General features: G+C 61.6%; 93 protein-coding genes, 1 pseudogene and 1 riboswitch (2 of these 95 only partly in view). Of the genes and pseudogenes, 56 read left to right on the plus strand and 38 right to left on the minus strand.

Going from position 1 to position 115,343, the window contains the following annotated elements:
* The 6 genes in view from C4J93_RS02225 to C4J93_RS02250 are tightly spaced (at most 9 nt apart) and all read right to left on the minus strand, a layout consistent with a single transcriptional unit that may run on beyond the window.
* On the minus strand, positions 1-553 hold the 5' portion of the coding sequence (locus C4J93_RS02225; RefSeq protein WP_124428480.1) for an acyl-CoA synthetase family protein. Its footprint begins 1,115 nt before the window's first position; 553 of the gene's 1,668 nt are visible here — the first part of the coding sequence; the start codon lies at positions 551-553; the stop codon falls past the left edge of the window.
* Positions 550-1,095, minus strand: coding sequence for a hypothetical protein (locus C4J93_RS02230; protein ID WP_124428481.1), 546 nt, complete (start codon positions 1,093-1,095; stop codon positions 550-552). The genes C4J93_RS02225 and C4J93_RS02230 overlap by 4 nt, the downstream gene beginning before the upstream one ends.
* Positions 1,092-1,346 (minus strand): acyl carrier protein, encoded by a 255-nt coding sequence (locus C4J93_RS02235; protein ID WP_124428482.1) that lies wholly within the window; start codon positions 1,344-1,346, stop codon positions 1,092-1,094. The genes C4J93_RS02230 and C4J93_RS02235 overlap by 4 nt, the downstream gene beginning before the upstream one ends.
* A 9-nt stretch (positions 1,347-1,355) precedes the next feature.
* The gene (locus C4J93_RS02240) at positions 1,356-1,631 is read right to left on the minus strand and encodes a phosphopantetheine-binding protein (RefSeq protein ID WP_124369330.1); all 276 of its coding nucleotides are present in this window, start codon (positions 1,629-1,631) and stop codon (positions 1,356-1,358) included.
* Positions 1,609-2,421 carry a 1-acyl-sn-glycerol-3-phosphate acyltransferase gene (locus tag C4J93_RS02245; RefSeq protein WP_124365558.1) on the minus strand — a complete coding sequence of 271 codons (813 nt, stop codon included), beginning with the start codon at positions 2,419-2,421 and terminating at the stop codon, positions 1,609-1,611. The genes C4J93_RS02240 and C4J93_RS02245 overlap by 23 nt, the downstream gene beginning before the upstream one ends.
* Positions 2,397-3,116, minus strand: a complete 720-nt coding sequence (locus C4J93_RS02250; RefSeq protein WP_124406101.1) for a beta-ketoacyl synthase chain length factor — start codon at positions 3,114-3,116, stop codon at positions 2,397-2,399. Before C4J93_RS02250 ends, C4J93_RS02245 begins: the two co-directional genes overlap by 25 nt.
* Positions 3,117-3,431: 315 nt before the next feature.
* Between C4J93_RS02250 and C4J93_RS02255 the strand changes: the two genes are divergently transcribed.
* Entirely contained in the window at positions 3,432-4,202 is a 771-nt protein-coding gene (locus C4J93_RS02255; RefSeq protein WP_124428483.1) for a ParA family protein, read from the plus strand.
* A gap of 469 nt (positions 4,203-4,671) precedes the next feature.
* On the plus strand, positions 4,672-4,893 hold the full coding sequence (locus C4J93_RS02260; protein WP_124369334.1) for a DUF6124 family protein: 222 nt from the start codon (positions 4,672-4,674) through the stop codon (positions 4,891-4,893).
* Positions 4,894-5,022: 129 nt separating this feature from the next.
* On the opposite strand, the gene trxC is transcribed toward C4J93_RS02260, so the two are convergent.
* A complete protein-coding gene (gene trxC, locus C4J93_RS02265) occupies positions 5,023-5,457 on the minus strand; it encodes a thioredoxin TrxC (protein WP_017138537.1) in 435 nt (144 codons plus the stop codon).
* Positions 5,458-5,680: 223 nt separating this feature from the next.
* Between trxC and C4J93_RS02270 the strand changes: the two genes are divergently transcribed.
* Together C4J93_RS02270 and C4J93_RS02275 are read left to right on the plus strand one after the other, a co-directional pair.
* Complete coding sequence (locus tag C4J93_RS02270) at positions 5,681-5,977, plus strand: type II toxin-antitoxin system HigB family toxin (RefSeq protein WP_124406105.1); 297 nt, start codon at positions 5,681-5,683, stop codon at positions 5,975-5,977.
* Positions 5,974-6,375, plus strand: a complete 402-nt coding sequence (locus C4J93_RS02275; RefSeq protein WP_124365564.1) for a type II toxin-antitoxin system HigA family antitoxin — start codon at positions 5,974-5,976, stop codon at positions 6,373-6,375. Before C4J93_RS02270 ends, C4J93_RS02275 begins: the two co-directional genes overlap by 4 nt.
* A 4-nt stretch (positions 6,376-6,379) precedes the next feature.
* Here C4J93_RS02275 and selO read toward each other — a convergent pair whose 3' ends face one another.
* From selO to C4J93_RS27610, 5 genes and pseudogenes are all read right to left on the minus strand, one after another.
* On the minus strand, positions 6,380-7,843 hold the full coding sequence (gene selO, locus C4J93_RS02280; RefSeq protein WP_124428484.1) for a protein adenylyltransferase SelO: 1,464 nt from the start codon (positions 7,841-7,843) through the stop codon (positions 6,380-6,382).
* Positions 7,844-7,891: 48 nt separating this feature from the next.
* Complete coding sequence (mscK, locus tag C4J93_RS02285) at positions 7,892-11,269, minus strand: mechanosensitive channel MscK (protein ID WP_124419127.1); 3,378 nt, start codon at positions 11,267-11,269, stop codon at positions 7,892-7,894.
* A 49-nt stretch (positions 11,270-11,318) separates the two neighbouring features.
* Positions 11,319-13,061 (minus strand): potassium/proton antiporter, encoded by a 1,743-nt coding sequence (locus C4J93_RS02290; protein WP_124365567.1) that lies wholly within the window; start codon positions 13,059-13,061, stop codon positions 11,319-11,321.
* A gap of 255 nt (positions 13,062-13,316) precedes the next feature.
* A complete protein-coding gene (locus C4J93_RS27605) occupies positions 13,317-14,189 on the minus strand; it encodes a methyl-accepting chemotaxis protein (RefSeq protein WP_371850830.1) in 873 nt (290 codons plus the stop codon).
* A gap of 30 nt (positions 14,190-14,219) precedes the next feature.
* Positions 14,220-14,996, minus strand: a pseudogene (locus C4J93_RS27610) (MCP four helix bundle domain-containing protein); the annotation flags it as partial.
* A gap of 223 nt (positions 14,997-15,219) precedes the next feature.
* Here C4J93_RS27610 and C4J93_RS02300 point away from each other — a divergent pair.
* Complete coding sequence (locus C4J93_RS02300; RefSeq protein WP_124360957.1) at positions 15,220-15,450, plus strand: hypothetical protein; 231 nt, start codon at positions 15,220-15,222, stop codon at positions 15,448-15,450.
* Positions 15,447-15,737, plus strand: coding sequence for a cell division protein ZapA (locus C4J93_RS02305; RefSeq protein WP_057724383.1), 291 nt, complete (start codon positions 15,447-15,449; stop codon positions 15,735-15,737). Before C4J93_RS02300 ends, C4J93_RS02305 begins: the two co-directional genes overlap by 4 nt.
* On the opposite strand, the gene C4J93_RS02310 is transcribed toward C4J93_RS02305, so the two are convergent.
* A complete protein-coding gene (locus C4J93_RS02310; RefSeq protein ID WP_124428485.1) occupies positions 15,734-17,536 on the minus strand; it encodes an acyl-CoA dehydrogenase in 1,803 nt (600 codons plus the stop codon). The genes C4J93_RS02305 and C4J93_RS02310 overlap by 4 nt on opposite strands.
* Positions 17,537-17,855: 319 nt before the next feature.
* Positions 17,856-21,809 (minus strand): trifunctional transcriptional regulator/proline dehydrogenase/L-glutamate gamma-semialdehyde dehydrogenase, encoded by a 3,954-nt coding sequence (putA, locus tag C4J93_RS02315; protein WP_124428486.1) that lies wholly within the window; start codon positions 21,807-21,809, stop codon positions 17,856-17,858.
* A gap of 460 nt (positions 21,810-22,269) precedes the next feature.
* On the opposite strand from putA, the gene putP reads away from it, so the two are divergent.
* The 4 genes from putP to C4J93_RS02340 all read left to right on the plus strand — a co-directional run bounded on the left by putP (position 22,270) and on the right by C4J93_RS02340 (position 27,615).
* Positions 22,270-23,754 carry a sodium/proline symporter PutP gene (putP, locus tag C4J93_RS02325; protein ID WP_124428488.1) on the plus strand — a complete coding sequence of 495 codons (1,485 nt, stop codon included), beginning with the start codon at positions 22,270-22,272 and terminating at the stop codon, positions 23,752-23,754.
* A gap of 202 nt (positions 23,755-23,956) precedes the next feature.
* Entirely contained in the window at positions 23,957-25,975 is a 2,019-nt protein-coding gene (tssI, locus tag C4J93_RS02330; RefSeq protein WP_124428489.1) for a type VI secretion system tip protein TssI/VgrG, read from the plus strand.
* Positions 25,975-26,700, plus strand: a complete 726-nt coding sequence (locus tag C4J93_RS02335; protein WP_124428490.1) for a DUF4123 domain-containing protein — start codon at positions 25,975-25,977, stop codon at positions 26,698-26,700. Before tssI ends, C4J93_RS02335 begins: the two co-directional genes overlap by 1 nt.
* Before the next feature lie 78 nt (positions 26,701-26,778).
* Positions 26,779-27,615, plus strand: a complete 837-nt coding sequence (locus tag C4J93_RS02340) for a 23S rRNA (adenine(2030)-N(6))-methyltransferase RlmJ (RefSeq protein ID WP_124369347.1) — start codon at positions 26,779-26,781, stop codon at positions 27,613-27,615.
* A gap of 136 nt (positions 27,616-27,751) precedes the next feature.
* On the opposite strand, the gene msrA is transcribed toward C4J93_RS02340, so the two are convergent.
* The 4 genes from msrA to aceE all read right to left on the minus strand — a co-directional run bounded on the left by msrA (position 27,752) and on the right by aceE (position 35,769).
* Entirely contained in the window at positions 27,752-28,399 is a 648-nt protein-coding gene (gene msrA / locus C4J93_RS02345; protein WP_124365575.1) for a peptide-methionine (S)-S-oxide reductase MsrA, read from the minus strand.
* A 72-nt stretch (positions 28,400-28,471) separates the two neighbouring features.
* Positions 28,472-31,165, minus strand: a complete 2,694-nt coding sequence (locus C4J93_RS02350) for a bifunctional diguanylate cyclase/phosphodiesterase (RefSeq protein ID WP_124365576.1) — start codon at positions 31,163-31,165, stop codon at positions 28,472-28,474.
* 303 nt (positions 31,166-31,468) lie between these two features.
* The gene (gene aceF, locus C4J93_RS02355) at positions 31,469-33,112 is read right to left on the minus strand and encodes a dihydrolipoyllysine-residue acetyltransferase (RefSeq protein WP_124428491.1); all 1,644 of its coding nucleotides are present in this window, start codon (positions 33,110-33,112) and stop codon (positions 31,469-31,471) included.
* A gap of 11 nt (positions 33,113-33,123) precedes the next feature.
* A complete protein-coding gene (aceE, locus tag C4J93_RS02360) occupies positions 33,124-35,769 on the minus strand; it encodes a pyruvate dehydrogenase (acetyl-transferring), homodimeric type (RefSeq protein WP_124428492.1) in 2,646 nt (881 codons plus the stop codon).
* 383 nt (positions 35,770-36,152) lie between these two features.
* On the opposite strand from aceE, the gene glnE reads away from it, so the two are divergent.
* From glnE to C4J93_RS02400, 8 genes are read left to right on the plus strand one after another with little or no spacing between them, the layout of a single operon-like run.
* The gene (gene glnE, locus C4J93_RS02365) at positions 36,153-39,092 is read left to right on the plus strand and encodes a bifunctional [glutamate--ammonia ligase]-adenylyl-L-tyrosine phosphorylase/[glutamate--ammonia-ligase] adenylyltransferase (protein WP_124428493.1); all 2,940 of its coding nucleotides are present in this window, start codon (positions 36,153-36,155) and stop codon (positions 39,090-39,092) included.
* Positions 39,093-39,146: 54 nt separating this feature from the next.
* The gene (gene waaF, locus C4J93_RS02370) at positions 39,147-40,181 is read left to right on the plus strand and encodes a lipopolysaccharide heptosyltransferase II (protein WP_124402858.1); all 1,035 of its coding nucleotides are present in this window, start codon (positions 39,147-39,149) and stop codon (positions 40,179-40,181) included.
* A 1-nt stretch (position 40,182) separates the two neighbouring features.
* A complete protein-coding gene (waaC, locus tag C4J93_RS02375; protein ID WP_124428494.1) occupies positions 40,183-41,244 on the plus strand; it encodes a lipopolysaccharide heptosyltransferase I in 1,062 nt (353 codons plus the stop codon).
* Positions 41,244-42,368 (plus strand): glycosyltransferase family 4 protein, encoded by a 1,125-nt coding sequence (locus C4J93_RS02380; protein ID WP_124428495.1) that lies wholly within the window; start codon positions 41,244-41,246, stop codon positions 42,366-42,368. The genes waaC and C4J93_RS02380 overlap by 1 nt, the downstream gene beginning before the upstream one ends.
* Entirely contained in the window at positions 42,365-43,171 is an 807-nt protein-coding gene (rfaP, locus tag C4J93_RS02385) for a lipopolysaccharide core heptose(I) kinase RfaP (RefSeq protein ID WP_124406121.1), read from the plus strand. The genes C4J93_RS02380 and rfaP overlap by 4 nt, the downstream gene beginning before the upstream one ends.
* Entirely contained in the window at positions 43,171-43,905 is a 735-nt protein-coding gene (locus tag C4J93_RS02390) for a lipopolysaccharide kinase InaA family protein (RefSeq protein WP_124360973.1), read from the plus strand. Before rfaP ends, C4J93_RS02390 begins: the two co-directional genes overlap by 1 nt.
* Entirely contained in the window at positions 43,902-44,654 is a 753-nt protein-coding gene (locus C4J93_RS02395) for a lipopolysaccharide kinase InaA family protein (protein WP_124369354.1), read from the plus strand. The genes C4J93_RS02390 and C4J93_RS02395 overlap by 4 nt, the downstream gene beginning before the upstream one ends.
* On the plus strand, positions 44,654-46,105 hold the full coding sequence (locus C4J93_RS02400; protein WP_124428496.1) for a lipopolysaccharide kinase InaA family protein: 1,452 nt from the start codon (positions 44,654-44,656) through the stop codon (positions 46,103-46,105). The genes C4J93_RS02395 and C4J93_RS02400 overlap by 1 nt, the downstream gene beginning before the upstream one ends.
* Before the next feature lie 127 nt (positions 46,106-46,232).
* On the opposite strand, the gene C4J93_RS02405 is transcribed toward C4J93_RS02400, so the two are convergent.
* Positions 46,233-48,311, minus strand: coding sequence for a TonB-dependent receptor (locus tag C4J93_RS02405; protein WP_124428497.1), 2,079 nt, complete (start codon positions 48,309-48,311; stop codon positions 46,233-46,235).
* A gap of 205 nt (positions 48,312-48,516) precedes the next feature.
* On the opposite strand from C4J93_RS02405, the gene C4J93_RS02410 reads away from it, so the two are divergent.
* From C4J93_RS02410 to C4J93_RS02435, 6 genes are all read left to right on the plus strand, one after another.
* Positions 48,517-48,852 carry a YceK/YidQ family lipoprotein gene (locus C4J93_RS02410; protein ID WP_124428498.1) on the plus strand — a complete coding sequence of 112 codons (336 nt, stop codon included), beginning with the start codon at positions 48,517-48,519 and terminating at the stop codon, positions 48,850-48,852.
* Positions 48,853-48,984: 132 nt separating this feature from the next.
* The gene (locus C4J93_RS02415) at positions 48,985-50,742 is read left to right on the plus strand and encodes a carbamoyltransferase (protein ID WP_124365589.1); all 1,758 of its coding nucleotides are present in this window, start codon (positions 48,985-48,987) and stop codon (positions 50,740-50,742) included.
* Positions 50,743-51,639 (plus strand): GNAT family N-acetyltransferase, encoded by an 897-nt coding sequence (locus C4J93_RS02420; protein WP_124428499.1) that lies wholly within the window; start codon positions 50,743-50,745, stop codon positions 51,637-51,639.
* Positions 51,636-53,042 (plus strand): PIG-L deacetylase family protein, encoded by a 1,407-nt coding sequence (locus C4J93_RS02425; RefSeq protein WP_124428500.1) that lies wholly within the window; start codon positions 51,636-51,638, stop codon positions 53,040-53,042. The genes C4J93_RS02420 and C4J93_RS02425 overlap by 4 nt, the downstream gene beginning before the upstream one ends.
* A gap of 86 nt (positions 53,043-53,128) precedes the next feature.
* Positions 53,129-54,277, plus strand: coding sequence for a glycosyltransferase family 4 protein (locus C4J93_RS02430; protein ID WP_124428501.1), 1,149 nt, complete (start codon positions 53,129-53,131; stop codon positions 54,275-54,277).
* Entirely contained in the window at positions 54,274-55,155 is an 882-nt protein-coding gene (locus tag C4J93_RS02435; protein WP_124365593.1) for a glycosyltransferase, read from the plus strand. Before C4J93_RS02430 ends, C4J93_RS02435 begins: the two co-directional genes overlap by 4 nt.
* A 105-nt stretch (positions 55,156-55,260) precedes the next feature.
* Here C4J93_RS02435 and C4J93_RS02440 read toward each other — a convergent pair whose 3' ends face one another.
* Entirely contained in the window at positions 55,261-57,126 is a 1,866-nt protein-coding gene (locus C4J93_RS02440; protein WP_124428502.1) for a bifunctional O-antigen ligase/aminoglycoside phosphotransferase family protein, read from the minus strand.
* A gap of 158 nt (positions 57,127-57,284) precedes the next feature.
* Here C4J93_RS02440 and msbA point away from each other — a divergent pair, with 158 nt between their 5' ends.
* The 3 genes from msbA (at position 57,285) to C4J93_RS02455 (ending at position 61,651) form a co-directional block, all read left to right on the plus strand.
* The gene (msbA, locus tag C4J93_RS02445; RefSeq protein ID WP_124365595.1) at positions 57,285-59,090 is read left to right on the plus strand and encodes a lipid A export permease/ATP-binding protein MsbA; all 1,806 of its coding nucleotides are present in this window, start codon (positions 57,285-57,287) and stop codon (positions 59,088-59,090) included.
* A gap of 208 nt (positions 59,091-59,298) precedes the next feature.
* Positions 59,299-60,723: a bifunctional D-glycero-beta-D-manno-heptose-7-phosphate kinase/D-glycero-beta-D-manno-heptose 1-phosphate adenylyltransferase HldE gene (hldE, locus tag C4J93_RS02450; protein ID WP_124428503.1), complete on the plus strand. Its 1,425-nt coding sequence runs from the start codon at positions 59,299-59,301 to the stop codon at positions 60,721-60,723.
* Positions 60,716-61,651, plus strand: coding sequence for an NAD-dependent epimerase/dehydratase family protein (locus tag C4J93_RS02455; protein ID WP_124360986.1), 936 nt, complete (start codon positions 60,716-60,718; stop codon positions 61,649-61,651). The genes hldE and C4J93_RS02455 overlap by 8 nt, the downstream gene beginning before the upstream one ends.
* A gap of 68 nt (positions 61,652-61,719) precedes the next feature.
* Here C4J93_RS02455 and C4J93_RS02460 read toward each other — a convergent pair whose 3' ends face one another.
* The 4 genes from C4J93_RS02460 to C4J93_RS02475 are packed head-to-tail and all read right to left on the minus strand — an operon-like array spanning position 61,720 to position 65,105.
* Positions 61,720-62,688: a metal ABC transporter ATPase gene (locus tag C4J93_RS02460; protein ID WP_124413669.1), complete on the minus strand. Its 969-nt coding sequence runs from the start codon at positions 62,686-62,688 to the stop codon at positions 61,720-61,722.
* Positions 62,689-62,729: 41 nt separating this feature from the next.
* Positions 62,730-63,542, minus strand: a complete 813-nt coding sequence (locus tag C4J93_RS02465; protein WP_124428504.1) for an aldo/keto reductase — start codon at positions 63,540-63,542, stop codon at positions 62,730-62,732.
* Complete coding sequence (locus tag C4J93_RS02470; RefSeq protein ID WP_124428505.1) at positions 63,539-64,714, minus strand: FAD-binding oxidoreductase; 1,176 nt, start codon at positions 64,712-64,714, stop codon at positions 63,539-63,541. Before C4J93_RS02470 ends, C4J93_RS02465 begins: the two co-directional genes overlap by 4 nt.
* 55 nt (positions 64,715-64,769) lie before the next feature.
* Complete coding sequence (locus tag C4J93_RS02475; RefSeq protein WP_124369364.1) at positions 64,770-65,105, minus strand: multidrug efflux SMR transporter; 336 nt, start codon at positions 65,103-65,105, stop codon at positions 64,770-64,772.
* 103 nt (positions 65,106-65,208) lie between these two features.
* Here C4J93_RS02475 and C4J93_RS02480 point away from each other — a divergent pair, with 103 nt between their 5' ends.
* Both C4J93_RS02480 and waaA read left to right on the plus strand, forming a co-directional pair.
* The gene (locus C4J93_RS02480; RefSeq protein ID WP_124428506.1) at positions 65,209-66,099 is read left to right on the plus strand and encodes a LysR family transcriptional regulator; all 891 of its coding nucleotides are present in this window, start codon (positions 65,209-65,211) and stop codon (positions 66,097-66,099) included.
* A 23-nt stretch (positions 66,100-66,122) separates the two neighbouring features.
* Complete coding sequence (waaA, locus tag C4J93_RS02485) at positions 66,123-67,400, plus strand: lipid IV(A) 3-deoxy-D-manno-octulosonic acid transferase (protein WP_124428507.1); 1,278 nt, start codon at positions 66,123-66,125, stop codon at positions 67,398-67,400.
* 123 nt (positions 67,401-67,523) lie between these two features.
* Here the strand turns inward: waaA and C4J93_RS02490 are convergent, their stop codons facing one another.
* On the minus strand, positions 67,524-68,963 hold the full coding sequence (locus C4J93_RS02490) for a TolC family outer membrane protein (protein WP_124360993.1): 1,440 nt from the start codon (positions 68,961-68,963) through the stop codon (positions 67,524-67,526).
* Positions 68,964-69,158: 195 nt separating this feature from the next.
* Positions 69,159-69,264: riboswitch (TPP riboswitch) on the plus strand.
* A 148-nt stretch (positions 69,265-69,412) separates the two neighbouring features.
* Between C4J93_RS02490 and thiC the strand changes: the two genes are divergently transcribed.
* Complete coding sequence (gene thiC, locus C4J93_RS02495) at positions 69,413-71,317, plus strand: phosphomethylpyrimidine synthase ThiC (protein ID WP_124369367.1); 1,905 nt, start codon at positions 69,413-69,415, stop codon at positions 71,315-71,317.
* Positions 71,318-71,451: 134 nt separating this feature from the next.
* On the plus strand, positions 71,452-72,741 hold the full coding sequence (gene cytX / locus C4J93_RS02505; protein ID WP_124428508.1) for a putative hydroxymethylpyrimidine transporter CytX: 1,290 nt from the start codon (positions 71,452-71,454) through the stop codon (positions 72,739-72,741).
* On the opposite strand, the gene C4J93_RS02510 is transcribed toward cytX, so the two are convergent.
* Entirely contained in the window at positions 72,710-73,456 is a 747-nt protein-coding gene (locus tag C4J93_RS02510; protein ID WP_124428509.1) for an RsiV family protein, read from the minus strand. The two genes, cytX and C4J93_RS02510, sit on opposite strands and share 32 nt — an antisense overlap.
* Before the next feature lie 194 nt (positions 73,457-73,650).
* On the opposite strand from C4J93_RS02510, the gene C4J93_RS02515 reads away from it, so the two are divergent.
* The 3 genes from C4J93_RS02515 (at position 73,651) to cpdA (ending at position 75,618) form a co-directional block, all read left to right on the plus strand.
* Positions 73,651-74,268 carry an NUDIX domain-containing protein gene (locus tag C4J93_RS02515; RefSeq protein ID WP_124360997.1) on the plus strand — a complete coding sequence of 206 codons (618 nt, stop codon included), beginning with the start codon at positions 73,651-73,653 and terminating at the stop codon, positions 74,266-74,268.
* Positions 74,259-74,708, plus strand: coding sequence for a DUF1249 domain-containing protein (locus tag C4J93_RS02520; protein WP_124369369.1), 450 nt, complete (start codon positions 74,259-74,261; stop codon positions 74,706-74,708). The genes C4J93_RS02515 and C4J93_RS02520 overlap by 10 nt, the downstream gene beginning before the upstream one ends.
* A gap of 97 nt (positions 74,709-74,805) precedes the next feature.
* A complete protein-coding gene (gene cpdA, locus C4J93_RS02525; protein WP_124428510.1) occupies positions 74,806-75,618 on the plus strand; it encodes a 3',5'-cyclic-AMP phosphodiesterase in 813 nt (270 codons plus the stop codon).
* A 15-nt stretch (positions 75,619-75,633) separates the two neighbouring features.
* Here cpdA and C4J93_RS02530 read toward each other — a convergent pair whose 3' ends face one another.
* The 3 genes from C4J93_RS02530 to C4J93_RS02540 all read right to left on the minus strand — a co-directional run bounded on the left by C4J93_RS02530 (position 75,634) and on the right by C4J93_RS02540 (position 79,163).
* Entirely contained in the window at positions 75,634-76,617 is a 984-nt protein-coding gene (locus tag C4J93_RS02530; RefSeq protein ID WP_124428511.1) for a M14 family metallopeptidase, read from the minus strand.
* An 85-nt stretch (positions 76,618-76,702) separates the two neighbouring features.
* Positions 76,703-78,019, minus strand: a complete 1,317-nt coding sequence (locus C4J93_RS02535) for an MFS transporter (protein WP_124428512.1) — start codon at positions 78,017-78,019, stop codon at positions 76,703-76,705.
* A gap of 223 nt (positions 78,020-78,242) precedes the next feature.
* On the minus strand, positions 78,243-79,163 hold the full coding sequence (locus C4J93_RS02540; RefSeq protein ID WP_124428513.1) for a LysR family transcriptional regulator: 921 nt from the start codon (positions 79,161-79,163) through the stop codon (positions 78,243-78,245).
* A gap of 222 nt (positions 79,164-79,385) precedes the next feature.
* Between C4J93_RS02540 and C4J93_RS02545 the strand changes: the two genes are divergently transcribed.
* The 5 genes from C4J93_RS02545 to C4J93_RS02565 all read left to right on the plus strand — a co-directional run bounded on the left by C4J93_RS02545 (position 79,386) and on the right by C4J93_RS02565 (position 86,155).
* Positions 79,386-79,991: a YqiA/YcfP family alpha/beta fold hydrolase gene (locus C4J93_RS02545; RefSeq protein ID WP_124402879.1), complete on the plus strand. Its 606-nt coding sequence runs from the start codon at positions 79,386-79,388 to the stop codon at positions 79,989-79,991.
* Between the two features lie 45 nt (positions 79,992-80,036).
* On the plus strand, positions 80,037-81,941 hold the full coding sequence (gene parE, locus C4J93_RS02550) for a DNA topoisomerase IV subunit B (RefSeq protein WP_124406137.1): 1,905 nt from the start codon (positions 80,037-80,039) through the stop codon (positions 81,939-81,941).
* Positions 81,941-82,936 (plus strand): esterase-like activity of phytase family protein, encoded by a 996-nt coding sequence (locus C4J93_RS02555; RefSeq protein WP_124428514.1) that lies wholly within the window; start codon positions 81,941-81,943, stop codon positions 82,934-82,936. Before parE ends, C4J93_RS02555 begins: the two co-directional genes overlap by 1 nt.
* 70 nt (positions 82,937-83,006) lie before the next feature.
* Positions 83,007-85,271, plus strand: a complete 2,265-nt coding sequence (gene parC, locus C4J93_RS02560) for a DNA topoisomerase IV subunit A (protein ID WP_124369376.1) — start codon at positions 83,007-83,009, stop codon at positions 85,269-85,271.
* Between the two features lie 173 nt (positions 85,272-85,444).
* A complete protein-coding gene (locus tag C4J93_RS02565; RefSeq protein WP_124428515.1) occupies positions 85,445-86,155 on the plus strand; it encodes a membrane integrity-associated transporter subunit PqiC in 711 nt (236 codons plus the stop codon).
* A 187-nt stretch (positions 86,156-86,342) separates the two neighbouring features.
* On the opposite strand, the gene C4J93_RS02570 is transcribed toward C4J93_RS02565, so the two are convergent.
* On the minus strand, positions 86,343-87,875 hold the full coding sequence (locus C4J93_RS02570) for an AhpA/YtjB family protein (RefSeq protein ID WP_124428516.1): 1,533 nt from the start codon (positions 87,873-87,875) through the stop codon (positions 86,343-86,345).
* Positions 87,876-88,008: 133 nt separating this feature from the next.
* On the opposite strand from C4J93_RS02570, the gene serB reads away from it, so the two are divergent.
* Complete coding sequence (gene serB / locus C4J93_RS02575; RefSeq protein WP_124361009.1) at positions 88,009-89,223, plus strand: phosphoserine phosphatase SerB; 1,215 nt, start codon at positions 88,009-88,011, stop codon at positions 89,221-89,223.
* Positions 89,224-89,339: 116 nt separating this feature from the next.
* Here serB and asd read toward each other — a convergent pair whose 3' ends face one another.
* From asd to C4J93_RS02590, 3 genes are read right to left on the minus strand one after another with little or no spacing between them, the layout of a single operon-like run.
* Complete coding sequence (gene asd / locus C4J93_RS02580; protein ID WP_124428517.1) at positions 89,340-90,200, minus strand: archaetidylserine decarboxylase; 861 nt, start codon at positions 90,198-90,200, stop codon at positions 89,340-89,342.
* A gap of 16 nt (positions 90,201-90,216) precedes the next feature.
* Positions 90,217-91,032: a thiosulfate sulfurtransferase gene (rhdA, locus tag C4J93_RS02585; protein WP_124369381.1), complete on the minus strand. Its 816-nt coding sequence runs from the start codon at positions 91,030-91,032 to the stop codon at positions 90,217-90,219.
* A 57-nt stretch (positions 91,033-91,089) separates the two neighbouring features.
* Positions 91,090-92,625, minus strand: coding sequence for an HDOD domain-containing protein (locus C4J93_RS02590; RefSeq protein ID WP_124428518.1), 1,536 nt, complete (start codon positions 92,623-92,625; stop codon positions 91,090-91,092).
* Positions 92,626-92,792: 167 nt separating this feature from the next.
* Here C4J93_RS02590 and motA point away from each other — a divergent pair, with 167 nt between their 5' ends.
* Together motA and motB are read left to right on the plus strand one after the other, a co-directional pair.
* Positions 92,793-93,644: a flagellar motor stator protein MotA gene (gene motA / locus C4J93_RS02595; protein WP_124369383.1), complete on the plus strand. Its 852-nt coding sequence runs from the start codon at positions 92,793-92,795 to the stop codon at positions 93,642-93,644.
* 3 nt (positions 93,645-93,647) lie between these two features.
* A complete protein-coding gene (motB, locus tag C4J93_RS02600) occupies positions 93,648-94,667 on the plus strand; it encodes a flagellar motor protein MotB (RefSeq protein WP_124369384.1) in 1,020 nt (339 codons plus the stop codon).
* A gap of 60 nt (positions 94,668-94,727) precedes the next feature.
* On the opposite strand, the gene C4J93_RS02605 is transcribed toward motB, so the two are convergent.
* Entirely contained in the window at positions 94,728-95,123 is a 396-nt protein-coding gene (locus C4J93_RS02605) for a type II toxin-antitoxin system PemK/MazF family toxin (protein ID WP_124365619.1), read from the minus strand.
* 286 nt (positions 95,124-95,409) lie between these two features.
* Positions 95,410-96,441, minus strand: coding sequence for a small ribosomal subunit biogenesis GTPase RsgA (gene rsgA, locus C4J93_RS02610; protein WP_005784215.1), 1,032 nt, complete (start codon positions 96,439-96,441; stop codon positions 95,410-95,412).
* 108 nt (positions 96,442-96,549) lie between these two features.
* On the opposite strand from rsgA, the gene orn reads away from it, so the two are divergent.
* Together orn and C4J93_RS02620 are read left to right on the plus strand one after the other, a co-directional pair.
* A complete protein-coding gene (gene orn, locus C4J93_RS02615; RefSeq protein ID WP_010213620.1) occupies positions 96,550-97,092 on the plus strand; it encodes an oligoribonuclease in 543 nt (180 codons plus the stop codon).
* Positions 97,093-97,270: 178 nt separating this feature from the next.
* Positions 97,271-97,888 carry a trimeric intracellular cation channel family protein gene (locus C4J93_RS02620; protein ID WP_177412764.1) on the plus strand — a complete coding sequence of 206 codons (618 nt, stop codon included), beginning with the start codon at positions 97,271-97,273 and terminating at the stop codon, positions 97,886-97,888.
* Here the strand turns inward: C4J93_RS02620 and queG are convergent.
* Positions 97,885-98,949 (minus strand): tRNA epoxyqueuosine(34) reductase QueG, encoded by a 1,065-nt coding sequence (queG, locus tag C4J93_RS02625; protein ID WP_124428519.1) that lies wholly within the window; start codon positions 98,947-98,949, stop codon positions 97,885-97,887. The genes C4J93_RS02620 and queG overlap by 4 nt on opposite strands.
* 63 nt (positions 98,950-99,012) lie before the next feature.
* On the opposite strand from queG, the gene C4J93_RS02630 reads away from it, so the two are divergent.
* The 12 genes from C4J93_RS02630 to C4J93_RS02685 all read left to right on the plus strand — a co-directional run bounded on the left by C4J93_RS02630 (position 99,013) and on the right by C4J93_RS02685 (position 113,357).
* Entirely contained in the window at positions 99,013-99,873 is an 861-nt protein-coding gene (locus C4J93_RS02630; RefSeq protein ID WP_124428520.1) for an NAD(P)H-hydrate dehydratase, read from the plus strand.
* Positions 99,861-100,331, plus strand: a complete 471-nt coding sequence (gene tsaE, locus C4J93_RS02635; protein WP_124369387.1) for a tRNA (adenosine(37)-N6)-threonylcarbamoyltransferase complex ATPase subunit type 1 TsaE — start codon at positions 99,861-99,863, stop codon at positions 100,329-100,331. The genes C4J93_RS02630 and tsaE overlap by 13 nt, the downstream gene beginning before the upstream one ends.
* A 15-nt stretch (positions 100,332-100,346) precedes the next feature.
* On the plus strand, positions 100,347-101,768 hold the full coding sequence (locus tag C4J93_RS02640) for an N-acetylmuramoyl-L-alanine amidase (protein ID WP_124361020.1): 1,422 nt from the start codon (positions 100,347-100,349) through the stop codon (positions 101,766-101,768).
* On the plus strand, positions 101,768-103,681 hold the full coding sequence (gene mutL / locus C4J93_RS02645) for a DNA mismatch repair endonuclease MutL (RefSeq protein WP_124402889.1): 1,914 nt from the start codon (positions 101,768-101,770) through the stop codon (positions 103,679-103,681). The genes C4J93_RS02640 and mutL overlap by 1 nt, the downstream gene beginning before the upstream one ends.
* Positions 103,681-104,652, plus strand: a complete 972-nt coding sequence (gene miaA, locus C4J93_RS02650) for a tRNA (adenosine(37)-N6)-dimethylallyltransferase MiaA (protein ID WP_124402890.1) — start codon at positions 103,681-103,683, stop codon at positions 104,650-104,652. The genes mutL and miaA overlap by 1 nt, the downstream gene beginning before the upstream one ends.
* Positions 104,653-104,745: 93 nt before the next feature.
* Entirely contained in the window at positions 104,746-105,006 is a 261-nt protein-coding gene (hfq, locus tag C4J93_RS02655) for an RNA chaperone Hfq (protein WP_016976904.1), read from the plus strand.
* 12 nt (positions 105,007-105,018) lie between these two features.
* The gene (hflX, locus tag C4J93_RS02660; protein ID WP_124361023.1) at positions 105,019-106,320 is read left to right on the plus strand and encodes a ribosome rescue GTPase HflX; all 1,302 of its coding nucleotides are present in this window, start codon (positions 105,019-105,021) and stop codon (positions 106,318-106,320) included.
* Between the two features lie 96 nt (positions 106,321-106,416).
* On the plus strand, positions 106,417-107,592 hold the full coding sequence (hflK, locus tag C4J93_RS02665) for an FtsH protease activity modulator HflK (RefSeq protein WP_124428521.1): 1,176 nt from the start codon (positions 106,417-106,419) through the stop codon (positions 107,590-107,592).
* The gene (gene hflC / locus C4J93_RS02670; protein WP_003188064.1) at positions 107,592-108,458 is read left to right on the plus strand and encodes a protease modulator HflC; all 867 of its coding nucleotides are present in this window, start codon (positions 107,592-107,594) and stop codon (positions 108,456-108,458) included. Before hflK ends, hflC begins: the two co-directional genes overlap by 1 nt.
* Before the next feature lie 292 nt (positions 108,459-108,750).
* Positions 108,751-109,938 carry an ATP phosphoribosyltransferase regulatory subunit gene (locus C4J93_RS02675; protein ID WP_124369391.1) on the plus strand — a complete coding sequence of 396 codons (1,188 nt, stop codon included), beginning with the start codon at positions 108,751-108,753 and terminating at the stop codon, positions 109,936-109,938.
* Between the two features lie 54 nt (positions 109,939-109,992).
* On the plus strand, positions 109,993-111,282 hold the full coding sequence (locus C4J93_RS02680; RefSeq protein WP_124365627.1) for an adenylosuccinate synthase: 1,290 nt from the start codon (positions 109,993-109,995) through the stop codon (positions 111,280-111,282).
* A gap of 140 nt (positions 111,283-111,422) precedes the next feature.
* A complete protein-coding gene (locus C4J93_RS02685) occupies positions 111,423-113,357 on the plus strand; it encodes a methyl-accepting chemotaxis protein (RefSeq protein ID WP_124428522.1) in 1,935 nt (644 codons plus the stop codon).
* 91 nt (positions 113,358-113,448) lie between these two features.
* On the opposite strand, the gene C4J93_RS02690 is transcribed toward C4J93_RS02685, so the two are convergent.
* Positions 113,449-115,002: an iron ABC transporter permease gene (locus tag C4J93_RS02690; protein WP_124428523.1), complete on the minus strand. Its 1,554-nt coding sequence runs from the start codon at positions 115,000-115,002 to the stop codon at positions 113,449-113,451.
* A protein-coding gene (locus C4J93_RS02695) for an iron ABC transporter substrate-binding protein (RefSeq protein WP_124369395.1) crosses the window boundary here: on the minus strand, positions 115,002-115,343 show its end. 684 nt of this gene lie beyond the right edge of the window; the window shows 342 of its 1,026 coding nt (coding positions 685-1,026); its start codon lies beyond the right edge, outside the window; its stop codon occupies positions 115,002-115,004. Before C4J93_RS02695 ends, C4J93_RS02690 begins: the two co-directional genes overlap by 1 nt.

Genomic DNA, 115,343 nt, shown 5'->3' on the forward strand with positions numbered 1-115,343 from the left:
CGGCGCACAGCGGCCACAGCACGCGGAACAGCAAGCCGTAGATATGTTGGGTGGCGACGCTGCCGATGATGCAGGCGTCTTTCAGGTCGGCGCCCCACAGCGCTTCCAGCGCCTGGACCTCATTGGCCAGCTGGCGCAGCGACTTGTCGATGCGTTTGGGTTCACCGCTGGAGCCGGAGGTGCACAGGCTCAGTTGGCAGCTATCCAGGTCGAGTGCGGCTGGGCTCAGTGGCGTGTGATACAGCGCTTGCAGGTCCGACGCCTGCGTCAGCCAGGCGTCGACGGCGGCGGCCCAGCGTTGGCGGGTCTGGGGTTGCAGGTCGGCCGGCAGCAGCACGCTGACCCCGGCACGCCAGGCGCCGAGCAGGGCAATCGCCAGCACGCCCGCGTCTTCCAGGTGCACCGCCAGGCGCTGTATGCCACGCGCCTGCATGCCTGCCGCCAAGCGCAGGGATTGCTCCACCAGTTGAGCATGATTCAGCGCAGGCTCAATAGTGACCTGGCGGTGTTCCTGCGGCTCGAGCAGCAGATGCTCAAGTTTCAAACCTTTCATACGCGGCCTCGAACCCTTTGTCGTACCAGCCATTCCACGGCAAACAACAGCCCCATCAGCCCGTAGGCGATCAAACCGTTGTACAACGTCCACCAGCTCAGCGGCGCCCACAGAGTGAGGGCGGCGGCGAGCAGGCCATTACCCAGGAAAAACACACTCCACACGACGGTGACCCGGCGCGTATACACAATTGCATGCGGCGACAACTGCGGGTCGCTCATGCGCGCCAGGCGCTCGACCATCGGCGGCCCGTATTTAAGGCTCAGGCCGAACAGTGCCAGCATGAACGCGCTGACCAGGCTGGGGTACCAGCGCAGCCACTGCGGGTTATCGAACCAGGCCAGCGCCAGGCAAAACACAATCACCACCATCGCCATCCAACGACTGCCGGGGCGTCGCGCAGCGGTGAGCGCGCGCAGCAGCCACAGGCTGCCCAGCAGCAGGCCGAATTGCCATGGCGCAAAATGCTCGGTGCCGTAATACACCGCAAAGGGGTACAGCAGCCCCGCCAGCAGCAGGCCAAGGCCGATCAGCCGGCTCATGCGGCGGGCTGGACCAGACGGTACACCGCCTCAACCACGTCATTCACGGTGCGCACCGCCTTGAATTCGTCGGCGGCGATCTTCTTGCCGGTCTGGCGCTTGATATGGTCGATCAGGTCCACCGCATCGATGCTGTCGATTTCCAGGTCCTGGTACAGGTTGGCATCGAGGGTGACGCGTTCAGGTTCCAGTTCAAACAGTTCCACCAAGGCGTCGCGCAGGGTGTTGAAAATATCGTCACGAGTTTGCATGGTCCGGTCTCAAGCTGCCTGTCTGGCCGTGACGAATGCCGCAAGGCTGGCCACGTTGGTGAAGTGATTGCGCGTGTCCTTGGCGTCGGCGTCGATCTTGATGCCGTACGTTTTCTGGATGGCCAGGCCCAGTTCCAGGGCGTCGACCGAATCCAGGCCCAGGCCTTCGCCGAACAGCGTCTGGTCGCTGCCGATGTCGTCGGCACTGATGTCCTCCAGGCCCAGGGCCTCGATGATCAGCGTCTTTATGTCGTGCTCAAGGCTAAGGCGGTGTTGGTCGCTCATCTTCGGCGAGCTCCTTAATGAAATAGTGATGCAGGTAATCGTTGAGCTTGCGTGACGCCTGAGGCGCGGGGCCCAGTGCGGCGAACGCCTGTGGTTCTATATCGGCACCCACGCGCAAACTGAAGTGGAATCGGCATCTGGGAATGCGATACCAGGGTTCGGCCTTGGTCAGGGTGGTGGGGCTGACCTTGATCACCACTGGGGTGATGATTGTCGCACCCCGCAGCGCAATGGCCGCGCCGCCGCGATGAAAGGCAGGCGGCGCGCCGGGTGTGGTGCGGGTGCCTTCGGGAAAGATGATCAGGGTCTGGCCTGCGCGCAGGGCGTCGGCCGCCGCGTCCAGCATGTCGGCGCTGCCGTCGTTGCTGATATAGCCGGCGTCGCGCACCGGGCCGCGGGTGAACGGGTTCTGAAACAGGCTCTGCTTGACCACGCAATTGGTCTGGCGCATCAGGCCGATCAGGAACACGACGTCAATCAGCGACGGGTGGTTGGCGACGATCATCTGGCCGGGGCGGCCGAGTTTGTCCGCACCCTCGACGCTGTAGGTGAGGATGCCCAGAAACTTCATCATCCGGATAAAAAACCAGAACAGGCAACTGATGGTGTGACGTGCGCGTCGTTGATGCTGCCTGGCGTCGCCCGGCAGGCAACTGAGCAGCGGGAATACCAGCAGGCGCAGGCACAGCCCGCCGACACCGAACATAAAGAAGCTGGTGGCCGTGGCGAACAGGCGCCAGTAATAGGCCTGCCGTGGTTTGTCGGTCAGGATTTGCGTCGCCAGTTCCATACTCGGTTCTTCCAGGCATGTTGGCAGGCGCCCTGTTCGGTCAGCAGGGTGCGCAGCAGGTTCAGGGCGTGGGGCCACTGGGTTTGAGTGAGTTGGACAGCGCTGCTGTTTAGTTCCAGTTGCCACTCGTCGCCGGGCGTGAGCAAAAGACCGAGGGCGTAGGGGAAGGGCACGTCGGCGATCCAGCTGGCATACGCCTCGGGCGGTTGTTCCTCGGTAATCACCAGCAATACCGCCGGGGCGCCTTCGTTGAGCAACGCGGCGGCTTCGAGCAGGCCGTGTTCGAGGCCATCGCCGGCGGCGGCGAGGGCGGTCATTTCGCTGGTTTCATTGCGCAGGATCGACCACAGGCCAATCACCGCATTGTGCACCGACAGGCTGAACTGGGTCGGCGACAGCGGCTGTTCGTTGGCCAGGTCACTGAGGATGTCGAGGGTGCGCGGGGTCTCGCCGTGGCGCGAAACAAACACCAGCGGCAGCGCTTCACGGCCTTCGGCCAGCGGCCAGCCCACACTGAATGCCATGCGCGCCAGACGGCTCAAGCGCCGGCGCTGCATGGCTGGCAAAAATGACACATCCGGAGAGGCATCGCTGGCGGGCAGCAACACCGGGTCCCGGCACCAGGCCAGCCAGTCGTCCGCACGCTCCAGGCCAGGGGCCCAGGCGCGCCATTGGGCGATGTTGAAGTTGATCACTGAGAAGTTATCCCGCCCCTGCGGGCTTCCATGTGCGGCCAATGGCCCCGGATTCCGGGACAGAGGGCAATGGCCGAATGGCGCGCATTATCCCGGTGCCGTGGGCTTCTAGCAAATATTGGTAATAATTTGTTCACGACGGATCACAAATAAATTGGACGGATTCACAAATTGTGCGTGATAGAGGGCCGAACTGGATTGTCGGAGCGTTCCCATTCATTTGTGGGCCAGGCACAGCGAATGGGTGAACGAGGTAGCTAACCGGCGCTTTTGCGCTCTACACTCGGTCATTCATTGATACACGGAGGTTTTCCCATGCGGCGCGTGGTGTTCAATCAGAAAGGCGGCGTGGGCAAGTCCAGCATCGCCTGCAACCTGGCGGCGGTCAGCGCCAGCGAAGGTTATCGAACCCTGTTGGTGGACCTCGATGCACAGGCCAACTCCACCCAGTACCTTACGGGGCTGACCGGCGCCGACATCCCTATGGGGATCGCCGACTTTTTCAAGCAAACCCTGTCTTCCGGGCCGTTTTCGAAGAAAAACAAGGTGGATATCTACGAAACGCCGTTCGATAACCTGCACGTCATCACGGCCACCCCGGAACTGGCAGACCTGCAGCCCAAGCTTGAGGCCAAGCACAAGATCAACAAGCTGCGAAAGCTGTTGGACGAGTTGAGCGAGGATTACGACCGTATTTACCTGGATACGCCGCCGGCGTTGAATTTCTATGCGGTGTCGGCGCTGATTGCCGCTGATCGTGTGCTGATTCCCTTTGATTGCGACAGCTTCTCGCGCCAGGCCTTGTATGGCCTGTTGGCTGAAATCGAAGAATTGAAGGAAGACCACAACGAAGGCCTGGAAGTCGAAGGCATTGTGGTCAACCAGTTCCAGGCCCGGGCGAGCCTGCCGCAGCAGATCCTCAATGAACTGATTGCCGAAGGCTTGCCGGTATTGCCGGTGTACCTGGCCAGCTCCGTGCGCATGCGCGAGTCGCACCAGGAGAGCAAGCCGCTGATTCATCTGGACCCACGGCATAAGCTGACGCTGCAGTTTGTGGAACTGCATAACCTGCTGGAAAGCGCCTGATCTTAAGGGCTACATAGATCCAATGTGGGAGGGGGCTTGCTCCCGATTGCGGTGTGCCAGCCAGCTTATCTGTAGCTGGCTCACCGCAATCGGGAGCAAGCCCCCTCCCACATTTAGTGTGCATTCCAACTGGAGTTTGGATTTGTCCCACAGAGGCTGTAGGACAGGTCTGGCAATAGGGCTTGTGCCTTGTAACCTTGCCTACAGCTACGCCAGAATCCGCCGGCTTGTGCGTCTGGATGGGCATCTCTAAGGTTTGCCGGTCGCTGAATGTTCAGTGATCGGGTTTAGTAGCCCGTGGTGAGACGTACGGTAAATCGTCGGTCAGGACTCTCCTGAATTTGATGGTGGCTGTACGAAGGGCGCTTTCGGGCGCGCCGGTTGTGTCTCCCCGGTCTACTAACCTGCGTACAGCTGCCACCCTCCGTTTAGTAGCGGGTTGGTTGCGGCTTCTACCCGGAGACGATTCATGGTTAACCTCTATACCGTTACCCCTAACCTGCCCACCGAAACCCTCGTGCTCAACAGCTACGAAACCTTCGCCTCAGTCCGCACCTTATTACTCAATCTGTCCAACGACCTCACCGGCGAGCACCGCGACGTGGCCTTGGCCATCCATCAATTGAGTGAGCTTGGCGTCATGCTGGTCAGCCAAATGATGGACCGCCAAGCCCCACTGGTCCAAGGCTGAAACGCGGTCAAAATGTGGGAGGGGGCTTGCTCCCGATGGCGGTGTGTCAGTCCTGCACTTGGCAACTGATCCACTGCTATCGGGGGCAAGCCCCCTCCCACATGGTTTGATGTTGTTCTGATGGGCCGGTTACACGCCTTGGCTGCGCAACCAACTCATCAATTGCGGCAACGGAAAGGCCCCACTCTGGCGCGCCACTTCGCGGCCATTCTTGAACAGAATCAAACTGGGAATCGAGCGAATCCCCAGCTGCGCCGACAACTGCTGATTGGCCTCGCTGTCCAGCTTGGCCAGCCGGCACTTGCCTTCCAGCTGACCGGCGGCCTGTTCAAATACCGGCGCAAACGACTTGCACGGCCCGCACCACTCCGCCCACACATCCACCAGCAACGGCAGGTCACCCTTGATCTGGCTGGCGTAGTCGCCCTGTTTCAATTCAAAAGGTTTGTTCAGTAAAACCGGCTGCTTGCAGCGCCCGCATTTTGGAGCATCACCCAGGCGTTCGCCGGGGATGCGGTTGAGGCCGTTGCAATGTGGGCAAGGGATTACGAGAGGTTCAGACATCGGAGGCTCCTGGGGACTGGCCAATAGGTTGTATCTGGTGCCGAGGCTGAGATTTATCAAGGCTGGGTGCAGAGACTCATTCGCTCACAGTTTTGCCCGCGCTGCGGTGAGTCGTCTGTCTAGGCTTTTTGGTGTGCGCCACCGGTCTGTTTTTGGTTATAGCAAATTGCGATAGTCCGGATTCAGGCTTAACCTTCATAGCAAGATGCGATAAGGACGTTGCATGCGAGTGATCAGTGAAAAAAGGATCTGGGAAGCCAAGGAAAAATGGCCGCGTTCAGCAACGGCTCTGGATCAGTGGTACCGCGTCATCAAGCGCAACAACCCCGCAGACTTCGCTGCAATGAAAGCCATGTTTCCCGCGACCGACAAGGTGGGCGAATTTCATGTGTTTGATATTGGCGGTAACAAGCTGAGGCTGATTGCGTCGGTGCAGTATCGGGCGCAACGCGTTTACATCAAGCATCTGCTTGACCATCGCGATTATGAGAAAGACAAATGGAAGGAAAAAATCAGATGAGCGCGCTTATGCGAGTAGCGGCAAAGCATTGGGAATACGTTGCGCCTGTGCTGCGCAAGCCGCAAAACGAGGCAGACTACGACGCACTGGTCTGCGGTTTGGATGAGCTGTTGAGCCTGGTGGGCGATGACGAAGACAGTCCGCTGATGAGCCTAGTCGATATTTTCAGCGACTGGATCGAAGCCTACGACCGTGAACATCGTCCAATGCCAGTGGCCAGCGGTGTTGATGTGCTGCGCTACATGATGCGCGAGCACAATCTCACTCAGAGCGACCTTCCGGGGGTCGGGGCGCAATCAGTCGTCTCTGAGATATTGAGCGGAAAACGCCAGCTTAACGTGCGCCAAATTCGGTGGTTGGCCGAGCGCTTCGGGGTCTCCGTGGAGACCTTTATCTAAAGGCTCAAGACGAACAACTGATCTCCAGATGCTTGCCCCAATCCGGCGGCCGCTGTGCGTACTGTTCCATTCCCGCTTGTTCCTCAAACGGCTTGGTCAGCACCTCATGCAGCCGTCGCACTTCGCTGTAATCGCCTGACTCGGCAGCGGCGATGGCGTTTTGTGCGAGGTAATTGCGCAGGATGTACAGCGGGTTCACGGCATGCATGCGTTCACGGCGCTGTGTCTCGCTGTCGTCCCCGTCTCGGGCAACACGGGCCTTGTACAGGTCGGCCCAGGCATCGAACCCGGCCAGGTCGACAAAGTCATCGCGTAGCCGCGTGACTGCCAAGGCTGCCGACTCATCGCCAAGACGTCGGAAAAACAGCGTGTAGTCCACGCCGCTGTTCTGCATCAGCTTGAGCAAGCGTTCCACCAGCTGCTGGTCGTCGTCTTCGGCGGTCGTCAGCCCCAGCCGGCGACGCATCAGGTCCAGGTAGTGCGCTTGATACAGCGGCAGGTACAGGCCAAGGGCTTCTTTGAGGGCGTCAACGCTGATAAACGGCGTCAGCGCCTGGGCCAGCGCGCTGAGGTTCCACTGCCCGATCGGCACCTGATTGCTGAAGGAATAACGCCCCTCATGATCGGAATGGTTGCAGATGAAGTGCGCATCGAAGTCATCCAGAAACGCAAACGGCCCGAAGTCGAAGGTGATGCCCAGGATCGACATGTTGTCAGTATTCATCACGCCATGGCAGAAGCCATACGCCTGCCATTTGGCGATCATCTCGGCATTGCGTTCGACGACTTCACGGAACATCGCCAGGTAAGGTTCCGGTTGTTCGCGGCACTCGGGAAAGTGCAGGTTCAAGACGTGTTCAGCCAGCTCGGCCTGCTGCTCGGGCTGCTTGGTGTAATAGAAATACTCGAAATGCCCGAAGCGGATATGACTGGGCGCCAGGCGCAACACCATCGCCCCGCGTTCCTGTTTTTCACGCCATACCGGTGTACTGGAGCCGATCACGCACAAGGCGCGACTGCTGGGGATGCCCAATGCATGGAGGGCTTCGGAGGCGAGGAACTCACGGATCGAGGAGCGCAATACCGCACGCCCGTCGCCCATCCGCGAGTAGGGCGTCATGCCTGCGCCCTTGAGGTGCAGGTCCCAATGCTCACCGGCCTGGTTATACACCTCGCCCAGCAGCAACCCTCGGCCATCGCCCAGTTGCGGGCTATAGCCGCCGAACTGATGCCCGGAATAGACCATCGCACGTGGTTCCGCTTCGGCCCATAGCTTATGGCCACCAAACAGTTCGGCAAACACGGGCGTTTCGGCCACGGCCGGGTCAAGGTCGAGCAGGGCCATGGCGGCGGCGCTCGCCACTACCAGGCGCGGCTCGTCCAGGGGCTCGGGCAGCACGTGGGTTGAGAACGCATCGCCCAGGCGTGCGAAGCGGTTGTCGAAGGTCAGTTCGTCGAGGGCTTTCACCGGCCATCTCCAGCAGGATGCCCCCAGCGTTTTGCTGGGGGTAATTCGTTAGTCGAGTTTGCTCGGCGGTGGTTCAGGCGCGTCTGCGACCTTTCCGGCGGGCGGCTCGGGAGTGTCCTGCTCGGGCGCGACGATGGTCTTGTGCTCGTCTTCCACCGGAACCAGTTTGTATTCGTGGCCTTGCATGTTTTTCAGGTACACCTCCATCTGCCTGAACGAGATGTTGATGTGCTGTTTCTTGAACTCACGGTTGATAAAGCGGTTGACCTCGTCCAGCACAGGGTTGCGGTCGCCCAGGTCGCGCACATGCATGCGCAGCTCGTGGTCGAGGGTGCTTTCGCCGAAGTTGAGGAAATACACGTGGGGCTCGGGCTCTTTCAGTACCCGTGGGTTTTCCTTGGCGGCCTTGAGTAACAATTCCTTCACCAGATCCAGGTCGGAGCCGTAGTCCACGCCCAGTTTCAAGGTGACCCGAGTGATGGTGTCGGTCAGCGACCAGTTGATCAGTTGCCCGGTAATGAAGGTCTTGTTCGGGACAATGATGTCCTTGTTGTCGAAATCGGTGATGGTGGTGGCGCGAATGCGGATCTTGCTCACCGTGCCCGACAGGTTGCCGATGGTGATGGTGTCGCCGATGCGCACGGGGCGTTCGAACAGGATCATGATGCCGGAGATGAAGTTGGCGAAGATTTCCTGCATGCCGAAGCCCAGGCCGACCGACAGCGCGGCCACCAACCATTGCAACTTGTCCCAGCTCACGCCCAGGGTGGACAAGGTGGAGACAAAACCTACGCCGGCAATCACATAGGACAGCAGCGTCGTGGTGGCATAGGCGCTGCCTTGTGCGAGCTCCAATTTGGACAGCACCAATACTTCGAGTAGACCGGGCAGGTTGCGTGCCAGGGCGAAGGTGATACCGATGATGATCAGCGCGCCGAGCATGTCGCCGATGCTGATCGGCACCATGCTGATATTCGAGCCGGTGCCGCTGGTGTATTCGTACAGCGTGACGTTATCGAGGTAGGAAAATACCGAGATCAGGTCCGACCAGACCCAGTACAGGGCTGCGATAAAGCCCCCGAGCAAGGCCAGGCGGATCAGGCGCAAGGATTGCTCGTTGACCTTTTCGATGTCCAGGGTGGGCTCTTCCACCACCGCTTCGCCTTCACCGGCTTCCTTGGCGGCCTGGCGTTTGGCCAGGGCGCGCGCATAGGCCAGGCGTCGGGCGGCAACGCTCAGCCAGCGCACGAAGGTGGCTTCGATTACCAGCCAGAACATCAGCAGGTACAGGGTGTTGATCAAGCGGTCGCTGAGTTTCAGTGCGGTGTAGTAGTAGCCAAAGCACACGGCAATAAACAATGCGACGGGCAGGGCGGTGAAGACCAGCCCGATCGTCTTGCGAAACAGCGAGGCTTTTTCATGGGTGGGGCTGTTCAGCAGCAGGCGACTGAGCAACCACGCCATCAAGGCATAGCAGGTGAGGACCACGGCGATGCCCAGCACATCTTCGGCAAGCGCCGCCGGTTGGTGCTCGGCGATGGCGACCACGGCCACCAGGGCCAGTACCACCAGCCCGAGCTTGCGTACCCAGCCTTGCAGGAATTCGACCTGGGGTTTTTCCCAGCGAAAGTGCAACTCGGCCACGCCGCCGGGCGCCAGGATGCGGTAAGCGGTGTAGAACACCAGCCACGCCTGGGCGATCTGCAACAAAGCCGAGCCCAGGTTGGCGTTTTGCCCACGGGCGTCGATCTGCAACGCATAGCCGCACAGCGCCAGGCCCAGGGACACCGGCATCGCCAGCAGGATATTGATCAGGATCGCCTGGGGCGTGTGCCACTGGCTGTCGCGCTTGAAGTGACCGATGTCCAGGTGAACTTTGTTGAGGCGCTGATACAGCGCCTTGCGCCGCCACAGCAGCGCGCCGATCAACAGCAGCAGCGGCAGGAACAGCCACGGGCGCTGGGTCAGGCCGTCATACAGTTCGCTGACGCTGGAGGCCCAGGGCAGGGTGGTGATTTGCTTGCTCAGGTGCGCCGGTACGGTCTCCAGCCACTCGGTGTCCAGCGGCTTGTTGCTGGGGATCCAGAACATCTGTTCATCGAGCGTGGCGCGCAGGGTGGTGGCGGTGCTCAGCAGTTGTTTCTGGTTCAGTTGCAGGGTGATGGATTCGTTGAGCAGCGCGCTCAATTCACGGCTCAGGCGCTCCAGCAGGTCGCTGCGGGTAATTGCCAGTTCCAGCAGGGTGCGACGCAATTGCGGGGTGACGTCGTCCGGCGGCTGGTTGGCCAGCAGGTTATCCACATACGCGCTGGGCGAGCTGATCAGCTCGCGCTGCTGGTTGACCTCGAACTGGTACAGGCGAATGTTGGCGATGTCGTCGGCCAGGTCGCGGTCGACGGTCAGGCGTGGCAGCGCCTGTTTCTGCTTGTAGAGGATCTTGGACAGCAGGAGGCTGCCCTTGAGCACGTTGATCTGCTCGTCCAGCGCCGAATCGCTTTGGGTGACGGTGTCTAGTTGCTGCTTGGTCTGCAGGTTTTTCTGGGTCAGGTCGTTGAGGCGGTCGGTGCTCTTGAGCAAGTAGTCGGAGAGCTTCAGGTTGGCCGCGCTTTCCGTGGCCAGCAGGCTGCTGCCGCCGGCTTTCTGCGCTTCGATGGACTGTTGGGTCACCGTCTGCTGGGACTGGGCCAGGCGTTTCTGGTTGATCAGGGTTTGCAGGTCCTGGATTTCCTGCTCCAGGCGCGCGGTTTTTTCCTGGATCAGGTCGTGCTGACTGTTGCCCAGGTCTTGCAACTGGCTGTTGCCGGCCAGTTCCTGGCGGCGCAGGGGGATCAGCGCATTCAGGGCGGCGAGTTCGGCGTTGAGCTGGTTGCGCTGGTCGGCGCTGAGGGCTTTGCCGTTGTCTTTGCCGGTCTTGAGGGTCGCATTGATCTGCTGGATGCGCGTCTGGCTGCTGCTGATCTCGGTCTGGGCGCGCTCGGGGCGGGTTTGGGCGGCGATGGTCAGGCTATTGGCGTCGGCCAGCTCTTTTTGCAGATCACCTTGCTGGGTGGTGCGTTGCACCAGCAATTGTTCAAGCTGCGGCACGGGCAGGCTGGCGTAGCGTTGGGCCACCGGGATGATTTTGGTGGCCTTGAGCCGAGTCAGCTCGCGCTGGTTGTCCGTCGTCTGGCGCGGGGCATCTTCCAGCTGGCGCTTCAGGTCTGCCAGGCGCTGCTCGTACTCTTGCTTGTTAGCCAGGAACGTCAGGGTCTGTTGCAGGATGCTCTGCAACGCCTTCATGTCGGCGTCGGGCAGCTTGCGGTCGGGCAGTTTGTCCAGGGTTTGCTGGACGGCGTCGGCGCTGGGCGGGTCGGCCGCGTGAACGGTGCCAACACAAAGAGTCAGGCCCAGCAGGGCAGTAGCGAGAAAAGTGCGCAGGGTTGGCATAGAGACCGGTCGAGCTAGATGAAGAATCGGGGCGTTGTGGCCCCGCAGTTTAGAGGAAGAGACCGGGGCCCGGGCGACTTCCTTCGGGGAATCTGACGCCGACTTTGCCAATCTTGTTCCCGTCCATGACCGCGACGGTCCAGATGGTGTTGTTCCATTCCACCTGGTCGCCCACCACCGGCGCGCCGCCGACTTTCTGGGTGATGAAGCGGCTCAACGGCATGTCCGGGTCGATACCTTCAAGCTTGAGCCCGTACAGCGCCGACACCGCGCCGAGCTGGGCGTCGCCTTCGAGTACGAAGTCGCCGAAGAAGCGCAGGTCGAGGCCGCGTTGCGGCGCCTGGCTGAACAGTTTGCCCAGGGCCGGCAAGTTATGTTCATGGCCGATGACGCAGAGCAAATCATCGACTTCCAGCACCGTACTACCCGACGGGTGGAGCAGTTGCTGGCCACGGAACAGCGCCGCGATCCGCGTGCCCTCGGGCATTTTCAACTCGCGCAGGGCGGCGCCGATGCACCATTTCTCTGCGCCCAGGCGGTAGACGAACAGCTCCCACTCGCTGGTGACGTGCACTTCCAGGGCTGCGCGGGAAATCGGCGCCGGGTCCGGCGGTACGGTGACTTTCAGCAACTTGGCCACCCACGGCAGGCTGGTGCCCTGCACCAGCAGCGACACCAGCACGATAAAGAACGCCAGGTTGAAGTACAGCTGGGCATGGGGCAGGCCGGCCATCAGCGGGAACACCGCAAGGATGATCGGCACCGCGCCGCGCAGGCCGACCCAGGCGATAAAGGCTTTTTCCCGGCCGTGGAACGCCTTGAAGGGCAACAGGCCGACCATCACCGACAGCGGCCGTGCAAACAGGATCATCCACAGCGCCAGGCCCAGTGCCGGCAGGGCGATCGGCAGCAAGTCATGGGGCGTGACCAGCAGGCCCAGCACCAGGAACATGCCGATCTGCGCCAGCCAGGCCATGCCGTCGAGCATATGCAGGATGCCATGACGGCTGCGCACCGGTCGGTTGCCGATCACCAGGCCGCACAGGTACACGGCGAGAAAGCCGCTGCCGTGCAAGGCGTTGGTCAGCGCGAAGACGAACAGGCCGCCGGCGATCACCAGGATTGGGTAGAGGCCGGTGGCCAGGTTGATGCGGTTGACCATCTGCAGCATCAGCCAGCCGCCGCCCAGGCCGACCAGGCCGCCGATACCGAACTCGCGGATCAGGTGGGTCAGCAGGCTCCAATGCAGGCCGGTCTGGCCGCTGGCGAGCATGTCGATCAAGGTCACGGTGAGGAACACCGCCATCGGGTCGTTGCTGCCGGATTCGATTTCCAGGCTGGCGGTCACCCGTTCGTTCAAGCCCTTGCCGCCCAGCAGCGAGAACACGGCTGCGGCGTCGGTGGAACCGACGATGGCGCCGATCAGCAAGCCCTGCACGATGTTGAGGTCGAACAGCCAGGCCGCGGCCATGCCGGTGAGGCCGGTGGTGATCAACACGCCCACCGTGGCCAGGGACAACGCAGGCCAGAGTGCCACGCGAAAACTCGCCACCCGCGTGCGCAAACCGCCGTCGAGCAGGATCACGGCCAGCGCCAGGTTGCCCACCAGGTAGGCGGTCGGGTAGTTATCGAAGATGATGCCGCCGCCATCGACGCCGGCGATCATGCCCACGGCCAGGATGATCACCAGGATCGGGATGCCCAGGCGCGACGACAGAGAACTCACCAGAATGCTCGCACTCACCAGCAACGCGCCGATCAAGAACAGGCTGTTGATGGTCGTCGCATTCAAAGGCAGTACTCCAGAGCAGGGAAAGACAGGGCGCAAACTGACCATGCAGTCTGCGTGCCAGGGATTCTAACCTGTTGAATTGCTGCGCTGTCAAAAAGCTTTTGTGGGGGGAATCCCATTATGAAGGTTTCCACCTGGCTCCAAATGTGGGAGGGGGCTTGCCCCCGATGGCGGTATGCCAGCCAGCTTATTTGTAGCTGACCCACCGCAATCGGGGGCAAGCCCCCTCCCACATTTTTAAGCCAGTGCAGTCAGTCAGAGCCGGAAGCGGCCCACCATGCCATTGAGGTCCACCGCCAGGCGCGACAACTCGCTGCTCGCCGCGCTGGTCTGGCTGGCGCCTGTCGCCGATTGCACCGACAGATCGCGGATATTCACCAGGTTACGGTCGACTTCCCGCGCGACCTGCGCCTGTTCTTCCGCCGCGCTGGCGATCACCAGGTTGCGCTCGTTGATCTCGACAATCGCCGTATTGATGGTATCCAGCGACATCCCCGCGCCCTTGGCGATGTTCAGCGTGGATTCGGCGCGCTCAGTGCTGTTGCGCATCGAATCCACCGCATGCTCGGTGCCGGCCTGGATGCTGCCGATCATGCGCTCGATCTCGCTGGTGGACTGCTGGGTACGATGGGCCAGTGCCCGGACCTCGTCCGCCACTACCGCAAAACCACGCCCGGCCTCACCGGCCCGCGCCGCTTCGATGGCCGCGTTGAGGGCCAGCAGGTTGGTCTGGTCGGCCAGGCCACGGATCACGTCCAGCACTTTGCCGATATCGCGGGATTCATTGGCCAACTCACCGATCAAGGTGGCGGTGGCTTGCACGTCGCCGCTCATGCGTTCGATGGCGCTGACGGTTTCCTGCACCAGGTCACGGCCATCACCGGCCGAGGTGGTGGCGTTACGCGAGGCTTCGGAGGTGCTCACGGCATTGCGTGCGACTTCCTCGACCGCGCTGGTCATTTCGTTCACCGCGGTGGCGGCCTGTTCGATCTCATTGTTCTGCTGGGTCAGGCCACGCGCGCTTTCGTCGGTGACGGCGTTGAGCTCTTCGGCGGCCGATGCCAGTTGCGTGGCGGAGCCGGCGATGCGTTGCAGGGTGTCGCGCAGTTTGTCCTGCATCTTGGCCATGGCGGCGAGCAGGCGGCCGGCCTCATCGTTGCCGTCGACTTTGATCGGGCGCGTGAGGTTGCCTTCGGCCACTTCTTCGGCCGCTTCCAGCGCCTGGGAGATCGGCACGGTGATGCTGCGGGTCAGCAGCCAGGCGAACAACAGGGTCAGCGCGGTGGCGATCACCAGCAGGCTCACGACCATGTTGAAGGCCAGGTCGTACTGGTCTTTGGCTTGCTGGTTGGTGTCCAGGGCCATGCTGTTGTTGATTTCCAGCAGGCGGCTGAGCACCGCATTGACCTGCTCGGAGTTGTTCAGCAGTTCAGTGTTGAGCAGGGCGCGTAATTCGTCGACCTGGTTGGCCCGGGACAGGCTTTTCATGCGCTCTTCGATCTGATGGTACTGGGCCAGTAACCGCACGTATTCATCGTAGGTCGTTCGTTCTTCGCGGCTCTCGATCAGCTTCTCATACACGCCCTGGGCGGTGCGGATCTGCTGGTTGCGCACGTCGAAGGCTTCCAGGGTTTTTTGCTGTACCTCCGGCTCGCGGTTGGTGAGCAAGCGGTACGACAACACGCGCAGGCGCAAGGTCAGCTGGGTGAATTCGTCGAGGGCGCGGATGCTTGGCACGCTGGACAGGGTGATGTCTTCGGTGGCAGCACGGATCTTGCTCATCTGGTTCAGGGCGAACACGCCGAGAAACAACATCAACGCGCCGATAAACGCGAAGCCGAGGAAAGCCCTCGGGGCGATATTCATATTACGAAGGGACATGCTGGAATCCTGGGGAGAAGCGCGATCCGTGCGGCCATGAGACGGGGTGTGCATCGCGTATCGGCCCTGCGACTAAAGTCTTAAGGGGGCGCGCGCTTTTGTCGCAGCTGACCGGGGGTTGCACGGATTCAGGAACCAGATCGGGTAATTGCAGTCACTAAGGCTCGAAAGCGCGGCCCGGCCCTTGAACATCGGGCTGCGCGCCGGGGATAACCCTGGCATCCGAGGTGAATTTTCTTTATCGTCACCGCCCTTTTAAAAAGCCCGAGAAATCAAAATGTTAGAAGCATCCCTCAGCCAACTGGAACAACTGGTCAACGACCTGGTACAGCAGAACCAGGACCTGCTGAGCAGCAACGAATCCCTCAAGGCGCAGCTGGCCCAGGCCAAGGATGAAAACGACAGCCTGCAACTGAACCTGATGGAACAGGAAGAAAAGCATGGCGCCACCGCCGCCCGCATCCAGGCACTGGTTGAGCGTGTGAGCGCAGGGCCTGTCAGCGCATGAATGAAGGGATAAAGGTCGTTTCGATTCTCGGTGAGGATTACTCGATCAAGGCGCCGGCCGGGGAAGACCAGACCCTGATGCACGCCGTGACCATGCTCAAGGCTTCCCTGGCCACGACCAAGAAAAAGTACCCGACCCTCATTGGTGACAAATTATTGGTATTGGCCGCGCTGAACCTGTGCGCCGAGCAGATCGAAATGCAGCAGGCTCACCAACAGGAACTCGACCGTTACCAAGAGCAAGTCAGCGCCACGGTCGAGGTGATTTCCAAGGCGATCCAGCCTTAGAACCACGCATCCTGCATCCCCAGGCACGTATCGTCGCGTGCCTCCAGAATCGCCAGTTCATGATGGCAGCTTGGTACTTCCCAGGTCAGGAAGTACCGGGCGGCCTGGAGCTTGCCTTTATAGAAGGCCACATCGGCCGCGTTGCCCTTGGCCAGCCCTTCTTCGGCGCGAATCGCCTGTTCCAGCCAGCGCCAGCCAATCACCGTGTGCCCGAACACTTTCAGGTACAGCGCCGAGTTCGCCAGGCTGCTGTTGACCTTGCCCTGGGCGAGATCGCTCAGCAGGCCGAGAGTCACGCTTTGCAGGCGGTTGACCAATTGCTCCAGCGGTTCCCTTAGTGCGGTGAGCGATGGGTATGGCTGCGCCCGAGCACCTGTCTCGGCGATCAGTCGAATCAATTGCTTGAGCCCGGCACCGCCGTTCTGCGCCAACTTACGCCCAAGCAGGTCCAGGGACTGGATGCCATGGGTGCCTTCGTGGATCGGATTCAGGCGGTTATCGCGGTAGTACTGCTCGACCGGGTACTCGCGGGTATAGCCATGGCCGCCGAGAATCTGGATCGCCAGTTCGTTGGCCTTGAGGCAGAACTCCGACGGCCAGGATTTGACGATGGGGGTCAGCAGGTCCAGCAACTCGTGGGCTTGTTTGCGTTCGGTTTCGCTTGGCAGGGTGGTGGTGTCGTCGAACAGGCGTGCGGCGTACAGGCCCAGGTCGAAGGCGCCTTCCACGTAGGCTTTTTGGGTCAGCAGCATACGTTTGATATCGGCGTGCTGGATGATCGACACCGGCGCGGTGCTCGGGTCTTTGCTGTCCGGCAGGCGGCCTTGCGGACGTTCGCGAGCGTACTCCAACGAGTAGAGATAGCCCGCGTAACCGAGCATCACCGCGCCCATGCCGACGCCGATCCGTGCTTCGTTCATCATCTGGAACATGCAACTCAGGCCCTGGTGCGGCTTGCCCACCAGATAGCCGACACAGTTGCCGTTATCGCCAAAATTGAGTGCTGTGGACGTCGTGCCGCGCCAGCCCATCTTGTGAAACAGCCCGGCCAGCAGTACATCGTTGCGCTCGCCCAGGCTGCCGTCAGCGTTGACCAGGAATTTGGGCACGATAAACAACGAAATGCCCTTCACTCCGGCCGGTGCGTCGGGCAGCTTGGCCAGCACCATATGCACGATGTTTTCCGACAGCGGGTGGTCGCCACCGGAGATGAAGATCTTGTTGCCCTTCAGCCGATAGCTGCCGTCAGCCGCAAGCTCCGCGCGGGTACGAATATCCGACAGGGATGAGCCAGCGTGCGGCTCGGTCAAGGCCATGGTGCCGAAGAAGCGTCCTTCGATCATCGGTTGCAGGAAGCGTTGTTTCTGCTCCTCGGTGCCGAAACTTTCGATCAGGTTGGCGGCGCCCATGGTCAGGAACGGGTAGGACGTTGATGCCGCGTTGGCGGATTGGAAGTGAGCGAAGCAGGCCTGGGACAGCAGGGTCGGCAACTGCATGCCGCCGGCTTCGAAGCTGCGGGCGGCATTGAGGAAACCGGCTTCCAGGAAGGCATCTACCGCCGGTTTCACTTCCGGAATCAGAATCGCCTTACCGTCTTCGTAGCGCGGTTCGTTTTCATCGTTCTTGCGGTTGTGAGGCGCGAAGTACTTTTCGGCAATGTTGCGCGCTGTGCTGATGGCGGCGTCGAAGGTTTCGCGATTGTGCTCGGCAAACCGCTCGCGCTGGGTCAGGCCCTCGGCATCGAGGACTTCATACAGCTCGAAAGCCAGATTGCGGGAACTGAGCAGCGTCTCGGACATGGCGGCTTACCTTTGAGGAATTGCCGTGAGTCTAAGTGCGCGAATAGAGGCTGGATAGCAAGATTGATCTGGGTGATGGAGGAGCAGAACTCGGAGAGAGGGAATTGAAATGCAATCAAATGTGGGAGGGGCTTGCTCCCGATAGCGGTGTGTCAGCCAAACATAAGCTGGCTGATCCATAAGATCGTTCCCACGCTCTGCGTGGAAACGCCTCTCTTGACGCTCCGCGTCACGCTTCTGGACGCAGAGCGTCCTTGAGCTGCATTCCCACGCGGAGCGTGGGAACGATCAGCCCCCTCCCACATTTTTTTTACCGCGTTTAACCGATGGTCATCAGGCTGGCGTTACCACCTGCAGCAGCCGTGTTAACGCTCAACGCCCGCTCGATCACCAACCGCTCCAGGGCAATGGATGTCTCGCCCTGGGACAAACCATGCACCCCAACAATCGCCCCACCGCGCTGCGCCACTTGCTGGCACACCGCACGCAGTTGGTCGGAATCACCGTGATGCAGCACAGCGTCGAACCCCACGTCGTCCTTGGTCCAGTCGGCCACGCGCTTGATCTTCGCCTGAATATCCTTCGGCAGGCGTGGGAACACGGCCTTGGTCAGCTCGGTTTCCGGCCATACCGCAGAACCGCCTACCGCCAATACCGCAGCGAGTTGGGTCAGCAGGTCACCTTCCACTTCCGCCAGGCACAGCACGTGTTCACGCGGCAGGATCGCATAGCTGTTGCGCTCGCCGGTCGGGCCGGCCAGTTGGCGAGTGATACCGCTTTGCGACTGGGCGGCGAATTGGCTGCACAGGGCGCTCAGTTCGCTGAAGTTGTGGCTGTCGGCCCAGGTTTTCAACGCGGTCAGCGGTTGGCTCATGGCGTCGCGCAGGCGCAGGTCCGGTGCGGTCAATGCGTCGCCACGTACGAAGGATTGCTCGATCGCATCGGTAGGACGAGTCGACAGCAGGCGGTACAGGTACAGCGGGCCACCGGCTTTCGGGCCGGTACCCGACAGGCCTTCGCCGCCGAACGGCTGCACGCCCACCACGGCACCCACGATGTTACGGTTGACGTAGACGTTACCGGCATTGACGTTGTCGATTACCTTGGCGATGGTCTCGTCGATGCGGGTGTGCACGCCCAGGGTCAGGCCGTAGCCGGAGGCATTGATCTGGCCGATGAGCTGGTCGATCTCTTTGCGCTTGTAGCGCACCACGTGCAGCACCGGGCCGAAGATTTCGCGCTGCAGCTCGTCGAAGCTTTCCAGCTCGATCAGGGTAGGCATCACGAAGGTGCCACGCTTGATCTCTTCGCCATCGGCAATCGCCACCTGGTAAACGTTGCGGCCTTTGTCGCGCATGGCCTGGATGTGTTTCTCGATACCAGCCTTGGCTTCGGCGTCGATCACCGGGCCGATATCCACCGACAGGCGTTCCGGGTTGCCCAGGCGGCATTCCGCCATGGCGCCCTTGAGCATTTCGATGACACGGTCTGCCGAATCTTCCTGCAGGCACAACACGCGCAGGGCCGAGCATCGTTGGCCGGCGCTGTCGAAGGCCGACGACACCACGTCAATCACCACTTGTTCGGTGAGCGCCGAGGAATCCACGATCATCGCGTTCTGGCCACCGGTTTCGGCGATCAGCGGAATCGGACGGCCCTGGGCATCCAGGCGACCGGCGACATTGCGTTGCAGCAAGCGTGCAACCTCGGTGGAGCCGGTGAACATCACGCCTTTGACACGATCATCACCGACCAGGCGGGCACCGACACTTTCGCCCTGGCCCGGCAGCAATTGCAGCACGCCTTGCGGAATACCGGCTTCGAGCAGAATGCGCACGGCCTGGGCGGCGACCAGCGGGGTTTGTTCGGCCGGTTTGGCCAGCACCGGGTTACCGGCAGCCAATGCCGCCGCGACCTGGCCGCTGAAGATCGCCAGCGGGAAGTTCCAGGGGCTGATGCACACCACCGGACCCAATGGGCGGTGGGCGTCGTTGGTGAAATCGTTACGCGCCTGCACCGCGTAGTAGCGCAGGAAGTCCACGGCTTCGCGCACTTCAGCGATAGCGTTGGCGAAGGTCTTGCCGGCTTCACGGGCCAGCAGGCCCATCAATGGCTGAATCTCGCCTTCCATCAGGTCGGCGGCGCGCTCCAGGATCGCGGCGCGTTCGGCGGGCGGAGTGGCCTGCCAGATCGGCGCGGCGCTGATGGCGCACTGGATGGCGTTGTCGACGTCTTCGACGGTGGCCTCCTGAACGTGACCGACCACATCGCGCACGTCGGACGGGTTCAGCACCGCTGCAGCCGGTTGTTCGCTGGCGGCGCAACCGAGCATCGGCGCGGCTTTCCAGTCGTTGTGGGCGGTGGCCAGCAGGGCGCAGGACAAAGATGCCAGGCGATGCTCGTTGGCCAGGTCGATACCGGCCGAGTTGGCGCGGTCGCTGCCGTACAGGTCACGCGGCAGCGGGATACGCGGGTGCGGCAGGCCGAAGCCGCCTTCCGCCGTCGCCATCTGCTCGATGTTCGCCACTGGATCGGCTACCAGCTCCTGAATCGAGATGGAGTGATCGGCGATGCGGTTGACGAACGAGGTGTTCGCACCGTTTTCCAGCAAGCGACGTACCAGGTACGCCAGCAGTGTTTCGTGAGTGCCGACCGGTGCGTACACGCGGCACGGACGGTTCAGCTTGCCTTCGGAAACTTTGCCCACCACTTGTTCGTACAGCGGTTCACCCATGCCGTGCAGGCATTGGAACTCGTACTGGCCGGGGTAATAGTTCTGACCGGCAATGTGATAGATGGCCGACAGCGTATGGGCGTTGTGCGTGGCGAACTGCGGGTAGATGGCTTCCGGCACCGACAGCAGTTTGCGTGCGCAGGCAATGTAGGAAACGTCGGTGTACACCTTGCGGGTGTACACCGGGTAGCCTTCCAGGCCCTCGACCTGGGCGCGCTTGATTTCGCTGTCCCAGTACGCGCCTTTGACCAGGCGGATCATCAGGCGGTGGCGGCTGCGGCGGGCCAGGTCGATGACGTAGTCGATCACGTAGGGGCAACGCTTCTGGTAGGCCTGGATCACGAAACCGATACCGTTCCAGCCGGTCAGTTGCGGCTCGAAGCACAGGCGCTCGAGCAGGTCCAGGGACAACTCGAGGCGGTCGGCTTCTTCGGCATCGATGTTCAGGCCGATGTCGTATTGCTTGGCCAACAGGGTCAGCGACAACAGGCGCGGGTACAGTTCGTCCATCACCCGCTCGTACTGCGCGCGGCTGTAACGCGGGTGCAGGGCGGAGAGCTTGATGGAGATGCCTGGGCCTTCATAGATCCCACGGCCGTGGGACGCTTTGCCGATGGAGTGAATGGCTTGTTCGTACGAAGCCAGGTACTTCTGGGCGTCGTGTTCGGTGAGGGCGGCTTCCCCGAGCATGTCGTAGGAATAGCGGAAACCCTTGGCTTCGAACTTGCTCGCGTTGGCCAGGGCTTCGGCGATGGTCTCGCCGGTGACGAACTGTTCACCCATCAGGCGCATGGCCATGTCGACGCCCTTGCGGATCATCGGCTCGCCGCTTTTGCCGATGATGCGGCTCAGGGACGAGGTCAAGCCTGCTTCGTTATGGGTCGCGACCAGTTTGCCGGTCAACAGCAGGCCCCAGGTAGCAGCATTGACGAACAGCGACGGGCTGTTGCCCAGGTGGGGGTGCCAGTTGCCGGTGCTGATCTTGTCGCGAATCAGCGCATCGCGCGTGCCTTTGTCGGGGATGCGCAGCAGCGCTTCGGCCAGGCACATCAGCGCCACGCCTTCCTGGGACGACAGGGAAAATTCCTGCAGCAGGCCCTGAACGATACCGGCACGGCCGCCAGCGCTTTTCTGGTTGCGCAATTTTTCCGCAATCGTGGCGGCCAGCTTGTTGGTGGCTTCGGCCATCTCTACCGGCAGGCGCGCCTGCTCGATCAACATCGGCACCACTTCCGGCTCGGGGCGACGGTAAGCGGCGGTGATCGAGGCGCGCAGTACCGATTGCGGCAGGATGCTCTCGGCGAACTCAAGGAAGCACTGGTGGGCGTGGTCATGCTGGACTTCGCCAGCGTCGTCGGCATCCTTGCTGCCCGAGCCGTTGAGCTCGGAAAGGGTTGCACCACCCTCGAGTTTCTCCAGGTAATTGAAAATTGCCTGTTTGATCAGCCAGTGCGGCGTGCGATCAATGGAGGACGCGGCAGCCTTCAGGCGCTCGCGGGTCGGGTCGTCGAGTTTGACCCCAAGGGTGGTCGTAGCCATTTTCTTATCCTCATGGGTGCCACTACCGAGTGGCATCTGCTGGCGGCAAGATTAGCCTCGCCCATGAAGAGGTGCAACCGGGTGCAACCCTTTTTATTCAGGAAATTTCCGACGGTTGATCGGAAAAATCCGGCCTTCTCTCGAATTGACTTCTTGTTGGTGCATTTGCTTCTGAGATGGATTGTTCTTGCTCCGAAAAGGAGCAAAAAACCGGTGTTTGTCCTGAAATCCGCGTAGGTGCAACTTATTCGCGAGAAACTGGTTGCACCTTATTTGCTTTGTTGAATAGCATTCGCGCACCAAGGTGCAACCACTTCCACAGGTCGGTTCATCGGCTGGCGGCTTTCCTGGGGAAACGCCAGTCATAAATGCGCGGCAGGCAGCATCGTTTACCGGTTAACCACCGGTAGCGGGCTGACAGACCGTCGCTACATAAAAACAAAGCCAGGGCGTCACTTCTATGAGCGTTAGTAATCCCACCCTGATCACGTTCGTGATCTACATCGCAGCAATGGTACTGATCGGCTTGATGGCCTATCGCTCCACCAATAACCTTTCCGATTACATCCTGGGCGGCCGCAGCCTCGGTAGCGTGGTGACCGCTTTGTCCGCCGGCGCTTCCGATATGAGCGGCTGGTTGTTGATGGGCCTGCCGGGCGCGATCTACATGTCGGGCTTGTCGGAAAGCTGGATTGCTATCGGCCTGATCGTCGGTGCCTACCTTAACTGGCTGTTCGTGGCCGGCCGCCTGCGCGTGCAGACCGAACACAACGGCGACGCCCTGACCCTGCCGGATTACTTCTCCAGCCGCTTTGAAGATAAAAGCGGGCTGCTGCGGATCATCTCCGCTGTGGTAATCCTGGTGTTTTTCACCATTTACTGCGCCTCCGGCATCGTGGCCGGTGCCCGTCTGTTCGAAAGCACCTTCGGCATGTCCTACGAGACTGCGCTGTGGGCCGGTGCTGCGGCGACCATCGCCTATACCTTTATCGGCGGTTTCCTGGCTGTCAGCTGGACCGACACCGTACAAGCCACACTGATGATCTTCGCGTTGATCCTGACGCCAATCATCGTACTGCTGGCGACCGGCGGCGTGGACACCACCTTCCTGGCCATCGAAGCCAAGGACCCGACCAGCTTCGACATGCTGAAAAACACCACTTTCATCGGAGTGATCTCGCTGATGGGCTGGGGCCTGGGTTACTTCGGCCAGCCGCACATCCTCGCGCGGTTCATGGCGGCGGATTCGGTGAAGTCGATTGCCAAAGCGCGTCGCATCTCCATGACCTGGATGATCCTGTGCCTGTGCGGCACCGTGGCGGTGGGCTTCTTCGGCATCGCTTATTTCTCGGCGCATCCTGAGGTGGCCGGTCCCGTGACCGAAAACCCTGAGCGCGTGTTTATCGAACTGGCCAAGATCCTGTTCAACCCATGGATTGCCGGTGTATTGCTGTCGGCCATCCTGGCGGCTGTCATGAGTACCCTGAGCTGCCAATTGCTGGTGTGCTCCAGCGCCCTGACCGAAGATTTCTACAAGGCATTCCTGCGCAAGGGCGCGTCCCAGCTTGAGCTGGTGTGGGTCGGTCGGATCATGGTGCTGGTGGTGGCCTTGATCGCCATCGCCCTGGCCGCCAACCCGGAAAACCGTGTACTGGGCCTGGTCAGCTACGCCTGGGCCGGTTTCGGCGCCGCGTTCGGGCCTGTGGTGCTGATCTCGGTGATCTGGAAAAACATGACCCGCAACGGCGCACTGGCCGGCATCCTGGTCGGCGCGATCACCGTAATCGTGTGGAAGCACTTCGAAGTGCTGGGCCTGTACGAAATCATCCCAGGCTTCATCTTCGCCAGCCTGGCGATCTACTTCGTGAGCAAGATGGGTGCCCCGACTGCCGGTATGGTCGAGCGCTTTGATGCTGCGGAAAAAGACTACAACCTCAACAAGTAATACAGCCGGGCGTTGATCGCCTGGTATTCGAAAAGAAGGCCCACGTCCTATGGATGCTGGGCCTTTTTTTATGAAGAAAAAAAGCCCTGCGCAGGATTTCGGCACTGTCGATGTAGGACGTTACTTATTTGCCGGCACAGCGCTCGACTCGGCAAACGGCTGAGGCAGAATCGCTCACCCACCCTTCGCAGAGAAACACCGGATGTTCGCTCCTGCCAATCAAAGTGCCTTTAACCTGACCCTGGACGGGGAGCCTTATGATCTCAAGGTTCATGGGTTCATGGGCGACGAATTTATCAGCCTGCCCTTTCGCTTTGACCTTGAGTTGGTGAGCGAGCGACCCGATCTGGACCTCGATGGCCTGCTGCACCGTCAGGCGTTCCTCGGGTTTGACGCTCAGGGCCACGGTATCCATGGCCGAGTTTACCGGGTCGCGCAAGGCGATTCGGGCAAGCGGCTTACCCGTTACCAGATCACCCTGGTGCCGCAGTTGGCCTATCTGGAGCACAGCACTCACCAGAGGATCTTTCAGCAGAAAACCGTGCCGCAGATCATTGCTCGGGTGTTGGAGGCCCAGGACATTCAGGGTGATACCTTCGAGTTCCGCCTGAGCGGAAAATATCCCGAGCGTGAGTACTGTGTTCAGTTCGACGAAACCGATCTGCAGTTCATCCAGCGCTTGTGCGTTGAGTCGGGCATTCACTATCACTTTCAGCACAGTCCCGAGCGTCACCTGTTGGTGTTTGGCGATGACCAGAGTGTGTTTGGCCAGCCGGACCAGGTCACCCCCTACCTGGCCGGTTCCGGGATGGTGGCCGAGGCCCCTGCGATAAAGCGCTTTATCCTGCGGCTGAAAACCCGTACCGCCGGCGTGAACCTGCGGGCCTACGACTTCAAAAAGCCCAGCCTGGTGTTGGAAAGCACGGCCTCCAGCGGGCAGCACCTGCCCCTGGACGAGCAACGTTACCCTGGAAACTTTACCGATCGTGCGCATGGCAAGTACCTGGCACAGCGTGTGTTGGAGCGTCATCGCAGCGACTTTCGCCAAGCCAGCGGCATCAGCGATCAGCCGGCCTTGGGCACTGGGCGGTTTCTGAAGATGGCTGGCCACCCGCGTCAGGAGTGGAATGACCTGTGGCTGGTTACCCAGTTGCACCACACGGGGCAACAATCGCAAGTGTTGGAAGAGTCTGCGCCTGACACCTATAGGGATGACTTGCCTGCGGGTTACAGCAACGATTTTGTAGTGACGCCCTGGGATGTGCCGTTTCGAACGCCTCTGATCACGCCCCGGCCGCACCTATCCAGCTACCAGAACGCGGTGGTCACCGGGCCTGTCGACAGTGAAATCCATTGCGACGAGTACGGTCGTGTCAAAGTGCAGATGGCCTGGGACCGCGACGGTGAGCACAACGATCATTCCAGCTGTTGGCTGCGCGTGGCGAGCGGCTGGGCCCATGACCGTTATGGGGCGGTGCTGATCCCGCGAGTCGGCATGGAGGTACTGGTGGGTTTCGTCGATGGCGACATGGACATGCCGCTGGTCATGGGTTGCCTGCCCAACGCGGCGAATCGTTTGCCCCTCGACCTGCCGGCGGACAAGACCCGCAGTATTTTTCGCAGCCAGAGCAGCCCTGGTGGCGGAGGCTACAACGAACTGCGCATCGAAGACCGCAAGGGCGCCGAGGAAATCTACCTGCGCGCTCAGCGCGACTGGACCCAGCATGTATTGCATGACCAACAGGTGCAGGTCGATAACCAGCGCCGGGTGAGGGTGGGCGGCGAATCGCACCATGAGTTGCAGGGCGAAGAGCAGCGCATTACCCATGGCAACCGCCTGACGGAACTCAAGCAGGATGACCACCTGGTGGTCGGCGGTTCTCAGCACATGCGTGCCGGTCGCACCCTTCAGTTGGCGGCCGGGCAAAGCATTGTTATCGACGCGGGAGCCAGCGTTACGATTCAGGCGGGAGGGCAGTCGATCACGCTGTCGGCGGGCGGTATTTTCAGCAGCGTGCCGATCCAGCTTGGCGGGGCGCCAGCCCCTGCGGCGGCGCCGTTGAAGCCGGGCTTGAAGGAGGCAGCACTGGCGGCGGTCCCGCTCCCTCTGAGCCCTGTGCAGATTGAGAGCCTGAAACGCAGCGCGCCTTTTTGTGAAGAGTGCGAACGCTGCCGTGACGGGCAGTGCAGTATCCCCGAGCATGCACGGAGTGTTCCTTGATGCAGACGCCCATGGACCCCAGCACCTGGCTGGCGCAGTTCCCGCTGCTTGCCGGTGAGCGAGTCTTTGCCGTGCTAGGCACTACCAGTGACGCCAAGCCACTCGCCGCCTGGCAAGCCATGACGGCAGGGCCGGCGCCGCACGCGATCTGGGCCGGCACGGCCTACGACGCTTGGGATGAGGTGATGCCTTACGTGGGCATCGTCGAGTCGGGCAGCGCATTTCTCGATTGGGTCGCCACTGTGCAAGCCATGGATTGGGGTTGGCTGGCGGTATCCTCCAGCCCGTTGGAAACCGTGGTTGCCCATCTGCAAAGCTTGACCAAGGTGTTCATGCCCAATGACCAGGCGGTGTTCCTACGCTTCTGGGATGGCGCTCAGTTTCAGCCGATGTGGCAGCAATTGGGTGACGAGGCGGGGAAGGTCTTGCCGGTGTTTGGACGTTATCTGATCAATGGCCAGCCGCTGACAGTGGCGACTGGCCCGGTGACACCCGCGAAAACCTGGCCCTGGTGGCGAGTGCCTGCGCCATTGCTCGAGCACCTGGCTGAGCAGTCGCCGCAGGTACTTGTCGACAATCTGCTGCAATGGTTGCAGGAGCAGCGTCCCGATCTGTATGCCGCCTTCACGCCGAGCACGTTGCGGCACAAGCTCACCTGGCTCGCGCGAAGGCCGGGAGTCAACCATGCAGCGCTGGCCGATTACCTCGCTGCGCAGTTGAGTTAACAAAAACATCAGCCGCCATGCGGCCCTGCACCTTTGCGCCGGTAGAAGGTAAACTTCGCCCCCTGCGCAGGAGCAACCATGAATTATCGTCACGCCTTTCACGCCGGCAACCACGCCGATGTCTTCAAACACCTGACCTTGACCCGCCTCATCGCCTTGATGTCGCGCAAGGAGCAGCCGTTCGCCTACCTCGATACCCACGCCGGCATTGGCCTGTACGACCTGCAGGGTGACCAGGCCAACCGCACCGGTGAATACCTGGAAGGCATCGCCCGCCTGTGGGGCGCAGACGACCTGCCGCCGCTCACTGCTGATTACATGCGCGTGCTGCACGAAATGAACCCGGATGGCCAGTTGCGCTACTACCCAGGTTCGCCGGAACTGGCGCGGCGCCTGACGCGTCCCCAGGACCGTGTACTGCTCAACGAAAAGCACCCGGAAGACGGCGTGCTGCTCAAGGACAACATGAAGGGTGATCGTCGGGTCAAGGTGCACCTGGGCGAAGGCTGGCACGTACCGCGCGCCTTGTTGCCGGTGCCGGAAAAACGCGCGCTGATGCTGATCGACCCGCCGTTTGAAAAGCTCGATGAAATGCAGCGTTGCGCGGCGTCCCTCAAGGAAGCCGTCAGCCGCATGCGCCAGACGGTCGCGGCAATCTGGTACCCGGTGAAAGACCCGCGCATGTTGCGCCGCTTCTACCAGGACCTGGCCGGCACCGGTGCGCCGAAACTGTTGCGCGTAGAGCTGCTGGTGCATCCGCTGGACACGCCCAACACCCTGACCGGCTCAGGCCTGGCAATTGCCAACCCGCCGTGGGGCCTGGAAGAGGAGCTGCGTGAATTGCTGCCGTGGCTGTCCAGGCAACTGGGCCAGACCCAGGGCGGGTGGCAGATGGATTGGCTCATCGCTGAATAGCTTTATCTCAAGCCAGACACAAAACCAGTGTGGGAGGGGGCTTGCCCCCGATAGCGGAGTGTCAGTCAGTACATCTGTCACTGATACACCGCAATCGGGGCAAGCCCCCTCCCACATTTTGAGCTGTGTTGCCCCTTTATATCGGGCAGGTCACGCCGGTGCCGCCGATGCCGCAATAACCCTGGGGGTTCTTCGCCAGGTACTGCTGGTGATACGCCTCGGCGAAGTACACCGTCGGCGCTTCGTCGATTTCGGTGGTGATCTCGCCCAGGCCGGCCTTGGTCAGCTCTTGCTGATAAGCCTGGGCACTGGCTTTGGCCGCCGCCAGTTGCTCCGGCGTGGTGGCATAGATTACCGAGCGGTATTGGCTGCCGATATCGTTGCCCTGGCGCATGCCCTGGGTCGGGTTGTGCAGTTCCCAGAACATCTTCAACAAGTCTTCGTATTTCACTTTGGCCTGGTCATACACCACTAGCACGACTTCGCTGTGGCCGGTCAGGCCTGAGCAGACTTCTTCGTAGGTCGGGTTCGGCGTGAAGCCGCCGGCGTAGCCGACCACGGTGCTGACCACGCCATCGCGCTCCCAGAATTTGCGTTCCGCGCCCCAGAAGCAGCCGAGGCCGAAGATCGCAAAACCGACGTCGTCGGTAAACGGGCCCAGCAGCGGGTTGCCGTTGACGAAATGCGTCTGCGGCAGGTTCATCGGGGTTTCACGGCCAGGCAGAGCTTGTTCTTGAGTAGGCAGCACGTTTTTGTTCACCAGAATTTCCGAGCGCAAGACCATGATCAGTCCTCTCGTCAGGTTGATTAGCAGTAAATGGTCAGACAGCCAGTGTGCCCGAGTGTTACAGCGCTGTCAGGCGATTGGCCCGCGTGGGTAGCGTTTAAGCTTCTCCAGCAGCTCTGCGCCGGGGATTGGCCGGTCGAACAGGTAGCCCTGGCCCACGTCGCACCGATGCCGGCGCAGGAACGCCAATTGCGCGGCGGTCTCGATGCCTTCGGCTACCACCTTGAGCTTGAGGTTGTGGGCCATGGCGATGACCGCCGAGGTGATTTCCATGTCGTCCTGGTTATCCGGGATTTCGTGGATAAAGCTCCGGTCGATCTTAATGATGTCGATGGGGAATTTTTTCAAGTAGCTCAGCGACGAATAACCGGTGCCGAAGTCGTCCATGGCCAGGGTCAGGCCAAAGCTCTTCAGTTGGTCCAGTTGCAGGCGCGTGTCTTCGGTGGCCTCCAGCAGCAGGCCTTCGGTCAGCTCCAGCTCCAGCAGATTGGCCGGCAGCTGTTCTTCCTTGAGAATCGTGGCGATCGAGGCCACCAGGTCCGGGTCGGAAAACTGCTTGGGCGACAGGTTGATTGCCACCTGCAGATTCCCCAGCCCCGCTGCCGTCAACTGCCGACTCATGCGGCACGCCTGGCGCGCGATCCATTTGCCGATGGGGATGATCAAGCCGGTCTCTTCGGCCACGCTGATGAACTGGTCGGGGCGGATCATGCCCTTTTCAGGGTGGTTCCAGCGCAACAACGCTTCCATACCCAGCAGGCGGCCGCTGCGCAGGCACAGCTTGGGCTGGTAGAACACATCCAGCTCGTTCTGGGTCAGGGCGCGGCGCAGGTTGTTTTCCACGAACAGTTTGTAGCTCGCTTCGGCATTCAGGGCTTCGGTAAACACCTGCACCTGGTGTTTGCCGTTGGCCTTGGCCTTGTGCAGGGCCAAACCGGCGTTGCGCATCAGGGTCTGCGGGTCGCGGCCGTGCAGCGGTGCGCAGGCCAGGCCTACGGAGCCGGTCACGCTGATCAATTGGTTGTCGACGAACATCGGCTTGTCGAGGGTGGCCAGCAACTGGCTGGCGACCTGCTGGCCGGTCTCCAGGTCGGCATCATCGAGCAGCACCGCAAACTCGTTACTGGCAAAGCGCGCCAGGCTGCCGCCGCTGCTCAGGCTGTTGCGTAGACGACGGGCCAGGCTGATCAGCAGCTTGTCCCCGGTCTGGTGCCCGAGGCTGTCGTTGATGCGCTTGAAGTTGTCGATGTCCACCAAAAGCAGGCTGATCGGGCTGTCGCTGTCGCGGGCAAAGCGCTCGTCGAGGTTGCGGATGAAGGCCGGGCGGTTGCCCAGGTTGGTCAGGTTGTCGGTGTAGGCCAGGCGTTCGATGCGCTGTTGCGCCAGCTTGGTCTGGGTAATGTCTTCGTAGATGCCGATGTAGTGGGTCAACTCGCGGTTGTCGCCATACACCTTGGAGATCGACAGCTGGCCCCAGTAGGGTTCGAGGTTTTTGCGTCGGCTTTTGAATTCACCTTGCCAGCTGTTGCTCTTGGCCAAGCTCGACGGCGCATCGAACAGCAACTCGCTGAGGTTCTCCAGGGCCGGCAACTGCGCCAGGCGGTGGCCGTGCACCTCTTCGGCGCTGTATTGGGTGATCGCGGTAAAACTTGGGTTGACGTACTCCACCACGCCATCGCAATTGACCAGCAGAAAGGCGTTGGCACTTTGTTCCACGGCACGCTGGAACAGGTGCAGAGCGCTGGTGGCGGTGCGGCGGTTGTGGTTGTTGATGACCTGGGCGAACTGGTCCGCCAACTCGCCGGCAAAGGCGATTTCATCGGACTGCCAGGCACGCGAACTGCCGCTTTGCTCCAGGCACAGCACGCCAACGACCTGGCCATCCACCCGGATGCTCGCGTCGAGCATGGCGTGGATATCCTTGGCGAACAGGCTTTCGGCCATTTCCCGCGTACGCGGGTCGCGCAAGGCATTGGTGGCATCGATCGCGCGGCTGCTGTGCAGGGCTTCGAGGTAATCGGGGAAGCAACTGGCGTCAATCGCTTCAGGCACATGGTATTGCTGATCGGCGCGGTGATAGGCCGAAATCGGCACCAGGCGCTGGCCTTCCAGGTTCCAGATGCTGGCGCAATCGATCTGGTAAATGTCGCAGGCGCTGCGGGTGATCAGTTCGGCGGCTTCTTGCAGCGAATTGGGCGTGGTGTAGCGTTGGCGGGCCAGCAGCAGGATCAACTCCTGCTGGGCGCGTACCCGCTCCAGGTGCTGCAGCTGTTCCTGTTGCGCGCGCTGGTTGAGTTCCAGGGCGATTTGCAGGCGGCTGTTCTGGTTCTCCAGGTCGGCGGTCGGCACCGTGGCGGGAATTTCGCTGAACAGGCCATCAACCACCATCAGGTAGCCGCGCAGCAGGTGGCGATTGTGTTGTTTGTAGGCCTCGCCCATTTCCAGCAGGCTCAGCGGGCCATCGTTGGTGTGCAGGGTGTAGCGCACCAGGTAGTGGGGGCTGAGGCTCAGTTGCTGCTGGATCGCGTCGTGCAGTTGATAGCGTGCCTGGGGCTCCATCAGGCTGGCGTACGGCGTGCCGATCAGGGCACAGAGCTCGACCGCCGGCAGGCCGAATTGGCGCTCGCAATTGGGGTCGAGGTAGAGCAGCGCCCAGCTTGCCTCATTAAGCCGCTCGAAACGCAGCATACCGAGGCGCGAAGGCACCGGTAATTGCGTCACTACCTCGGCCGCCGTTCGGGCGACATCGGGTTGGCTTTTCATGGGGGAAACTCGCTTGGAAAAATGCGCACGGCGCCGGGCTCACGCCCTCTTTACTGTTGCCTGCGGCAAGGTTGCATCATGCGGCACGCACTGACAAGAGAGGATGAAGGCTAAGTGCTATAACCCTGTTATCGGCCACGCAGGGCGTTTCTGCAGTCGAAGTGACGGAAGGTGTACAAGCCTGTCCTATGTATACAACAAACGGGCAAAAAAAGCCCCGCCAAGTGGCGGGGTTGAGGTACGAGCGTGGCGCTCGGAAATCGGTGCGGCAAAGGCCTCCCGCTCAGGGGAGGCCGCTGCGGCTTACAGCAGGATGGTGCGGATGTCGTTCAGCAGCTGGCTCAGGCGCTGGGTGAAGCGTGCCGCCGCCGCGCCGTTGATCACGCGGTGATCGTAGGACAGCGACAGTGGCAGCATCAGCTTGGGCTGGAACGCTTTACCGTCCCAGACTGGCTGGATAGTTGCCTTGGACACACCCAGGATCGCCACTTCCGGCGCGTTGACGATTGGCGTGAAGCCAGTACCGCCAATATGCCCGAGGCTGGAGATGGTGAAGCACGCGCCCTGCATGTCGTCCGGGGTGAGCTTCTTGTCGCGGGCCTTGGCGGCCAACGCAGCAGCCTCGGCAGCCAGTTGCAGCAGGCTCTTCTGGTCGACGTTCTTGATGACCGGTACCAGCAGGCCGTCAGGCGTGTCTACCGCGAAGCCGATGTGCACGTACTTCTTGCGAATGATCGCCTTGCCGCTTGGCGCCAGCGAGCTGTTGAAGTCCGGCAGTTCCTTGAGCAGGTGCGCACAAGCCTTGAGCAGCAGAGGCAACACGGTCAGTTTCACGCCGGCCTTCTCGGCCACCGCTTTCTGCGCAACGCGGAAAGCTTCCAGGTCGGTGATATCGGCCTGGTCGAACTGAGTCACGTGCGGGATGTTCAGCCAGCTCGCGTGCAGACCTGCCGCGCCGATTTGCATCAGGCGGGTCATCGGCACTTCTTCGATTTCGCCAAAACGGCTGAAATCCACGGTGCGGATCGGCGGAATGCCCGAGCCACCGGTAGCGCCGCCGGCAGCTGGCGCTTCCTTGGCTTTCTGCATCATGGCCTTGACGTAAGCCTGCACGTCTTCCTTCAGCACACGGCCGTGAGGGCCGCTGGCCGAGACGGCGCCCAGCTCGACACCGAACTCACGGGCCAGCTGACGCACGGCAGGGCCGGCATGAACCTTGGCACCGCTTGGCGCAGGCGCGGCGGCAGGAGCCGGTGCAGCTTCGGCTTTTGCAGCCGGGGCAGGAGCAGCAGCGGCCGGAGCCGCTTCAGCCTTGGCCGCAGCCGGAGCGGCGGCAGGTGCTGGAGCAGCAGCAGGCGCAGCGCCTTGTACTTTCAGCTTGAGGATGAAATCGCCAGTGCCGACTTCGTCTTCCAGCTTGACCCCGATGCTTTCCACCACGCCTGCAGCCGGCGATGGGATTTCCATGGAGGCCTTGTCGGACTCCAGGGTGATCAGCGACTGGTCGGCTTCGACGGTGTCGCCGACCTTGACCAGCAGCTCGATGATCTTGGCCTTGCCCGACGAGCCGATGTCCGGAACGTGGATGTCCTGGACGGTGGCGGCGGCAGGTGCAGCGGCCGGGGCTGGAGCAGCCTCGGCAGCAGCAGGCTTTTCAGCAGCCGGCGCAGGTGCAGCGGCAGCAGGAGCCGCCGCAGGGGCCGCATCAGCGGCACCTTCGATTTCCAGCTCCAGCAGTTCGTCGCCTTCTTTCAGGCGGTCGCCCAGCTTCACTTTCAGGCTTTTGACCACGCCGGCCTTGGGAGCAGGGATTTCCATGCTCGCCTTGTCCGACTCCAGGGTCAGGATGCTCTGGTCGGCTTCGACGGTGTCGCCAACCTTCACAAACAGCTCGATTACTTCACCTTCACCGCTGCCGATGTCAGGTACGCGAATGAGTTCGCTCACAAAAAATCTCCTCAGCAGTCCAGTGGGTTGCGTTTTTCCGGGTTGATCCCGAACTTGACGATGGCGTCAGCCACCACCTTGGGTTCGATCTCACCACGGTCAGCCAAGGCTTCCAGGGCTGCCAACACCACGAAGTGACGGTCGACTTCGAAGAAGTGACGCAGCTTCTTGCGGCTGTCACTGCGGCCGAAACCGTCGGTGCCCAGGACTTTGAATTCCTTGGACGGGACCCACTGGCGAATTTGTTCAGCAAACAGTTTCATGTAGTCGGTAGAGGCGATGACTGGACCTTTACGGCCGGCCAGGCACTCTTCGACGTAGCTCAGTGCAGGCTTCTGGCCCGGGTGCAGGCGGTTGCTGCGTTCCACGGCCAGGCCGTCGCGACGCAGTTCGTTGAAGCTGGTAACGCTCCACACGTCGGCGCCGACGTTGAACTCGTCACGCAGGATCTTCGCCGCTTCACGCACTTCGCGCAGGATGGTGCCGGAGCCCATCAGCTGTACGTGGTGCGCCGCTTCCTTGGTGTCTTCTTCGAGCAGGTACATGCCCTTGATGATGCCTTCTTCCACGCCAGCCGGCATGGCTGGCTGCTGGTAGGACTCGTTCATCACGGTGATGTAGTAGAAAACGTCCTGCTGCTCTTCGGTCATCTTCTTCATGCCGTCCTGGATGATCACCGCCAGCTCATAGCCGTAGGTTGGATCAAAGGTGCGGCAGTTCGGGATGGTGGCAGCCAGGATGTGGCTGTGACCGTCTTCGTGTTGCAGGCCTTCGCCGTTGAGCGTGGTGCGACCGGCGGTACCGCCGATCAGGAAGCCACGGGTACGGCTGTCGCCTGCGGCCCAAGCCAGGTCGCCAATGCGCTGGAAGCCGAACATCGAGTAGAAGATGTAGAACGGCAGCATCGGCTGGTTGTGGCTGGAGTACGAAGTACCGGCAGCGATGAAGGAGCTCATGGCGCCCGCTTCGTTGATGCCTTCTTCGAGGATCTGGCCCTTCTTGTCTTCCTTGTAGAACATCACCTGGTCTTTATCGACTGGCTCGTAGAGCTGGCCGACGGAGGAGTAGATGCCCAACTGACGGAACATGCCTTCCATACCGAAGGTACGGGCCTCGTCCGGGATAATCGGCACGATACGCGAGCCGATTTCCTTGTCCTTGACCAGCTGCGCGAGGATCCGCACGAAGGTCATGGTGGTGGAGATTTCGCGGTCGCCCGAGCCGTCCAGGATAGCCTTGAGGGTATCGAGTGGCGGCGTCGGGATGCTCATGCTCTTGGCGCGGCGTTGCGGTACGAAACCGCCCAGTGCAGTGCGACGCTCGCTGAGATAGCGGGCTTCGGCGCTGTTCGGCTCAGGCTTGAAGAACGGCAGGTTCTCCAGCTCTTCGTCCTTGACCGGGATGTCGAAGCGGTCGCGGAACAACTTCAGGCTGTCAACGTCGACTTTCTTGGTGTTGTGCGCGGTGTTCTTCGCTTCGCCGGCACCGGTGCCATAACCCTTGATGGTCTTGGCCAGGATGACGGTTGGTTGCTCTTTGTGGTTGACCGCCTCGTGGTACGCCGCGTAGACCTTGTACGGGTCGTGGCCGCCACGGTTGAGTTTCCAGATCTCGTCGTCGGACAGGTCGGCAACCATCGCCTTGAGTTCAGGCGTGTTGAAGAAGTGCTCACGCACGAATGCGCCGTCTTTGGCCTTGTAGTTCTGGTACTCGCCGTCGATGACTTCGTCCATGCGACGTTGCAGGATACCGTCGACGTCCTTGGCCAGCAGTGGGTCCCAGAAACGGCCCCAGATGACTTTGGTCACGTTCCAATGCGCACCGCGGAACACGCCTTCAAGTTCCTGGATGATCTTGCCATTGCCGCGAACCGGGCCGTCGAGGCGCTGCAGGTTGCAGTTGATGACGAAGATCAGGTTGTCCAGCTTCTCGCGGCCGGCCAGGGAGATGGCGCCCAGGGATTCCGGCTCGTCGCACTCGCCGTCACCCAGGAAGCACCAGACTTTCTGCTTGCCTTCAGGAATGAAGCCACGGGCTTCCAGGTACTTCATGAAACGTGCCTGGTAGATCGCCTGGATCGGGCCCAGGCCCATGGATACGGTTGGGAACTGCCAGAAATCAGGCATCAGCCAAGGGTGCGGGTAGGACGACAGGCCCTGACCGTCGACTTCCTGGCGGAAGTTGTTCATTTGCTCTTCGGTGATGCGACCTTCCATGAACGCACGGGCGTAGACGCCTGGCGAGGTGTGGCCCTGGAAGTAGATCAGGTCGCCGCCGTGTTCGTCGGTCGGGGCCTGGAAGAAGTAGTTGAAGCCGATGTCGTAAAGGGTTGCGCTGGAGGCGAAGCTGGAGATGTGACCGCCCAGGTCCGAATCCTTCAAGTTCGTGCGCATTACCATCGCCATGGCGTTCCAACGTACCAGCGAGCGAATGCGGCGTTCCATGAACAGGTCGCCAGGCATGCGTGCTTCGTGGGTAACGGGGATGGTGTTGCGGTATGGCGTGGTGATGGCGTAAGGCAATTGCGAGCCGCTGCGGGTCGCGAGTTCGCCCATACGGGTCATCAGGTAGTGAGCACGGTCTTCGCCTTCTTTGTCGAGAACCGATTCCAGGGCGTCCAGCCATTCCTGGGTTTCGACGGGATCGAGGTCTTGCATGGCTTGCTCCAGGGCGGAAAGGCTACCAGAATCGGTTGCCTGAAGTTTGCGACTGGCCTTGTGGGCAGACGACATAAATTCTTGGATGGCCGAAGGTTGCTTCGGCGTCCTGTAGTTTTACTACAAATCGTCGGCCATTTCAGCCTTTCGAATGTATATACGAGTAGTAAAACTACACAAGACTGAGCGTATGGCTCGGTCTGGCTGGTGAGCATAATCGTTATTGTTGGTCTATTGCGAACAAGAAAAGGTGAAAGTTTGATGTTGCCTGCCAAGATTAATTTAATTTCAGCTATTTCTAACTTTTGTTCGACAGTCCTTCATCGAGCATGGCTCTCGCGTTCACAACTACACGCCAATTACACGCCGATCAAGGATAGACCATGAGCCTTCCAACGCTGGCCGAACTGCCGGCCATTCTCTTGCCTTACGCCAGCCGGGCCGAGCAGTCATTTCGTGACGCGGTGGCCGCGCTGGATGACGATCATGGCCTTTCTGGCTGGACGCCGCAACGGTGGGCCGAGTTCGCGCGGGTGTGCGCCGCCAGTGATTTTGTCATTGAACAGAGCGTGCGTGACCCTTTGATGTTGCTTGAATTGGTGGCCTGGGGCGAGCTGGACCGGGGGTTTGCGCCGGGTGAGCTGTGCGGGCAGATTGCCGGTGCCGTGCAACAGGCCGAAACAGAAGACGAACTCGGCCGTGTGCTGCGGCGCCAGCGTACGCGCCAGCAGGTGCGCATCATCTGGCGCGACCTGACCCGACAGGCGGATCTGGTGCAAACCTGCCGCGACCTCTCCGACATGGCCGACGCCTGCATCGACCAGGCCTACCAATGGCTGTACCAACGCCATTGCGTGCAGTTCGGCACGCCAACCGGGCGGCGCAGCGGCGAAGCGCAGCACATGGTCATCCTTGGCATGGGCAAGCTCGGGGCGGTGGAGCTTAACCTGTCGTCGGATATCGACCTGATCTTCGCCTACCCAGAAGGCGGCGAAACGGTGGGGGTCAAGCGCTCCCTGGATAACCAGGAGTTTTTCATTCGGCTTGGCCAAAAATTGATCAAGGCCCTCGACCCGATGACAGTCGACGGTTTCGTGTTCCGCGTCGACATGCGCCTGCGCCCCTACGGTTCGGCCGGCGCGCTGGTACTCAGCTTCAATGCGCTGGAGCAGTACTACCAGGACCAGGGCCGTGATTGGGAGCGTTACGCCATGATCAAGGCCCGCGTCGTCGCCGGTGACCAACTGGCCGGCGCGCAGTTGCTCGACATGCTGCGCCCGTTCGTCTATCGCCGTTACCTGGACTTTTCGGCCATCGAAGCGCTGCGCACCATGAAGCAGCTGATCCAGCAGGAGGTGCGACGCAAGGGCATGGCCGAGAACATCAAGCTGGGTTCGGGCGGTATTCGTGAGGTGGAATTTATCGCCCAGGCGTTCCAGCTGATCCACGGTGGCCGCGATCTCAGCCTGCAGCAACGTCCGCTATTGAATGTGCTGGGCACCCTGGAGGGCCAGGGTTACTTGCCGGCCGCCGTGATCAGTGAGTTGCGCAATGGCTACGAGTTTTTGCGCTACACCGAACACGCGATCCAGGCGATTGCCGACCGCCAGACCCAGATGCTCCCCGACAGCCCGGAAGATCAGGCGCGTATTGCCTTCATGCTCGGTTTTGCCGACTGGGCCGCGTTCCACGAACGCCTGATGTATTGGCGTGGGCGGGTGGATTGGCACTTCCGCCAAGTGATTGCCGACCCTGATGAAGAAGAGGGCGCAGAAAGCGAGCTGGTCGTCGGCGGGGAATGGTTGCCGCTGTGGGAAGAATCCCAGGATGACGACGCTGCCTGCCGCCAGTTGAGCGAAGGCGGCTTCACCGATGCGCCCAAGGCCCTCAAGGCCCTGGCTGGCTTGCGCGGCAGTCCGCAGCTGCGCGCGATGCAGCGCCTCGGTCGCGAACGACTGGATGCGTTTATTCCGCGCTTGCTGGCCCAGGCGGTCGAACACGCCAACCCGGACCTGGTATTGGAGCGCGTATTACCGCTGGTCGAGGCGGTCGCCCGCCGTTCGGCTTACCTGGTGCTGCTCACTGAAAACCCCGACGCCCTGCGCCGTCTGCTGACCCTGTGCGCCGCGAGCCCGTGGATCGCCGAGCAGATCACCCGTTTCCCGCTGTTGCTCGATGAACTGCTCAACGAAGGGCGCCTGTTCAAGCCGCCGTTGGCGCCGGAGCTGGCCGCCGAGTTGCGCGAGCGCCTTACGCGTATTCCCGAAGACGACCTCGAGCAGCAGATGGAAGCCTTGCGCCATTTCAAGCTGGCGCACCGTCTGCGGGTGGCCGCGTCGGAAATCGCCGGCAGCCTGCCATTGATGAAAGTCAGCGACTACCTCACCTGGCTGGCCGAAGCCATTCTCGAGCAAGTGCTGGCCCTGGCCTGGCGCCAGACCGTTGCCCGTCATGGCTCGCCGCAACGGCTGGACGGCAGCCTGTGCGATCCTGGGTTTATCATTGTCGGTTATGGGAAAGTCGGCGGTATCGAATTGGGGCATGGTTCGGACCTGGACCTGGTGTTTATCCATGATGGCGACCCGCAGGCCGAGACTGACGGCGCCAAGCCGATCGACGGTGCGCAGTTCTTCACGCGCCTGGGCCAGCGCATCATTCACCTGCTGACCACCCAGACCAACTCCGGCCAGCTGTATGAGGTGGACATGCGCCTGCGACCTTCAGGTGCATCCGGGTTGCTGGTGAGTTCACTGGGCGCGTTCGACCGCTATCAACAAAATGAAGCCTGGACCTGGGAACATCAGGCGCTGATTCGCGCGCGGGTGTTGGTCGGCAGCCAGGATGTGGGCCAAGCCTTCGAGCAGGTCCGCGCCAAGGTATTGGGGCGCGAACGGGACTTGGCGAAGCTGCGCCAGGAGGTCAGCGAGATGCGCGCCAAGATGCGTGACAACCTGGGGACCAGGAGCACAGCGGCCGGTATGGGCGCCAATGCCTTCGAAGCCACGGCGCTGTTCGACCTCAAGCAGGACGCCGGAGGTATCGTCGATATTGAATTTATGGTGCAATACGCCGCTTTGGCGTGGTCTGCGCAACATCCATCGTTGCTGCGCTACACCGACAATATCCGCATTCTGGAAGGCCTGGAGCAGGTCGGGCTGATGCCTGCCGCCGATGCCCATTTGTTGCGGGAGGTGTATAAGGCGTACCGCTCCGCCGCGCACCGCCAAGCCTTGCAGAACGAGGCGGGCACGGTGGCCGGGGACCAATTTGCAGACGAGCGGCGCCAGGTGATGCGAATCTGGCAGGCGCTCGGTTTGAGCTGAAACACTATTAGGGCGGGGAGGCATAAGCCTCCCCGCATCGTTTGTGGAAACTACATGAATATTCTGATCGTTGGGCCCAGTTGGGTCGGTGACATGGTGATGGCACAGACACTGTTCCAGTGCCTGCGGCTGCGCTATCCGGACTGCCAGATCGACGTGCTCGCCCCCGAGTGGAGCCGGCCGATCCTCGAGCGCATGCCCCAGGTGCGCAAGGCCTTGAGCTTTCCGCTCGGCCATGGCGCGCTGGAATTGGCGACCCGCCGGCGCATCGGCAAAGCCATGGCCGGCCAGTACGACCAGGCGATCCTGTTGCCCAACTCGCTGAAGTCGGCGCTGGTGCCGTTTTTTGCAGGTATTCCCAAGCGTACCGGCTGGCGCGGCGAGTTTCGCTATGTGCTGCTTAACGATGTACGCACCCTGGACAAGGCGCGCTACCCGTTGATGATCGAGCGTTTCATGGCCCTGGCCTACGAACCCGGCGCCGAGCTGCCCACGCCGTATCCGCGCCCCAGCTTGCAGATCGACCCGCTGACCCGCGATGCGGCGCTGGCCAAGTTCGGCCTGGCGCTGGACCGTCCGGTATTGGCCCTGTGCCCGGGCGCCGAGTTCGGCGAGTCCAAGCGCTGGCCGTCGGAACACTACGCCAAGGTCGCCGAGACCAAGATCCGCGAAGGCTGGCAGGTGTGGCTGTTTGGCTCGAAAAACGATCACTCGGTGGGTGAAGATATTCGCCAGCGCCTGATTCCGGGCCTGCGCGAAGAGGCGGTGAACCTCAGTGGCGAGACGTCCCTGGCCGAGGCCATCGACTTGCTGTCGTGTGCCGACGCGGTGGTGTCCAACGACTCCGGCCTGATGCACGTCGCTGCGGCGCTGAATCGTCCGTTGGTGGCGGTGTACGGCTCGACGTCCCCTGGGTTCACTCCGCCCTTGGCCGACCAGGTCGAAGTGGTGCGCCTGGGCCTGGATTGCAGCCCCTGTTTTGAGCGCACCTGCCGTTTCGGTCACTACAACTGCCTGCGCCAATTACTGCCGCAGCCGGTAACCGATGCCTTGCAGCGGTTGCAGGGCGACGTGGTCGAGGTTCACTGAGTTGCGGGTACTGGTAATCAAGACCTCATCCCTGGGCGACGTGATCCATGCCTTGCCGGCACTCACCGACGCGGCGCGGGCGATCCCCGGCATCCGTTTCGATTGGGTGGTGGAAGAAGGCTTCGCCGAAATTCCGACTTGGCACCCGGCGGTGGACAAGGTGATCCCGGTGGCGATTCGTCGCTGGCGCAAGAACCTCTGGCACACCATCAAGAGCGGCGAATGGCGGCGTTTCAAACAGGCCGTGCAGTCGACCAAGTATGACCTGGTGATCGATGCCCAGGGCCTGCTGAAAAGCGCCTGGCTGACCCGCTACGTGCGGGCGCCGGTCGCCGGCTTCGATAAAACCTCGGCCCGCGAGCCCCTGGCGGCGCGTTTTTATTCCCGACGCCTGGCCGTGGCCCGTGGGCAACATGCGGTGGAGCGGTTGCGCCAATTGTTTGCCGTGGCGCTGGGCTATGACCTGCCCAAGGGCCTGGGCGACTACGGCTTGAGCGTCGAGAAACTGCTTGGCCTGCCGCCGAAGAAACCCTTCGTGCTGCTGCTGCACGGCACCACCTGGGACACCAAGCACTGGCCCGAAGCCTACTGGCGCGAACTGGCCGAACGCATGGCCCGCCTGGGCGTGGACGTGAAGTTGCCGTGGGGCAACGCCGCCGAAAAAGCCCGCGCCGAGCGCCTGGCCCAGGGCTTGCCCAACGCCGAAGTGCTGCCAAAACTGAACCTGGCGGGCGTGGCCCGTGTATTGGCCAGTGCCCGCGCCTGTGTGGCGGTGGACACCGGCCTCGGCCACTTGGCGGCGGCGCTGGATGTGCCGACCATTTCGCTGTTCGGGCCGACCAATCCGGGTCTCACCGGCGCCTACGGCAAAGGCCAGGTCCACTTGGCCAGCGACTGGCCGTGTGCGCCGTGCCTGCAAAAGCACTGCACCTACCAACCCACCGCCGATGACCTGCGGCGGTTCGACATCACGCGCGAGTCGCCCCTGTGCTTCACGCGCCTGAATCCTGAGCGCGTAGCAAGCCGACTGAGCGCGTTGTTACTGGCTGAGGAGCAGCACTGATGCAACTGGCTTTCGTACTGTACAAATACTTTCCCTTCGGTGGGTTGCAGCGCGACTTCATGCGCATCGCCCTGGAATGCCAGCAGCGCGGCCATCAGATTCGTGTCTATACGCTGATCTGGGAAGGCGATATCCCGCCCGGCTTCGAAGTGCTGGTGGCGCCGGTCAAGGCGCTGGTGAACCATCGCCGCAACGAAAAGCTCTACGCCTGGATCCGGGCCGACCTGGCCAGGCGCCCGGTGGACCGCGTGGTGGGCTTCAACAAGATGCCGGGGCTCGACCTGTACTTCGCCGCCGACGGCGTGTTCGAAGACAAGGCCCAGACACTGCGCAACCCGATGTACCGCTGGTTCGGGCGCTACAAGCACTTTGCCGAATACGAGCGTGCGGTGTTCGATAAAAACGCCAAGACCCAGATCATGGTGCTGTCCGAGCATCAACAGCAACTGTTCAGCCAGTATTACGGCACCCAGCCCGAGCGGTTCCACCTGCTGCCGCCGGGCATCGCCCGTGACCGGCGCGCACCGCCGAACGCCGCCGACATCCGCGCTGAGTTTCGCCGTGAGTTCGGCTTGGCCGAGGATGATTTGCTGCTGGTGCAGATCGGTTCGGGCTTCAAGACCAAGGGCGTCGACCGCAGCCTCAAGGCCGTCGCCGCATTGCCGTCCAAACTGAAGAAACGCACCCGCCTGTTTGTAATCGGCCAGGACGACCCCAAAGTCTTCCAATTGCAGAGCGCCACGCTGGGCCTGGGCGACCAGGTGCAGTTCTTCAAGGGCCGCAACGATATCCCGCGCTTCCTGCTCGGGGCGGACCTGTTGATTCACCCTGCCTATAACGAGGCGGCCGGCATGGTGCTGGTCGAAGCGGTGGTCGCCGGCCTCCCGGTACTGGTGAGCCGGGTCTGCGGCTACGCGTTCTACATCGACAAGGCCCAGAGCGGCCGGGTGTTGGACGAGCCGTTCGAACAGGCCCAGCTCAACCAGTACCTGGTGGATATGCTCGAAGATCCACACGCGCGCGCGACCTGGAGTCGCAATGGTCTGGCCTTCGCTGAGACGGCCGACCTGTTTAGCATGCCGCAGTACGCTGCGGACCTGATTCTGGCGGAGCCAAACCGATGAAGTTGATTCTTGCCGAACCCTTCAATACCCTCTGGGCCGGACGCGATGCGTTCGCCGAGGTAGAGAAGCTGCAAGGCCAGGTGTTCCGCGAGCTGGCCGCTCGCCGTACGTTGCGTACGGTGGTGCAGGGCCAACCCTATTTCGTGAAGATCCACCGTGGCATCGGCTGGGGCGAAATCCTCAAGAACCTGGTCACCGCCAAATTGCCGGTGCTGGGCGCAGGCCAGGAGTGGCTGGCGATCCAGCGCTTGCAGGAACTGGGCGTGCCGACCATGACGGCGGTGGCCTTTGGCGAAAAAGGCAGCAACCCGGCCGACCAGCATTCGTTCATCATCACGCAAGAGTTGACGCCGATCATCAGCCTGGAAGACCTGACCCTCGATTGGGTCAAGCAGCCGCCCGTGCCAGCGATCAAGCACGCTTTGACCGTCGAGTTGGCGAACACCGTCGGGGCGATGCACCGGGGCGGCGTCAATCATCGCGATTGCTATCTCTGCCATTTCTTGCTGCACACCGACCGGCCGATTGCGGTCGACACCCTCAAGCTGTCGGTGATCGACCTGCACCGCGCCCAGGTGCGTGCGACGATCCCCGTGCGCTGGCGCAACAAAGACCTTGCCGGGCTGTATTACTCTGCCCTGGAAATCGGCCTGACCCAGCGCGACAAACTGCGCTTTCTCAAGCATTACTTTCAGCAGCCGCTGCGCCAGATCTTCGCCGAGCAAACCGCGCTGTTGCGCGAACTGGAACGCATGGCCGCCAAGCTCTATGCGCGCAAGCAGCGCTACGGGGATGCGCTCTGATGGCGGGTTGGAATCTGGAACCTGCCTACGCCGCCCTCGCGGACGACTTCGGAAGCCTGGAAGCGGTGTTTGCCCTGCAAGGCGAGCGCCTGACCCGCGACCCACTGTCGGAAGTAATTCGGGTGGAGCGCGGCGGGGTCAATTATTACGTCAAGCGCTATGTCGGGGCTGGCAAAGGCCTGCGCCGCTACCTGGGCAAGCCGCGGGTCAAGTCCGAGTGGCAGAACCTCAAGCGCTTTGCCAAGTGGGGCATTCCCACCGCCGAGGTCATCGCCTGGGGCCTGCAACGTAGCGGATTGGCCTACGACCGTGGCGCGATGATCACCCGTGAGCTGCCCAAGACTGAAGACCTGTCGGCGTTGGCTGAGCGCAACGATCCGCGCCTCAAAGACCCCACGTGGGTTGATGCGATCAGCCGCCAGCTCGCCGAATACACGCGCACCATGCACGATCACCGCTTTACTCATAACGACTTGAAGTGGCGCAACCTGCTGGTCGACGACCAGCGCACCTTGTACCTGATCGACTGCCCCAACGGCGATTTCTGGCGCGGTTTCTGGCTCAAGTACCGCATTACCAAAGACCTGGCCTGCCTGGACAAGGTCGCCAAGTATCATCTGTCGGCCACCCAGCGCCTGCGTTTCTACATGCAATACCGCCAACGCACGCACCTGAAGACGTCGGACAAACAACGAATTCGCCATGTGGTGAAGTTTTTCGAGGGACGTGAATGAGTGACTTCCTGGCGGCCGAAGACCGCGCTCTGCTTGAGCGCAACGGCCTGGCTAGCTTCGACGCGCTGTGGGCCCGGCAACTGGACGCGGTGGACGAGCCGAACACCAGCGGCGACGGCTGGAGCAGCGTGTATCGCCTGGAGCTTGAAGGTCAGGGTTACTACCTCAAGCGCCAGAGCAACTACCTGACGCGCACCTTGCACCGGCCGTTTGGCGAACCGAGTTTTGCCCGCGAGTTTCGCAATATCAGCCTGTACCGAAAGCTGGGTATCCCGGCCTTGCAGGCAGCCTTTTTCGGCGAGCGCAAGGTTGCGGGCGAGCGCCGTGCGATGCTGCTCACCCGTGCCCTGGACGGCTGGAACGACCTTGACTCGTTGCTGGAGCAATGGACGCAACTGAGCGACGCCCAGCAGCACGCGATCCTCCTGGCCTGCGGCAAGCTTGCGCGGCATTTGCACAGCGTGGGCCAGGTGCACGGCTGCTTTTACCCCAAGCATATTTTCCTGCAGGGCCGTGGCGACAGTTATGCCGCGCAACTGATCGACCTGGAAAAAACCCGCCCGCTGCTGTTCGGCTGGCGTGACCGGGTCAAGGACCTGGAACCGCTGCTGCGCCGTGCACCGCAGTGGACCGACGCCCAGGTGCGACAGCTGTTGGCGGCTTACCTTGAGCAGCCCGAAGACAGCGCATCGGTGTCTACCTGGCACCAGCGCCTGACGGCGCGCCGCAGCCACAAGGAGAACCGCTGATGCGTTTGTCCGAGCTGAAAAATGCCGGTCGTACACCCCGCCTGCCGCTGACCCTTGATCTGGCGGATGCGGCAGGTCCGGGGCAACTGCAGCTGCTCAGCCTGTTGCGGGTTTTGCCGGGGCAGCGCTACGTCGGCGCCGCCGTGTGGCGCGGTCGCCCGGTGCTGGCCAAGTTGTTGGTGGGCAGCAAGGCGGCGCGGCATTTCCAACGTGAACTCAGTGGTGTGCGGTTGTTGGCCGAGCAAGGCTTGACCACACCGCTGCTGCTCGCCGACGGTTTGCAGGAAGGTGAGGGGGGCTGGCTGCTGTTCGAGTTTCTCGAAGGCGCCCACAGCCTGGGAGACGCCTGGCTCGCTGTCGAAGGCTTGCCGCCCTTGGCCGACGAACAAACCGCTGTGCTCGCCGAAGCGCTCGGCGCGATTGCGCAGATGCATGCCAAAGGGCTGTGGCAGGAAGACCTGCACCTGGACAACTTGCTGCGCCAGGACGGCAAACTGTATTTGATCGATGGTGCCGGAATCCGTGTCGAAGAGGCGGGCAAGCCGCTGTCGCGCAATCGGGTGCTGGAAAACCTCGGGGTGTTCTTTGCCCAGTTGCCGAAAAACCTCGAGCCGTTTACCGAAGAATTGCTGGTGTACTACCTGCTGGCAAACGGCGAACACGCCTTGCCTCTGGAAGCGCTCGAAAAGCAGGTGCGCAAAGTCAGCGCCTGGCGCTTGAAGGACTATCTGAACAAGGTCGGTCGCGACTGCACGCTGTTCAGCGTGGTGCCCGGGGCCTTCGGCCTGCGCGCGATTCGGCGTGAAGAAGAGGCGGCCATGCTGCCCGTGCTGGAGCAGGCCGATGCGCTGCTCGACCAGGGCCATCTGTACAAGACCGGTGGCGCGGCGAGCGTGGCCAAGGTCGAAGTGGCCGGCCGGCCCCTGGTGATCAAACGCTACAACATCAAGGGTTTCGCCCACTGGCTCAAACGCTTCTGGCGCCCCAGCCGTGCCTGGCATTCCTGGCGCGAAGGCAATCGCCTGGCATTCCTTGGCATCGCCACGCCCAAGCCGCTGGCGGTGTTGGAGAAGCGCTTTTTCTGGTTGCGCAGCCGTGCGTATCTGGTCACTGAATACCTGCCCGGACCCGACATTATCGAGCGTTTTGCGCCCTATGTTGAAAACGGCGATGCGCCTGAAGATGAGCTGCTGGCGCTGGACCGGTTGTTCGCCGAGTTGATCCGCGAACGCATCAGCCATGGAGACTTCAAAGGCCACAACCTGTTCTGGAGCGAAGGCCGCTGGGCGATGATCGACCTGGATGCCATGTGCCAACACAGTTCTGCTGCCAGCTTCGCTGCGGCGTATGCCAAGGATCGTGCGCGGTTCATGCGTAATTGGCCGCAGGGCAGTGCGTTGTATCAGGTGATTGATCAGCGTTTGCCTAAAGAGGTCAGCGCCGCCGGTTGAAGCGGGCCTTCGGCCCTATCGGGGGCAAGCCCCCTCCCACATTTGACTGTATTTACACATTTGAAAAGGTGAGCACAGTCAGTGTGGGAGGGGGCTTGCCCCCGATAGGCCCGCCCAGGCGCTGCGTTCAGAACTGATACTCCGCCCCCGCCCCCGCATACCATGACCGCCCCGGCGCCGCTTCGTAGTAGCGACCATTGCCGTCCCCCACGATCACCGATCCCACGTACTGACGATCCAGCAAGTTATCCAGGCGCAAGGTCTGGTGAAAGGTCCAGTGCTCTGCCTTTTGCTCGAACCGCGCGCGCCAGTTGAATACGCTGTAGCCCGGTGCGGCGTGTTGGCGGTTGGTGTCTTCGACGTAGACTTTGCTGCGGTACATGCCTTCGAGGGCGGTACTGACCCAGTCGCGCGGTTTCCAGTTCAGTTCGGTGAACAGCGTGGTTTGCGGCACGCCGGGTAGGTAGTTGCCTTTGTCGATGGTATTCGCGCCGCTGGCAAAGGCGCTGTCGTAGGTCGCTTGCAGGCGTGTATAGGCGAGGCTGGTGCTCCAGTGCTCGCTGAGTTGGCTTTCCACGCCCAGTTCGAAGCCGCGACGCAAGGTTCGGCCAGCGTTCTGGTAGCTGGTGCGGCCACCGATGGATTGCTGCACGACCAGTTCGTCTTCAGTGGTGATCTGGAACACGGCGGCGTTGACGCGGGTGTTGGCCAGTTGAGCCTTCAGGCCTATTTCGTATTGCGTGCTTTCAGACGGCTTCAAGCCAAAGTTGAAGCCTTCGACATTGCCTGGTGCATAGGCCAGCTCGGCCTGGGTGGGGGTTTCGAAGCCTTTGCCTGCGCTGATGTAACCGTGCAGGTCGGGCGTGAACGCGTACATCACGCTCATCGACGGGGTGTTCTTCTGGTAGGTCTTGTTGCCGCTGGCGTCGCCATTGCTCAGGAACTGATCGTCGACGTCCATCTGCATGGTGCTATGGCGGATGCCGGCTTGCAGGGTCCAGCGGTCGAGGGCCCAGTTGGCCTGGATATAGGGATCGAGGCTGCGAGCGGTGTCGATTTCGTCGCGGCGTAACTCGCCTTTCACGCCCAGGGTGTTGCCGCTGTAGTTCTGATAGCCGTGGCGGCTGTCTTCGCTCTGGTCGAAGTCCAGGCCGGTGATGATCATCAACTCGCCCGGCGCGCGTTCGATGGGCTGCATCCAGCGCACGCTGCCACCGTAGAACTTGCGGTCGAATTGCACGACGCCACCGCCACGCTCGTTCGCGGGCGTGCCCTTGGGGATCGACAGGTATTGAATCACGCTGCGCCGCCCGGTGTAGGCGTTGACCTGCAAGGTCGCCTCGCCAAAGTACCGTTCGTAATTCATGCCCAATTGCTGATGATCGATACTTTTACGTGTGTTGTAGGTCAGCGCATTGGCACTCACCGAACGTGGATCAGCCTTGTATGCCGCCAAGGTCTGCCCCAGCGGATCTTGGGTGCCATTCTGTTCCAGGCTGCTGTAGATCAACGCCAGCTTGCTGTCGTCATCCGGTTGGAAATTGAGCTTGGCGAACGTCTGGTCGCGGCGCGCACTGCTGTGGTCGCGATAGCCGTCGGTGTCCATGCGCGAGGCGTCGAGCACGAAGCCGGCGCCGTTGGCCGCACCTTCGGCGGTGAGATGGTTTTTGTTCAGCCCGTCGCTGCCGACCAGGGTTTCGGCACCGATGCGCGGTGGGCCCTCGCCGTCGCGGGAGAACATCTGGATCACCCCGCCGGCGTTGCTGCCATACAGCGTCGCGGCGGGGCCGCGCAGTACTTCAACGCGTTCGGCGGTGTCGAGGTTGAAGGTTGCCGCCTGGCCCTGGCCGTCCGGGGTGCTGGCGGGAATCCCGTCGGCCAGCAGCTTGATGCCGCGCACGCCGAAGGCTGAACGGGCGCCAAAGCCACGGGAGGAGATTTGCAGGTCCTGCGCGTAGTTCTGGCGGTTCTGCACCACCAGGCCGGGCACACGGGACAAGGCTTCGGAGGCGTTGATGCCGAGTTGGCCGTCGCTGATCTGTTCGCGGCTGATGCCGTCGACCGAGTAGGGCAGGTCAAAGGTGGGGCTGGCGCTGCGCGCACCGGTGACCACGCTGGGGTCGAGGATCAGCGGCGCATCGTCAGCCTGGGCGGTATTGACCAGGCCCAGGAGCAGGGCCAGGCAAGCGGGGGTAGATGAGTTCATGAACAGGTCAGGTCCGTGGCGCCACCCGACACAGTGCGCGGGTGCAAATATCGCGAGTTTAACGATTCAGCCTGGGAATTGCCGAGTTCCTTGCCGTTGGGCCGAATGAGAGGTTTCCTACGCTAGGCAGCGGCTATGGAAACCTGAGTCGGCGGCTCTAGGGTGCTAGATTTTCGGTCCTCTCAATAAGAAAGAAGAAGCAAATATGTGGACGCTTATCGTGCGGTTATCGGTGCTGCTGGGAATATCTTTGCTGCTGGGCGGCTGCGGTACCGCGACCACTGTGCTGCGAGGTGATGACGTCACTGTTCGGGAGCTCAGGGGCAAGAAAACCTATTGCCAGTCTGTTTCACGCATCTACAGCGGCGTGGCGTATGACCTGTGTGTCCTGCACGGGCCGCCCAGTTCCGCAGGCGGACTCTCGCTGAACGGTATTCCGTGGGCCATTCTCGATGTGCCCCTCTCCGGAGTGCTGGATACGTTCGTCCTGCCCTATACCCTCTACCGGCAAAACGCCGACGGTAACCTTGAGCTTCGCTAGCCCTTGGCGCTAACAGCTTCCTAGTGCTTTTAAGCTATAATCCCGCCCTTTAGCTGTTTCCCGCCCGTGCGGGAGGCACACTTTTTTCAGGCGCGACCCGCCTGCATGCAGACTAAAAGAGGCTAGACCCCAGTGGCATTGACGATTCTTGGCCTGTCCGGCGCCCTTAGCCATGATCCTTCCGCAGCCCTGTATATCGATGGCAAGCTGATCGCGGCCGCCGAAGAAGAGCGCTTCGTACGCGACAAACATGCAAAGAACCGCATGCCCTACGAGTCGGCGAAGTTCTGCCTGGAGCAAGCGGGCATCAAGCCTTCCGACGTTGACGTGGTGGCTATTCCGTTCGCTCCGATCAGCTTGTTCGGCGAAGCGCGCTGGCACTATGCCAAGCGTTACTGGTACGCCCCGGACCGCGCGCTCGACGCGATCCTGATGGGCAACCGCCGCTACAAGCGCTATCGCAACAAGATCGTCTGGTGCCTGGAGCAACTGGGCTTTGATCCGAAGAAAATCAAGATCGAACCGGTTGAACACCACCTGGCCCACGCCTCCAGTGCCTACCACTGCTCCGGCTTCCAGGAAAAAACCGCGATCCTGGGCATCGACGGCAAAGGTGAATACGCCACCACGTTCTTTGGTTACGGCGAAAACGGCAAGATCCACAAGATCAAGGAATTCTACGATCCGGACTCCCTGGGCGGCCTCTACGGCGCGATCACCGAGTTCCTCGGTTTCGAGATGCTCGACGGTGAGTTCAAGGTCATGGGCATGGCGCCTTATGGCGATGCCAGCAAATACGATTTCTCGCGCCTGGCCTCCTTTGAAAATGGCGAGTTGGTGATCAACACCGATTACGCCAACGTCATCGGCTTGCGTCGCTATAAAGAGAAGGGCAAGGGGTTCTACTTCTCGCCAAAACTGATCGAGTGGCTGGGCCCCAAGCGCGAAGGCGATATTGCCGACGAGCCGTACATCCACTACGCGGCCAGCATGCAGGCACTGTTCGAGAAACTGGCATTGCAGATGATCGACCATTACCTGGGCGACATCCTCAAGGACACCGGCAAGCTGGCCTTTGCCGGCGGCTGTGCGCTGAACGTAAAGCTGAACCAGAAAATCATTGCCCGCGATGACGTCAAAGAGCTGTTCGTGCAGCCGGCGTCCGGCGATGCCGGCACTGCCGTGGGTGCGGCCGCCTATGTCTCCCACGCCCGTGGTGTGCCGGTGGAGAAGATGGAGCACGTCTATCTCGGCCCGTCCTATAGCAACGAAGACGTCATCGCGGCGTGCGCCAAGCACGCGAGCAAGCCGAACTGGCGCAAGATCGAAAACATGCCCAAGCGTATCGCCAAAATCATGGTCGATGGCAACCCGGTGGCCTGGTTCCAAGGCCGCATGGAGTTCGGCCCGCGTGCCCTGGGCGGTCGCTCGATCATCGGTTGCCCCAGCGCCACCGGCGTGGCCGACCGTATCAACCACCAGATCAAGTTCCGCGAGCGCTGGAGGCCTTTCTGCCCGTCGATGCTCGACACCGTGGCCCCGCAGATGATCAAGGTCGATCATCCGGCGCCGTTCATGACCTTCACCTTTGAAGTCTCGGAAGAATGGAAAACCCGCGTGCCGGAGGTGGTGCATGAAGACGGCACCTCCCGTGCCCAGGTGCTCAAGCGCGAATACAACCCGCGCTACTACGACATGATGAAAGAGCTGGAAGTCCTGACCGGCAATGGCGTGTCCCTGAACACTTCGCTCAACCGTCGTGGCGAAGCGATGATCTGCTCGCCAACCGACGCACTGAACATGTTCTTCGGCTCCGACCTGCAGTACCTGATCATGGAAGACATCCTGGTGGTCAAGGATGGCGTGGACCCCTATGACGCCGTGGTTTAAATGCTGAACCGCTTGCGGGGCTGGCGTGAACGTGGCTGGACGCCTGTCGAGGCCGAGGTTTACGCCCAGGCCTGGCAGCGTTACGGCGGCAGTGTGGCGACCCATCCGCAGGTCATCGAACGCTTGGCCGGCCTGGCGCAGCTTCCGGTGCGCTACCTGGGTTGGGAGCAGGACGGCGAACTCAAGGGGGCGATTGCCACCTGGGGGCGCGACCTGGCCCTGTCCAAGGACGTACTCAAGCGCACCGGCAGGAAGGGCCTGTTTGATCTGGGCAATGCCGAGCTCATCCTGCCGATTGCCGCCGATGCGCAGGTACCGTTGCGCCACCGTGGGCGTTACCTGTCAGCGCTGAACGAAGGGCGCATCAGTACCCTCAAGCCCCAGGCCGAGCAATTGGCCATGGCGCGCACCCCTGAAGAACTCTCGAAAAAGTTTCGCTACAACCAGCGGCGTGAATTGCGTTTGCTGGAAGAAGCGGGCGGTGTGGTGCGGGCGGTCAACGAGTTTTCCAGCGTGGAACTGGCGGCGATTTATTGCGACCTGTTCCAGCGCCGCTGGGGTTTCCCGGCGGCCGGCGCGGCGCGCTTGGCCGAGGTGCTGGAGCTGCTCAAGGAGTTTCTGTTCGGCTCGGTGCTGTTTCTCAACGACGCCGCAATCGCTGTGCAGTTGGTGTATCAGGTGCAGTCCCGCGAATGGTTCAGCGCCGAATACGTCAACGGCGGTGTCGACCCTGAAACTCGCGCGTTCAGCCCCGGCAGCGTGTTGAGTTTCCTTAATACCCAAAGTGCCTGGGAGCAGGCGCGGGCGGCCCACAAGTCGCTGCGCTTTTCCTTCGGGCGCGCCGACCGCGAATACAAGGAGCGCTGGTGCAACCCGGTGCCGGTGTTCAGCGTATGAGCCGCAAACAGCAGTTGCTCAAGCGCCATCGGCGCAACAAACGCATTGCGCTGTTAATCGGCTTGCTGGTACTGATCGCGACCGGTGTGCTGGTGGCCTGGTGGCTGCCGCCGATCCTCGCGGTGCTGCTGTGGGCAGCCCATGAAGCCTGGTTTGCCGACCACCTGTTCTACTCGCCAAAAGACCCTTATGAGTACGCCTTCCCGGCCGGCAGCGAACAGCCCGGTTTGCGTCTGGAGGCAGGACGGCTATTGCTGGAAGCGCCGTTGGCGGCCGATGAAACCCTGATCGTCGGGGTTGAGTTGAAAAGCTCATGGCTAGGGCGCTTCCTCGACCCGGCGTTGGACGTGCTGGGCCTGGAAACACCGGACCGGCAAGTCTTCGAACGGGGTGTCGCCGGGCGGCGTTATCTCAACCTGACCGGCGCCACTGAAGCACTTGCGGCGGGCAATATCGTCTTGCGCGGACGTTTTTGCCGGATCGAGGGCCAGCCGACGCTATGGCGTTTTCGCCAACCCGACTATCGCCAGCAACGCGTAATGGTGATCGCCCCCCACGCCGACGATGCCGAGCTGGCCGCGTTCAGCCTTTACAGCCAGGCGACACAAAGTTGGATCGTGACCCTGACCGCCGGCGAAATCGAAGCCGAGCATTACCAGCACATGGGTTTGCCCAAGGCTGAGGCGGCGCGGCTCAAAGGCCGCCTGCGCGCCTGGGACAGCGTTGCCGTGCCGCGTTGGGCCGGTGTACCCGAGGCGCAGTGCGTGCAACTGGGTTATTTCTGCATGCAATTGCAGGCCATGCAGGCCGCGCCGGATCAGCCTCAGGCTTCGCGCGAAGCCGACCTGGCCGATACGCGACTGTTCCGTCAATTCAATAGCTTTGCTTTGCCCGGGGATGTAGACGGCGCGCCGACCTGGCACAACCTGATCGCCGACCTGCGCGCACTGCTGCTCAAGGCGCAGCCTCAGGTGATCGTGTTGCCCACGCCGTTGCTCGACCCGCACGCCGACCATATCTGCGCTCATGCGGCGGTGCTTGAAGCGTTGCAGGGCCTGGCGTGGCAGCCCGACACATTGCTCGGCTACGCCAATCACCTGCATGATAATGACCGCTGGCCGATGGGCGATTCCGGGGCCGGGGTGGCGCTGCCGCCGCATTTCGATGCCGCCGTAGCGCTGGTCCCGTGCAGTTTTACCCTGACCTTGCGCCAGCAGCAGGACAAGGCCATGGCGCTGGGCATGATGCATGACCTGCAGCCGCGAGCGCCGTTCAAGCGTCGCGTGCGCAAGTGGTTGCAGCAGGTGCTGGCGGGCCGTAGTCCATCGCCTTATGGCGAGAACGAATTCTTTCGCAAGGCCGTGCGTCGTCACGAGCTGTTGTGGGTCCTTAAGCAGGACTGAGACCCTATCGAAGGCAGGCCGGCATGGGCCTGTCGCTGTTTTTTACCGGGCCGTGCGCCCGTAGCCAGATCGCTGCATGGAGAGTTATGAAGCCGCGTTTCAAGGTTTTGCAGTTACAGCCGGACTACAACGTCAAGACCCATGATTTCGCCGACCTGGGTGAGCAGATCGTCAAATCCCTGCCGGTTGAGCGTTTCGAGGTGACCTCCGGTTTTCTCAGTGGGCGTCCGCAGCCAGGCCAGCCCTTGAGCGTGGCCGAGCACTCCCACTATTTCGAGTTGCCGGAGAAGTCCCTCAAGGGCATCCGCTTTGGCGCCATGTGGCAGATCTACAAGTATTGCCGCGAGCAGAAATTCGACGTGGTCATCTGTAACCGCTTCAAATCGGTGAACATGATGCTGTCGCTCAACCGTTGGCTGAAGATCCCGTTGTGCATCGGCATCTCCCACGGTTTCGGCGAGTATGCCCGTGGCTATCGCCGGCGCCAGACCCGGCGTTGGGTCAGCCCCGCCTGGCGGTTCGTCGGTGTGTCAGAGGCGGTGAAGGATTACCTGGTGGACCTCAACTGCGGGTTCACCCGTGAGAACACGACCTATGTGACCAACGCGATCGATATTCCCCAGGCAGAGGCTTTGCAGCTGTCCCGCGAGGATGCCCGCCAAGCTCTGGGCCTGCCGATGGACGCACGCATGGTCGGCGCCCTCGGCCGCCTGGTGCCGATCAAGGGCCACACCCATTTGCTGCAAGCCTTTGCCACCCTCAAGGACAAATACCCTGAGGCGCAGGTGGGCATCATTGGTTCCGGGCGTGCCGAAGCCGATCTGCGCGCCGACATCGAGCGCCTGGGCCTGACGGGCCGTGCGCATTTGCTGGGCTTTCGCGAGGACGGCATGAAGTACGTGCGCGGTTTCGACATCTGGACCATGCCATCGCTGTTCGAAGGCCTGGGCCTTGCGCTGCTGGAAGGCATGAGCGGCCACTTGCCGGTGATCGCGTCCAACGGCCCTGCGATGCTGCCCCTGGTGCAGGGCGCGGGCGGCTTGTCCCATGACCCAGGCAACGTCGAGCAATTGGCCGAGGCCCTGGATACCTATCTGGCGCTGAGCGATGAGCAGCTGCGCGCCAAGGGTGAAGAGGTGTTCCGCTATCTGGAAGCCAACCACACCCTCGACGAGTTCAAGCACAAGTACCTGGCCCTGATTGAAACCGGTTTGCGTGAAGTAGGTAGAGCATGAATCAGCAGCAACCCCTGGTCTCGGTGATCATTGCTTCCTATAACCATGCCCGGTACATCGAGCAGAGCATCCTCAGCGTGTTGGGGCAGACCTACCCCCATATCGAGTTGTTGGTGGTGGACGATGGTTCCAAGGATGACAGCGTCGAGCGCATCCGGCGCTTGCAGGCCGAACACGGTTTTGATTTTCAGGTGCAACAGAATCAGGGCCTCAGCGCCACCCTCAACGGCGCGATCGCTCGCGCCAAGGGCAGCCTGATCGCACCGTTCGGTTCGGATGACATCATGCTGCCGGACCGTATCGCCACTCAGGTGGCGTATATGGAGGGCAAGCCGAAGGTGGGCATGTGCGCCGGCAACATCGAGCTGATCGATGGCGATGGCAACCTGCACCCGGAGAAGAAGCAACGTCGCGATGTGCCGTTTCGCAGTCTCGATTTTGACGACATGTTCATGGACCGCAAGCCGTTCCCACCGGCGCCCACCATGCTGATTCGTCGGGACGTGCTGGAGGAGGTCGGCGGTTTCGACCCGCAGATTCCCCTCGAGGACCTGCTGATCCAATTGAAGATCACGGCGGCTGGCTACACCATCGACGCCCTTGACGTGGTGATGGCGCAGTATCGGCAGCACGGCAGCAACACCTACAAGAACCACCGCTACATGATCCAGAACATCCTCAAGACCTACGCCAAGTTCAGCGACCACCCGGCCTATGACGCAGTGCGCTACAACTTCCTGAACTCGATGTTCTTAAAGACCGCCCAGCGCGACCGGCCGTTGGCGCGCGAGATTCTCAAGCAGATTCCACTGAAGTTCTGGGGCCGCAAAACCTTGCGCGGGTTGGTGCGGCTCTACCTGGCACCGCTCAAAAGCTGAGGCGCTCCCCCTGTAGAGCAAGCTTGCTCGCGAAAAACCCGAGGACACTGCGGGCAGTCTGAATGCCCGCGTTATCGTTGACGATCTTCGCGAGCAAGCTCGCGCCTACAGGTGCTTATCACCTGAATGGGCCAGGCTGCGTACCTGCTCGCGAATTTTCGCAGTGGCCGTTGGGCTCGCAACCGTTGCGTAGCCCTTCACCAGCTGCTCGAAGTGCGTTTCGAACAGCCAGTTGCGGTCCTGCGGATAGCGCTGCATGTGGCGCAAATTACGCTGGCGCAATGCGTAGCGCAGGGGCGACGGGAAGATGCGCAGGTCGGCGACGTCAATCAGGCCGAACTCACCGTCGTCCATCAGCAACACGTTGCCCAGGTGCAGCGAACGGAAGTACACGCCGCGCTCATGCAATTGCGCCATGAACCGACCAAAACGCTCGACCAGCGATTCGCGCAGGCTGCTGTCCAGGCTTTGCAGGGCCTGGCGCAGGGTCAGGCCGGGCAGGGGCGTGTAGGCCACGGCGCTGCTGGCATCGGGCAGGGAGTAGAGCCCGAGGATGTGTGGTGCGGGGATGCCCAGGGTGCGCAATTGCTCGCTGTTGCTGGCAAAGCGCTCTGAATACGGGTTGAAGCTACCGGAGGTGTACCAGCGGCGTGGGCGGAACAGCTTGAGGAAGCTGCCATCTTCCAGGCGCAGGACTTTTGGCCCGAGGCCATCGGCTTCGATTACATGGGCATTGCTGCACAGCTGGTCGAATGCCTGAGGCTTGATCGATTGCACAGGCATGCGCAGCAGGCTGCGGTGGCGCTGGGCGACGCTCAGGCCGGCAATGATTGCCAGCGGGATCCACAGCAGGAACCAATGCTCCTTGGGTCGCGACAGGATGCCGCCGCCTTCAGTCAGGCCGGCACCGATGCCGTAGGCCAGCAAGGACGATGCAAGGATGAACAGCGGCTGTGCGCGCTCTTTCAGACCTTTATACAGGCCCCACCCGAGCATGAAGGCCCACGGGATGAAGCCAATGATACCGACGTAATAGAGCACGCCGAGGGAGAAGCTGTGGGGCTCGCGAAGTTGGTCGCCAACTGCCAGAGTCAGATACAGCTCGGAATCGTAACTATGACCGATCCACGGATGCTCTGCGATTAGGTGCAACGACATGCGCCACAGCTCAAGGCGGAACGAGCTGCCTCGTTCTGTGATCGATTCAGGGTAAAACACCAGGAGCGCGACAGCACCCAGGATCATGCCGCTGAGAAGCAGTGCCGAGCGCCGGTTACGGCTGAGAAAGCTCATCCACAGGATGGCAAGCGTCAGTGCTACAAGCGGCGTGCGTGAACCGGTCGCCAGCACGGCCGTGGCCATGATCGCAAGGGCTGGTACGCTGAACCATAATACCTTCTGTCGCTGGGTGGTCATGCAAGTGTATAGCCAATAAACCGTGAAAAAACCAAAAAGGTGCGAGCTGAGCAACGGGTTGTCGAGGGCGCCAAGACCGCCGATCATGCGCATGCCGGGTTGGAATCCCTTGGCGAACGCCACCAGGTTCCACAGGCTTACCACTAGCGCAATGGCAGCGGCACTAAAGAAGATCGGTTTGAACAGTTCATTGCGATAATGCAGCAACAGCCCGCAGCCACCAAACAGCATGAATGTGTTCAGCGGGCGTTTGAACAGGTCGGTGTCGGTACTGGGCTCCGGGCTCCAGAGCAGGCTCGTCAAGGCCCAGGCAGAAAACAACAGGAACGCGAGGGCAATAGGCTCGCGCAACAAATCCTTAAGTTCCTTGGGACGCATGCACAACAGGAACAAGGTGGGCACGCTGAACAGGATGTAGAAAACCCGGTGCAGTACGTTACGGTTGCCGACGAAGAACAGTGCACTCAAGAGCAGCAGCAAGCCAACAGGCAAAATCCATAGAACCAGGAAGTCGAAAACGCGATTTGAGCCATAGATAAGGCGCTTGGAGTGCATAAAGTAGAGCCATTCCAGATAGAGAAAGCCGACTATCTTAAGCTAGTGGCTAAGTAGTGTCGCCGGTCGAGTCCAACCGGGCCGCGGGTTACACGGGGTGCAAGTACAACAGAGAAGCTGTGCTAAAGTCAGCCTCCTTTTTCAAAACGCCGCGTGATATGACCGACTCCAGTCCGAGCGCAAGCCCTTCGAGCTTGAAAATATACTTCCGCCTGCTCAGTTACGTTAAGCCTTATATGGGCTTGTTCGCGTTGAGTATCCTTGGATTTCTGATTTTCGCGTCGACCCAACCGATGCTGGGTTACATCCTCAAATACTTCGTCGACGGCCTGTCCAACCCCGAAGCCGTGCTGTTCCCGACGGTGCCTTTCCTGCGCGACCTGCAGCTGCTGCAGGCGGTGCCGCTGCTGATCATTCTGATCGCGGCCTGGCAAGGCCTGGGTTCGTTCCTGGGCAACTACCTGTTGGCCAAGGTCTCCCTGGGGCTGGTCCACGATTTGCGCGTGCAGTTGTTCAACAACCTGCTGACGCTGCCAAACCGTTACTTCGACAACCATAACTCCGGCCACCTGATTTCCCGCATCACCTTCAACGTGACCATGGTCACGGGGGCGGCAACCGATGCCATCAAGGTGGTGATCCGCGAAGGCATGACAGTGATATTCCTGTTCGCCTCGCTGCTGTTCATGAACTGGCGCCTGACGCTGGTGATGATCGCCATCCTGCCGTTGATTGCGGTCATGGTCAGCACGGCCAGCAAGAAATTCCGCAAGCAGAGCAAGAAGATCCAGGTGGCCATGGGTGACGTCACCCACGTCGCCTCGGAAACCATCCAGGGCTACCGCGTGGTACGCAGCTTCGGCGGCGAGGTCTACGAAGAAAAAAGATTCTTCAAGGCCAGCCAGAGCAACACCAACAAGCAATTGCGCATGACCCGCACCGGGGCAATCTACACGCCGGCGCTGCAACTGGTGATCTACTCCGCGATGGCAGTGCTGATGTTCCTGGTGCTGTACCTGCGAGGCGATGCGTCGGCCGGTGACATGGTGGCCTACATCACCTTGGCCGGTTTGTTGCCCAAACCGATCCGCCAACTGTCGGAAGTCAGCTCGACTATCCAGAAAGGCGTGGCCGGTGCCGAAAGCATTTTCGAACAGCTGGACGAAGAGGTGGAGGTCGACCACGGCACCCTCGAGCGTGAAAAAGTCAGCGGTCGCCTGGAAGTGCGCAACCTGAACTTCACCTACCCCGGCACCGAGCGCCATGTGCTCAAGGACATCAGCTTTACCGCCGAGCCTGGGCAGATGATCGCCCTGGTGGGGCGCTCGGGCAGTGGCAAGTCGACCCTGGCCAGCCTGATCCCGCGGTTCTATCACCATGAAAGCGGTGAAATCCTGCTCGATGGCATCGAGATCGAAGACTACAAGCTGCTCAACCTGCGCAAGCACATTGCCCAGGTGACCCAGCACGTGACCCTGTTCAGCGACACCGTGACCAACAATATCGCCTACGGTGACCTGGCCGGCGCGCCCCGCGAAGACGTCGAGGCGGCGGCGGCAGATGCCAACGCCAGGGACTTCATCGACCAGTTGCCCAAGGGCTTCGATACCCAGGTCGGCGAGAACGGCGTGCTGTTGTCCGGCGGCCAACGCCAGCGCCTGGCGATCGCCCGTGCCCTGCTCAAGAATGCGCCTGTGTTGATTCTCGACGAAGCCACCTCGGCCCTCGACACCGAGTCCGAGCGGCATATCCAGGCCGCGCTGGACAAGGTCATGCAGGGCCGCACGACGCTGGTGATCGCACACCGCTTGTCCACCATCGAAAAGGCTGACCTGATCCTGGTGATGGACGACGGTCGGATCGTCGAGCGCGGCACCCACGGCGAACTGTTGGCGCAGAACGGCTATTACGCCCGCCTGCATGCCATGGGCCTGGATGCGCCGGTACCGGCCGATATCACCTGATCTGAAATACGCACACATCTACTGTGGGAGGGGCTTGCCCCCGATAGCGAAGTGTCAGCTTGCAGAAGTGCTGGCTGATACAGCGCCATCGGGGGCAAGCCCCCTCCCACATTTGCCCTGCGCTATATTCGGCGTCGCGCCAGTCGCAAGCCAGCGCAAACCCTGTGCTAATATCGCGCCCCTGTTCATTTTGTATGTGGGTTGCTCCATGAAGTTGTCCATGCCGCGATTCAATCAAGCCCCTGTCTTGGTGGTCGGCGATGTCATGCTCGACCGTTACTGGCATGGTGGTACCTCACGGATTTCCCCTGAGGCGCCGGTACCGGTCGTCAAGGTCGAGCAAATCGAAGACCGTCCAGGTGGCGCTGCCAACGTCGCCCTCAATATTGCCGCGCTCGGCGCCCCGGCCTCTCTGGTGGGTGTGACCGGTGACGACGAAGCGGCCGACAGCCTGGCCAACAGCCTGCGCGGGGCGGGCGTGCGCGCATTATTCCAGCGCATCGCTCATCAGCCGACCATCGTCAAGCTGCGAGTCATGAGCCGTCACCAGCAATTGCTGCGCATCGATTTCGAAGAACCCTTCGCCACCGACGCCCTGGCCCTCAATAGCCAGGTAGAGGAGTTGCTCGAAGGCATCAAGGTGCTGGTGTTGTCTGACTACGGCAAAGGCGCCTTGAAGAACCACCAGGTGCTGATCCAGGCCGCCAAGGCCCGCAACATTCCGGTGCTGGCCGATCCCAAGGGCAAGGACTTCTCGATTTATCGCGGCGCCAGCCTGATCACGCCAAACCTCAGCGAGTTCGAAGCCGTCGTCGGTGGTTGCGCCGATGAGCACGAGCTGGTGAGCAAGGGCGCGGCGCTGATGGCCGATCTTGAGCTCGGCGCCCTGCTGGTGACCCGTGGCGAGCACGGCATGACCCTGCTGCGTCCAGGCCATCCGGCGATGCACCTGCCGGCGCGTGCGCGGGAAGTGTTCGACGTCACCGGCGCCGGTGACACGGTGATTTCCACCCTGGCCGCGTCCATCGCCGCGGGTGAGGAGCTGCCCCACGCCGTGGCCCTGGCCAACCTGGCGGCGGGCATCGTGGTTGGCAAGCTGGGCACCGCTGCCATCAGCGCACCCGAGTTGCGCCGCGCCATCCAGCGCTCCGAAGGCTCGGAACGCGGGGTGCTGGGGCTCGAGCAATTGCTGTTGGCGATTGACGACGCTCGCGCCCATAACGAAAGCATTGTCTTCACCAACGGTTGCTTCGACATCCTGCACGCCGGCCATGTGACTTATCTTGAGCAAGCGAGCGCCCAGGGCGATCGCCTGATCGTCGCGGTCAACGATGACGCGTCCGTCAGTCGCTTAAAAGGCCCTGGCCGCCCGATCAATAGCGTCGACCGGCGCATGGCGGTACTGGCGGGTTTGGGTGCGGTGGACTGGGTGATCAGCTTTTCTGAAGGCACCCCGGAAAACCTGTTGGCCCAAGTCAAGCCAGACGTGCTGGTCAAGGGTGGTGACTATTCCGTCGACCAGGTAGTGGGTGCGGACATCGTCAGCGCCTACGGTGGCACGGTCAAAGTGTTGGGGCTGGTGGAAAACAGCTCGACCACAGCTATCGTCGAGAAGATCCGTAATAATGATTGATACTAAAAAGTGGGTTCTGATCACCGGTGGCGCTGGCTTTATCGGTTCGCATTTGGTTGATGCGCTGCTTGCGAGAGGCTATTGGGTGCGCGTGCTGGATAACCTATCCACGGGCAAGCGAAGCAATTTGCCGCTCGATAACCGGCGAGTCGATCTAATTGAAGGTGACGTCGCCAATGCCGAAGAGGTGGAGCGGGCCGCTGTAGGCGTGACGGCGGTGGTGCACTTGGCGGCGGTAGCTTCGGTACAAGCATCAGTGGATGATCCAGTCGGCACGCATCAGAGCAATTTCGTAGGTACCTTGAATGTCTGCGAAGGCATGCGCAAGGCCGGCGTAAAGCGTGTGGTATTTGCTTCCAGCGCAGCTGTGTATGGCAACAATGGGGAAGGTGCTTCGATTGAAGAGGAGACTGCTAAAGCTCCGTTGACACCTTATGCTTCGGACAAGTTGGCAGGTGAGTTCTACTTTGATTTCTATCGCCGTCAGCATGGCCTGGAACCGGTGATTTTTCGCTTTTTCAATATTTTCGGACCACGCCAGGATCCGTCATCACCGTACTCTGGCGTGATCAGCATTTTTAGCGAGCGTGCCCAACGAGGTTTGCCTATTTCGGTGTTCGGCGACGGTGAGCAGACCCGCGATTTCATGTACGTTGAAGACTTGGTCGAGGTACTGGTGCAAGCCGTCGAAGCGCCAGGCGCACCCTTTGGGGCTATTAACGTCGGCTGGAACCGCACCACCACCCTCAAGCAGGTCCTGCACGCGTTGGAAGAGGCGCTGGGCTCGTTGCCTGCTGTGACGTACGAGCCGGCGCGCCCCGGAGACATTCGGCATTCAAGGGCGAATAACCAAAGGTTGCTGGCCAGTTTCAAGCCGCCTGAGCCTACTCTCTTGAAGGTTGGCCTGGAGCGTTTGTTGAACGGCTGACGTCTCTCCATGTAGGAGCTGGGTGGGTAGAGCCGTCCGGCTTGCTCCTTAGCGATAGCATTAACGCTTCAGTCCCTGGCTTTTTTTTTCGGCACGATCTTGCGCAGCATCTGCTGCGCCTTGCCGGTCAAGCGCTTAAGCTTCGACTCTTTTTCCGGTTCTGCCAGGCCTTGCTGGCGCAGCCAGTCCTTCCAGCGAATCCGCTCATCACGCACCAGCCAGCCCTCCTGCTGGGCGAAGCTTTCGGCCAGGTACAGACCACGCGTGCTCGCCGGGTACAACTGATCTTTCTTGACCGTGTACAGCTCGGCCAGCGGCTCGCCGTCTTTGAGCGGCATCAAGTACAGATCCGGACGCTGTCGATCCAGGCGCGCCACCAGTTGGTCACCTTCCAGGCGCTCATCCACATGAAACAGGCTCAGCGACTTGGCCTCTTTCGGCACTTCCAGGCGCAGATCGTAAATCAGCTGCAGTGACGCCGTCGGCAGGTGCACATAGGCCCGTGGGCGCTCGATCAATTGGGTGGTCGCACAGCGCACCGGGCGCGCGGCGCCGGACAGCGGGCTCAGGCGAAACGGCAACGCTTCACGGTAATGCAGCGCGGCGGAGTAGGGCGCCGGCAGCCACGTGTCGTTGAAGCGCCCGCCGAGCCAGCCTTCCGGAGTTTCCAGCAAGCACTCTTCGGCAATTTCCTGGATGGCGGTATGCAGCGGCAGGTTCAGTTCATGGGCCGGGACGTAGCCGGAGATCAGCTTGAGCACCACATCGCCGCGATCCTGGCGCCGCTGGCGCACCAGAACCCAGTAATCCTTGTTTTGCCAGTGCAGCGTCAGGCGCACCGAGACGCCGAGGTTCGCCAGCTCCAGGGTGAAGCGTTCGGCGTCCGGCACCTCGACCGGCTTGCGCCGTTGCAGGGTCTGGGCGAAGTTGAGCGGCATGCCGACGCTCTGGTAGCTCAGGCCTTCGGGTGTGGCTTCTACGTGCAGCGGCAGTGTCTTGAAGTTGCTGGGGTTCTTTCTTATGAGCGTACGCGGCATGTCGGCTCCTTTTTGCGACGGGGTCGGCCGCGTGGGCGGCATCAGAGTTGACGGATGACTCGGGCAGCGGTTGCCACGTTATGGGCCAGGTGCAGCGGATTAATGGTCCCGACAATAGCACTGGCGACGCCCGTTTGCGCAAACAACAACATGAAACTGGCCTGAATTGGATCCATTCCAGGCTCCAGGCACACGTGGCCGCTGGCCAGGGCTTTTTTCACCAGGATGCCCTTGCCATGGGCCGCCGCGTATTCAATGACGGCTTTTTCAGCTTGCTCGTTCAAATTGTAAGTGACCATTGCGCAATCACCCTGTTCCAGCGCCTTCACGCCGCCTTCAACGGTCTTGCCGGAGAAGCCGAAACCGCGAATCTTGCCCTCTTTTTTCAGCGCCGCCAGGGTCTGGTACACCTCGCACTCATTGAGGATATGCAAGTCGTTACCGTCGGAGTGCACCAGCACCAGGTCGATAAAATCCGTTTCAAGTCTTTTCAGGCTGCGCTCGATCGACATCCGCGTATGGGCAGCGCTGAAATCGTGGCGGGAAACGCCCGCTTCGAATTCCTCACCGACCTTGCTGACGATCACCCAATCCTTGCGCTGGCCGCGCAGCAGAGGCCCGAGGCGCTCTTCGCTGCGGCCGTAGGCGGGCGCGGTGTCGATCAGGTTGATGCCCAGCTGGCGCGCCTGGCGCAGCAACATCCGCGCCTCGTCGTCATCTGGAATCTTGAAGCCGCTGGGATATTTCACCCCTTGGTCGCGGCCCAGCTTGACGGTGCCCAGGCCCAGCGGCGACACCAGCAAGCCGGTGCTGCCCAGGGGGCGATGCAGGTCGTGCAGGGTTGGCAGGCTCATGGCAACAGTTGCTCCCAGGCGGGTTGGCCAATAGCCGGCTTTGGCAGCTCGGGCAGGGGGGCGCTGGCGCTTGGGCGGATGCCATCGCGTTCCAGGCTGTTGATCACGCGGTCGGCGAAGTCCGGTGCCAGGGCCAGCTTGGTCGGCCAGCCCACCAACAGGCGACCCTGTTCGGCAACGAAGGCATTGTCGGGACGGGTCAGGCCCGATTGCAGTGGCTCGGCGCGGTTGACGCGCAGGGTGGCCCACTGGGTCTGGCTCATGTCGATCCACGGCAACAACTGGGCAAGCTCTTTCTGGGCGGTGGCGATCTGCTCTTGCGGCGTGCGTGCCACGCCGTCGGCCTCGGCGATATCGCCACCGATGTACCACACCCAGCGACCGTCGGCGGCCGGGTGGGTGGTCACGGTCAGGCGCGGCTTGGTGCCGCCGCCCAGGCAGTGGGCATACAACGGCTTGAGGCCCGGGCCTTTGGCGATGATCATGTGCAGCGGGCGGGTTTGCATCGCCGGCTGGCTCAAGCCCAGGGCCGCCAGCAGCTCTGCCGTACCGGCGCCGGCGCTCAATACAATGCGCTGGGCGCGAACGTCGCGGCCATCAACCTTCAAGCCGACCAGCGTGTCGCCGTCGAGCAGCGGTTCGATCTGCCGGCCTGCGAACAAACCGTCACCGGCCAGGTGCGCCAGGCGTTCAATCAGGCTCGGCACGTCCACTACCAACTCCGCCAGGCGATAGACTTTGCCCTTGAAGCGGCGATCTTGCAGCGCCGGGGGTAGTTCGTCGCCCTTGACCTGATCGACGCGACCACGCACGGCCTTGCTGGCGAAAAAGCTGGTGAGATTACCGGCGAGGGTGCCGGGGGACCACAGGTAGTGGGCTTCGGAGAGCAGGCGCACGCCGGACAGGTCCAGCTCGCCAGTGCCGGCCAGGGCTTCACGCCAGCGGCGCGGCATGTCGGCAATCGCTTCGGAGGCGCCGGTGAGGGCGCCGTGCAGGGCGTATTTCGCACCGCCGTGGATGATTCCCTGGGACTTCACACTTTGCCCGCCACCCAGGGTCGCGCTTTCCACCAGCACCGTGGAAAACCCCTGGCGGCGCAGGCGCGCATTGAGCCAGAGGCCGGCAACCCCGGCGCCGACAATCAGAACGTCGGTGGAAATAACGGATGGCATCGGCGACCTCAATGTTCAAGACAAGAGGCGCAGTATACAGGCTGTTGAGTGGTGGTCAGTGACCGGCGGTTTTCGAGAACAGCTGAATCACCACTACGCCCAGCACAATCAGGCCCATCCCCAGCATGGCCGGGATGTCCAGCTTCTGCCCGTAGATGAACAGCGCTGCAACGCTGACCATCACGATGCCCATCCCCGCCCAGACGGCATAAGCCACGCCCACCGGCACCGTGCGCACCACCAGCGTGAGCATCCAGAACGCCACGCCGTAACCGACGATCACCAGCAACAGCGGAATCGGCGTGCTCCAGCCCTTGATGGCTTTCATGGAAACGGTTGCGATCACTTCCGAGCAGATGGCGATGGCCAGGTAACAGTAGGCGGCGTTCATGGTGCGTTCCTCAAGGTGAAGCTCGTTTGATAAGGTCGGCATTCTAGAGGTTCAACAGATGGGGTAAAGTCATTACCTATCCGAATTCAAGATAGGTTCAGCCATGAGCGTGCAGTGGGATCTGGAACAGATGCGCCTGTTTGTCAGCGTAGCCGAGCAGCGTTCGTTCTCTGCCGTGGCGCGCGGGCAACGCAAGGCGCAATCGGCCATCAGCAACGCTATTGCGATGCTGGAGGCGGACCTCGGCGTCAGCCTGTTCGAGCGTAGCAGCGGCCGCCAGCCGCGCCTGACTGAAGCCGGCGGTGTGTTGCTGGAGGAGGCGCGTGAAGTGCTGCGCCAGTGCGAGCGCCTGACGGGACGGGCGTTGTCGTTGACCCGTGGCGAGGAAGCGTGCCTGCGCCTGGCCCAGGACGAGGCGATGTTGTTCCAGCCGGTGCTCGACAGCTTGGAAGCGCTGGCCGTGCGCTATCCGTTGCTTGAAGTGCAGCTGTCCAGCGCCGCTCAGGGCGATGTGGCGCGCAAGTTGGTGGAACGCCAGGCCGACCTGGGCCTGTTGTTCTACCACGACCAGATCCCCGAAGCCCTCGAACGGCGGGTGGTGGGCAGTGTGGAAATGGTCACGGTGTGTGGAGTGAATCACCCATTGGCCACGGAAAAGTACGTGGATTGCCAACGACTGGCGCAGTTTCGCCAGTTGCTGATGTCGACCCAGACCAGCGTCTACCCCGGCAGTGAAGCCGCCAGCCCGCTGGTGTGGCGGGCCGACAGCTTCTACGTATTGGCCGAATGGCTGATGAGCGGCCTTGGTTGGGCGTGGTTGCCACGGCATATCGTGCAATACCCGACCTACCAGCAACAGATGGTTGAACTGGACAGCGAATGGACCCCGCCGGCGCTGGTGGTTGAACTGGTGTGGCGCCGCGATGAGCCCCTTGGGCCCGCCGCGCGTTTTTTGGCGGAACGTTTTGCCGAGTGCCTGCAGGCGATCGACTGAAAAAGCCGATAAACTCCGCCGCCATGAATAGAACTCTCTACAGCTGTCTGTTTTACCTCGCGCTGCCGTTGGTGGCTTTACGTCTATGGTTGCGCGCGCGCAAGGCGCCGGCCTATGCCAAGCGCGTGGGCGAGCGGTTTTCCTATGGCTTGCCGGTGATGCAGCCCGGCGGCATCTGGGTGCATGCGGTGTCGGTGGGCGAAAGCATTGCCGCCGCGCCGATGATCCGCGCCCTGCTGGAGCGTTATCCACAGTTGCCGATGACCGTCACCTGCATGACGCCCACCGGTTCCGAGCGCATCCAGGCGCTGTTCGCCAATGAGCCGCGCATTCAACATTGTTATCTGCCGTACGACTTGCCCTGCGCCGCCAAGCGTTTCCTCGACCGGGTACAGCCTAGGCTCGCGGTGATCATGGAGACCGAGTTGTGGCCTAACCATATTCACGCCTGCGCCCAGCGCGGTATTCCGGTGGCCCTGGCCAATGCGCGGTTGTCGGCGCGCTCGGCCAAGGGCTACGCCCGGTTTGCCAGGCTGACCGCGCCGATGCTGGCGCAAATGAACTTGATTGCGGTGCAGACCGAGACCGAGGCCGAACGCTTTCGCAGCCTCGGCGCGCGTCCTGAAACCGTTGAAGTCACCGGCTCGATCAAGTTCGACCTGACCGTCGACCCGCAACTGCCGGCCCGCGCCGCCGCCCTGCGCGAACAATGGGGTGCCGGCGAGCGGCCGGTGTGGATCGCCGCCAGCACCCACGAAGGTGAAGACGAAGTCGTGCTTGCGGCCCATCGCCAATTGCTCGCCAGCTATCCCAATGCCTTGCTGATCCTGGTACCGCGTCACCAGGAACGCTTTGACCCGGCCTTTGAGCGTTGCGTGCAGCAGGGCTTTGCCACGGTACGTCGTTCCAGTGGCGAGCCGGTCACCGCAAACACCTCAGTGTTGCTCGGCGACACCATGGGCGAGTTGCTGTTTCTCTACGCCTTGGCCGACAGCGCCTTTGTCGGCGGCAGCCTGGTCCCGACCGGTGGGCACAACCCGCTGGAGCCGGCCGCGCTGGGCAAGCCGGTGATCATGGGGCCGCACCTGTTCAACTTCCTGGAAATCACCGCGATGATGCGCGACGCCGGGGCGTTGCGTGAGGTGGATGATGCAGAAGGCTTGGCCGAGGCGGTGCGGCAGCTGTTCGAGTTGCCACAGGATGCGCGCAGGATGGCAGAGGCGGGGTTGAAGGTGATGCAGGCCAACCAGGGCGCGCTTAAGCGCTTGCTGGATGGGCTGGACAGACTGATAAATCACTGAATCAACACTGAACCAACTGTGGGAGGGGGCTTGCTCCCGATAGCGGTCTGTCAGCTCAAGTAGTTTTGACTGACACTCCCTCATCGAGAGCAAGCCCCCTCCCACATTGGTTTTGCAGTGTTCTCAAGAACCTGGGCGGGCCTTCAATTGCTCGGCGGCGGCTTTGGCCAGGTCCGGTGGCAGGAAGTCCTTGTCCGGGTTGTAGTCGGCCTTGAGGTAGCGCGTCAGGTCCTGCAGATCCCCTGGGTTCAACGTGCCCGCAGCCTGCTTCAAGCGCAGGTTGTCGAGGATGTAGTCGTAGCGGCTATTGTTGTAATTGCGCACCGACGCATAGAGCTGGCGCTGGGCGTCGAGCACGTCGACGATATTGCGCGTGCCCACCTGATAGCCGATTTCCGTGGCTTCCACCGCACTCTGGTTGGAGATGATCGACTGGCGGCGCGCCTGTACCTGCTCCACGTCGGTATTCACCGCGCGGTGCAGGTTGCGGGTGTTTTCCACGACCTGGCGGCGCAGGCCTTCGCGTTGCTGTTCGGTCTGGCCCAGGCGCGAGTAGGACTCACGGACCTGGGAGCTGGTCAGGCCGCCGCTGTAGATCGGAATGTTCAGGCGCAGGCCGATGGTGCGCTGTTCGACGTCACCGCGATAGGGCGTACCGAACGCATTCGGGTTGCTGAAACCCAGGGCATCGTTATCGCCTTTTTCGTACTGCGCCACCGCGTCCAGGGTCGGCGCGTGGCCCGCCTTGCGCTGCTTGAGGGTTTCTTCGGCGGCGGTGACGGCGTAGTTGCTGGCCAGCAAGTTCAGGTTCTGGCGGCCGGCGGTTTCGACCCAGGCCTTGGCGTCGTTCGGCAGCGGCGGCAACACCGGCAGCGTATGGACAATGCCCTGGATCGAATTGTATTGGCGATTGGTCAGGGTGATCAGCGCCTCGAAGGCGTCTTCCACCTGGCGCTGGGCGAGGATACGGTTGGCCCGTGCCGTGTCATAGCTGGCCTGGGATTGCAGCACGTCGGTCTTGTCCGACAGGCCCACATCGAAGCGTTCATTGGACTGGTCCAACTGACGCTTGAAGGCATTTTCTTCGGCCTTGGTCGAGGCCAGGTTGTCTTGGGCGCGCAGCACGGCGAAGTAGCTTTCGGCGCTCTGCAGGATCAGGTTCTGTTCGGTCGCCGAGAGCTGCAGCGCCGCCTGCTCGTTGGTGGCTTCGGCAGCTTGCAACTGGAACCAGCGGTCGGCACGGAACAGCGGCTGGCTCAGGGTTGCACGCCAGGAGTGCGCATCGCGATTGGCGGTGGCGGCCGGCGTGTCGATCTGGGTGCGTACGTTGTTGATATCAGCGCCGCCGGTCAGGTTCGGCAGCAACCCGGCGCGGGCCTGGGGCACCACTTCTTTCTGCGCGCCGTACTGGGCGCGTGCGGCGGCCAGATCAGCGTTGTTGTCCACCGCTTCCTGATAGACGCTGACCAGGTCGGTCCTGGCAGACAAGGGCGCTTCAGCTGCCCAGACCATTGTGTGGGTCGCACAAGACACGGCAACTGCCAGTGAAAGTTTGCGCAGCATGAGTCGATCCCTGAGTAAATATTACGATGATAATTTGTTAGCCAAGGCTACGGTGACCCAACTGGAGCGTCAAGCCTTGAGGCAGCTCCGGAGTGTAGTGGCCGGACCGCGGCACAACAATCCTGCAATCACGCCATTTATCGTGCCCAATGCGGCGCCATTGGCAATTTGCCCACGCCATGGTCTAGACTGGCCGCGTTCTTGTCGGGGTGCCTTGTTGGAAGGCTGAGATCGGTAAATACCGGATCCCGTTGAACCTGATCAGGTTAGCGCCTGCGTAGGGAACAAGATTTCTCGTCACCCGGCGAGTCCTCTTGTGCTTCGTCCGGGATGTTGTTCGACAATCGAACAGCCCTCGTGCGCCAAGCACAGCACTGGTTCCAGTGCCTCCGTCCGTCACAGGTTCGCTCCGACAAACATCCACCGCCTGGAGAGTTGGAGAGCCCGTGATGAGCACAGAAATAAAAAGTACAAAGCTGAAAAACACCGTGCACCTGAGTGAATCGGCCAAGGTCGACTCCGGCTCCGTGCAGCCGTTTACCCGCTCGCAGAAAATCTACGTACAAGGCACTCGCCCGGACATTCGTGTGCCGATGCGCGAGGTCAGCCTGGATGTGACGCCCACCGATTTCGGCGGCGAAATCAACGCGCCCGTGGTGGTCTACGACACCTCCGGTCCGTACACCGACCCCAACGTGATCATCGACGTGCGCAAAGGCTTGGGCGATGTGCGCTCGCCCTGGATCGAATCCCGTGGCGACACCGAGCGCCTGTCGGGCCTGAGTTCGCACTTCGGTCAACAGCGCCTGAGCGATGCCGAGTTGACTGCCCTGCGTTTCGCCCATGTAAAGAACCCGCGCCGCGCCAAGGCCGGGGCTAACGTCACGCAGATGCACTACGCGCGCAAGGGCATCATCACCGCCGAGATGGAATACGTTGCCATCCGCGAAAACATGAAGCTTGAAGAAGCCCGCGCCGGTGGCTTGCTTGACCAGCAGCACGCCGGCCACAGCTTCGGCGCCAGCGTGCCGAAAATCATCACCCCTGAATTTGTGCGTGAAGAAATCGCCCGTGGCCGCGCGATAATTCCGGCCAACATCAACCACACCGAATTGGAACCGATGATCATCGGCCGTAACTTCCTGGTGAAGATCAACGGCAACATCGGCAACAGCGCGCTGGGCTCGTCCATTGAAGAAGAAGTGGCGAAACTGACCTGGGGTATTCGCTGGGGTTCGGACACGGTGATGGACCTGTCCACCGGCAAGCACATCCACGAAACCCGCGAGTGGATCATCCGCAACTCGCCGGTGCCGATCGGTACTGTGCCTATCTACCAGGCCCTGGAAAAAGTCGGCGGCGCCGCCGAAGACCTGACCTGGGAGCTGTTCCGTGACACCTTGATCGAACAGGCCGAGCAGGGCGTCGACTACTTCACCATCCACGCCGGCGTGTTGTTGCGCTACGTACCGCTGACCGCCAAGCGCGTCACCGGCATTGTGTCCCGTGGCGGCTCGATCATGGCCAAGTGGTGCCTGGCCCACCACAAAGAGAACTTCACCTACACGCATTTCGACGAGATCTGCGAAATCATGAAGGCCTATGACGTCAGCTTCTCCCTAGGCGACGGCCTGCGCCCTGGCTCGATCGCCGACGCCAACGACGCCGCGCAATTCGGTGAACTGGAAACCCTTGGCGAGCTGACCAAGATCGCCTGGAAGCACGACGTGCAAACCATGATCGAAGGCCCGGGCCACGTGCCGATGCAGTTGATCAAGGAAAACATGGACAAGCAGCTGGAGTGCTGCGACGAAGCGCCGTTCTACACCCTCGGGCCGCTGACCACCGATATTGCGCCAGGCTATGACCACATCACCTCCGGTATCGGCGCGGCGATGATCGGCTGGTTCGGCTGCGCCATGCTCTGCTACGTCACGCCCAAGGAACACCTGGGCTTGCCGAACAAGGATGACGTGAAGACCGGCATCATTACCTACAAGATCGCGGCGCATGCTGCCGACCTTGCCAAGGGCCATCCGGGTGCGCAGATACGCGACAACGCGCTGAGCAAGGCACGCTTCGAGTTCCGCTGGGAAGACCAGTTCAACCTCGGCCTGGACCCGGACACCGCGCGTTCCTATCACGACGAAACCCTGCCGAAGGATTCGGCCAAGGTCGCGCATTTCTGCTCGATGTGCGGGCCGAAATTCTGCTCGATGAAGATTACCCAGGAAGTGCGTGAGTACGCCGCTAACCAGCGCATTGAAGCGGTGGATGTGGACGTGGCCAAGGGCCTGGCAGAGCAGGCGGAGCGGTTCAAGCAGGAAGGCAGTCAGCTGTACAAAAAAGTCTGAAACCCATGATCGTTCCCACGCTCCGCGTGGGAATGCATCCCGTGACGCTCCGCGTCACAAAGGCGGACGCAGAGCGTCCAAAGCGGCATTCCCACGCAGAGCGTGGGAACGATCAGCCCCTCAGAGATACCCCCTTGAACATTCAACCGAGTACCTACTCCCCCGACATCGCGGTGCCCACCGACAAGCGCGTCTTCGGCGCCCGCGACCTGTTCTCCCTGTGGTTCTCCCTCGGCATCGGCCTGATGGTCCTGCAAACCGGCGCGCTGTTGGCGCCGGGCCTGGGTTTGTCCGGCTCATTGTTGGCCATCTTCCTTGGCACCCTGGTGGGCGTGCTGTTGCTGGCATCCGTCGGTGTGATCGGCAGCGACACCGGCTTGTCCGCCATGGCCGCACTCAAGCTCAGCCTCGGTGCCAAGGGCGCCAGCCTGCCGGCGCTGTTGAACCTGTTGCAATTGATTGGCTGGGGCTCGTTCGAAATCATCGTGATGCGCGATGCCGCCAGTCTGCTGGGCACAAGAGCGTTCAGCGAAGGCAGCCTGCTGGCGAGCCCCTTGCTGTGGACGCTGTTCTTCGGCGGCCTTGCCACCTTGCTGGCGGTGAGCGGCCCGCTGACCTTCGTGCGCCAGGTCCTGCGCAAATGGGGTATCTGGCTGCTGCTTGCGGCCTGCCTGTGGCTGACCTGGAACCTGTTCGTCAAGGCCGACCTCGCTGCCCTGTGGGCCCAGGCCGGTGATGGCTCGATGCCGTTTGCGGTGGGCTTCGACATTGCCATCGCCATGCCGCTGTCCTGGCTGCCGTTGATTGCCGACTACTCACGCTTCGGCAAGCGCGCCAAAAGCGTGTTCGGCGGCACTGCGCTGGGGTTCTTTGTGGGTAATTTCTGGCTGATGAGCCTGGGGGTGGCCTACACCCTGGCATTTGCGCCAAGCGGTGAGGTCAATGCATTGCTGCTGGCCCTGGCCGGCGCCGGCCTGGGTATTCCGCTGTTGCTGATCCTGCTGGACGAGTCGGAAAACGCGTTTGCCGATATTCACTCGGCAGCGGTGTCGAGCGGTATTCTGCTGCGCTTGAAGGTCGAGCACCTGGCGTTGGCTATCGGTGTGCTTTGCACCCTGATTGCCTGCTTTGCGCCCTTGGCGCAATACCAGAACTTCCTGTTGCTGATCGGTTCAGTATTTGCGCCACTGTTCGGCGTGGTACTGGTGGATCACTTCATCCTGCGCCATCGGCGCCAGGGCGCGGTGACCCAGCTGCACTGGCCAGCGCTGGTGGCCTGGCTGGGCGGCATCGCTACCTATCATGTGCTGGCCAACCTCTATCCGGATATCGGCGCAACCCTGCCGGCATTGCTGCTGGCGGGGCTGCTGCAGTTCATCCTGGGGCGGGCGGTCAGTGGCGCGCGGGCATCAGTTCAGGCTTGATCACACCGGTCAGGCGCGCATAGGGGATGGTGATTTCGATCAACCCCTGTGCATACGGGGCGATGGTGCTCACGTTGTACTTGAGCACCACGCCGCCACTGGTCAAGGCCACGTTCGGGGTTTTCTGGAACGGCCAGTTCTTCACGAACTCCGGATCGCGGTCCATTTTGGTATTGATCAACCAACTGTTATGGGCAACTTTTGCCGTATTCCAGAAGGCCTGCTCCTGGCCGGGCAACAGCATGTCGGCCAGGCCCAGCTCTTTATGCAGCACACGTGAATAGTTGATGAACCCGCGGCCAGGCTCACCGTGGGCCACGCCGGTGTCCAGGTAGCTGGACACTTCGACGATCACCAGGGCGTCATGCTGCTCGCGTACCTTGGCCTGCAAATACATGCTGTGGCGGTCGGGGGATTCGCGCAGGAACTTGTCCCGGTAGGCATTCAGGGTTGCCGGAACGCTGGCGCCGGGGCTGGTGCGGGTCATTTGCAGCAAGCGCTGCTCCACCAGGCTGTCGAGTTGCGGGTCGGCGGGGAAATGCACGGTATCGATGTTCACCAGCGGGCAATCAGGGCTGCCGCAGCCGGGCCTGGTTTGCTCCGACTTGTCGGTGGTAACGTCCAGCGGCTTGAGCTGGCTGGGTTGGAACAGGCTCTGGCAGGCACCCAGGGTCAAGGCAATACAAGCCACGGAGGCGATTTTTAAAAGCGACATGTGTGTCCTTCGTAAATCGATGGAAAGCGAAAAGAGTAGCGCTTGGACTGCCAACAGGACCGCCAGTTCGCCACTAGACTGATTAGAGTGAGTTTGACGCCCGCCGTCTATCCCGGCAACCGGAAAGGGGCTGCGCCAACCTGCATGGGCGCGTTAGGATGGCGCCCATTGCACGGCTTATGACGAGGAAGGATATGACGGATTTTACGAAGTCGACGCCGAATAAAATCGAGATTGTTCAGCGCGACTCTGCCTACAAGGGCTTCTACCAGCTCGATCGCGTGCAGTTGCGCCACGAGAAGTTCGACGGCGGCATGAGCCGCGTGATCAATCGTGAAGTCTTCGTGCGCCATGATGCGGTGTGCGTGCTGCCCTACGACCCGCAGCGCGATGAAGTGGTGCTGATCGAGCAGTTCCGCGTGGGCGCCATGGGCCGCACCGACAACCCCTGGCTGGTGGAAATGGTCGCCGGCCTGATCGACAAGGACGAGCAGCCGGAGGAGGTTGCACACCGCGAAGCCGAGGAGGAAGCTGGGCTGACGTTCTCCGCGCTGTGGCCGATCACCAAGTATTTCCCCTCGCCTGGCGGCAGCACCGAATTTGTCCACTTGTACCTGGGCCGTTGCGACAGCTCCCAGGCCGGTGGTATCCATGGATTGGAAGAAGAGGCAGAAGACATCCGCGTCACCACCTGGGCATTCGAAGATGCCTTGCAGGCGGTACGCGACGGTAAGATTTCCAACGCAGCCAGCATTATCGCCCTGCAATGGCTTGCGCTTAATCGCGCGGAAGTGAGGGGGTTATGGCAGTAAAGGCACGGGAACGTTATCGGGTCGACCTGATCGGGCTGCAAGCCGCGTGCGAGGCCAACTACGCGCGGCTGATGCGCCTGCTGCCCGACATGCGCCACGCGCCCGAGGCGCGGCGCATTGCCGTGACCCACGGCGACCAGATGCTCGGCGTGCTGGCCCTGGAAGTCATCGTCAATTGCCCGTACACCACCACCCTGCGCGTGCGCCAGGAACACAGCCTGCCGTGGCTGCCGGTGCCGGAGCTGGAAGTGCAGGTGTACCACGATGCGCGCATGGCCGAAGTGATCAGCGCCGAACATGCACGGCGCTTTCGCAGCATCTATCCTTACCCGAATGTGTTCATGCACCAGCCCGACGAGAAAGCCCAGCTCAATGTGTTCCTTGGCGAATGGTTGAGCCACTGCCTGGCCTTGGGCCATGAGTTCGAAGTCGTGCGGTAGATGTGAACGGTGTCCGTTTGTCCAGGTTTCCTCTTTGTGTCCTGCCCCAGCATAATTGCCCCAACTATCTATTCCTGTGATTGCTAGGGAGAGCGCCTTGCCGAGCGTATCCGCCGTGAACCCTGACGCTGTGCTGCTGGTGCAGCTGACCGACAGCCATCTGTTTGCCGAGGCCGACAGTACGCTGCTGGGTATGAATACCCGCGAGAGCCTGCAGCGGGTGATCGAATTGGTCCGCGAACAACAGCCGTCTATCGATCTGGTGCTGGCCACCGGGGATCTGTCCCAGGACGGCACGCTGGCGTCATACCAGCAATTTCGCGATATGACTGCGCCGATAGGTGCTCCCGCGCGCTGGATTCCCGGCAACCACGATGAGCCGCAGATCATGGCCCAGGCTGCCGTGCACAGCGACCTGCTGGAGCCGGTGGTCGATGTCGGCAATTGGCGCATCATCCTGCTGGACTCCGCCGTACCCGGCTCCGTGCCCGGCTACCTGCAAGACCAGCAACTGCAATTACTCGCCCAGGCCTTGAGCGAAGCGCCGAACCGGCATCATCTGGTGTGCTTCCATCATCACCCGATGTCGATCGGCTGTGCCTGGATGGAGCCTATCGGCCTGCGCAACCCCGATGCGTTGTTTGCCGTGCTCGACCGCTTCCCGCAGGTCAAGGCGGTGCTCTGGGGCCATGTGCACCAGGAAATCGACCGCGAGCGCAACGGTGTACGCCTGCTGGCTTCGCCGTCCACGTGCCTCCAGTTCGCACCCGGCAGTGAGGACTTCAAGGTCAGCGAGCAAGCGCCGGGCTATCGCTGGCTGCGCCTGCATGCCGACGGGCGGTTGGATACCGGCGTAGAAAGGCTCCAAGGCTTCGCGTTCCAGGTGGACTACGGCAGCAACGGCTATTGACCACCGACGGCGCGGCTATAGGTCCAGCGCCTTCGCCAACCTGACCACGGTAACGCCTTGCCCCAAGTGCCGCAGCGAGGGTTGGATCAGCACGCAGTTGTCATACGGCGTGAGGATTTCGCGTTCGGCGTCTCGGGCGATCACTGTTCCCGCGTGAGCGATCCGTTCCAGGCCACGGAAATCATCGGTAAAACTGAAGTCCATGCTGTTCGCGATCACCGGATCGGTGACCTGCAAACAGTGCTGGGCAACGGGCTGTTCCCGGCTTAGAAATCTCGAAACGTCGGCCCCGGCGACGGTTTCAGTCGCCACCAGGAAACGAGCGGCTATATCGAGGGCGACGTGTTCGCTCTTTTTTGAAAAGTGCTGACCTGTTTCGATCAGCAGCGCGTTTTTGGTGCTTTTGGCGTCACCAAACCCGCCGTAGTCACGCATGCGTCGACCATTGGCGTGGCCGGCGTCGGCGACGACGGTGGCCGGTACACCCAACGATTTTGCAAATGCCAGGCCTTTGGCGCACGCCCCGCACATCATCAGGGGGGGGGACTCTTCGTGCATTGAATGGATATCGAGCAGAAAATCGACGTCGTCGATCAGCGGTCGCAGCTCACGGGCGCGGCACAACTCGACAGACTCTCGCTCGCCGTCCAATGCGGATGGCAGCCAGACACGGTTCATGTCCTCGTCAATGAAGCGGGACGCGTCGATGTTTTGCGGGTCGAAGCGTTGATAGGCCTCAACGTTGCCGAACGCCAGTGACAAGCGGCCCTTGCGCGGGCGTATACCGCTGCGTAACAGGGTGTCTACCGCGATGGCTCCGCTGACTTCATTCCCATGGGTCAATGCCATGATCAAAACATGCGGCCCCGGTTCGCCGCTGTCGAAGCTGTAAACGTAGTCGATCCCGCCATTACCGTTTTTCCATGGGCTGAGGTCGGGGAAGTTAACCTCAACCGGATATGGCTTCAGGGATGCACGCACTTGCTCTAAGGTTCTCATTTCTGTCTCCGATAGACCAACGTTTCGACGTGTCGCCAGATAGGACGCGACAATCATGGGAAGCTGGCTTTCATAAGTGCTCGGCTCAACTGGCCGAAGGTTGCGTACCGCGCATACGCCGGCCGAGGCAGACGATCGACACGACACTGATCAAGATGGTCCCCATCACGTAAAAGCTCGGTGCGAGCTTGCTGCCGCTGGCTTCGATCAACGCGGTCACGATCAATGGCGCAAAACCACCAAACAGGGTGACGGAAAAGTTGTAGCTCAGCGCCAGGCCCGTGCCGCGAATGCTGGTCGGGAAAATGTCGGAAAGCATCGCTGGAATCGGCCCCAGGCAGGCTGCGATCAACAAGCCAACAAGGGCTTGCACGATCAGCAGTGTGGTGAAGCTGGGGAAGGTGTTGAGCAGCACGAACATCGGGTAAGACGAAAACCCGGTAATCAACAGCGCAATGGTCAGTACCCGGTATCGTCCGTAGCGGTCGGAAAGCCCGCCAAATACCGGCGCCATCAGCATTAACGTCACGCCCGTCATCAGCGCCCCGAGGTAAGAAGATGTGGCGGCGATGTTCAGTTGCTTGAACGCGTAGATCGGCATGTACAACTTATGGACATAATTGAATGCGGTCGCACCGGCCACTACACCAATAGCCAGCAGCAGGCTGACATGCCCCTTGATCAAGACATCTCGCAGCGGGGTTTTGGCCGTGCTGCTGACCAGCGTTTTCTTGAAGTCCGGGGTTTCATCGATTTGTGTACGAATGTAATAGCCCACCGGCCCGATCAGCAGGCCGAAACCGAATGCGACGCGCCAGCCCCATTCGTTCAACTGCACATCCGACAGTACATAACTGAGGATCGCGCTGACCCCCGCTGCCAGAACGGTTGCCAGCCCTTGGGTGGACAGTTGCCAGCTGGCAAAGAAGCCCCGGCGCCTGGCGTCTGCGTGTTCGACCATAAACGCCGTCGCGGCGCCGAACTCACCGCCTGTGGAGAACCCCTGAAGCATGCGCGCAACGATGATTAACAGCGGCGCGGCCAAGCCAATCTGTTCATAGGTGGGTGCGAAAGTGATTATTGCGGTGCCGAGCAACATGATCATGATCGACAGTGTCAGCGAGGCCTTTCGCCCGGCTTTGTCGGTATAGGAACCCAACACAATGGCGCCCAGCGGACGCATCAGAAAGGAAATGCCGAATGAGCCCACGGCCAGCAACAGTGAGGTGGTTTCGTTATCGGAGGGGAAAAACTGTTTGCCGATGACGACTGCAAAATAGCCGTAGATCAACAAATCATAGAACTCCAGCGCATTGCCGAAACTGGCAGCGATGATTTCCTTCCATGGGCCTCGTCGGGCTGGGGTCGTTGCCGAGGGTAAGACGGGTGATTGAGCGGTCATGGGTGTGCCCCGGGTGTATTTCACGTTTGGCATTCGGATTCGCCCAAGCTGCTACGCGGCCTGGCGAGATCGAAAGCGTTAATTGTTATGGGTGAAAGCCCGGATGAAAGTGAATCAATAGCGGTGTAGCGGCAATTGCTGATTTGGCACAGGTTTGAGCTGTTTTGGCACGGGCCAGGCCAGCCGTGGCTGGTAGCGGTGGTGAAGCGGAAAAAACGGGCGGTTATGAGGAGGGCGGCAGCGTTTCAAACGCTGCCAACGCTTCCCATATCTTCATCACCATCTCGCTCTGGTTATCGCGTAACCGATGCAGCGAGACGTCGAAGCTGACGCAAAACTCGGCGCCGCCTGCAATCAGCAGTTCGCCCGACGCCAGCGCATCGTTGACGACCATCTGCGGTAACCACGCAAGGCCCTTGCCACGCTTGGCCATTTCCAGAATCGCATCATAGGAATCGGCCTGGTAAACCATCCGCAACGCCAGGCGCTGTGGCAGTCGCTCCAGGTGCTGCGCCAGCACGCCGCGCAGCGCAAGGGAGGGTGAAAAGGCCAGCCAGGGAATGGAGAGGGCGTTACTGCCTGCGGCTATCTGCTGGCGCGGTTGGCCCTGAGCGTCCGGCGCACTGACCGGTAGCAATTGCTCCTTTGCCAGCACTCGAGAGTCAAAACGCTGCGGGTCGATCAATGACTGGGTCAGCGGGCTGGAAAAGCTCAGCAGCAGATCGACTTCGCCAGCCGACAGCCGGCTGATGGCCTCTTGCGCACCGCTGGTGAGCAGTGACACCGCAAAACTGCCCAATTGCGGGTGCAGCGACTCGTACCAGTCGGGGAAGAAGTCACAGGCCAGGGTTCGCCCGGTGGCGATACGCACGGGTTCATCGCGGCTCAGGGGGCCACCTTTGAATTGCGCTCTGACGGCGGTCAGCAGTTCCAGCGATTGGGTTGCAGCATCCAGAAACAGCGCGCCGCAAGGGGTCAATGACACCGGTTGTGTACGTTCGATCAATGGCGTGCCGACCCATTCTTCCAGCGCCCGGATACGTCGCCCGAACGCGGGGTGCGTGACGCACCGATTTTCCGCCGCGCGCGACAGGCTGCGGGTGCGGGTCAGTTCAATAAAGTCCTCAAGCCATTCCAGTTGCATGCTGTTTTCCCGCTCGGCGACCTATTTAACGCGCCGCCAGTACTGGCGAATTCCACAAGCAATGAAGAAAGGGTGCGCTGATCAAAAAGTGAGCAGTTTGCAACCGATCAGGTGCTTAAGGGTCGTGGAACGGATAGTAACGCCAGCGGCGATGGGCTGCACCCACGACCCCGCTGTTACCTGTAAACTGCGCCTCTTTGGCGCAAGCATGGAGAGCCCGGCATGTCCGCAATCTTGTATATCCACGGTTTCAACAGCGCACCGGCGTCCAACAAGGCCAGCCAGTTGATGACCGTGATGGACAGCCTCGGCCTGGCCGACCAGTTGCGTGTACCGGCCCTGCATCACCATCCGCGTCAGGCGATTCCTCAATTGGAGGAAGCCATCGCGCAACTGGGTCGGCCACTGCTGGTGGGAAGCTCACTCGGCGGCTACTATGCAACCCATCTTGCCGAACGCCATGGCCTCAAGGCGTTGCTGGTCAACCCGGCGGTCAGCCCCCATCGGATGTTTGACGGTTATCTGGGCACCCAGAAGAACCTCTACACCGATGAAACCTGGGAATTGACCCACGACCACGTCACGGCATTGGCCGAGCTGGAAGTGCCGGCTCCTCAAGACGCCGCGCGTTATCAGGTGTGGTTGCAGACTGGGGATGAAACCCTGGATTATCGCCTGGCCCAGCAGTATTACCGGGCCTGTGCCTTGCGCATCCAGGCCGGTGGCGACCATGGTTACCAAGGGTTCGCCCAGCAATTGCCGGCACTGTTGAGCTTTGCCGGCATTGGCGCAGATCAGTATCAATCCTTCGATTTTTCGTCACTGTAAAAATCGCGGGTCACTTTTTAATCGAACGACTCACGACGAGACCCCATGGCCACTCCCAGCGCTAGCTCTTATAACGCCGACGCCATCGAAGTCCTCTCGGGCCTCGACCCGGTGCGCAAACGCCCCGGCATGTACACCGACACCAGTCGGCCGAACCACCTCGCCCAGGAAGTCATCGACAACAGCGTTGACGAAGCCCTGGCCGGCCACGCCAAGTCGGTGCAGGTCATTCTCCACGCCGATCACTCCCTGGAAGTGTCCGATGACGGTCGCGGCATGCCGGTGGACATCCACCCCGAGGAGGGCGTGTCGGGCGTCGAGCTGATCCTTACCAAGCTGCACGCCGGCGGCAAGTTCTCCAACAAGAACTACCAGTTCTCCGGCGGCCTGCACGGCGTGGGTATTTCGGTGGTCAACGCGCTGTCGAACCACGTCCGGGTCAAGGTCAAGCGCGACGGCAACGAGTACGAGATGACCTTCGCCGATGGCTACAAAGCCACCGACCTGCAGGTGATCGGCACCGTTGGCAAGCGCAATACCGGCACCAGCGTGTACTTCGCGCCGGACCCGAAATACTTCGATTCGCCGAAATTCTCCATCAGCCGCCTCAAGCACGTGCTCAAGGCCAAGGCCGTGCTGTGCCCGGGCCTGCTGGTGAGCTTTGAAGACAAAGGCACGGGCGAGAAGGTCGAGTGGCACTACGAAGACGGCCTGCGCTCCTACCTGGAAGACTCCGTCAGCGACTTCGAGCGTCTGCCCAACGCGCCGTTCTGCGGCAGCCTGGCCGGTAACAAGGAAGCCGTCGACTGGGCGCTGTTGTGGTTGCCCGAAGGCGGCGACAGCGTGCAGGAAAGCTACGTCAACCTGATCCCCACTGCCCAGGGCGGCACCCACGTCAATGGCTTGCGCCAGGGCCTGCTGGATGCCATGCGTGAATTCTGCGAATACCGCAGCCTGCTGCCACGCGGCGTGAAGCTGGCGCCGGAAGACGTGTGGGAGCGCATCGCCTTCGTGCTTTCGATGAAAATGCAGGAGCCGCAATTCTCCGGCCAGACCAAGGAGCGTCTGTCGTCCCGCGAGGCGGCGGCGTTTGTCTCCGGTGTGGTCAAGGATGCCTTCAGCCTTTGGCTCAACGAACACCCGGAGCTGGGCCTGGCCCTGGCGGAACTGGCGATCAACAATGCCGGTCGTCGCCTCAAGGCCAGCAAGAAGGTCGAGCGCAAGCGCATCACTCAGGGCCCGGCATTGCCTGGCAAGCTGGCCGATTGCGCCGGGCAGGACCCGATGCGTTCCGAGCTGTTCCTGGTGGAAGGTGATTCCGCCGGTGGTTCCGCCAAGCAAGCGCGGGACAAGGAGTTCCAGGCGATCCTGCCGTTGCGCGGCAAGATCCTCAACACCTGGGAAGTCGACGGCAGCGAAGTCCTGGCCAGCCAGGAAGTGCACAACATTGCCGTGGCCATCGGCGTCGACCCGGGCGCGGCGGACATCAGCCAGTTGCGCTACGGCAAGATCTGCATCCTCGCTGACGCCGACTCCGACGGCCTGCACATCGCAACCCTGCTGTGTGCGTTGTTCGTGCAGCACTTCCGCCCGTTGGTGGATGCCGGTCACGTCTACGTCGCCATGCCACCGCTGTACCGGATCGACCTGGGCAAGGAGATTTTCTACGCCCTGGACGAAGCCGAGCGCGATGGCATTCTCGACCGCCTGGTGGCCGAGAAGAAACGCGGCAAGCCACAGGTCACGCGATTCAAGGGCCTGGGTGAAATGAACCCGCCGCAGCTGCGCGAAACCACCATGGACCCGAACACCCGGCGCCTGGTGCAGTTGACCCTGGAAGACTTCGCCGGCACGTCGGAAATGATGGACATGCTGCTGGCGAAAAAGCGCGCACCGGATCGCAAAGCCTGGCTCGAATCCAAAGGCAACCTGGCCGAGGTTCTGGGCTGATGCGCACAGGCGTCGCCCTGGCGATCCTGATGGTGTGCGGGTTGGCGACCACCGCTGTGGTTGCCGCGCCCGTGGCTGAGCTCAAGCTGGTGTCGGAACATCCGGTAGACGGCATGCGCGGCGGGAACCTGTCGGGCCTGGCGCTATGTGGCGAGCAATTGTGGACCGTGTCGGACCGTGATGATGAGCAGATTTATCGCCTGGACACCCGCGCGCCGACCTGGACCGCTGAAGTGGTGGCGATCGACGTACCCCCCGTGCCCGAATCCGGCCTGCCGTGGGGTTTGCGCTCGCGCACCAAGGCGGCTTCGTTCGTTCGCGGTGGCGACCTGGATTTCGAAGGCATCAGCTGTGATGCCGCAGGCAACCGCTACATCGTCAGCGAAGCTCACGCGGCGGTGTTGCAGGTGCCGGTAGCAGGCGATCCCGAGTGGCTGAAAATTGCCCCAGGCATGGTGCGCGAAGCCCGGGCCAGTGGCATGTTGCTGCACTTCAATGCGTTGTTCGAGGGCCTGACGGTGAACCCGCAGGGCGATCGGATCTGGCTGGCGGCCGAGCGTGAGCGCCGCGGCCTGGTTTCGATCAAGCGCGGGCAGAGCGTGTGGGATTGCGACGGTGCTTGCGTGGTGTTGAGCGAGGCCGGCCTGGAAGTGCAGCCGGCGCAGTTCCCCAACGCCAAGGCGGTGTCGAAGGACTTTGCCGACCTGGCGCTGTTCAACGGCAAGCTGTTTACCCTGGAGCGTAATGCGTTCCAGATTTGCCGGCGCGATACGGTGACGGCCAAGGTTGAGCTGTGCTGGTCGTTTGCCGACGAAACCCTGAGGCCCGAGCGGCGTTACCCCCAGCCTTACGGCCTGGCCGAAGCCCTGGTGGTGGACGCCGACGGTGCCTGGATTGGCATCGACAATAATTTCGGCGCGCGTGCCGATGGTGAAAAGCGCCCGGTGGTCTATCGTTTCGCCGCCCCGGCCGGTGGCTGGAGTGCCCAGCCATGAGTCGTCACGAATTTGAATTGAATCAGCGCAGCGGCAATTCCGTTGCGCCTTACCCCATGATGAGGCCCGCATGAGTGACATCCTCGCAGACAGCTTAGATGGCGTAGAACGCCGATCGCTGGCTGACTTCACCGAAAATGCCTACCTCAACTACTCCATGTACGTGATCATGGACCGTGCCCTGCCGCATATCGGCGACGGCCTGAAGCCGGTACAACGGCGCATTATCTACGCCATGAGTGAGTTGGGCCTGGACGCCGATTCCAAGCACAAGAAGTCGGCGCGTACCGTCGGTGACGTGCTCGGTAAGTTCCACCCCCACGGCGATTCGGCGTGCTATGAAGCCATGGTGCTGATGGCCCAGCCGTTCAGCTACCGCTACACCCTGGTCGATGGCCAGGGTAACTGGGGTGCGCCGGATGATCCCAAGTCCTTCGCCGCCATGCGTTATACCGAGGCGCGCCTGTCGCGCTACTCGGAAGTACTGCTCAGCGAGCTGGGCCAGGGCACCGCTAACTGGGGGCCGAACTTTGACGGCACCCTCGACGAACCCCTGGTATTGCCGGCACGTTTGCCGAACATCCTGCTAAATGGCACCACCGGCATCGCGGTTGGCATGGCCACCGACGTGCCGCCGCACAACCTGCGCGAAGTCGCCACGGCCTGCGTGCGCCTGTTGGATGAGCCAAAAGCCACGGTCGAGCAGCTGTGCGAGCATATCCAGGGCCCGGACTACCCGACCGAGGCGGAAATCATCACGCCGCGCGCCGACCTGCTGAAGATGTACGAAACCGGCAAGGGCTCGGTGCGCATGCGCGCGGTGTACCACGTCGAAGACGGCGACATTATTGTCACCGCGTTGCCGCATCAGGTATCCGGCGCCAAGGTGCTGGAGCAGATTGCCGCGTTGATGCAGGCAAAACCGTCGAAATTGCCGCAAGTCGCCGACCTGCGCGATGAGTCCGACCACGAAAACCCTTGCCGCATCGTGATCATCCCGACCAATAGCCGGGTTGATCATGAAGTGCTGATGCAGCATTTGTTTGCCAGCACCGACCTTGAGTCCAGCTACCGGGTCAACGTCAACATCATCGGCCTGGACGGCAAGCCACAGCTCAAAAACCTGCGCAATTTGCTGGTGGAATGGCTGGAGTTCCGCGTGCAGACCGTGCGCCGCCGCCTGCAATTTCGCCTGGACAAGGTCGAGCGCCGCTTGCACCTGTTGGACGGCTTGCTGATTGCCTACCTCAACCTGGATGAAGTGATCCATATCATCCGTACCGCCGAGCACCCGAAGGCCGAGCTGATCGCGCGCTTCGAGCTGAGCGAAATCCAGGCTGACTACATCCTCGACACCCGCTTGCGCCAGTTGGCACGCCTGGAAGAAATGAAGCTGCGCGACGAGCAGGACGCGCTGCTCAAGGAGCAAGCCAAGCTGCAGGCGCTGCTGGGCAGCGAAGCCAAGCTCAAGAAGCTGGTGCGCAGTGAACTGATCAAAGACGCCGAAACCTACGGCGATGACCGCCGCTCGCCGATTGTCGAGCGCGCAGAAGCGAAAGCTCTGACAGAAACCGAGCTGTTGCCTAACGAGAAAATTACCGTCGTTCTGTCGGAAAAGGGTTGGGTTCGTTCCGCCAAAGGGCATGATATTGATGCCACCGGCCTGTCGTACAAGGCCGGTGATGGCTTCAAGACTGCGGCGGCTGGGCGTTCCAACCAATTTGCGGTGTTTATCGACTCGACCGGGCGCAGTTATTCGGTGCCGGCCCATACCCTGCCCTCAGCGCGCGGGCAGGGCGAGCCGCTGACCGGGCGCCTCACGCCGCCGCCGGGGGCGAATTTCGAGTGCGTGCTGTTGCCGGACGATGATTCGCTGTACGTCATCGCGTCCGACGCCGGCTATGGTTTCGTGGTCAAGGGTGAAGACCTGCAGGCCAAGAACAAGGCGGGCAAGGCGTTGTTGAGCCTGCCGAACAACGCCAAGGTGATCCTGCCGCGACCGGTGGAGGATCGCGAGCATAACTGGCTGGCCTCGGTGACCACCGAAGGGCGTTTGCTGGTGTTCAAGATCAGCGACCTGCCGCAGTTGGGCAAGGGCAAGGGCAACAAGATCATCGGTATCCCTGGAGAGCGGGTGGCCAGTCGCGAAGAGTACGTGACCGACATCGCCGTCATCCCGGAAGGCTCAACCCTGGTGCTCCAGGCCGGCAAGCGCACGTTGTCCTTGCGCCCCGACGACCTTGAACACTACAAGGGCGAGCGCGGTCGACGCGGTAACAAACTGCCTCGCGGCTTCCAGAGAGTGGATGCTTTGTTGGTAGAAACGCCTGCTTAAGGCGTACTAGAGGCCTCGATCTACGATTTAACGCGTAGATCGACGCTTTGGCGCTGGAGTCATGGCGCATATTCACGGATGATATGGCCTTTCCAGCGCCGGCGTGGCCGAGCGTATTTAGGTTATTTTTAGTATTACATTGTGGTTCGCCGTGCGGCAGCCACCTGGATGGGATGATGACTGCTCCACGCCTTCCTCTATTTTTGATGCTCGCTGGCCTGTTAGGGCTGGCGGGTTGCAGCACGCACCAGCCGGTGTCGCTGTACCAGCTGGACAGCGGAAGTCCGGCTCAGCCAGCACAAACCGCCGGCATGGCCGTTCTGCTGGGGCCGGTAATCGTTGCCGATTACCTGCAACGCGAAACCCTGCTGCAACGTCAGAACGACGGCAGCCTGCAAGGTTCCACCGATGGTCGCTGGGCGGGCAGCCTGTCCTCCGATATCAATCAATTGATGTTGCGTCAGGTGGCCGGCCAGTTGGACAGCCAGCGCGTAGTCCTGGCGCCGGGGCCATCCGGGTTTACCCCGGATGTGCAGGTGCTGCTGACGATCACGCGGCTTGACTCCGGTACCTCGCAACCGGCGATCCTGGATGCACAGTGGCGCCTGATCGACCGTCGCGGCCAGGTGCGGGACAACCGTATCGTGCACCTGCAGGAAGAACATAGCGGCACCACGGCGTCCCAGGTCCAGGCCCAGGGCGTATTGTTGCAGCACTTGGCGCAACAGTTGTCGGTAGCGCTCAAGCCGTTGGCCAACCAGCCGCCAATTGCCGAAGCCCCGCGCAAGCAGGCGCCGGCACAGGCCAAGCCCTCAGCGCCGGAAAAGCCCAAGATGCCGATGGCGACACCGATTCGTACGGATTTGGAAGTGTTCAGGTTTTGATCTGAATGGCAGACAAACAAAAGGCCCGCTGAGTAAGCGGGCCTTTTTGTATCTGAAAATAGAAGCCATGGCGCAGTCAAATGTGGGAGGGGGCTTGCCCCCGATGGCGGTGGTTCAGTGAGTGATGTGCTGACTGACACTCCGCTATCGGGGGCAAGCCCCCTCCCACAGGGAGCAATTGCGTGCCTTATGTCTTTGTGCGGGTCTCATGCATCCGCGCCAGCTGCCGTTCCAGCATCGACGGGTAGGGCTCCATCAAGCGCTCCACGCAGCTGGCACCCTCAGGGCTGGCTATCGGGCGGATGCGTGCACGTTGGCGGATCAGCGTGTCTTCACTGATCTTGCGCTCCACCAGCAGCAGGTTGCGGCTGTGTTGCGACAAGGCCAGGGCATCCTGGGCGATCTCGGTCAGCAGCAGGTCGATCTGGCTGATGCCGAACAGGTCATCACCCACTGTCAAGCCGAGCTGCAGTTGCAACGTGATGCCGCTGTCGGCCACTTCAATCTGCAAAGCATGACCCAGGGCGCGCAGCAACTCGCCGCAGCAGATGGCGTTGGTCAGGTAGTCCTCGCCGCTGTCTTCGCTGTGGAACAGCATCAGCGTGCTGCCGTCGTTCAGGGTGTGCAGTTCGCTCTGGTAGAGCGAGGCGGCCTGGTCGAGACAGTCGCGGTAGCGTTCCAGCAGTTCCGTCAAGCGAGCGCGGGGCAGGCGGCGCAGTTGGTCCTGGGCACCCAGTTGTACGGCGAGTACGGCGCTGTACTGAGGTTCGTTGCTTTTGGCGGGAAGCGATTTGGGCGTTACGACGGGAGCGGCTTCGGCGGTATCGCGCAGGTCGGCGAACGGGTCTTCGTCGTCCAGCTCGTCTTCTTCGGCCTTGACCACATGCCGCGGCGCAGGCTTCAAGCCCGCCACCGGAGCGCTTTCGTCGAAGCCTGGATCGCGCAGGTCGCGCACTTCAAACTCAGGCTCGTCGGTGTAGTCGGCGTCGTCGTACTCGGGTTCGGGTTCGACCTCAGGCACGGTCGGCTCCGGGGCGAAGCTGGCATGCAGCTGACGCGCCAGGTCGCCGATTTCGTCCTGGCGGTCGGTGGCCGGAGTGTGTTCGTCGATATCGCGCAGCCAGATGCGCAGTTGCATCAACGGCGTGGAGATATGCCGTCCCAGGCGCAGGCTCAACGCCAGGGCGAGGGCCAGCAGGATCGCGCTCAAGATGCCCATGCTCTGCAGGCTGATGGTCATCGGCTGCTGGAATTGTTGCATGTCCAGGCTGATGCGCAATTGGCCGGCTTTTACATCCTGAAACGTGATATTGCTCTGATACAGGCCCTCGGCTTCGCCCAACAGGCCGTTTTTCGGGCGCTGCCCGGCTTCGGCCATGATCCGGTTGTCCACGCTATAGATGGCGGCGTGGGCCACCAGCGGGTTCTTGGTCAGGTTGTTGAGCAGTACGTTGAGGCTGAGGATGTCGTTGGACACCAACAACTCAGTCGCCGAGGTGGCGGTCTGGGTGGTCAGGCTTTCGCCCAGGGCGTCGGCTTGCTCGTGCATGGCCTGTTTGAACTGCAAACCCATCACGCAGGCGTAGATCACCAGGGCCAGAGCGACCAGGATCACGTTATGGCTGGCGATGCGTAATGCGATCGGTACACGGCGGTGGCGCAGTGCCCGGAAGATCAGCAGGAAGAAGTTATCGGTTTTTACTGGCGTGGGCCGGTTCACTTGCGCTCGGCTCTTGGTCCGTGAAGTTGACGCGCAGTATAGCGACAGGCCCATGACCGGCAAAGCGCTGGCTGTGCCCGATGGTCACTGAAAGTGGGTAGAATGCGGTTTTTTTCCAGCCTGGGGGTGCGCTTTGCGCGAAATTGTCCTGATCAACATCACAGGTCTTGACCGACCGGGTCTCACCGCTGCCATTACCGGCGTTCTGGCCCAGGGTGGTGTGAACATTCTCGACATCGGCCAGGCGGTGATCCACGACACCCTGTCGTTCGGCATCCTGGTGGAAATCCCCAGCAACGAGCAGGCCTCGTCGGTACTCAAGGACATCCTGTTTACGGCCTACAAGCTGGATCAGCAGGTGCGTTTCACGCCGGTTTCCGAAGCCGATTACCAGCATTGGGTCGAAGGCCAGGGCAAAAAACGCCATATCGTGACGTTGCTCACCCGCAAGGTCACGGCCGAACAGTTGCAGCGCGTCAGTTCGATCACCGCGCACTACGGCTTGAACATCGACCATATCGACCGTCTGTCGGGGCGTATGCCTTTGGACACGCCCGCAGACAAAGGCAAGGGCTGCATCGAGTTCTCCGTGCGGGGTGAGCCGGCCGATGCGCAGGCGCTGCGCGCTGAATTCCTGAGCGTGGCCCAGGAGCTGAATGTCGACATCGCCTTCCAGGAAGATTCGCTGTTCCGGCGCAACCGTCGCCTGGCGGTGTTCGACATGGACTCCACGCTGATCGAAGCCGAAGTCATCGACGAACTTGCCAAGGCCGCCGGTGTGGGCGAGCAAGTCTCGGCCATTACCGAGCGCGCGATGGCCGGCGAGCTGGATTTTCGCGCCAGCTTCAAGGAGCGCCTGGCGTTGCTCAAGGGCCTGGATGTGAGCGTGCTCGATTCAATCGGCGCGTCCCTGCGTCTGACCGAAGGCGCCGAAACCCTGTTCGCCGAGCTCAAGCGCCTGGGCTACAAGACGGCCATCCTGTCTGGTGGCTTCACCTATTTCGCCAAGCAGTTGCAGGCCAAGCTGGGCATTGACTATGTATTCGCCAACGAGCTGGAAGTGGTGGATGGCAAAGTGACCGGCGTGGCGGTGGAGCCGATTGTCGATGCACAACGCAAGGCGGACCTGCTCAAGGAATTGGCGCATAAGGAAGGCCTGCGCCTGGAGCAGACCATTGCGGTCGGCGACGGCGCGAACGATTTGCCGATGCTGGCGATTGCCGGGTTGGGTGTGGCGTTCCGCGCCAAGCCATTGGTCAAGCAATCGGCCAAGCAGGCGATTTCGACCTTGGGGTTGGATGGGGTGCTGTATCTGCTGGGCTTGCGCGATCGCGACGGTCAGCTCTAACTCGACAGATCATTCCCACGCTCCGCGTGGGAATGCCTTCTGTGACGCTCTGCGTCAGGCTTTGGGGGCGCAGAGCGCCCTGCGCTGCATTCCCACGCAGAGCGTGGGAACGATCATCAGGCTTTAGGTGAGCCGATACCCTGGCCCATCTGCACCGGCGAGCCCGCCGCCAGTTCCTGCGCCCACTGCACTTGGCCCGGCCCGAACAGCACAATCGCGGTAGAACCCAACTTGAAGCGACCCAACTCCGCACCTTTCTCCAGGTGAATCGGTGCGCGAGCAGCTTCGTCATAGCGGAAGGTTTTCAGCTCGCGTTTCGGTGGTGTTACCAGCCCGGCCCACACCGTCTCAATCGAGGCTACGATCATCGCGCCCACCAACACTACGGCCATCGGGCCGCGTTCGGTGTCGAACAGGCAGACAACCCGCTCGTTACGCGCAAACAGTTCCGGCACGTTCTCGGCGGTGGTCTGGTTCACCGAGAAAATCCGCCCCGGCACATAGACCATCTCGCGCAAGGTACCGGCCAGTGGCATATGCACGCGGTGATAATCCTTTGGCGACAAGTAGATAGTGGCGAAGTCACCGCCCATGAACGGCGCCGCCAGCGCTGCGTCGCCGCCGAGCAATTCCAGCACGCTGAAACTGTGGCCCTTGGCCTGGAACACACGGCCATGTTCTATCGGGCCGAGCTGGCTGACCGCACCATCGGCCGGGCTCAGTACGGCGCCGGGGGTCGGGTCCAGCGGGCGCGCACCGTCTTTCAATGCGCGGGTAAAGAAGGCGTTGAAATGCTCGTAGGCGGTCACGTCTTCAACCAGTGCCTGGGACATGTCCACCTGGTAACGCTTGGCGAACCAACGGGTGAAGGCGTTCTTGAACCAGCGCACGCGGCACTCGGCAATGCAGCCGGCCAAGCGCGACAGCAGGTGGTGCGGCAGCAAGTACTGACTGAGGATAAACAACTGCTTTTTCATTAAGTGTCCTTAAGCTTCAAATCTCGACGGGGGTGTCGGGGTGGTTGCCCCATTCGCCCCAGGAACCGGCATAACCTTTGACTCGCGGATAACCGAGCGCCTTGGCCACCAGGTAGGTGAAGCCAGAGCGGTGGTGGGTCTGGCAGTGGGTGATGATTTCTTTATCGCGGGTCAGCCCGAGGTCTTCGAGGATTTGCGGCATGTCGCGGCGGATGCGCAGGCTGCGCGCCTTGTCCATGCCAGCGGTCCATTCGAAGTTCACCGCGCCGGGAATGTGCCCGGCTTTGGCCGCGAGCACTTTTTCGCCGGAATACTCCAGCGGGCCGCGTGCGTCCCAGATACCCAGGTCGGCTGCGCCGAGCCGGCTTTGCAGGTATTCGCGGGTGGCGGTGGGGCCGTCGTGCAGCGTAAGGCTGACCGGGCCGCCGGCTGGCGCGGGCACCTCGGTGGAAACCGGATGCTTTTCTTCCAGCCACGCCAGAAGGCCGCCGTCGAGGTAGTGGTATTTCTGGTGGCCGATGACATCGAGCATCCAGATAAAACGACCGGCCCAGCCGCCGCCCTCGTCGTCGTAGACCACATAGGTGGCGTCGGGGGTGTGGCCCAGCTCGCCGAACAGCTTTTCCAGGTCGGCCTTGTGCGGCAGCAGGCCTGGCGCTGGTGGCTGGCCCAATTGGGTGCGCTTGGGGTCAACGAAATGCGCGCCGGGGATATGCCCTTCGGCGTAGCGGGCGGCACTGGTGAGGTCCACCAGAATCAGGTGGTCGGCATCCAGGCGACCTTGCAGGTCGCTGGATTCGATCACCAGCGGCAAGCCAGAGAAGTCAGGCATGTGAGGTCTCCTGGGCACAAATGTTGGCGATAAAGGAGGGCGATTGTAGCGCAAGCATCAGGCGCTGCGGTTGGTAAAGCTGTGCAGGGCCTTTTCGATGCATTGCGCGGTTTTACCAAAGGCTTGCACAGTGGTTTCCGAGAACGGCCCACCACCCTGGTCCGCCACCATCAGCATCACCACGCGGCCATTGCAGCTCAGCGAGCGCAACAGCAGGTGCTCGCCGGTAAACAGGCGCCGCAGGATCGGTGGCAGCAGGGCGGAGAACTGCGCATGGTTGTCAGGGCTGAGACGCACCTGGGCGGACTTTTCCAGCAGGCGTTGCAGCAATGTACTGTTGACCACATCCAGGCTCAGGTTGGCAGCGTCCCTGGGCAAGCCGTCGGCCTGATGCACACGCAAGGTGCTCAAGGCGCGGTCCGCCATGAACAGCAATACGCGTTGCATGCCGCTGGCGACCAGGGCTTCCTTGGCGCAAGTGGTCAGGTGCATCGCATTGGCAAAGCGGCTCGGCTCGACCAGCAGCTCCGTGCAGCGGCTGCGCCACAATGCCAGTGCTTCGGCCGTGGGCGGCGGCGCGGGCAACAGGCCACGATGGACTTTTTGCACATGCCACGGCCAGATCAGCGACAGCGCCGGGTGCCAGAGGTCAGGCATCAAGGTGCTGCGGGCGCTGGTCACCGCTTGTTGGTGCACCTGCTGCTGCACATCGCCCAGTGGTTCCTGCAGGTACAGCGCAGTGAGGTGTTGCCAGCGCTCGGTGTGCGGGCAGGTCCAGGACTCCTGCGCCGACATCGCCAGGCCGTTGGCCAGCAGTACGGTGTTGGCCGGCTGGTTCAGCCAGCGGCGCAGGTTGGGGTCGGCATCGAGTAATTGCTGGTGGCGCAGAGGGTCGTCTTCGCGGGCGATACGCAAGGCCTTGACTAGCAGGCGACGCTCGCCCAGCAGCAGGTGATACCCCTGGGACACCCAGATCGGCAGGTGCCAGGCTGCCGTCAAAGCAAGGCACAGGTCCAGCAGGCGCACGCCGAACAATTGCTGCTCGACCTGGCGCGCCGACTCGCCTTTGTGGATCACCCGCAGTTCCCATTCTTCCAAGAGCTTGAGGTAGGCGACGGCCATCGGCCACAACGGTGACAGAAACAACAGGCTGCCCCAATGAATGTCCTGCCACAGACGCGCCAGGCGGTTGCCGAACAAGCCGTTGGCCTGTTGCGAGGCATGCTGGCTGATCAGCAGCAGCTGGCGCAGCGCTACGGGAATTTCAAGGACCGGCACCGAAGGCAGGCGCGCCAGCAGTTCTTCGGCGCGCTTGAGACCGAGGCGGTTGAGCGCCACTTCGAGGTTTTCCGCCGGTTCCGCCAGGCTGCCGTGAGTGTGGCTGTTGGCCTCGCGCATCACGCTGAGCACCAGGGCCGGGCTGTCCTGCATCAGCTCGGCAATGTCCCTTAACGAGCTGCGGCTGTCGCGGATGGCTTTGCACACACGCTCGTGGCTGGCCTGGGGAACGGGCAGCAGCACGTCGTCCAGGCATTTGATCCAGGCGGCGAGTGTGGCGGGTTTTGCAGTTGGAACTGTCGTTTCATTAGCCATGATTGGGGCGCGATCGTCACTTGTGTTCAACACGCCCGGAACGGGCTGAATTGGCTTTTCGCCTTAACGGGCTATAGTCTGGCGCAGTTTTGCCGATAAGTAGAACAAGAGTTTTCCAGCTGCACCCACTATGTCCATGAACCCGACGGCGCAAGTACAGATCCCCTATGGCTAAAATTATCGGCATCATTGTCGTCCTCGCAAGTGTGCTCGGTGGGTACGTCCTGTCCCACGGTAAAATCGCCGCGCTGATCCAGCCGTTCGAAGTGATGATCATCGGTGGCGCCGCCTTTGGCGCCTTCCTCCAGGCCAACCCCGGCTACATGACCATGCATGTGATCAAGAAGTCGCTGGGCATGTTCAGCTCGCGCTTCTCGCACACGTTCTATCTGGAAGTGCTGGGGCTGGTCTACGAGATCCTCAACAAGAGCCGCCGCGAAGGCATGATGGCGATTGAAGGAGACATCGAAGACGCCGCCGCCAGCCCGATCTTCGCCAAATACCCGGCCGTGCTCAAAGACGAGCGCATGACCGCGTATATCTGCGATTACCTGCGCATCATGTCCTCCGGCAACATGGCCCCCCATGAGCTCGAAGGCTTGTTCGACATGGAGCTGTTCAGCCTCAAGGAAGAGCTGGAGCATCCTTCCCACGCGGTGACTGGCATTGCCGACGGCATGCCCGGTTTCGGTATCGTCGCGGCGGTGCTGGGTATCGTGGTGACCATGGCCTCCCTGGGCGAGGGCGACCAGGCGGCCATCGGCATGCACGTCGGCGCGGCGTTGGTCGGTACCTTCTTCGGTATTCTCGCGGCCTACGGTTTCTTCGGCCCGCTCGCCACGTCGCTGGCCCACGATGCCAAGGAAGAGATCAACCTCTACGAAGCGATCAAAGCGTGCCTCGTGGCTTCGGCATCCGGCATGCCGCCGTCGCTGGCGGTAGAGTTCGGACGCAAAGTGCTGTACCCGAAACATCGCCCAAGTTTCGCCGAGCTGGAACAAGCGGTTCGCGGTCGCTAAGCCATGGAAAACAACCAGCCGATCATCATCAAGCGCGTCAAGCGCTTCGCAGCGGGGCACCATGGCGGCGCCTGGAAAATCGCCTTTGCCGACTTCGCGACGGCAATGATGGCGTTCTTCCTGGTGCTGTGGCTGATGTCCACCGCTACCCCTGAACAGAAGATCGCCATCGCGGGTTACTTCAAGGACCCGATTGGTTTTTCGGAAAGTGGCACGCCCTTCGTGATCGACCTGGGTGGCTCGCCGCAGTTGGCGCCTGAGCGCACCATCAACCCGGAAGTGCAGACCGAATCGCCCCAGGAAAAAATCCCGATCGAGCGCGATAAGGTCGAAACCATGGCCGAACAGGTTGAGAAAGAACGCCTCGAGCTGTTGTTGCAGGAGCTGCAGACCAAGGTTGAGGAAAACCCGCAACTGCTGAAGTTCAAGGATCAGATTTCCTTCGAGATCACCCCGGAAGGCTTGCGCATCCAGATCACCGACGCGGCCAACCGGCCGATGTTCGATTCCGGCAGCGCACGCTTGAAGCCGTACTTCGAAGACATCCTGCTGGCCATGGCCGACACCATCAAGGCGGTGCCGAACAAGATCAGTATCAGCGGCCACACCGATGCCAAGCCCTACGCGGGGCAGGGCGACTTCGGCAACTGGGAGCTCTCGGCCAACCGCGCCAACGCCGCCCGCCGTGCGCTGGTGGCTGGCAGCTACCCGGACCCGCAAGTGGCGCGGGTGGTGGGCTTTGCGTCATCGCAGCTGTTTGACCCCAAGGAACCGTTCAACCCGATCAACCGTCGGATCGACATCGTTGTGCTGACCAAAAAGGCCCAGCGTGCGATCGAGGGCGATCAACCGCCACCGCCACAGCCGGCTCAGGGTGAAGGCGCCCCCGGTGAAGTGCCGGCGGACCCGAACGCGCTCCCGCCAGGGCAGGAGCCGCTGCCAGCCCATGAACTGCGCCAGAAGCTGAACCTGTTTGATGATGGCGGCGTGAAGGACCCGACGGCGCCTGTGCCTGCGCCGTAAGCGGTCTCTATAAGCCAGAAATGAAAACGCCCCGATCAGCCGGGGCGTTTTCATTTGCGGTCAGAGTGGCAGGTACGCTTTGACGCCACCGATTACGCCCCGCATATCATCCGCGCACAGGCGCGGTACGAAGTACTCTCGACCCTTGGAGCGGGTCTTTCTGTGCAGTTTGTCGAGGCGTTCGAAGCTGACGGTGTAAATCATGTCGCACTTTACCCACAGCTCTTTGTAACCGTCGGATTGAAGTGGGTTGGCGCGTAGCAGATGGTGCCAGTCGTGCCGGATATCTGGTGCAGTAGAGGAAATCGGCACCACGGTGCACAGTTTGCGATTGTGCGTAGAGGTTGGGGATATCACTACGACCTTACGGATCTTCAGCATCTCCGGAGCCACAAAGCCCCGCGTGAAGTCGCACAGCAGTACATCGCCCTGTTTGGGGTGATAGTAGAGAGCCAAATGTTAATTCCCCACAAAAAGCAAAGCCGCCCGGAGGCGGCTTCATTCGACACGCAGCGGAGCTTGCTTCGCCCCTTCTGCGCCGCTGGATCAACTCCGAAAAGGATCCAGACTCCTGCCAGCTTTCGCTGGTGACGGAGCAATTATGGGCATCAGAAAATCCGAATACAAGCCAGCTTGTGTTTGTAAGCCACCGAGTTGGCCTGAATTCTTGATGCCTGCACCTATTAAATCAATGGATTATGAGGATCGGCGTCCTGATTTATATGTATCAAGACGTTGACCGTCAGTAACTGCTCTCAGGCAAACTCGCAATAATCGACCGATAGCTATTCATCCGTTGCTGCTGCACGCGGCCATCTTCCAGGGCCTTGAGCAATGCACAGCCCGGTTCGCGGTCGTGTTTGCAGTCGCGGAAGCGGCAGGTGCCGATCAGGTCGTTGAACTCGATGAAGCCTGCTTCCACGTCGCTGCGGCTGACATGACCGAGGCCGAATTCACGAATGCCTGGGGAGTCGATCAGCTCGCCGCCACCGGGGAAGTGAAATAGCCGTGCGGTGGTGGTGGTGTGCGTGCCTTGGCCGGACAGCTCCGACAGCGGGCCGACACGGGTGTCGACTTCCGGCAGCAGGCTGTTGACCAGCGATGACTTGCCCACGCCGGACTGGCCGACAAACACGCTGATACGCCCGTCCAACTGCTGTTGCAACTGTTCCATGCCGTTGCCATGGTGTGCCGAGACTTCCAGTACCGGATAACCCAGGGTGCGGTAGACCGCCAGTAATGCGTTAAGCGCCGGCGCGTTCTGCTCGTCGATCAAGTCGAATTTGTTCAGCAGCAGCAGTGGGCGGATACCGGCATGCTCGGCAGCGACCAGATAGCGGTCGATCAGGTTGGCGTGGGGCTCGGGCAGCGGCGCGAACACAATCACGATCATGTCGACGTTGGCCGCCACCGGCTTGAGCTGGCCGCGGCTGTCGGGGCGGCGCAGCTCGGTGCTGCGGGGCAACTGGGCGACGATCACGCCGATGCCCTGGTTGCCGGCACGCCAGACGACCTTGTCGCCGGTCACCAGCGCAGGCAGGTTGGCGCGCAAATGGCAGCGGGATACCGAGCCGGCGAGCTCGCCTTCCAGCGCCTCGACTTCGACCTGTACGCCGAAGTGCGCGATCACCAGGCCCGTTTGTTCGGGACCCAGGTCGCCGCCCTCAAGCGCTTCCACGGCGGAGGACTCTCGTTTGGCGGCGCGCGCTGCGCGTTCACCTTGAATCTTTTCGATGCGCCAGTTTTGGCGACGATTGAGCTGGCGTTTGGCCATTGGTGTTCCGTGTCGATAATGCAAAAGTTGGGTGAAACGGTCGCGAGTCTAGCACGGCGCCGCCTGCTAAACTGCCTGGCTACGCCAAGGTGCCAAGAGAATCAAGCCATGCAAAACCCACAGAACCTGATTTGGATCGATCTGGAAATGACCGGTCTGAACCCCGACACCGACGTCATCATCGAGATGGCAACGATCGTCACCGACAGCAACCTCAACACCTTGGCCGAAGGTCCGGTGATCGCCATCCATCACAGCGACGCCGTGCTCGCCACCATGGACGAATGGAATACCCGCACCCACGGCAACTCCGGCCTGACCCAGCGTGTACGCGACAGCCGCATCAGCATGGCCGAAGCCGAAGCCGAAACCATCGCGTTCCTGGAAAAATGGGTGCCCAAGGGCAAGTCGCCGATCTGCGGTAACAGTATCTGCCAGGACCGTCGCTTCCTTTATACGCATATGAAGGCGCTGGAGAGCTACTTCCATTATCGCAACCTGGACGTGTCCACCTTGAAAGAGCTGGCTGCACGCTGGGCGCCGGAGGTCAAAGACAGCTTCCACAAAGGCAGCACGCACCTGGCGCTGGATGATATTCGCGAGTCGATCGCCGAGTTGCAGCATTACCGCAAGCATTTCATCAAGGCTTGAAGACCTTCCGCCTTGGATCGTTCCCACGCTCCGCGTGGGAATGCAGCCCAGGACGCTCTGCGTCCCAATGTGGGAGGGGGCTTGCCCCCGATAGCCGGCGACTCGGTTTATCGCCAAGCGCCCCCTTTTGGTGCCATCAGCAAATGATTAGACTGCCGGCCTCTCTGCAAGGATCGCCATCATGCTGCTGATGCTCTACCTCATCGCCATCACCGCCGAAGCCATGACGGGTGCCTTGTCCGCCGGCCGGCGCGGCATGGACTGGTTTGGCGTGGTGCTGATCGCGTGCGTGACGGCGCTGGGTGGCGGTTCTGTGCGCGATATGTTGCTGGGGCATTACCCGCTGACCTGGGTCAAGCACCCTGAATACCTGGTGCTGACTTCCGTCGCCGCGCTGGTGACTATCTTTATCGCACCGTTGATGCGCCATCTGCGCTCGCTGTTCCTGGCGCTGGATGCCGTGGGGTTGGTGGCGTTCACCTTGATCGGCTGCATGACCGCCCTGGAAATGGGGCATGGCATGTTGGTCGCGTCGGTCAGTGGCGTAATCACCGGCGTATTCGGCGGCATCCTGCGGGACATCTTCTGTAACGACATCCCGCTGATCTTCCGCCGTGAGCTGTACGCCAGCGTGTCGTTCCTCGCTGCCTGGTTTTACTTGCTGTGCCTGTATCTGGAATTGCCCAGCGAACAGGCGATCCTGCTGACCTTGTTCAGCGGCTTTCTACTGCGCCTGCTGGCGATCCGGTTTCATTGGGAAATGCCCAAGTTCGTCTATAACGACGACGTCCACTAGCGGGCGGCGTGCTGGTTCAGCGCCCATTGCACATGCTCACGCACCAGTTCCGACGGGTAGTCGCGCCGCGCCTTCAAGGCTTCCAACACCGGAATGCTCGAGGGTGCGTTACCCAGGCCCACCGCCAGGTTGCGCAGCCAGCGCTCGTATCCGGCCCGGCGCAAGGGTGAGCCCTCGGTGCTGCTGAGGAATTTATCCTCGTCCCACATAAACAGTTCGGCCAGGGTCGCGTTATCCAGATTGTGCCGTGGCTTGAAATCGCTTTCGCCAGTGGGTCGGGCGAAACGATTCCACGGGCAAACGATCTGACAGTCATCGCAGCCAAATACCCGATTGCCGATCAGTGGGCGCAGGTCCTCGGGAATGGCGCTTTTGAGCTCGATGGTCAGGTAGGAAATGCAGCGTCGGGCATCCAGCACATAAGGGCCGACGAACGCGTTGGTGGGGCAGATGTCCAGGCACGCCGTACAGCGGCCACAGTGCTCGGTGGTATGGGGTGGGTCGACCGGTAACGGCAAATCGACAAACAGTTCGCTCAGGAAGAAATAGCTGCCGGCCTTGCGATTGAGTACCAGGGTGTTCTTGCCGATCCAGCCGAGGCCGGCCTGTTCGGCGATGGCTTTTTCCAGTACGGGTGCGCTGTCGACAAAGGCTCGAAAGCCGAACGGCCCGATCTGCGCCTGGATACGGTCGGCCAGTTGCTGCACGCGCTTGCGGATCAGCTTGTGATAGTCGCGGCCCAGGGCGTAACGCGAGACATAGGCTTTTTCCGGCTCGGCCAGTAGCTGTGCCATTTGCGTGTCGCCGGGCAGGTAGTCCATGCGCAGTGACACCACGCGCAAGGTGCCGGGCACCAGTTCTTCGGGGTGGGAGCGTTTGCTGCCATGGGCGCCCATGTAGTCCATCTCGCCGTGGTAGCCCGCGTCGAGCCAGCGTTGCAGGTGCTGTTCATGCTCAGCCAGGTCGAGGCCGCTGATGCCGACTTGTTGGAAACCCAGCTCGCGGCCCCAGGCTTTGATCGATTGGGCGAGGGCGGGCAGATCGGAGGTAATAGCGGGCATGAGACACGGGAAACCACAGGTTAGATGCGTATAATTCTGCCAGACATCGGAGCTTGAAGACGCATGCCTCAGACAAAACACGAAATAACCGACGTGCAGCCGCTGTTGCCCGGCCACTTGCCGCAACTGGCTGCGCGCTCCCTGGACGCCCATAAAGGGCAGTTTGGCCATCTATTGGTGATTGGCGGCGACCGAGGCTTTGGCGGCGCCGCGCTGCTCAGTGCCGACAGCGCGTTGCGCAGTGGCGCCGGCATGGTGTCCCTGGCGACCCGCGTGGAGCATGTTCCCGCCGCGCTGGCGCGCTTGCCGGAAGTGATGACCGTAGGCGTGAGTTCGGCCAATCAACTGATGGGCTTGCTGGAAAAAATCTCGGTCATTGTGATCGGCCCCGGTCTCGGTGACGCGTCCTGGGGTAAAAGCCTGCTGTCCGTCGCCGCCAACGCGCACCTGCCGCAAGTCTGGGACGCCGATGCCTTGAATCAATTGGCGACCGGCAGCGTCAGCCTGCCTGCCAACTGCGTGATCACTCCGCATCCAGGCGAAGCCGCGCGGCTGCTGGGCATTTCGACAGCCGAGGTTCAGGCCGACCGCCTTAAGGTGGCGCGCGCGTTGAGCCGTAAATTCGACGCAGTGGCTATCCTCAAGGGTGCTGGCAGTTTGATTGCAAGCCCGGACGGGCGCGTTTCACGTTGTGACCAAGGCCATCCCGCCATGGCGACGGCGGGGCTCGGTGACGTATTGGCTGGCCTGGTGGGCGCGTTGCTCGCCCAGGGCATGCCGGCGTATGAGGCAGGTTGCCTGGCCGTGTGGTTGCACGCCACGGCAGGGGATCGCCAGGGCACCTTCGGGCGCGGGCTGGCAGCGAGCGACCTGATACCTGCCATTCGTCAATTGCTGGAGGAGCAGTCGCCGTGCCTGAAGTAAATCTTTTCCTGGCCGATGAAGACGCAATGGTCGCGTTCGGTCACGCTATTGCACGGGTGACGGGCGGGGCGGGGCTGGTCTTTCTCGAAGGTGACCTGGGGGCGGGCAAGACTACGCTGTCCCGGGGCATCATTCGCGGGTTGGGCCATACCGGTGCGGTAAAAAGCCCGACGTTCACCCTGGTCGAACCCTACGAGATCGGTGAGGTGCGTGCCTTCCACTTCGACCTCTATCGCCTGGTCGACCCTGAAGAGCTGGAGTTCATGGGCATTCGTGATTACTTCGACGAAGACGCGCTGTGCCTGATCGAGTGGCCAGATAAAGGCACAGGCTTTTTGCCAAAGCCTGACATGACCATTACCATTACGCCGCACGAGCACGGACGTCAGCTGAAGTTGTTGCCCCAGAGCCCGCGCGGTGAAGCGTGGCGTGATGCTCTGGCATTGGAATTCAAATAATTGGTGGGGTTAGGTATGCGCTTTCGCGCGTTGGTTGCTGTCGTGGGGGTGTTGCTTGCGGCAATGACTGTCAATGCTGTGGCTGCTTCACAGGTCAAGAGTGTCCGCCTGTGGCGAGCGCCGGATAACACGCGACTGGTGTTCGACCTGTCGGGCCCGGTCCAGCACAGCGTCTTTACCCTCACGGCGCCCGATCGCCTGGTGATCGACATCAACGGTGCGACCCTGGCCGCGCCGCTGAAAGTCTCCACCGCCAACACCCCGATTACGATGATGCGTTCGGCCCAGCGCACGCCGACCGATTTGCGCGTGGTCATCGACCTGAAAAAAGCGGTCACCCCCAAAAGCTTCTCACTGGCGCCCAACGCCCAATATGGCAACCGCCTGGTGGTCGACCTGTTCGACAACCCCGCCGATGCCGCACCACCGCCTGCGCCGACGCCCAGCGTGGCAACGGTGCCGGCGGTGCCGGTCAACCCCTCGCAGCCGCAGGTCAAGCTGCCACCGCCGCCGCCCGCTCCGGCAGGCAAGCGCGACATTATCGTGGTGATCGATGCCGGCCACGGTGGCGAAGACCCGGGCGCGTCCGGCTCGCGCGGCCAACATGAAAAAGACGTGGTGCTGGCCATCGCCCGCGAACTGCAACGCCAGGTCAACGGCATGAAAGGCTATCGCGCCGAACTGACCCGTACCGGCGACTATTTCATCCCGTTGCGCGGGCGTACCGAAATCGCCCGCAAGAAGGGCGCGGACCTGTTCGTATCGATCCACGCCGACGCCGCCCCTTCCTCCGCGGCGTTCGGTGCGTCGGTGTTTGCCTTGTCCGATCGTGGCGCCACGTCCGAGACCGCCCGTTGGCTGGCCGACAGCGAAAACCGTTCCGACTTGATCGGCGGGGCCGGCAACGTCTCCCTCGATGACAAGGACAAAATGCTCGCCGGCGTACTGCTCGACTTGTCGATGACCGCCTCGCTGACCTCCAGCCTGAACGTCGGCCAGAAAGTCCTGAGTAACATCGGCCGGGTCACGTCGCTGCACAAGCAACGCGTGGAGCAGGCCGGGTTCATGGTGTTGAAGTCGCCGGACATCCCGTCGATCCTGGTCGAAACCGGCTTCATTTCCAACGCCAACGAGGCCTCGAAACTGGCCAGTGCCAGCCACCAGCAAGCGTTGGCGCGCTCGATCAGCGCCGGCGTGCGCCAGTTCTTCCAACAGAACCCGCCACCGGGCACTTACATCGCCTGGTTGCGTGACTCCGGCAAAATTGCCCAGGGCCCGCGTGACCACCGCGTGCAGCCTGGCGACACCGTGGCGATGCTGGCCGTACGTTTCCAGGTCACGCCCGCCGCCTTGCGCAGCGCCAACAACCTGAAAACCGACGAGTTGAAAATTGGCCAGGTGTTGACCATTCCTGGCACCGAATTGGCGGCGCAGTAATGAGCGAATCTGTGTTGAATAGTGGCTCGCGCATCGAACTGCTCAGCCCGCGCCTGGCTAACCAGATCGCCGCAGGTGAGGTGGTCGAGCGCCCGGCGTCGGTGATCAAGGAGCTGCTGGAAAACAGCATCGATTCCGGCGCCAAGCGCATCGACGTAGACGTGGAGCAAGGCGGCGTCAAGCTGCTGCGGGTACGTGACGATGGCAGCGGCATCTCTTCGGATGACCTGCCGCTGGCCCTGGCCCGTCACGCCACCAGCAAGATTCGCGACCTGGAAGACCTTGAAAGGGTCATGAGCCTGGGCTTTCGCGGTGAGGCCCTGGCCTCCATCAGCTCCGTGGCCCGCCTGACCCTGACGTCCCGCACGCGCGGCGCCGAACAGGCCTGGCAAGTGGAAACCGAAGGCCGCGACATGGCGCCTCGGGTCCAGCCGGCGGCCCATCCGGTGGGCACCTCGGTGGAAGTGCGCGACCTGTTCTTCAACACCCCGGCGCGGCGCAAATTCCTCAAGGCCGAGAAAACCGAATTCGACCACCTGCAGGAAGTGATCAAGCGCCTGGCCCTGGCGCGCTTCGATGTGGCGTTCCATCTGCGCCACAACGGCAAGACCATCCTCAGCCTGCACGAAGCCAATGACGACGCCGCGCGCGCTCGACGAGTGGCGGCCGTGTGCGGTGCCGGGTTCCTGGAGCAGGCGCTGCCGATTGAAATCGAACGCAATGGCTTGCGCCTATGGGGCTGGGTTGGTTTGCCGACCTTCTCCCGCAGTCAGGCCGATTTGCAGTATTTCTTCGTCAACGGCCGTGCGGTGCGCGACAAACTGGTGGCCCATGCGGTTCGCCAGGCGTACCGCGACGTATTGTTCAACGGTCGGCATCCGACGTTTGTGCTGTTTTTCGAGGTCGACCCCTCGGTGGTCGACGTCAATGTGCACCCGACCAAGCACGAAGTGCGCTTCCGTGACGGGCGCATGGTGCATGACTTCTTGTACGGCACCTTGCACCGTGCCTTGGGTGATGTGCGCCCGGATGACCAGTTATCCGCGCCAATCGTAACGGCGGTGGTCCGCCCGAGCGGCCCCGAGGCTGGCGAGTTCGGTCCCCAGGGCGAAATGAGCCTCGCTGGCAACCTGCTGCAATCATCGCAGCCGCAGCCGAATTACACCGCGCCCAATTCGGGAGCCGGCGCAGGGTATCAATATCAATACACGCCACGGCCGCAATCGACCGTGCCGGTGGCTGAGGCCCAGGCGGCTTACCGTGAATTCTTCGCGCCGTTGCCGGGTGCCGAACCGGGCACGGTTGCCTTGCCCGAGGGCGGCGGTGATATTCCGCCGCTGGGCTACGCGCTGGCGCAACTCAAGGGCATCTACATCCTTGCGGAAAACGCCCACGGCCTGGTGCTGGTGGACATGCACGCCGCCCACGAGCGGATCATGTACGAGCGCCTGAAGATCGCCATGGCCAGTGAAGGGCTCAGCGGCCAGCCGCTGCTGGTGCCGGAATCCCTGGCAGTCAGCCAGCGGGAAGCCGATTGTGCCGAGGAACACCACGGCGTGTTCCAGAAGCTGGGCTTCGAACTGCAACGCCTGGGCCCGGAGACCCTGGCGATCCGTCAGATTCCCGCGCTGCTCAAGCAGGCTGAGGCCAATCGCCTGGTGTCCGACGTACTGGCGGACCTGATGGAATACGGCACCAGCGACCGTATCCAGGCGCATATCAACGAACTGCTCGGCACCATGGCCTGCCACGGTGCCATCCGCGCCAACCGCCGACTGGCCCTGCCGGAAATGAACGGCCTGCTGCGCGACATGGAAAACACCGAGCGCAGTGGCCAATGCAACCATGGCCGGCCGACCTGGACCCAGATGGGCCTGGATGATCTGGACAAACTGTTCCTGCGCGGTCGCTGATGAGTGCCTTGCCCCCCGCGATCTTCCTGATGGGCCCGACGGCCGCGGGCAAGACCGACCTGGCCATCGAACTGACCAAGGTCTTGCCGTGCGAGCTGATCAGCGTCGACTCTGCCCTGGTTTACCGGGGCATGGACATCGGCACGGCCAAGCCTTCGAAAGAGCTGTTGGCCCGGCATCCGCATCGGTTGATCGACATTATCGACCCGTCCGAAAGCTATTCGGCCGCAGACTTCCGTACCGACGCCCTGGCCGCCATGGCTGAAATCACCGCGCGGGGCAACATCCCGCTGCTGGTCGGCGGCACGATGCTGTATTACAAGGCTCTGCAGGAGGGCCTGGCGGACATGCCGCCCGCTGACGCCCAGGTGCGCGCCGAGCTTGAAGATCAAGCCGCGCGCCTCGGCTGGCAGGCCCTGCACGACCAACTGGCGGCGGTAGACCCGGTGTCTGCGGCGCGTATCCATCCCAACGACCCCCAGCGGCTTACCCGTGCGCTGGAAGTCTGGCGCGTCAGCGGCCAGACCATGACTGAACACAGGCTGAAACAAACTGCGCAAAGTGCTGATGCAGGCGCATCTGGTCAGTCACAATTGCCCTATACTGTGGCGAATCTGGCCATCGCTCCGGCAAATCGCCAGGTGCTGCATGAACGAATTGCGCAAAGATTCACAATTATGTTGGAACAGGGGTTTGTGGAGGAGGTCGTAGCACTGCGTTCCCGAGGTGATCTGCATCCAGGATTGCCTTCGATACGTGCTGTAGGCTACCGCCAAGTCTGGGATCATCTGGATGGCAAGCTGACGTCAGCCGAAATGCAGGAGCGCGGCATCATTGCCACGCGCCAATTGGCGAAGCGCCAGTTCACCTGGCTGCGCAGCTGGAGCGATTTGCACTGGTTGGACAGCCTGGACAGCGACAATCTGTCACGCGCCTTGAAATACTTGGGAACGGTCTCCATATTGAGCTGAGTCCTTGCAATTGCCGTCTATCCTTGGGGGTGTGACGGCCATGAGCTATTTATTTTCCGATTTTTATTATTGATCCTTAAAGGAGTGCGGCACATGTCAAAAGGGCATTCGCTACAAGACCCTTACTTGAATACTTTACGTAAAGAGAAAGTGGGGGTTTCCATCTATCTGGTCAACGGTATCAAGTTGCAAGGTACGATCGAGTCGTTCGACCAGTTCGTGATCCTGCTGAAAAACACCGTCAGCCAGATGGTTTACAAACACGCTATCTCGACAGTCGTCCCTGTTCGTCCAATCCGTCTGCCTAGCGCAGCAGGTGATGAAGCAGCTGACGCTGAGCCAGGTAACGCCTGATAGGAGTCTCCTTTGTTCTTTGAGCGCCACGGTGGTGGTGAGCGAGTGATCCTCGTTCACTTGGATGGACAGGACCCTGAGGCGCGCGAAGATCCGCAGGAGTTTCAGGAGTTGGCAAATTCGGCCGGCGCCGAGACCGTTGCGTTTTTTAACGTGCCGCGTCATCGGCCAACCGCCAAATACCTGATCGGCAGCGGCAAGGTCGAGGAATTGCGCGACCTGGTCCACGCTGAAGAAGCCGATCTGGTGATCTTCAATCACACCCTCACGCCCAGTCAGGAACGTAACCTCGAACGTGTCTTCGAGTGTCGCGTAATCGACCGCACCGGTCTGATTCTCGATATCTTCGCCCAACGCGCGCGTACCCATGAAGGCAAACTGCAGGTCGAACTGGCCCAGCTTGACCACATGAGCACCCGCCTGGTGCGCGGCTGGACTCACCTTGAGCGCCAGGGCGGCGGCATCGGCATGCGTGGCCCGGGTGAAACCCAGCTGGAAACCGACCGACGCCTGTTGCGGGTTCGCCTGCGCCAGATCAAGGGGCGCCTGGAGAAAGTGCGCAGCCAGCGCGAGCAATCGCGTCGAGGCCGTTCGCGTGCGGATATCCCTACCGTGTCCCTGGTGGGGTACACCAACGCCGGCAAATCCACACTCTTCAACAACGTGACGAAATCGGACGTGTACGCGGCAGACCAACTGTTCGCCACGCTCGACCCGACCCTGCGCCGCCTGGATATCGGCGACCTGGGGCCGATCGTCCTGGCCGATACCGTGGGTTTCATCCGGCACTTGCCGCACAAGCTGGTCGAGGCATTTCGGTCTACGCTCGAAGAGTCGAGCAATTCCGACCTGCTGTTGCACGTAATCGATGCGGCTGAACCGGATCGCATGCTGCAGATCGAGCAGGTGATGGTAGTGCTGGGCGAGATTGGTGCACAGGACTTGCCGATCCTCGAGGTCTATAACAAACTCGATCTGCTTGAAGGCGTTGAGCCACAAATCCAGCGCGACGAGAACGGCAAGCCCCAGCGGGTCTGGCTGTCGGCGCGTGATGGGAGTGGCCTGGAGCTGCTGGAACAAGCCATTGCCGAGTTGCTCGGCAGCGATTTGTTCGTGGGCACCTTGCGCTTGCCGCAGCGTTTTGCTCGACTGCGTGCACAGTTTTTCGAGCTGGGCGCGGTACAGAAAGAAGAACACGACGAAGAAGGTGTCAGCTTGCTGGACGTTCGATTGCCGCGCTCGGAGCTCAATCGACTGGTCAGTCGCGAGGGTGTCGTACCGGCAGAGTTCATCGAGCAACACACTTTGCAATAAAAGCCTGAGAAAGCGGTTGTGCCGCAGTGGCAGGCATTCTGTAGCATTGGTCGGCGCGCCGTGGGTGCGTCTTTGCTTTATCAGATGGAGAGCGCTATGGCTTGGAATGAGCCGGGTGGCAACTCGAATAATCAGGATCCTTGGGGTGGTAAGCGCCGCAATAATGGCGACCGCAAGGGGCCACCGGATCTCGACGAGGCCTTCCGAAAGCTGCAGGAAAGCCTGAATGGGTTGTTCGGTGGTGGAAAAAAACGTGGTGGTGACGAGGGTGGTCGCACGAGCAAGGGCGGTGGCTATGGCCTGCTGGGCCTGGGTCTTGTCGTGCTTGCGGCCGTCTGGCTGTACAGCGCGGTCTATGTAGTGGACGAGCAGGAGCAAGCTGTGGTGCTGCGCTTCGGCAAGTACTACGAGACTGTCGGGCCAGGCCTGAACATCTATTTCCCGCCGATCGACAAGAAGTACATGGAGAACGTCACGCGTGAGCGTGCCTACACCAAGCAGGGCCAGATGCTGACCGAAGACGAGAACATCGTCGAAGTGCCGCTGACCGTGCAGTACAAGATCACCAACCTGCAGGACTTCGTGCTGAACGTCGACCAGCCGGAAATCAGCCTGCAACACGCAACCGAAAGTGCCTTGCGCCATGTGGTGGGTTCCACCGCCATGGACCAGGTGCTGACCGAAGGGCGTGAATTGATGGCCAGCGAAATCAAGGAGCGCCTGCAACGGTTCCTCGATACCTATCGCACCGGTATCACGGTCACCCAGGTCAACGTACAGAGCGCTGCCGCACCGCGTGAAGTGCAGGAAGCCTTTGACGACGTGATCCGTGCCCGTGAAGACGAGCAGCGTTCGCGCAACCAGGCTGAAACCTACGCCAATGGCGTGGTGCCGGAAGCCCGTGGTCAAGCCCAGCGCATCCTTGAAGATGCCAACGGCTACCGCGACGAAGTGGTCTCCCGTGCCAAGGGTGAGGCAGACCGCTTTACCAAACTGGTTGCCGAGTACCGCAAGGCACCTGAAGTGACCCGTGAGCGTCTGTACCTGGACACCATGCAGGAAGTCTTCAGCAATACGAGCAAGGTTCTCGTGACCGGCAGCAAGGGTGGGCAGAACAACCTGCTGTACCTGCCGCTGGACAAGATGATCGAAGGTGGCCGTAGCGGCGCCAGCGCGCCGTCCACCGGTTCGAATGCCGCTGCCAACGAAGCGAGCGCCCGTGCGGCCGCTGACTTGCTGCAACAGCAAACACGTACCAGGGAGAGCCGTTGATGAGCAATAAATCGCTGACCGCCCTGATTGTGGGCGTCGTCGTGGTCATCGCTGCCTGGAACTGCTTCTACATCGTGGCTCAAACCGAGCGTGCGGTGCTGCTGCAATTCGGTCGCGTGGTCCAGGCGGATGTCCAGCCGGGCCTGCATGTGAAAGTCCCCTACGTCAACCAAGTGCGCAAGTTCGACGCTCGCCTGATGACCCTGGATGCACCGACACAGCGCTTCTTGACCTTGGAAAAGAAAGCCGTGATGGTTGACGCCTACGCCAAGTGGCGCGTCAAGGACGCCGAGCGCTTCTACACCGCGACTTCCGGCCTCAAGCAGATTGCCGACGAGCGTTTGTCGCGCCGTCTGGAATCGGGCCTGCGCGACCAGTTTGGTAAACGCACCCTGCATGAGGTGGTATCCGGTGAGCGTGATGCGCTGATGGCTGACATCACCCGTTCGCTGAACACCATGGCGGAGAAAGAGCTGGGTATCGAAGTGGTCGATGTGCGGGTCAAGGCCATTGACCTGCCCAAGGAAGTGAACCGCAGCGTGTTCGAGCGCATGAGCACCGAGCGTGAGCGTGAGGCCCGTGAGCACCGCGCCAAGGGTAACGAGCTGGCCGAAGGTATCCGTGCGGATGCCGATCGTCAGCGCCGTGTACTGCTGGCAGAAGCCTATCGCGAGTCTGAAGAGGCCCGTGGTGATGGTGATGCTCAAGCCGCGGCGATCTACGCCAAGGCTTACGGCCAGGACCAGGAGTTCTACGCGTTCTACCGTAGCCTGCGTGCCTACCGTGAAAGCTTCGCGAACAAGACCGACGTGCTAGTGCTGGACCCAAGCAGCGACTTCTTCCGCTACCTGGAAAAGTCCAAGTAACAGGCCTGTGATTCTGCAGGACCACTCCGTCGGGCGGCTAAAATGCCTGGCGGGGTGATCCTTTCAGAAAACGGGTGTATGATGCGGCAGCCGGGAAATTCCCGGCTTTTTTGCGTCTGCATGTTCGATTCGGCAGGCGTGACAGGTTTTTCGAGGAAAGTGCCCGACGAGGCCGGTTACAGGTCGTTCGTCACGTCGCTCTTGCGCGTGGTTTATGCAGGCGGCGGGTATTTTCTGCTTCACTCAAGGCTCGGCCGAGGGCTGGCCGCCCGGATCATAGGGGAATGGCGTAATGGCAACGGTAGACCGCTGGCTGCTGCCAGATGGCATCGAAGAAGTACTGCCACCAGAAGCTGCGCGCATTGAAATAGCGCGTCGCCAGGTGTTGGATCTGTTCCAGAGCTGGGGTTACGAGTTTGTCGTGACTCCCCATATCGAGTACCTGGAATCCCTGCTGACCGGCGCGGGCCAGGACCTGGATCTGCGCACCTTCAAGGTTATCGACCCACAATCGGGCCGGCAGATGGGGTTCCGTGCCGACATCACGCCGCAAGTGGCGCGTATCGATGCGCACACCCTGCGCCGCGAGGGCCCGAGCCGCCTGTGCTACGCCGGCAGCGTGCTGCACGCCCAGCCGCGAGCCTTGTCATCGTCCCGCAGCCCGATCCAGTTGGGCGCCGAGCTGTATGGCGATGCGAGCCCGAGCAGCGACGTCGAGGTGATCAGCCTGATGCTGGCCATGCTGCAACTGGCTGATGTGCCGGACGTGCACATGGACCTGGGCCACGTCGGTATCTACCGTGGCCTCGCTCGTGCCGCTGGTTTGTCCGGTGAAGCCGAGCAACAACTGTTCGACGCCCTGCAACGCAAGGCGATTGACGAAGTGATCGCCCTCACCGAAGGCGTGCCGGCTGACCTCGCGCAGATGTTGCGCGCGTTGGTCAACCTGTGCGGCGGCCGTGAAGTGCTGGTGGCTGCACGTGAACGCCTGGCCAATGCGCCAGCGCCGGTGCTGGCGGCTCTGGACGATGTGCTGGCGATTGCCGAGCAGTTGTCGGCGCGCTTCCCGCAGTTGCCGCTGTATTTTGACCTGGGCGAGTTGCGCGGCTACCACTACCACACCGGTGTGGTGTTCGCGGTGTTCGTTCCGGGTGTTGGCCAGGCCATCGCCCAGGGCGGTCGCTACGACGATATCGGCGCCGACTTCGGTCGCGCCCGTCCGGCCACTGGCTTTTCCACCGATTTGAAAACCCTGGTGACCCTGGGGCGTGCTGAGGTCGAGCTGCCGTCTGGTGGCATCTGGATGCCCGACAGTACGGACGCGGCACTCTGGCAGCAGGTTTGCCAGTTGCGCAGTGAGGGTCAGCGTGTCGTCCAGGCCTTGCCTGGGCAGCCATTGGCCGCCGCCCGTGAAGCGGACTGCGACCGGCAATTGATTCAGCAGAACGGGCTTTGGCAAGTATCGCCACTGGCTTCTTGAGTTTTCCTGCCGGCCATCGCCGGCACCAAGTTTGCGCGAATGAGGACAAGTGTTATGGGTAAGAATGTCGTAGTCCTGGGCACCCAATGGGGTGATGAGGGCAAAGGCAAGATCGTTGATCTGCTGACCGAACATGCTGCCGCCGTAGTGCGCTACCAAGGTGGCCACAACGCGGGTCACACCCTGGTCATCGATGGCGAAAAAACCGTCTTGCACCTGATCCCGTCGGGCGTACTGCGCGAAGGCGTGCAGTGCCTGATCGGCAACGGCGTGGTGGTTGCACCGGACGCCCTGTTGCGCGAGATCACCAAGCTGGAAGAGAAAGGCGTACCGGTGCGTGAGCGCCTGCGTATCAGCCCGTCCTGCCCGCTGATCCTGTCCTTCCACGTGGCGCTGGACCAGGCCCGTGAAAAGGCCCGTGGCGAGCTGAAGATCGGCACCACCGGTCGCGGCATCGGCCCGGCCTACGAAGACAAGGTAGCGCGCCGTGGCCTGCGTGTGGGCGACCTGCTCAACATGCCGCGCTTTGAAGACAAGCTGCGTGAACTGGTGGATTACCACAACTTCATGCTGGTGGGTTACTACAAAGAACCGGCCATCGAGTTCGAAAAGACGCTGGCCGAGTGCAAGGAATACGCTGAGCTGCTCAAGCCGCTGATGCTGGATGTCACGGCCGAGCTGCACGACCTGCGTCGCGCCGGCAAAGACATCATGTTCGAAGGCGCCCAGGGTTCGTTGCTCGACATCGACCACGGCACCTACCCGTACGTGACCAGTTCCAACACCACCGCTGGCGGCGTTGCTACTGGTTCGGGCGTTGGCCCGATGTTCCTGGACTACATCCTGGGCATCACCAAGGCTTACACCACCCGTGTAGGTTCTGGCCCGTTCCCGACTGAGCTGTTCGACGAAGTCGGCGCGCACCTGGCCAAGCAAGGCCACGAGTTCGGCGCAACCACCGGCCGTGCCCGTCGTTGTGGCTGGTTCGACGCCGTTATCCTGCGTCGCGCTATCGATGTGAACAGCATCTCGGGCATCTGCCTGACCAAGCTGGACGTACTCGACGGTCTGGAAGCGATCAACATCTGCACCGGTTACAAAGACGCCGCAGGTAATGACGTCGCTCCAACGGACGCCGACAGCTACGTGGGCCTGCAGCCTGTGTACGAAGAAGTGCCGGGCTGGACCGAGTCGACCGTGGGCGCCAAGACCCTGGAAGAGCTGCCAGCCAATGCCCGTGCTTACATCAAGCGCGTTGAAGAGCTGATTGGCGCGCCGATCGACATTATTTCGACGGGCCCGGACCGCAACGAGACCATCGTTCTGCGTCATCCGTTCGCTTAATAAGCTGTTGATGTAAAAAGCAAAGGGCTCCTTCGGGAGCCCTTTGTCGTTTGTGTCTGGCAAGCGGCACGACCCTTGCTGTGTTTCCTTCTTTCCGAGGTGCTATCAATTTAATGGCATCCGTGGTGGAGGGATTCCCAGTGTCTGCCGTTCTCTCGTTGTTACAAAGTCGTCTGTTACGACCAGTGTTCGTTACCCTAGGTATCGCTCTTTTGGTGCAAGTGCTGGTGGCCGTCGCGCTGACGCGGAGCACAGTCACCGCCCTGGAGGCAGATTTGGGTAATCGCCTGGGCATCGACAGCCAGAAACTGTCCGGCGAATTGGCCCAGGCCGGCAAGGAAGTCACGTCCAGCCTGGACAGTTTGTCCACCAGCACCCGTCAGCGCCTGACCGCAGGGCTTTCCACGCGCCTTCAGCAAGAGCAGAAGCAATTGCGTGCGACCCTGGAAAAAGACTTGCAGGACTCTGCCAATGACATGGCCCAGTTGCTGGCGTCGGTGGCGCCGCGAGCCATGTGGGACAGCGATGTGCCGACCTTGTCGGAGTTCGCCCGGCGTGCGCAGCGCAATCCCAACGTGTTGTTCGTGGTGTATGACGACGCGGCGGGCGAGCACCTGACCCGTTACCTGAACCGTGAAAACCCGATCAACCAGGCCCTGTTGGCAAAGGGCGCGGGGGAGCGGGCCCTGGATAAAGTGCTGGACGCGGCCAAGACTGATCCTGCGGTGTATTACGTCGAAGCATCGATCAGCCCCAACGGCGTGGAGATCGGCAAGGTCCGCATGGGGGTTTCCACCGCGTCGGTCGAGGCCGATCTGCAAGCGCTGGACAAGCGTTTTGCCGCGCTGATTGCCAGCGGTGATCAACTGGTCGGTGACAGCCTCAAAGGCGCAGCGGCGGATAGCGCTGCGGCCATGGGCGCGCGCCTGCAATCAGCGCAAGCCACGGCCACCCAGATGACCGCCAACACCACCAGCGCGGTTCAAGAGGCTGCCGGTACCCTGCGCTGGCGCATCGGCATGGGCTTGGCGCTGGTCGGTCTTGGCGTATTACTGCTGATCGCCATCGTGCTCGGTCGCCGCGTCGTCAACCGCTTGAAGCTGCTGATCGTTGCCATGGATGATTTGGCGGCGGGCGAGGGCGACCTTACCAAGCGGGTGCAAATCAGCAGCAAGGATGAGATCGGCGACATGGCTTCGGCGGTCAATCGCTTTGTGGATAAGTTGCAGCCCATCGTGCGCGAAGCGGGGGAGGTGGCCCAGCGCACCGGTGTGGAAATCGGTGCGATGACCTTGCGCAATGCGGGCGCCGACAAGGCTGCCGGTTTGCAGCGTGATGAAGTCGCCGAGAGCCTGCGCGCACTGTCGCAAATGGCCGATGAGGCCCAGGCCGAAAGCCATGCCATGCAGGCGGCGCTGCAACAGGTGGTGGAGATTCGCCACGCGACGGATGAGAACTCACGCACGTCGGCCGAAGTTGGCAGTTTGATCGAAGCGTTGGCGGGGCAGGTGCAGGCGGGGTCCCAGGTCATTGAGCGCCTGGCCCAACAGAGTGAGCAGATTGAAGTGGTGCTGACGGTGATCCATGGGATCGCCGAGCAAACCAACCTGCTCGCCCTGAACGCCGCCATCGAAGCGGCACGCGCCGGTGAAACGGGGCGCGGTTTTGCGGTGGTTGCAGACGAAGTGCGCGCACTGGCCAGTAAAACCCAAAGCTCCACCGGTGATATCCAGGCGCATATCGTGGCGTTGCAGCAGGGCGCGCGTGAGGCGGTGGACACCATCGGCAAAGCCGGGCGCCAAGCCAGTGAGGGCTTGCTGGTACTGCGCGAGAGCGTGCGTTTGCAGCAGACGGTGCAGGCTTCGGTGGAGCAGGTGCACGCGGCAATCGGCCTGGCGACACGCGCGGCCGAGCACCAGGCACAGGGTGCGCATGCGGTGCGTGGGCGGGTCGAGGTGATCCACGCCCAGGCCGAGCGTGCGGCGCAGGCGGTGGTGGAAACCACGGCCAGTGGCAAGGTGCTGGACGGGTTGGCGGCGCAGTTGAAGGCGAGTTTGGGGCAGTTCCGAGCTTAGTGTTGCCTGTTCTGGCCTCATCGGGGGCAAGCCCCCTCCCACATTTGGAATGCGTTCCAATGTGGGAGGGGGCTTGCCCCCGATAGCAATCTCAACGGCTCAAATACATCCGCGTCGTCAGCAAATAAACCGGCAACCCCGACACCAGGATCAACAACGCCGCATAAGGCGCAGCCGCCGCAAACTCCACATTCGACGTATGCGCCCACACGGCAGTCGCCAAGGTATTCAGCCCGGTCGGACTCAGCAGCAAGGTCGCCGTCAATTCCTTCATCGCATCCAGAAACACCAGGGCAAACGCCGCGCCCAGTGCCGGGAAGATAATCGGCAGTGTCACCCGGCAAAACGCACTGAAGGGCGATGCCCCCAGCGTCCGCGCTGCCTCTTCCAGCTGGGGCGCGGCCTTGTTCAATGCCGTGCGTATCGGCGCCTGGGCCAGCGGCAGAAACAACAGCGCGTAGGCGATCAGCAGCAGCGCCGACGTTTGATACAACGCCGGCACGTAATGCAGGGCGAAATACACCAGGGTCAGTGCAATCACCAGGCCGGGCAGGGCGTGCAGCAGGTAGGGCAGGCGTTCAGCCCAGATCGCCAGTCGGCCTTTATAGCGCACCACCAGCAAGCCTACCGGCACCGCCAACGCCAGGCACACCGCTGCGCCACCCAGGGACAGCGCCAGGGACGATAACAACGCTTCACTGATCTCGGCCACCGGAAACGCCGCCGATGAGCCCACGGCCAGCCAATAGCCCAGCATCCCCAGCGGAATGCCGCTGCCGATGACTGCCAGCGCCAGGCAATACAGCTGACAGAGCGGCGCCCACTTGCCCAATTTCACCTGTTCGGCATGCCGCGCCGCGCCCTGGCCGATACGCACATGGCGGCCCTTGCCACGCATGCGCAATTCCAGCCACAACAGGGTCAGGCACATCGCCAGCAGCACCGCCGAGAGCATCGCCGCATTGGCGTTGCTGAACTCCAGTTCGAATTGCTGATAGATCGCGGTCGTGAAGGTCTGCAAGCCGATGATCGACAAAGCGCCGAATTCCACCAGCATGTGCAGCGCAATCAGCAGAGCGCCCGCCACCAGCGAGGGCCACAGCAGCGGCAAGGTGATGCGTCGAAACACGCCCCAGCGATTCAGTCCCAGGGTGCGCGCTGATTCTTCCAGGGCGGGATCAAGATTGCGCAGTGTCGCGGCCACCGGCAAAAACACCAGCGGGTATTTGGACAGGCTCATCACCAGGATCGCGCCGCCGAGGCCTTCGAAGTTGGCGCTCAGCGACACCCAGGTGAAGCTGCTGACAAACGCCGGCACCGCAAACGGTAGACACAGGACCACTCCCCAGAGGCGTCGCCCAGGCAGGTTGCTGCGCTCCAGCAACCAGGCCAGGGACAGGCCGACCACGCCGCACACCACCGTCACGCCCACCATCAGCGCCAGGGTGTTGCGCAGCAGCCCGAAGACATAAGGTCGCCACAGCAGATGCACCGCCTGCGCCCAGCCAGCCTGCCAGGTCTTGAGCCCGACATAGGCCAGCGGCAACAGGCTCAGGCCTACCAGGAATAGCACCGGCAACAGCAGCCAGATCGAAGGGCGTTTGCGCCGCGGGCGAAAACCTGCGGCGCTGAGCGATGGGTTCATCAGTTCAAGCCAACGTCACGTTCCAGGTCCAGGGCTTCTTCGGCATTGCCCAGGTCGGCGGGGGTGACTTTCGGCGGCTGCAGTTCGTTGAAAGGCTTGAGGCCACGATTGGACTGCATGCCTTTGCGCAGCGGGTATTCAGCCGAAGTGTTGGTGATCACGCGCTGGCCTTCTTCACTGGCCATGAACGCCAGCAGTTGCTGGGCTTCCTTGGGGTGTTTGCTGGATTTCAGCGCTGCAGCCGAAGACACGGTAATCAGACCGCCCGCATCGCCGTCGGTGAAGTAGTGCAATTGGGAGTCGAGGTTGGTTTTCTCTTTTTTCAGGGCAAACCAGTAATA

This window comes from Pseudomonas sp. R2-37-08W (genome assembly GCF_003851705.1).
Classification (GTDB): domain Bacteria; phylum Pseudomonadota; class Gammaproteobacteria; order Pseudomonadales; family Pseudomonadaceae; genus Aquipseudomonas.

Excerpts from the sequence above, each read along its gene's own strand:
- C4J93_RS02230 (WP_124428481.1), bottom strand. The coding sequence starts at position 1,095 with ATGAGCCGGCTGATCGGCCTTGGCCTGCTGCTGGCGGGGCTGCTGTAC.
- C4J93_RS02235 (WP_124428482.1), bottom strand. The coding sequence starts at position 1,346 with ATGCAAACTCGTGACGATATTTTCAACACCCTGCGCGACGCCTTGGTG.
- C4J93_RS02240 (WP_124369330.1), bottom strand. The coding sequence starts at position 1,631 with ATGAGCGACCAACACCGCCTTAGCCTTGAGCACGACATAAAGACGCTG.
- C4J93_RS02245 (WP_124365558.1), bottom strand. The coding sequence starts at position 2,421 with ATGGAACTGGCGACGCAAATCCTGACCGACAAACCACGGCAGGCCTAT.
- C4J93_RS02255 (WP_124428483.1), top strand. The coding sequence starts at position 3,432 with ATGCGGCGCGTGGTGTTCAATCAGAAAGGCGGCGTGGGCAAGTCCAGC.
- C4J93_RS02260 (WP_124369334.1), top strand. The coding sequence starts at position 4,672 with ATGGTTAACCTCTATACCGTTACCCCTAACCTGCCCACCGAAACCCTC.
- trxC (WP_017138537.1), bottom strand. The coding sequence starts at position 5,457 with ATGTCTGAACCTCTCGTAATCCCTTGCCCACATTGCAACGGCCTCAAC.
- C4J93_RS02270 (WP_124406105.1), top strand. The coding sequence starts at position 5,681 with ATGCGAGTGATCAGTGAAAAAAGGATCTGGGAAGCCAAGGAAAAATGG.
- C4J93_RS02275 (WP_124365564.1), top strand. The coding sequence starts at position 5,974 with ATGAGCGCGCTTATGCGAGTAGCGGCAAAGCATTGGGAATACGTTGCG.
- mscK (WP_124419127.1), bottom strand. The coding sequence starts at position 11,269 with ATGCCAACCCTGCGCACTTTTCTCGCTACTGCCCTGCTGGGCCTGACT.
- C4J93_RS27605 (WP_371850830.1), bottom strand. The coding sequence starts at position 14,189 with ATGGCCAAGATGCAGGACAAACTGCGCGACACCCTGCAACGCATCGCC.
- C4J93_RS02300 (WP_124360957.1), top strand. The coding sequence starts at position 15,220 with ATGTTAGAAGCATCCCTCAGCCAACTGGAACAACTGGTCAACGACCTG.
- C4J93_RS02305 (WP_057724383.1), top strand. The coding sequence starts at position 15,447 with ATGAATGAAGGGATAAAGGTCGTTTCGATTCTCGGTGAGGATTACTCG.
- C4J93_RS02310 (WP_124428485.1), bottom strand. The coding sequence starts at position 17,536 with ATGTCCGAGACGCTGCTCAGTTCCCGCAATCTGGCTTTCGAGCTGTAT.
- putA (WP_124428486.1), bottom strand. The coding sequence starts at position 21,809 with ATGGCTACGACCACCCTTGGGGTCAAACTCGACGACCCGACCCGCGAG.
- putP (WP_124428488.1), top strand. The coding sequence starts at position 22,270 with ATGAGCGTTAGTAATCCCACCCTGATCACGTTCGTGATCTACATCGCA.
- tssI (WP_124428489.1), top strand. The coding sequence starts at position 23,957 with ATGTTCGCTCCTGCCAATCAAAGTGCCTTTAACCTGACCCTGGACGGG.
- C4J93_RS02335 (WP_124428490.1), top strand. The coding sequence starts at position 25,975 with ATGCAGACGCCCATGGACCCCAGCACCTGGCTGGCGCAGTTCCCGCTG.
- C4J93_RS02340 (WP_124369347.1), top strand. The coding sequence starts at position 26,779 with ATGAATTATCGTCACGCCTTTCACGCCGGCAACCACGCCGATGTCTTC.
- msrA (WP_124365575.1), bottom strand. The coding sequence starts at position 28,399 with ATGGTCTTGCGCTCGGAAATTCTGGTGAACAAAAACGTGCTGCCTACT.
- C4J93_RS02350 (WP_124365576.1), bottom strand. The coding sequence starts at position 31,165 with ATGAAAAGCCAACCCGATGTCGCCCGAACGGCGGCCGAGGTAGTGACG.
- aceE (WP_124428492.1), bottom strand. The coding sequence starts at position 35,769 with ATGCAAGACCTCGATCCCGTCGAAACCCAGGAATGGCTGGACGCCCTG.
- glnE (WP_124428493.1), top strand. The coding sequence starts at position 36,153 with ATGAGCCTTCCAACGCTGGCCGAACTGCCGGCCATTCTCTTGCCTTAC.
- waaF (WP_124402858.1), top strand. The coding sequence starts at position 39,147 with ATGAATATTCTGATCGTTGGGCCCAGTTGGGTCGGTGACATGGTGATG.
- C4J93_RS02380 (WP_124428495.1), top strand. The coding sequence starts at position 41,244 with ATGCAACTGGCTTTCGTACTGTACAAATACTTTCCCTTCGGTGGGTTG.
- rfaP (WP_124406121.1), top strand. The coding sequence starts at position 42,365 with ATGAAGTTGATTCTTGCCGAACCCTTCAATACCCTCTGGGCCGGACGC.
- C4J93_RS02390 (WP_124360973.1), top strand. The coding sequence starts at position 43,171 with ATGGCGGGTTGGAATCTGGAACCTGCCTACGCCGCCCTCGCGGACGAC.
- C4J93_RS02395 (WP_124369354.1), top strand. The coding sequence starts at position 43,902 with ATGAGTGACTTCCTGGCGGCCGAAGACCGCGCTCTGCTTGAGCGCAAC.
- C4J93_RS02400 (WP_124428496.1), top strand. The coding sequence starts at position 44,654 with ATGCGTTTGTCCGAGCTGAAAAATGCCGGTCGTACACCCCGCCTGCCG.
- C4J93_RS02405 (WP_124428497.1), bottom strand. The coding sequence starts at position 48,311 with ATGAACTCATCTACCCCCGCTTGCCTGGCCCTGCTCCTGGGCCTGGTC.
- C4J93_RS02410 (WP_124428498.1), top strand. The coding sequence starts at position 48,517 with ATGTGGACGCTTATCGTGCGGTTATCGGTGCTGCTGGGAATATCTTTG.
- C4J93_RS02420 (WP_124428499.1), top strand. The coding sequence starts at position 50,743 with ATGCTGAACCGCTTGCGGGGCTGGCGTGAACGTGGCTGGACGCCTGTC.
- C4J93_RS02425 (WP_124428500.1), top strand. The coding sequence starts at position 51,636 with ATGAGCCGCAAACAGCAGTTGCTCAAGCGCCATCGGCGCAACAAACGC.
- C4J93_RS02430 (WP_124428501.1), top strand. The coding sequence starts at position 53,129 with ATGAAGCCGCGTTTCAAGGTTTTGCAGTTACAGCCGGACTACAACGTC.
- C4J93_RS02435 (WP_124365593.1), top strand. The coding sequence starts at position 54,274 with ATGAATCAGCAGCAACCCCTGGTCTCGGTGATCATTGCTTCCTATAAC.
- C4J93_RS02440 (WP_124428502.1), bottom strand. The coding sequence starts at position 57,126 with ATGCACTCCAAGCGCCTTATCTATGGCTCAAATCGCGTTTTCGACTTC.
- msbA (WP_124365595.1), top strand. The coding sequence starts at position 57,285 with ATGACCGACTCCAGTCCGAGCGCAAGCCCTTCGAGCTTGAAAATATAC.
- hldE (WP_124428503.1), top strand. The coding sequence starts at position 59,299 with ATGAAGTTGTCCATGCCGCGATTCAATCAAGCCCCTGTCTTGGTGGTC.
- C4J93_RS02455 (WP_124360986.1), top strand. The coding sequence starts at position 60,716 with ATGATTGATACTAAAAAGTGGGTTCTGATCACCGGTGGCGCTGGCTTT.
- C4J93_RS02460 (WP_124413669.1), bottom strand. The coding sequence starts at position 62,688 with ATGCCGCGTACGCTCATAAGAAAGAACCCCAGCAACTTCAAGACACTG.
- C4J93_RS02465 (WP_124428504.1), bottom strand. The coding sequence starts at position 63,542 with ATGAGCCTGCCAACCCTGCACGACCTGCATCGCCCCCTGGGCAGCACC.
- C4J93_RS02470 (WP_124428505.1), bottom strand. The coding sequence starts at position 64,714 with ATGCCATCCGTTATTTCCACCGACGTTCTGATTGTCGGCGCCGGGGTT.
- C4J93_RS02475 (WP_124369364.1), bottom strand. The coding sequence starts at position 65,105 with ATGAACGCCGCCTACTGTTACCTGGCCATCGCCATCTGCTCGGAAGTG.
- C4J93_RS02480 (WP_124428506.1), top strand. The coding sequence starts at position 65,209 with ATGAGCGTGCAGTGGGATCTGGAACAGATGCGCCTGTTTGTCAGCGTA.
- waaA (WP_124428507.1), top strand. The coding sequence starts at position 66,123 with ATGAATAGAACTCTCTACAGCTGTCTGTTTTACCTCGCGCTGCCGTTG.
- C4J93_RS02490 (WP_124360993.1), bottom strand. The coding sequence starts at position 68,963 with ATGCTGCGCAAACTTTCACTGGCAGTTGCCGTGTCTTGTGCGACCCAC.
- thiC (WP_124369367.1), top strand. The coding sequence starts at position 69,413 with ATGAGCACAGAAATAAAAAGTACAAAGCTGAAAAACACCGTGCACCTG.
- C4J93_RS02510 (WP_124428509.1), bottom strand. The coding sequence starts at position 73,456 with ATGTCGCTTTTAAAAATCGCCTCCGTGGCTTGTATTGCCTTGACCCTG.
- C4J93_RS02515 (WP_124360997.1), top strand. The coding sequence starts at position 73,651 with ATGACGGATTTTACGAAGTCGACGCCGAATAAAATCGAGATTGTTCAG.
- C4J93_RS02520 (WP_124369369.1), top strand. The coding sequence starts at position 74,259 with ATGGCAGTAAAGGCACGGGAACGTTATCGGGTCGACCTGATCGGGCTG.
- C4J93_RS02530 (WP_124428511.1), bottom strand. The coding sequence starts at position 76,617 with ATGAGAACCTTAGAGCAAGTGCGTGCATCCCTGAAGCCATATCCGGTT.
- C4J93_RS02535 (WP_124428512.1), bottom strand. The coding sequence starts at position 78,019 with ATGACCGCTCAATCACCCGTCTTACCCTCGGCAACGACCCCAGCCCGA.
- C4J93_RS02540 (WP_124428513.1), bottom strand. The coding sequence starts at position 79,163 with ATGCAACTGGAATGGCTTGAGGACTTTATTGAACTGACCCGCACCCGC.
- C4J93_RS02545 (WP_124402879.1), top strand. The coding sequence starts at position 79,386 with ATGTCCGCAATCTTGTATATCCACGGTTTCAACAGCGCACCGGCGTCC.
- parE (WP_124406137.1), top strand. The coding sequence starts at position 80,037 with ATGGCCACTCCCAGCGCTAGCTCTTATAACGCCGACGCCATCGAAGTC.
- C4J93_RS02555 (WP_124428514.1), top strand. The coding sequence starts at position 81,941 with ATGCGCACAGGCGTCGCCCTGGCGATCCTGATGGTGTGCGGGTTGGCG.
- parC (WP_124369376.1), top strand. The coding sequence starts at position 83,007 with ATGAGTGACATCCTCGCAGACAGCTTAGATGGCGTAGAACGCCGATCG.
- C4J93_RS02565 (WP_124428515.1), top strand. The coding sequence starts at position 85,445 with ATGATGACTGCTCCACGCCTTCCTCTATTTTTGATGCTCGCTGGCCTG.
- asd (WP_124428517.1), bottom strand. The coding sequence starts at position 90,200 with ATGAAAAAGCAGTTGTTTATCCTCAGTCAGTACTTGCTGCCGCACCAC.
- rhdA (WP_124369381.1), bottom strand. The coding sequence starts at position 91,032 with ATGCCTGACTTCTCTGGCTTGCCGCTGGTGATCGAATCCAGCGACCTG.
- C4J93_RS02590 (WP_124428518.1), bottom strand. The coding sequence starts at position 92,625 with ATGGCTAATGAAACGACAGTTCCAACTGCAAAACCCGCCACACTCGCC.
- motA (WP_124369383.1), top strand. The coding sequence starts at position 92,793 with ATGGCTAAAATTATCGGCATCATTGTCGTCCTCGCAAGTGTGCTCGGT.
- motB (WP_124369384.1), top strand. The coding sequence starts at position 93,648 with ATGGAAAACAACCAGCCGATCATCATCAAGCGCGTCAAGCGCTTCGCA.
- rsgA (WP_005784215.1), bottom strand. The coding sequence starts at position 96,441 with ATGGCCAAACGCCAGCTCAATCGTCGCCAAAACTGGCGCATCGAAAAG.
- orn (WP_010213620.1), top strand. The coding sequence starts at position 96,550 with ATGCAAAACCCACAGAACCTGATTTGGATCGATCTGGAAATGACCGGT.
- queG (WP_124428519.1), bottom strand. The coding sequence starts at position 98,949 with ATGCCCGCTATTACCTCCGATCTGCCCGCCCTCGCCCAATCGATCAAA.
- C4J93_RS02630 (WP_124428520.1), top strand. The coding sequence starts at position 99,013 with ATGCCTCAGACAAAACACGAAATAACCGACGTGCAGCCGCTGTTGCCC.
- C4J93_RS02640 (WP_124361020.1), top strand. The coding sequence starts at position 100,347 with ATGCGCTTTCGCGCGTTGGTTGCTGTCGTGGGGGTGTTGCTTGCGGCA.
- mutL (WP_124402889.1), top strand. The coding sequence starts at position 101,768 with ATGAGCGAATCTGTGTTGAATAGTGGCTCGCGCATCGAACTGCTCAGC.
- miaA (WP_124402890.1), top strand. The coding sequence starts at position 103,681 with ATGAGTGCCTTGCCCCCCGCGATCTTCCTGATGGGCCCGACGGCCGCG.
- hfq (WP_016976904.1), top strand. The coding sequence starts at position 104,746 with ATGTCAAAAGGGCATTCGCTACAAGACCCTTACTTGAATACTTTACGT.
- hflK (WP_124428521.1), top strand. The coding sequence starts at position 106,417 with ATGGCTTGGAATGAGCCGGGTGGCAACTCGAATAATCAGGATCCTTGG.
- hflC (WP_003188064.1), top strand. The coding sequence starts at position 107,592 with ATGAGCAATAAATCGCTGACCGCCCTGATTGTGGGCGTCGTCGTGGTC.
- C4J93_RS02675 (WP_124369391.1), top strand. The coding sequence starts at position 108,751 with ATGGCAACGGTAGACCGCTGGCTGCTGCCAGATGGCATCGAAGAAGTA.
- C4J93_RS02680 (WP_124365627.1), top strand. The coding sequence starts at position 109,993 with ATGGGTAAGAATGTCGTAGTCCTGGGCACCCAATGGGGTGATGAGGGC.
- C4J93_RS02690 (WP_124428523.1), bottom strand. The coding sequence starts at position 115,002 with ATGAACCCATCGCTCAGCGCCGCAGGTTTTCGCCCGCGGCGCAAACGC.